The 94,349-nt window shown below is 62.8% G+C and carries 77 protein-coding genes, 1 tRNA gene and 1 pseudogene; 46 read left to right on the forward strand and 33 right to left on the reverse strand.

The window, feature by feature from the left end:
- Positions 1–239: 239 nt before the first annotated feature.
- The 4 genes from NKH57_RS11905 to NKH57_RS11920 all read right to left on the reverse strand — a co-directional run bounded on the left by NKH57_RS11905 (position 240) and on the right by NKH57_RS11920 (position 4,739).
- Positions 240–1,268, reverse strand: coding sequence for a zinc-dependent alcohol dehydrogenase family protein (locus NKH57_RS11905; RefSeq protein ID WP_352603356.1), 1,029 nt, complete (start codon positions 1,266–1,268; stop codon positions 240–242).
- A gap of 19 nt (positions 1,269–1,287) precedes the next feature.
- A complete protein-coding gene (locus NKH57_RS11910; protein WP_352485807.1) occupies positions 1,288–3,060 on the reverse strand; it encodes a TRAP transporter large permease in 1,773 nt (590 codons plus the stop codon).
- Positions 3,060–3,644, reverse strand: a complete 585-nt coding sequence (locus NKH57_RS11915; protein ID WP_352603295.1) for a TRAP transporter small permease subunit — start codon at positions 3,642–3,644, stop codon at positions 3,060–3,062. Before NKH57_RS11915 ends, NKH57_RS11910 begins: the two co-directional genes overlap by 1 nt.
- Positions 3,645–3,833: 189 nt before the next feature.
- Positions 3,834–4,739 carry a branched-chain amino acid ABC transporter permease gene (locus NKH57_RS11920; protein ID WP_352727247.1) on the reverse strand — a complete coding sequence of 302 codons (906 nt, stop codon included), beginning with the start codon at positions 4,737–4,739 and terminating at the stop codon, positions 3,834–3,836.
- Positions 4,740–4,887: 148 nt separating this feature from the next.
- On the opposite strand from NKH57_RS11920, the gene NKH57_RS11925 reads away from it, so the two are divergent.
- The 11 genes from NKH57_RS11925 (at position 4,888) to NKH57_RS11975 (ending at position 18,625) form a co-directional block, all read left to right on the forward strand.
- A complete protein-coding gene (locus NKH57_RS11925) occupies positions 4,888–5,499 on the forward strand; it encodes a CGNR zinc finger domain-containing protein (RefSeq protein ID WP_023761455.1) in 612 nt (203 codons plus the stop codon).
- Positions 5,492–6,028 (forward strand): hypothetical protein, encoded by a 537-nt coding sequence (locus NKH57_RS11930; RefSeq protein WP_352727249.1) that lies wholly within the window; start codon positions 5,492–5,494, stop codon positions 6,026–6,028. Before NKH57_RS11925 ends, NKH57_RS11930 begins: the two co-directional genes overlap by 8 nt.
- 184 nt (positions 6,029–6,212) lie before the next feature.
- Positions 6,213–9,707, forward strand: coding sequence for an indolepyruvate ferredoxin oxidoreductase family protein (locus NKH57_RS11935; RefSeq protein ID WP_352944368.1), 3,495 nt, complete (start codon positions 6,213–6,215; stop codon positions 9,705–9,707).
- Between the two features lie 136 nt (positions 9,708–9,843).
- Positions 9,844–12,159: a putative bifunctional diguanylate cyclase/phosphodiesterase gene (locus NKH57_RS11940; protein ID WP_352944370.1), complete on the forward strand. Its 2,316-nt coding sequence runs from the start codon at positions 9,844–9,846 to the stop codon at positions 12,157–12,159.
- 298 nt (positions 12,160–12,457) lie between these two features.
- Positions 12,458–13,165, forward strand: coding sequence for an N-acyl amino acid synthase FeeM domain-containing protein (locus NKH57_RS11945; protein ID WP_352944372.1), 708 nt, complete (start codon positions 12,458–12,460; stop codon positions 13,163–13,165).
- A gap of 116 nt (positions 13,166–13,281) precedes the next feature.
- Complete coding sequence (locus NKH57_RS11950) at positions 13,282–13,431, forward strand: DUF3096 domain-containing protein (protein ID WP_013528205.1); 150 nt, start codon at positions 13,282–13,284, stop codon at positions 13,429–13,431.
- Positions 13,432–13,636: 205 nt separating this feature from the next.
- Complete coding sequence (locus NKH57_RS11955) at positions 13,637–13,861, forward strand: aa3-type cytochrome c oxidase subunit IV (RefSeq protein WP_023761460.1); 225 nt, start codon at positions 13,637–13,639, stop codon at positions 13,859–13,861.
- An 84-nt stretch (positions 13,862–13,945) separates the two neighbouring features.
- Positions 13,946–15,220: a Re/Si-specific NAD(P)(+) transhydrogenase subunit alpha gene (locus NKH57_RS11960; RefSeq protein WP_352727254.1), complete on the forward strand. Its 1,275-nt coding sequence runs from the start codon at positions 13,946–13,948 to the stop codon at positions 15,218–15,220.
- Positions 15,220–15,645 (forward strand): proton-translocating transhydrogenase family protein, encoded by a 426-nt coding sequence (locus NKH57_RS11965; protein ID WP_032907925.1) that lies wholly within the window; start codon positions 15,220–15,222, stop codon positions 15,643–15,645. The genes NKH57_RS11960 and NKH57_RS11965 overlap by 1 nt, the downstream gene beginning before the upstream one ends.
- 6 nt (positions 15,646–15,651) lie before the next feature.
- A complete protein-coding gene (locus tag NKH57_RS11970) occupies positions 15,652–17,049 on the forward strand; it encodes an NAD(P)(+) transhydrogenase (Re/Si-specific) subunit beta (protein WP_352944375.1) in 1,398 nt (465 codons plus the stop codon).
- Between the two features lie 133 nt (positions 17,050–17,182).
- A complete protein-coding gene (locus tag NKH57_RS11975) occupies positions 17,183–18,625 on the forward strand; it encodes a hypothetical protein (RefSeq protein WP_352944377.1) in 1,443 nt (480 codons plus the stop codon).
- A gap of 28 nt (positions 18,626–18,653) precedes the next feature.
- Here the strand turns inward: NKH57_RS11975 and gyrB are convergent, their stop codons facing one another.
- The 3 genes from gyrB to NKH57_RS11990 all read right to left on the reverse strand — a co-directional run bounded on the left by gyrB (position 18,654) and on the right by NKH57_RS11990 (position 24,565).
- A complete protein-coding gene (gene gyrB / locus NKH57_RS11980; RefSeq protein ID WP_352727259.1) occupies positions 18,654–21,125 on the reverse strand; it encodes a DNA topoisomerase (ATP-hydrolyzing) subunit B in 2,472 nt (823 codons plus the stop codon).
- 161 nt (positions 21,126–21,286) lie between these two features.
- Entirely contained in the window at positions 21,287–23,905 is a 2,619-nt protein-coding gene (locus NKH57_RS11985) for a caspase family protein (protein WP_352944379.1), read from the reverse strand.
- Between the two features lie 90 nt (positions 23,906–23,995).
- Positions 23,996–24,565, reverse strand: a complete 570-nt coding sequence (locus NKH57_RS11990) for an NADPH-dependent FMN reductase (RefSeq protein ID WP_352727263.1) — start codon at positions 24,563–24,565, stop codon at positions 23,996–23,998.
- Between the two features lie 211 nt (positions 24,566–24,776).
- On the opposite strand from NKH57_RS11990, the gene NKH57_RS11995 reads away from it, so the two are divergent.
- On the forward strand, positions 24,777–26,150 hold the full coding sequence (locus NKH57_RS11995; protein WP_352944382.1) for a cytochrome P450: 1,374 nt from the start codon (positions 24,777–24,779) through the stop codon (positions 26,148–26,150).
- 148 nt (positions 26,151–26,298) lie between these two features.
- On the opposite strand, the gene NKH57_RS12000 is transcribed toward NKH57_RS11995, so the two are convergent.
- From NKH57_RS12000 to NKH57_RS12025, 6 genes are all read right to left on the reverse strand, one after another.
- Positions 26,299–27,273: a complex I NDUFA9 subunit family protein gene (locus NKH57_RS12000; protein WP_352944384.1), complete on the reverse strand. Its 975-nt coding sequence runs from the start codon at positions 27,271–27,273 to the stop codon at positions 26,299–26,301.
- Between the two features lie 540 nt (positions 27,274–27,813).
- Complete coding sequence (locus NKH57_RS12005) at positions 27,814–28,815, reverse strand: Ldh family oxidoreductase (RefSeq protein ID WP_352944386.1); 1,002 nt, start codon at positions 28,813–28,815, stop codon at positions 27,814–27,816.
- 109 nt (positions 28,816–28,924) lie between these two features.
- Positions 28,925–29,734, reverse strand: a complete 810-nt coding sequence (locus tag NKH57_RS12010) for an ABC transporter permease (RefSeq protein WP_023761471.1) — start codon at positions 29,732–29,734, stop codon at positions 28,925–28,927.
- Positions 29,734–30,447 (reverse strand): ABC transporter permease, encoded by a 714-nt coding sequence (locus tag NKH57_RS12015; protein WP_352831508.1) that lies wholly within the window; start codon positions 30,445–30,447, stop codon positions 29,734–29,736. The genes NKH57_RS12010 and NKH57_RS12015 overlap by 1 nt, the downstream gene beginning before the upstream one ends.
- 158 nt (positions 30,448–30,605) lie before the next feature.
- Positions 30,606–31,406, reverse strand: coding sequence for a transporter substrate-binding domain-containing protein (locus NKH57_RS12020; protein WP_352944388.1), 801 nt, complete (start codon positions 31,404–31,406; stop codon positions 30,606–30,608).
- 54 nt (positions 31,407–31,460) lie between these two features.
- Positions 31,461–32,276: an ABC transporter ATP-binding protein gene (locus NKH57_RS12025; protein WP_352603326.1), complete on the reverse strand. Its 816-nt coding sequence runs from the start codon at positions 32,274–32,276 to the stop codon at positions 31,461–31,463.
- A 216-nt stretch (positions 32,277–32,492) separates the two neighbouring features.
- Here NKH57_RS12025 and NKH57_RS12030 point away from each other — a divergent pair, with 216 nt between their 5' ends.
- The 3 genes from NKH57_RS12030 to NKH57_RS12040 all read left to right on the forward strand — a co-directional run bounded on the left by NKH57_RS12030 (position 32,493) and on the right by NKH57_RS12040 (position 35,822).
- On the forward strand, positions 32,493–33,341 hold the full coding sequence (locus NKH57_RS12030) for a dimethylarginine dimethylaminohydrolase family protein (protein WP_352944456.1): 849 nt from the start codon (positions 32,493–32,495) through the stop codon (positions 33,339–33,341).
- Entirely contained in the window at positions 33,338–34,927 is a 1,590-nt protein-coding gene (locus NKH57_RS12035; protein WP_352944390.1) for a 5-guanidino-2-oxopentanoate decarboxylase, read from the forward strand. The genes NKH57_RS12030 and NKH57_RS12035 overlap by 4 nt, the downstream gene beginning before the upstream one ends.
- Positions 34,928–35,114: 187 nt before the next feature.
- A complete protein-coding gene (locus NKH57_RS12040) occupies positions 35,115–35,822 on the forward strand; it encodes an SDR family NAD(P)-dependent oxidoreductase (RefSeq protein WP_352944392.1) in 708 nt (235 codons plus the stop codon).
- A gap of 84 nt (positions 35,823–35,906) precedes the next feature.
- Here the strand turns inward: NKH57_RS12040 and rpsA are convergent, their stop codons facing one another.
- The 3 genes from rpsA to aroA all read right to left on the reverse strand — a co-directional run bounded on the left by rpsA (position 35,907) and on the right by aroA (position 40,079).
- Positions 35,907–37,604: a 30S ribosomal protein S1 gene (gene rpsA, locus NKH57_RS12045; RefSeq protein ID WP_013528183.1), complete on the reverse strand. Its 1,698-nt coding sequence runs from the start codon at positions 37,602–37,604 to the stop codon at positions 35,907–35,909.
- Between the two features lie 208 nt (positions 37,605–37,812).
- The gene (gene cmk, locus NKH57_RS12050; protein ID WP_352944458.1) at positions 37,813–38,463 is read right to left on the reverse strand and encodes a (d)CMP kinase; all 651 of its coding nucleotides are present in this window, start codon (positions 38,461–38,463) and stop codon (positions 37,813–37,815) included.
- Between the two features lie 257 nt (positions 38,464–38,720).
- Positions 38,721–40,079 (reverse strand): 3-phosphoshikimate 1-carboxyvinyltransferase, encoded by a 1,359-nt coding sequence (gene aroA / locus NKH57_RS12055; protein WP_352603334.1) that lies wholly within the window; start codon positions 40,077–40,079, stop codon positions 38,721–38,723.
- 206 nt (positions 40,080–40,285) lie between these two features.
- Here aroA and NKH57_RS12060 point away from each other — a divergent pair, with 206 nt between their 5' ends.
- The 15 genes from NKH57_RS12060 to NKH57_RS12130 all read left to right on the forward strand — a co-directional run bounded on the left by NKH57_RS12060 (position 40,286) and on the right by NKH57_RS12130 (position 55,406).
- The gene (locus tag NKH57_RS12060; RefSeq protein ID WP_023761480.1) at positions 40,286–40,675 is read left to right on the forward strand and encodes a TIGR02300 family protein; all 390 of its coding nucleotides are present in this window, start codon (positions 40,286–40,288) and stop codon (positions 40,673–40,675) included.
- Between the two features lie 172 nt (positions 40,676–40,847).
- Positions 40,848–40,923 (forward strand) — tRNA-Ala (locus NKH57_RS12065).
- A gap of 371 nt (positions 40,924–41,294) precedes the next feature.
- Entirely contained in the window at positions 41,295–42,467 is a 1,173-nt protein-coding gene (ssuD, locus tag NKH57_RS12070; protein WP_352944395.1) for an FMNH2-dependent alkanesulfonate monooxygenase, read from the forward strand.
- Positions 42,464–43,924: an FAD/NAD(P)-binding protein gene (locus NKH57_RS12075; RefSeq protein WP_352944397.1), complete on the forward strand. Its 1,461-nt coding sequence runs from the start codon at positions 42,464–42,466 to the stop codon at positions 43,922–43,924. The genes ssuD and NKH57_RS12075 overlap by 4 nt, the downstream gene beginning before the upstream one ends.
- 141 nt (positions 43,925–44,065) lie before the next feature.
- Positions 44,066–45,169, forward strand: coding sequence for a dimethylsulfone monooxygenase SfnG (gene sfnG, locus NKH57_RS12080; protein WP_352944399.1), 1,104 nt, complete (start codon positions 44,066–44,068; stop codon positions 45,167–45,169).
- A gap of 120 nt (positions 45,170–45,289) precedes the next feature.
- On the forward strand, positions 45,290–46,222 hold the full coding sequence (locus NKH57_RS12085; RefSeq protein ID WP_023761485.1) for an ABC transporter ATP-binding protein: 933 nt from the start codon (positions 45,290–45,292) through the stop codon (positions 46,220–46,222).
- The gene (locus NKH57_RS12090; protein ID WP_352944401.1) at positions 46,219–47,118 is read left to right on the forward strand and encodes a branched-chain amino acid ABC transporter permease; all 900 of its coding nucleotides are present in this window, start codon (positions 46,219–46,221) and stop codon (positions 47,116–47,118) included. The genes NKH57_RS12085 and NKH57_RS12090 overlap by 4 nt, the downstream gene beginning before the upstream one ends.
- A 3-nt stretch (positions 47,119–47,121) precedes the next feature.
- Positions 47,122–48,162 (forward strand): branched-chain amino acid ABC transporter permease, encoded by a 1,041-nt coding sequence (locus NKH57_RS12095; RefSeq protein ID WP_023761486.1) that lies wholly within the window; start codon positions 47,122–47,124, stop codon positions 48,160–48,162.
- A 65-nt stretch (positions 48,163–48,227) separates the two neighbouring features.
- Positions 48,228–49,565: an ABC transporter substrate-binding protein gene (locus NKH57_RS12100; protein WP_352608144.1), complete on the forward strand. Its 1,338-nt coding sequence runs from the start codon at positions 48,228–48,230 to the stop codon at positions 49,563–49,565.
- Between the two features lie 86 nt (positions 49,566–49,651).
- Positions 49,652–50,458, forward strand: a complete 807-nt coding sequence (locus NKH57_RS12105) for an ABC transporter ATP-binding protein (RefSeq protein WP_352834977.1) — start codon at positions 49,652–49,654, stop codon at positions 50,456–50,458.
- 23 nt (positions 50,459–50,481) lie between these two features.
- Positions 50,482–51,729: an SfnB family sulfur acquisition oxidoreductase gene (locus NKH57_RS12110; protein ID WP_352944404.1), complete on the forward strand. Its 1,248-nt coding sequence runs from the start codon at positions 50,482–50,484 to the stop codon at positions 51,727–51,729.
- A 67-nt stretch (positions 51,730–51,796) separates the two neighbouring features.
- Positions 51,797–52,357, forward strand: coding sequence for an FMN reductase (msuE, locus tag NKH57_RS12115; protein ID WP_352944406.1), 561 nt, complete (start codon positions 51,797–51,799; stop codon positions 52,355–52,357).
- 120 nt (positions 52,358–52,477) lie between these two features.
- Entirely contained in the window at positions 52,478–52,963 is a 486-nt protein-coding gene (locus tag NKH57_RS12120) for a hypothetical protein (protein ID WP_023761490.1), read from the forward strand.
- Between the two features lie 308 nt (positions 52,964–53,271).
- Positions 53,272–54,711: an aldehyde dehydrogenase family protein gene (locus NKH57_RS12125; RefSeq protein ID WP_352944408.1), complete on the forward strand. Its 1,440-nt coding sequence runs from the start codon at positions 53,272–53,274 to the stop codon at positions 54,709–54,711.
- A 119-nt stretch (positions 54,712–54,830) separates the two neighbouring features.
- The gene (locus NKH57_RS12130) at positions 54,831–55,406 is read left to right on the forward strand and encodes a DUF1349 domain-containing protein (RefSeq protein WP_352944410.1); all 576 of its coding nucleotides are present in this window, start codon (positions 54,831–54,833) and stop codon (positions 55,404–55,406) included.
- 121 nt (positions 55,407–55,527) lie between these two features.
- Here NKH57_RS12130 and NKH57_RS12135 read toward each other — a convergent pair whose 3' ends face one another.
- Positions 55,528–57,057: a mercuric reductase gene (locus tag NKH57_RS12135; protein WP_352944412.1), complete on the reverse strand. Its 1,530-nt coding sequence runs from the start codon at positions 57,055–57,057 to the stop codon at positions 55,528–55,530.
- Entirely contained in the window at positions 57,047–58,396 is a 1,350-nt protein-coding gene (locus NKH57_RS12140; RefSeq protein ID WP_352944414.1) for a glucoamylase family protein, read from the reverse strand. The genes NKH57_RS12135 and NKH57_RS12140 overlap by 11 nt, the downstream gene beginning before the upstream one ends.
- 530 nt (positions 58,397–58,926) lie before the next feature.
- On the opposite strand from NKH57_RS12140, the gene NKH57_RS12145 reads away from it, so the two are divergent.
- Entirely contained in the window at positions 58,927–60,240 is a 1,314-nt protein-coding gene (locus NKH57_RS12145) for an O-antigen ligase family protein (protein WP_352944416.1), read from the forward strand.
- Between the two features lie 166 nt (positions 60,241–60,406).
- Here the strand turns inward: NKH57_RS12145 and NKH57_RS12150 are convergent, their stop codons facing one another.
- Both NKH57_RS12150 and NKH57_RS12155 read right to left on the reverse strand, forming a co-directional pair.
- Complete coding sequence (locus NKH57_RS12150) at positions 60,407–61,675, reverse strand: polysaccharide biosynthesis/export family protein (protein WP_031260783.1); 1,269 nt, start codon at positions 61,673–61,675, stop codon at positions 60,407–60,409.
- Between the two features lie 100 nt (positions 61,676–61,775).
- Positions 61,776–62,453, reverse strand: coding sequence for a sugar transferase (locus tag NKH57_RS12155; protein WP_023761497.1), 678 nt, complete (start codon positions 62,451–62,453; stop codon positions 61,776–61,778).
- A 604-nt stretch (positions 62,454–63,057) separates the two neighbouring features.
- Between NKH57_RS12155 and NKH57_RS12160 the strand changes: the two genes are divergently transcribed.
- Positions 63,058–63,330, forward strand: coding sequence for an exopolysaccharide production repressor protein (locus NKH57_RS12160; RefSeq protein WP_352944418.1), 273 nt, complete (start codon positions 63,058–63,060; stop codon positions 63,328–63,330).
- Between the two features lie 407 nt (positions 63,331–63,737).
- On the opposite strand, the gene NKH57_RS12165 is transcribed toward NKH57_RS12160, so the two are convergent.
- Positions 63,738–63,935 (reverse strand): hypothetical protein, encoded by a 198-nt coding sequence (locus tag NKH57_RS12165; RefSeq protein WP_352944420.1) that lies wholly within the window; start codon positions 63,933–63,935, stop codon positions 63,738–63,740.
- Between NKH57_RS12165 and NKH57_RS12170 the strand changes: the two genes are divergently transcribed.
- The 8 genes from NKH57_RS12170 (at position 63,934) to NKH57_RS12205 (ending at position 73,582) form a co-directional block, all read left to right on the forward strand.
- Positions 63,934–64,956, forward strand: a complete 1,023-nt coding sequence (locus NKH57_RS12170) for a glycosyltransferase (protein WP_352608165.1) — start codon at positions 63,934–63,936, stop codon at positions 64,954–64,956. The genes NKH57_RS12165 and NKH57_RS12170 overlap by 2 nt on opposite strands.
- A 290-nt stretch (positions 64,957–65,246) precedes the next feature.
- The gene (locus NKH57_RS12175; protein WP_352944422.1) at positions 65,247–65,642 is read left to right on the forward strand and encodes a hypothetical protein; all 396 of its coding nucleotides are present in this window, start codon (positions 65,247–65,249) and stop codon (positions 65,640–65,642) included.
- A gap of 151 nt (positions 65,643–65,793) precedes the next feature.
- Positions 65,794–66,657: an endo-1,3-1,4-beta-glycanase ExoK gene (gene exoK, locus NKH57_RS12180; RefSeq protein WP_352944424.1), complete on the forward strand. Its 864-nt coding sequence runs from the start codon at positions 65,794–65,796 to the stop codon at positions 66,655–66,657.
- Between the two features lie 67 nt (positions 66,658–66,724).
- The gene (locus tag NKH57_RS12185; RefSeq protein ID WP_352944426.1) at positions 66,725–68,056 is read left to right on the forward strand and encodes a UDP-glucose dehydrogenase family protein; all 1,332 of its coding nucleotides are present in this window, start codon (positions 66,725–66,727) and stop codon (positions 68,054–68,056) included.
- 31 nt (positions 68,057–68,087) lie between these two features.
- Positions 68,088–69,167 (forward strand): glycosyltransferase, encoded by a 1,080-nt coding sequence (locus NKH57_RS12190; protein ID WP_352944428.1) that lies wholly within the window; start codon positions 68,088–68,090, stop codon positions 69,165–69,167.
- Positions 69,168–69,404: 237 nt separating this feature from the next.
- Positions 69,405–70,655 (forward strand): glycosyltransferase, encoded by a 1,251-nt coding sequence (locus tag NKH57_RS12195; protein WP_352944430.1) that lies wholly within the window; start codon positions 69,405–69,407, stop codon positions 70,653–70,655.
- A gap of 294 nt (positions 70,656–70,949) precedes the next feature.
- Positions 70,950–72,119 carry a glycosyltransferase gene (locus NKH57_RS12200; protein WP_352944432.1) on the forward strand — a complete coding sequence of 390 codons (1,170 nt, stop codon included), beginning with the start codon at positions 70,950–70,952 and terminating at the stop codon, positions 72,117–72,119.
- Positions 72,116–73,582, forward strand: coding sequence for a lipopolysaccharide biosynthesis protein (locus tag NKH57_RS12205; RefSeq protein ID WP_352944434.1), 1,467 nt, complete (start codon positions 72,116–72,118; stop codon positions 73,580–73,582). The genes NKH57_RS12200 and NKH57_RS12205 overlap by 4 nt, the downstream gene beginning before the upstream one ends.
- Positions 73,583–73,807: 225 nt before the next feature.
- Here NKH57_RS12205 and NKH57_RS12210 read toward each other — a convergent pair.
- Positions 73,808–74,857, reverse strand: a pseudogene (locus NKH57_RS12210) (polysaccharide pyruvyl transferase family protein); the annotation flags it as partial.
- A gap of 292 nt (positions 74,858–75,149) precedes the next feature.
- Between NKH57_RS12210 and NKH57_RS12215 the strand changes: the two are divergent.
- The 6 genes from NKH57_RS12215 to NKH57_RS12240 all read left to right on the forward strand — a co-directional run bounded on the left by NKH57_RS12215 (position 75,150) and on the right by NKH57_RS12240 (position 82,844).
- Positions 75,150–76,322 (forward strand): glycosyltransferase, encoded by a 1,173-nt coding sequence (locus tag NKH57_RS12215; protein WP_352944436.1) that lies wholly within the window; start codon positions 75,150–75,152, stop codon positions 76,320–76,322.
- Positions 76,323–76,362: 40 nt separating this feature from the next.
- On the forward strand, positions 76,363–77,358 hold the full coding sequence (locus tag NKH57_RS12220) for a glycosyltransferase family 2 protein (protein ID WP_352944438.1): 996 nt from the start codon (positions 76,363–76,365) through the stop codon (positions 77,356–77,358).
- On the forward strand, positions 77,358–78,308 hold the full coding sequence (locus NKH57_RS12225) for a glycosyltransferase family 2 protein (protein ID WP_352944440.1): 951 nt from the start codon (positions 77,358–77,360) through the stop codon (positions 78,306–78,308). The genes NKH57_RS12220 and NKH57_RS12225 overlap by 1 nt, the downstream gene beginning before the upstream one ends.
- Positions 78,298–79,248, forward strand: coding sequence for a glycosyltransferase family 2 protein (locus tag NKH57_RS12230; protein WP_352944441.1), 951 nt, complete (start codon positions 78,298–78,300; stop codon positions 79,246–79,248). The genes NKH57_RS12225 and NKH57_RS12230 overlap by 11 nt, the downstream gene beginning before the upstream one ends.
- 73 nt (positions 79,249–79,321) lie before the next feature.
- Positions 79,322–80,218, forward strand: a complete 897-nt coding sequence (locus NKH57_RS12235; protein ID WP_352727327.1) for a UTP--glucose-1-phosphate uridylyltransferase — start codon at positions 79,322–79,324, stop codon at positions 80,216–80,218.
- Between the two features lie 238 nt (positions 80,219–80,456).
- Positions 80,457–82,844, forward strand: coding sequence for a polysaccharide biosynthesis tyrosine autokinase (locus tag NKH57_RS12240; protein WP_352608188.1), 2,388 nt, complete (start codon positions 80,457–80,459; stop codon positions 82,842–82,844).
- A 193-nt stretch (positions 82,845–83,037) separates the two neighbouring features.
- On the opposite strand, the gene NKH57_RS12245 is transcribed toward NKH57_RS12240, so the two are convergent.
- From NKH57_RS12245 to NKH57_RS12295, 11 genes are all read right to left on the reverse strand, one after another.
- The gene (locus NKH57_RS12245; protein WP_352944442.1) at positions 83,038–84,945 is read right to left on the reverse strand and encodes a propionyl-CoA synthetase; all 1,908 of its coding nucleotides are present in this window, start codon (positions 84,943–84,945) and stop codon (positions 83,038–83,040) included.
- 628 nt (positions 84,946–85,573) lie between these two features.
- Complete coding sequence (gene dhaK / locus NKH57_RS12250; protein WP_352944443.1) at positions 85,574–86,560, reverse strand: dihydroxyacetone kinase subunit DhaK; 987 nt, start codon at positions 86,558–86,560, stop codon at positions 85,574–85,576.
- Positions 86,561–86,655: 95 nt separating this feature from the next.
- Positions 86,656–87,078 carry a hypothetical protein gene (locus tag NKH57_RS12255; RefSeq protein ID WP_352727333.1) on the reverse strand — a complete coding sequence of 141 codons (423 nt, stop codon included), beginning with the start codon at positions 87,076–87,078 and terminating at the stop codon, positions 86,656–86,658.
- An 11-nt stretch (positions 87,079–87,089) separates the two neighbouring features.
- Positions 87,090–88,676 (reverse strand): phosphoenolpyruvate--protein phosphotransferase, encoded by a 1,587-nt coding sequence (gene ptsP, locus NKH57_RS12260; RefSeq protein ID WP_352944444.1) that lies wholly within the window; start codon positions 88,674–88,676, stop codon positions 87,090–87,092.
- A complete protein-coding gene (locus NKH57_RS12265) occupies positions 88,660–88,962 on the reverse strand; it encodes an HPr family phosphocarrier protein (protein WP_352944446.1) in 303 nt (100 codons plus the stop codon). The genes ptsP and NKH57_RS12265 overlap by 17 nt, the downstream gene beginning before the upstream one ends.
- Before the next feature lie 21 nt (positions 88,963–88,983).
- Complete coding sequence (gene dhaM, locus NKH57_RS12270) at positions 88,984–89,373, reverse strand: dihydroxyacetone kinase phosphoryl donor subunit DhaM (protein WP_352944448.1); 390 nt, start codon at positions 89,371–89,373, stop codon at positions 88,984–88,986.
- Positions 89,370–89,972, reverse strand: a complete 603-nt coding sequence (dhaL, locus tag NKH57_RS12275; RefSeq protein WP_352944450.1) for a dihydroxyacetone kinase subunit DhaL — start codon at positions 89,970–89,972, stop codon at positions 89,370–89,372. Before dhaL ends, dhaM begins: the two co-directional genes overlap by 4 nt.
- Positions 89,973–90,044: 72 nt before the next feature.
- On the reverse strand, positions 90,045–91,688 hold the full coding sequence (locus tag NKH57_RS12280; RefSeq protein WP_352944452.1) for a dihydroxyacetone kinase subunit DhaK: 1,644 nt from the start codon (positions 91,686–91,688) through the stop codon (positions 90,045–90,047).
- 84 nt (positions 91,689–91,772) lie between these two features.
- On the reverse strand, positions 91,773–92,786 hold the full coding sequence (locus NKH57_RS12285) for an ABC transporter ATP-binding protein (protein WP_352608206.1): 1,014 nt from the start codon (positions 92,784–92,786) through the stop codon (positions 91,773–91,775).
- Positions 92,779–93,891 carry an ABC transporter ATP-binding protein gene (locus NKH57_RS12290; RefSeq protein ID WP_352608208.1) on the reverse strand — a complete coding sequence of 371 codons (1,113 nt, stop codon included), beginning with the start codon at positions 93,889–93,891 and terminating at the stop codon, positions 92,779–92,781. The genes NKH57_RS12285 and NKH57_RS12290 overlap by 8 nt, the downstream gene beginning before the upstream one ends.
- Positions 93,892–93,893: 2 nt before the next feature.
- Positions 93,894–94,097: a hypothetical protein gene (locus tag NKH57_RS12295; protein WP_023761526.1), complete on the reverse strand. Its 204-nt coding sequence runs from the start codon at positions 94,095–94,097 to the stop codon at positions 93,894–93,896.
- Positions 94,098–94,349 lie beyond the last annotated feature (252 nt).

Raw genomic sequence — 94,349 nt, forward strand, 5'->3', positions numbered from 1 at the left:
CGCATCCTGACCCCGTTTAAAAGGTCAAGACTTACCGGACAGATCGTGTGCTACCTAAACCGGACATATCGTGTGCTACCGACACAGAGAGACCTAGGGCTTGCGCGGCAAAGGATTGAAGTTTGCGCCGCCCCTCATCCGCCTGCCGGCACCTTCTCCCCATCACTATACGAGGAGAAGTGCCTGGCAGGGCGATGAGGGGCGGCGCAAACGCTCGTATAACAATCTGCGGTAGCCACTCAGCCCTGGCTGGGCACCACCAGCACCTTGACCTCGCCGGGCGCCGGTGGATTGGCGATCACCGCTGCCGCGTCTTCGAGCGGCACCTGCCTGGAGATCAGCCTGTCGATCTCGATTGCACTCGATGCAATGAGTTCGGCGGCGCGGCGATGGGTGTAGGGATTGAGGAAGGAACCGAGCACCTTCAGTTCCCGGAACAGCAGGTCGAAGGGCTCGAATTCCGCTTTCATGCCTTGCGGCGTCACGCCGACGACGACGACCGTGCCGCCGGTGCGGGCCAGCCGCATTGACTGCTCGACGGTCTCTCGCACGCCTGCGCATTCGAACACCACGTCGGCTCCGCCCGGCACCAGACCGGCTGGTCCGGCGATGGCTTCGATGACATCGGCGGCGGTCGGATCGACCGTCGTCGTGGCGCCGAGTTCCTCGGCGAGCGCGCGCCGCGAGGCCTGTCTGGTCGACAGGACGATGGTCGTGGCCCCGGCCAGTCTAGCCAGTTGCACGGTGAGCAGGCCGATCACGCCGCCGCCAAGCACGACCACCGAGCTGCCTGGTCTGATCGCGGCAAGGTCCACGCCATGCAGACAACAGCCTAGCGGCTCGCAGAATGCACCGTGCATTGGATCCAGGCCCACAGGCAGGACAAAAGCCTGCTTCTGCGGCAAGGCAAGATATTCGGCAAAACCGCCGTCGCGATGGATGCCGATGGCTTGCAGATTGCTGCAGAGGTTGACCCGTCCGGCATGACAATGCGCGCAACGCCCGCAGGCGATGTTGGGGTCGCCGGTGACACGATCGCCAATGGCAAAGCCGGATACGGATGCTCCGATCGCCTCGACGATGCCGGAGAACTCATGGCCGGGCGTCACCGGCGGCGTGCACGGAAATTCACCGTGAAACAGATGCCGGTCGGTTCCGCAGACGCCACAGGCTTCGACACGCACCAGAAGCTCGTCCGGCCCGATATCGGGTTTGTCGACTTCGCGCAGCGCGATGCTGCCCACCGCTTCCAGCCGAACCGCCTTCATGATTTTGCCCATGCCGGGTTCAGTTGAAGCTTGGCGGCTGCGACAGATCCGGCTGCGGTGCCGCCGGTTGGGCCGGCGCCGGTTCGCCGAAGCTCGGCGGCTGCGACAGATCATCGGGCGCGGCGGGAGCGGCTGGTGCCGTGCCGCCGGCAGATGGTGTGCCCAGCGGTGACAAGCCGGGTGCCTCCGGCACTTTGTAATCGATCGTGCCCGGATCGACGGTCGTTCCCTTGTAGTGCATCACCATTTGCGGGAACGCGATGGTCAGCCCGATCATGATCACCTGTATGCAGACGAAGGGCACCGCACCCCAATAGATCTGCCCGGTGGTTACCGGCGCGATCTGCTTGCCGGTGAGGCGGTCGAGATAGGGCACGCGGGCGGCAACCGAACGCAGATAGAAGAGCGCGAAGCCGAAGGGCGGGTGCATGAAGCTGGTCTGCATGTTGACGCCCAGAAGCACGCCAAACCAGATCAGGTCGATGCCGAGCTTGTCGGCGGCCGGCGCCAGCAGCGGCACGATGATGAAGGCGAGCTCGAAGAAGTCGAGGAAGAAGGCGAGGAAGAAGACGAGCAGGTTGACGCCGATCAGGAAGCCGACCTCGCCGCCCGGCAGCGAGATCAGCAGGTGTTCGACCCATATGTGGCCGTTGACGCCGTAGAAGGTCAGCGAGAACACCCGCGCGCCGATCAGGATGAACAGCACGAAGGACGACAGCCGCGTCGTCGAGGTCAGCGCCTGCTTGACCACGTCCAGCGACAGCCTGCCTTTTGCCGCCGCCATGATCAAGGCGCCGACCGAGCCCATGGCGCCACCTTCGGTCGGGGTGGCGATGCCGAGGAAGATGGTGCCCAGCACCAGGAAGATCAGCGCCAGCGGCGGGATCAGCACGATGATCACCTGCTGCGCGAGCCTCGACATCATGTTGAAGTTCAGGCCTTTGTCGGCAATGGCCACAATGTAGATAAAGAGCACTCCGGCGGTGGCGCCGAGAATGTCGGCATTGTCGCCATGCGTCGGCGCCAGATAGCGATACGCCGCGTAGGAAACCGCTGATGTGACCGCCAGCGCCACCAGCAAGGACATCACGCCATGGCCGAGCTTACGGGCCTCGAGCGGCAGCGCCGGCATCGAATTCGGCCGGATGAAGGACATGATCAGGATGTAGGACATATAGAGCCCGGTGAGCACGAGGCCCGGGATCAGCGCGCCTGCATACATGTCGCCGACCGAACGGCCGAGCTGGTCGGCGAGGACGATCAGCACGAGCGACGGCGGGATGATCTGGGCGAGCGTGCCAGACGCTGCGATGACGCCGGCCGCCACGCGCCGGTCATAGCCGTAACGCAGCATGATCGGCAGCGAGATCAGGCCCATGGCGATGACGGACGCGGCCACCACGCCGGTGGTCGCCGCCAAAAGGGCGCCGACGAAGATCACCGCATAGGCGAGGCCGCCGCGGATTGGCCCGAACAGCTGGCCGATCGTGTCGAGCAGATCTTCGGCCATGCCCGATCGTTCAAGCACGATGCCCATGAAGGTGAAGAACGGAATGGCCAGCAGCGTGTCGTTCGACATCACCCGGCTGCCGTAGAAATTATCCGGCAGTGCGTGCAGAAGCGGCCAGGCGAGGTTGATCGATCCACCGGAATAGGGCGAGAGGAGCACGCCGATGAAGAAGAACATCAAGCCGTTGGCGGCTAGCGAAAAGGCGACTGGATAGCCGATCAGCAGGAAGATGATCAGCGATGCGAACATGATCGGCGCCATGTTCTGGGCGATGAACTCCATCACGAGCGCACCTCGTCGGCCAGTGCCTTGGCTTCGAGTTCGGCCTGCTCATGCACAGATATGAACGGGTTGGGATCGTCCATGTCGCCGCGCATGATGGCGATCTTCTTGATGATCTCGGAGACGCCCTGCAGCGCGAGCAGGAAAAAGCCGATGAGCAGGATGGCCTTGGCCGGCCAGATGATGAGCCCGCCGGAATTGTTGGACATTTCGCCGCTGCGAAACGACAGCGACACATAGGGAACGAAATAGATCACCATCAGCGTCACGAACGGCATCAGAAAAAGCAGATGGCCAAGCAGGTCGATCCAGTGCTGCACGCGGCGTGAAAACAGGCCGTAGACGATGTCGATGCGGATATGTTCGTTCTGCTTCAGCGTATAGGCGGCGGCCAGCATGAAGGCGGCGCCGAACAGATACCACTGCAGCTCGAGCCAGGCGTTCGAGGATATGTCGAACATCTTGCGGATGATGGCGTTGGCGGCGCTCACCAGGATCGCCAGCAGGATCAGCCACGACACCCATTTGCCAATGAACTCATTCGCACGATCGATGGTCCTGGATAGAGCGAGAAGCCCTGCCATGCATTCCTCCCTGTATGTCGGAGGCGTGCCGGCTCCCCCTTATTGTCCGTCACGCCACGTGGTCCAACGGTATGCCGTGCGTGGACTGACGGGTCAACAAGGATAGCGGCGGCAAGATATCATTGCACGGGAGAGTTGGGCGGATACCGGCTCTCTGCCCCGCGTCATGCAACCAAAGTCTGATGCGGTTCAGGCAATCTTGCCGGTGTCGCGGCCGGCGCCGATCAGCACCAGGATCGCGACCAGGAACAGGTACATCCACGCATCGCGCCATTCGACCGGGAAATAGCCGGTCCACAGCGATTCGGCCATGCCGAAAGCGGCCGCGCCCAGCGCCGCCCGCGGCGGCGAGAGATAGCCGCCGACCGCCGTCACGAACAGGATCTTCAGCCCGTAGACGAGGCCGGAGCCGAAGCTGACATTGCCGTAATAGAGGCCGGCCATGATGCCGGCCAGCGCGGCGCAGAAACCGCCGAACAGCACAGCATGCCGTAACACCGCGCGCACGTCGACGCCGCACATCGCGGCTGCCTTGGGATCATCGGAAACGGCGCGCCATCGCCGGCCGAAGCCCGAACGGGCAAACGTCCAGCTGGCCAGGGCGATTGTCGCCAGCGCCACCGCGCAGTCGATGAGCTGGATAAGCGTCAGCGTCGCCTTGAAGGTCGCGCCGTGCGCGAAAACGACAGGCTGTGCCAGCATCGGCGGCAGCCACAAATCGTGCGTGTCGGCCGCGATGCGGCTCGCCTCGGACAACAGCAACAGGATGCCGAGCGTCGTTACCACGATCGCGTTGGGTGTACGGTCAGCCAAGGGTTCGAAGACGCTGCGGGACAGCACGTGGCTGAGCAGTGCGGCATAGAGGAAAGCCGCGACGACGCCGAGCGCCACCGCCGCGAGCAGCGTCAGCCACAGCACCTGATAGCCGAAGGCCGCGGTGAGGATCATCGTCTGGCCGCAAAAGGCGAACAGCGCGCCATAGGCGAGGTTGGTGCGGTGCAGGATGCCGTTGGTCAGCACATAGCCGAAGGCGAGCAGCGCGTAGAGCGCGCCCGAATGCAGCCCGTTCAGCACCTGCTGGAAGAAATAGAGCATGCGAAATCCTCGGAGCATGTCGCCCAAAAGTGCGAAGTGGCTTTGTGACGACGACATGCTCAAAAGGCTGCGGAGACCGCACCCTGCGGTAAGGTTTGCATCGCTGAAACTAACTTGTCAAACGCGATTTATCGGTTAGATTTCTGGCATGACGGTATCCTGGACACCGCACCGCTTCACTGGCGGCCTGCTTGCGCTCGACACGGCGAACACCGTCGTGCGGCGCGGCGATCCGCAGAGGTCTTTCGACCGCTTCGATGATCCGGCCGAGATTGCCCGCTTCGCCGATGCGGCGAGCCGCTTTCGCGCCGCCGAGCTTGGCGGCAGGCCGCTGGCAGCGCCGTCACCAGAGACGATTGCACCCGTCGTGCTGTCGATCCGCGAGGCGACGGACCGGCTGTTTCGTGGGGCGGTATCGAAGGGTTCGATTGCAACCTCCGATTTGCCGGGCTTCCTCACAGCCTGCTCCGATGGCCTGGCCGGCAGCCGGACCGAGATCGGTGCGCCGGGAAGGCCGTTCGGCGATCCGGTGACGCCGATCGCCTTCGAGACGGCGCTGGCGGTTTCGGCGCTCTCGCTGCTGCGCGACGACACCACCGCAAGGCTCAGAATCTGTCCCAACTGCACCTGGCTGTTCGTCGACAGAAGCCGCAATTCCAGCCGCCTTTGGTGCGACATGGCGGTGTGCGGCAACCGCCAGAAGGCAAGTCGTCACTATCGTCGCCGCCGCATGGCGGAAAATGAGGTCAAGAATGCTTAAAGGTTTTTCCCGTTCGGTCGTCGTCGGTGCAGCACTCATCGCCGCCGTTGCGCTCGGCGCCTGCCGCGACACCGGCAACGATGACGGCAAGCTGTTCGAGATTTCCGGCAAGATATTCGTCTTCAACTACCGCCTCGCCAGGGCGACCTATGTGGTGACGCTACGGCCGCTGAAGCCGATGGGAGAAGGCCAGGTGGCGGTCGCCAGCTTCCAGGACCCGGCCGGCGGCGCGCCATTGGTGGTCGAGCAAAAGGTCTGGCCGAAGCTCGACAAGGTGACGCTGGAAAGCCCGGCTCTGACCTGCGTCGTCAAGAACAAGCCCTATGCGATTGCCATCAGCATCAAGGGGGCCGACGGTGCGGTCCTGCAGGAGATCGACACCACGTTGATGTCGACGGAAGACCAGTCGATCCTGCCCGATCGACCGCTGGTCATCGACCAGCTCTATACGGCCAATCCCGATCTCGTCGGCCATCCCGACGGCAAGCTGCCGGGCCAGCCGAAGCCGGATTGCTCGAAGGGTACCTGACCCGCCACTGCCAGCGCGGTTGAGCGCCGCGCAATGCCCGCAGCGATGATCGCCAGCTGTTCGTTCTGCGTTGCCTGGCACCTGCGATTTTGTTTGACCTGCCTTGCAAGGGGAGAAAGGATGCGTCATCCGATCCCGACGCTGGCCGCCTGCCCCCGCGCGGCCTCCGCAGAGGAAATTCCTGATGACGCTGCATGACGTCGCGCTCGACGATAAGTTCGACCTGGCAAAGGAGCGCATCTTCCTGTCCGGCGCGCAGGCGGTCATCCGCATGCTTCTTATGCAGCGCGAGCGTGACCGCCGCGCCGGTCTGAATACGGCCGGCTTTGTCTCCGGCTATCGCGGCTCTCCGCTCGGCGGCCTCGACATGCAGCTGTGGAAGGCCAAGAAACAGCTCGCCCAGGCCGATATCGTGTTCCAGCCAGGCCTCAACGAGGAACTGGCCGCCACCGCTTGCTGGGGCGCGCAGCAGACGGAGCTGCTGGGCGAGGGCACCTATGACGGCGTCTTTTCGGTCTGGTATGGCAAGGGGCCGGGTGTCGATCGATCCGGCGATGTGTTCCGCCACGCCAATCTCGCCGGCTCGTCCAAGCATGGCGGCGTGCTCGCCCTGATGGGCGACGACCACATGGCCGAATCCTCGACCAACGCCCATGCCACCGAGTTCCTGTTCGTCGACACCATGGTGCCGATCCTCAACCCGGCCGGTGTCCAGGAGATCATCGATTATGGGCTCTACGGCTTTGCCATGTCGCGCTTTGCCGGCACCTGGACGGCGATCAAATGCGTCAAGGACAACATCGAATCGACGGCCTCGGTCGATGCCTCGCTCGGGCGGCTGAACATCGTGGTGCCGGATTTCGACATGCCGCCTGGCGGTCTCAACATCCGCCACGAGATCGATATGCTCGGCCAGGAGCAACGGTTGCATGAGCACAAGCGTGCCGCGGCTTCGGCCTTCATCCTTGCCAATGGGCTGAACCGCATTGTCTATTCGGGCGGCCGCAACCCGAAGATCGGCATCATCACGCTGGGCAAGAGCTATCTAGATGTTCGCCAGGCGCTGGAGGACATCGGCATCGACGAGGCGGCCGCCAACCGCATCGGCGTGCGGCTGTTCAAGGTCGGCTGCCCCTGGCCGCTCGATCTGCATCACATCGCCGATTTCGCCCGCGGCCTCGACACCATCGTCGTCGTCGAGGAGAAACGCTCGCTGATCGAGGTACAGCTGCGCGAGAGCCTCTACGGCACCGCAACGCAGCCCGTCATTGTCGGCAAGAAGGACGAGCGCGGCGACTGGCTGTTCCCTGCCAAGGGCGCGCTCGACCCCAACGAGATCGCCATCGCGCTTGGCGAGAGGATTGTCAGGACCATCGGCCCGTCCGAGGAGATTTCGGCGCGGGTGGCAAAGCTGCGGCAGTTCCAGGCAATGCTCGCCGACGCCACCGACATCGGTTCGCGCACACCCTTCTTCTGTTCCGGTTGCCCGCACAACTCCTCGACCAAGGTGCCGGACGGCTCGATCGCCGCTGCCGGTATCGGTTGCCACTTCATGGCGTTGTGGATGGACCGCAATACCCTCGGCTTCACGGCGATGGGCGGCGAGGGCGCGCAATGGGTCGGCCAGGCGCCGTTCTCCAAGCGCGGCCATATCTTCCAGAATCTCGGCGATGGCACCTACAATCATTCAGGCACGCTGGCGATCCGCTTTGCACTGTCGAGCGACGCCAACATCACCTACAAGATCCTCTACAACGACGCCGTCGCGATGACCGGCGGCCAACCGCACGAAGGTGGCCTAACCGTCGATATGATCGCCAGGCAGGTGCGGGCCGAAGGCGTCGACCGCATCGCCATCGTCACCGATGAACCCGACAAATATGCCGGCAAGGCCGAATTCCCGGCCGGCGCCACCATTCATCACCGCGACGATCTCGATCTCGTCCAGCGCGAACTGCGGGACGTTAAGGGCGTATCGGTCTTGCTGTACGACCAAACCTGCGCCGCCGAAAAGCGCCGCCGCCGCAAGCGCGGCACATTCCCAGATCCCGACAAGCGGGTCTTCATCAACGAGCTGGTCTGCGAAGGCTGCGGCGATTGCGGCGTGCAATCGAACTGTGTCTCGATCCAGCCGGTCGAGACCGAATTCGGCCGCAAGCGCAGGATCGACCAGTCCAGCTGCAACAAGGATTTCTCCTGCGTCAATGGCTTCTGCCCATCCTTCGTCACCGTGCACGGAGCCAAGATCCGCAAGGCCGAAGGCCTTGCCGGCAAGGCTAACCCGCTCGACGGCGTGCCGACGCCCGCCGAATTCGCGCTTGGCGAACAGGGCTGGGCGGCAATCATCGACGGTGTCGGCGGCACCGGCGTGGTCACCGTCGGTGCCGTGCTTGGCATGGCCGCACATCTCGAGGACAAGGGTTGCGGCATGATCGACATGGCCGGCCTTGCCCAGAAGGGCGGTTCGGTGTTTACCCATGTCCGCATCGCCCGCACCCCGGACGACATCCACGCGATCCGCGTTTCGGCCGGCAAGGCCGATCTCGTGCTTGGCTGTGACCTCGTCGTGTCGGGCGCCAAGAAGGTGCTGACCGCGGTGCGCGAGGGCCACACCATCTTCCTCGCCAACACCGCCGAGATCATGCCCGGCGAATTTGCCCGTTCGGCCGATTTCTCGTTGCCGATAGAGCGCCTGAAGAAAGCGATCCGCACTGCTGCCGGAGACGACAAGGCGCATTTCTTCGACGCCACCCGCACCGCCACGGCACTTTTCGGCAATTCACTCGGCGCCAACATGTTCATGCTCGGCTTTGCCTTCCAGCATGGCGGTTTGCCGCTCTCCGCCGAGGCGGTCGAGAAGGCGATCCAGCTCAATGGCGAAGCCGTGGCGATGAACATCGCCGCCTTCCGCTGGGGCCGTCGTGCTGCCCATCAGCCGGACTTCGTGCGCGGCCTCGTCGCCCAGCCGGGCCCAACCGTTCCTGGAAAGACCGGCCACGCTGCGGACGTCGCCGAGACGCTGGACGACATCATTGCCCGCCGCGTCGCATTCCTGACCGCCTATCAGAACGGCGCTTATAGCAGGCGTTATGCCGAAAGACTGGCCCTGTTGCGAACCGCCGAAGCGAAGGCGGTGCCCGGTTCGACCGCGGTGTCGGAAGCCGCAGCCAGGAACCTGTTCAAGCTGATGGCGATCAAGGATGAGTACGAAGTGGCGCGGCTCTACAGCGATGGCTCGTTTGCCGCCGAATTGAGCAAGCAGTTCCAGAGCTACGACAAACTCGAATTCCACCTCGCGCCGCCGATCATGGGCCGGCGCGGCAATGACGGCAAACCCAGGAAATCGAGTTTCGGCCCCTGGATGATGAAGGGTTTTCGCCTGCTGGCAGCGATGAAAGGCCTGCGCGGCACGGTCTTCGACCTGTTTGGCTACACCGCCGAGCGGCGCATGGAGCGACAGCTTCTGGCACAGTACGAGGCGGATCTGGAGCTAATCGCCGGAGCGCTGGCACCAGCCCACGTTGATGCGGCGGTTGCGCTGGCGTCGGTGCCGGCTCTCATTCGCGGCTATGGCCATGTCCGGCAAGCCAGTGCCAAACAGGCGGCCGGCGAGCGCTCGCGGTTGCTCCAGCGCCTCGCAAACGCACCGGCGGGGGCGGCACTTCGGGCCGCCGAGTGAAGGCCTTGTTTACCTGAAGCTCGATTTCCCGGTCTGTCCTGCTTTTGCGCTCTTGCGGCAACCGAGCCAAAGCCTCTGTTCTAAGCCTTTCTTAAGGCGGATGTGGGATGACGAGGCCTAGCGTTGGGCCGACGATATGGGCAGAACAAAGACCGAAAACATCCCGGCGGATGTTTATATCCAGTTTGTGCGGTCGTTGTTCGACAACGCTCACATGCTGGTGATTGGCGGCGTGTGCTACTGGATCCTAGGATTCATGATCTACTTGCGCACGCACGATTCATTGTTCCTGGCTTTTTCTTTTAGTCTGCTGTCAATCAGCCTTTTCCGCTATTTCGGCATTCGCGACTTCCAAAAGGCGGGCGGTGTAATAGCCAATGTCCAAGAGGCGCAGCAGTGGGAGCGCAACTATATCCTCAAGGGCAGCCTGCAGGGCCTCGGCCTGGGCGCGCTGTGCTTCATATCGATCTATGTGTATCCAGATCCCTTTGCCGAACTGGCCGCGACGTCGCTGGCCATCGCAACCCTGGTGACGGTTGTTGGCCGGAACTACGGATCTCCGCTCATGGTGCGGATTTTTTCCGTGACCTTCATTGGTCCGGCAGCACTTGCACTCTTGCTGCGCATGGATATCCCCTCGGTCGTTCTGGGGCTGATGATCATCCCCTTGACGTTTATCACGATCAACAGCGCCGACCACGTCCGCAACGTGCTTTTCTCGGCGGTCATCGGTCACAAGGAAGCGAAGAAGCTCGCGCACAGGTTCGATCGCGCCCTCAACACCATGTCACATGGCCTGGTCATGCTCGGCCCCGACGGCCGCGTGGCGGTAGCCAATGCCGAAGCTGCCCATCTGATGTCGCTCAAGTCCGGGGATGCGCTGCTTGGGCGATCCATCCACGGTCTTTTGCTGCGTGGCGTCGCCGCGGGCATGTTGGCACCGAAGGATTGCCGCTACATCGAGGCCCAGTTGACGCGCGCCTTGCGCGAGGGCCGCGACCGCAAGGTGCTTGTTTCCCTCGCCAACGGCCAGCACTATGAATTTTCGGCACGCGAAGGCAGCCAGGAGCTGGGCGTCATCACCTTCGAGGACGTGACGGGGCGCGTCGAGGCGGAAGACAAGATCCGCTTCATGGCGCGTTACGACAATCTTACCGGCCTGCCCAACCGTGCCTATTTCCACGAGTTGATCGGCGAGGCCATGGCGTCCGGCGACCGCGACCGTTTCTGCGGGCTGGCGGTGCTCGACCTCGACGACTTCAAAAGCGTCAACGACACGCTTGGACATCCGATCGGCGACGGGTTGATCTACGCCGTTGCCGAGCGGCTTGCAGCCATTGCCGGGCAAGGCATCACGGTCAGCCGTTTCGGCGGCGACGAATTCATGGTCTTCTTCGACCGAGTCGAGGATGAGAGCCATCTGACAAGCCAGCTCGACGAGATTTTCGCCGGACTGCAGGGGGAGGTGGACGTTGCCGGTCACGGCCTGCGCATCCAGGCCAGCGGCGGCGCGGTGCTGTCGCGGGTGAAGGATACCGATGTCGACGCCATGATCGTCAAGGCTGACCTGGCACTCTACAAGGCCAAGGAACTCGGCAAGAACGGATGGCGGCTATTCGAGGCGGCAATGGACGCCGCGTTCCGCAACCGCCAGCTGATGAAGGCGGATCTGCGCAGCGCGGTGGAAAACAAGGAATTGCGGGTAGTCTACCAGCCGATCGTGGCGATGAACACGATGCGCATCGCCGGTTGCGAGGCGCTCTGCCGCTGGGACCATTCCGATCTCGGGCCGATCTCGCCCAGCATCTTCATTCCGCTGGCCGAGGAAATGGGCATCATTTCCGAGATCAGCACCTTCGTGCTGCAGGCAGCCTGTACCGAATGCGCCAAATGGCCCGACCAGACCAGTGTCTCGGTCAATCTCTCCGCCAAGGATTTCCGCAGCCGCGATGTCATCCAGAAGGTCCGGGATGCGCTGGCGAACTCTGGCCTCGCCGCTGGCCGGCTGGAAATCGAGGTCACCGAAACGGCGCTGCTCGATGACAAATCTCTGACACGCCAGTACATCGAGGAATTGAAGCAGATTGGCGTGCGCATCGCTCTCGACGATTTCGGCACCGGCTATTCGAGCCTGAGCTATCTGCACAAGCTGCCGCTCGACAAGATCAAGATCGACCGCTCATTCCTGATGGACGTCACCCAGAACCCGCGTTCGTTGGAACTACTCAAGGGCATCGTCAACCTGTCGCGGCCCCTGGGGCTTTCCGTGACTGTCGAAGGCGTAGAGACCTTCGAGCAGCTCAAGATCTTGGCCTTGCAGGTCAAACCCGATCTCGTTCAGGGCTTCCTGTTCGGTGCCGCGCTCAGTGCGTCGGGTATCGAGACGATGTCGAATGTCACTTGGCCTTTCGCCGCTGACCTGCGCCTCACCGGCAAACGGACAGCCAGATAGCGCCGTGACCGACGGCTCAAGCGTTGGCTGAGCTCACGCACCTGTGTTGCTGGAGGTGCGATGTCTGGGGGCAATGATCCACATCCTTCTCAGGGCGCGTTCCTCATCAAATACATTCTCAAGTGGGCGGCTCAGCTGTTAAGGTTAACAGAAGGTAAACCAACAACATCTAAATTTCAGCTTGTGTCTCATTCTTACTCGAATAGCTTGTGCGTAGGCGGAATTTCGAGGACAGATGATGGATGCTGCAAGGGCTGCAAGCAATACGTCCGGCGCGGTCAGCGCAGCCGGGGATTCGGTGCTGAATCGATCGATTATGCAACTGCTGGAGCATGTCGATTATCGCCTCATCACCGGAGGCGAGGATTTGGAGGCGATTTACCGGCTTCGCTATAAATCCTATCTGCGCTCAGGCATGTGCGGCCCAATCGCCAGCGGGATGTTCGAGGATCGCTGGGACAATCTGCCCAATTCCTACCGGTTCGGTGTCTATTGCTATGGCGAATTGGTCAGCACGATCCGCTTCCATTACATTTCCAGCGAGCACCCGAATTCGCCCTCCGTCGATGCCTATCCGGAAATACTGATCGAGCGACTTGCCCGCGGAGAAACCTTCATCGACGGAACCCGCTTCGCAACCGATCCTGACGGTGCGCCGGCGCCCGGAGTGCTGCCTTTCCTGACCCTCAGGCTAGCCATGGTGGCCTCGCGCTATTTTGGCCAGAACTCGGTGCTTACGCCGGTCAAGATCGAGCATTCCAATTTTTATTCCCGTTACTTCAATGCTGTGCAGAGGACCGAGGGAAAAGTATTTCCGGGCGTTCTTACCAAGATCGCACTGTTCGAAATCCGCGCCGGCGAGAATATGCGACTGACGCTCGAACGGTTCCCATTCTTCAGGTCGACGCCGATGGAACAGCGGCTGATGTTTGCCAATCCGGCCATCAACCGACTGACACCCCTGTCGATTGTTCCAACAGCGAAATATTATCGCGACGCCGCCTGAGGCTTCCGATTTTTGCGGAGCGTCCGGAGCTTTCCGGCCAGACAGGCGTTCTGATGAAGGCGGCGCGTTGACGCTCCGCGTCTCCATTTCGACGGATTTGCCAGAAGGAACCCGACATGACCATTTCCACGCTAGCGCTCACCCCGCTCATCTCGCTGATCGCCGGCGTGCTGATCCTCGTGATGCCAAGGCTGTTGAACTATATCGTCGCGCTCTATCTGATCGTGGTCGGACTGCTCGGGCTTTTCCCGCATCTTGCCGGTTGAGGCAGCGCAAGCGCCCCGCCTCGACGCTTTCGAAGTATCTTTCCACATCAGGCGGCCGGACCCAGTGTCGAGCGCGGCGTCGCGTCGGCAGCCGGCTTCAATTTTCCCTTGAGGCAGTTGTCGGCTGCGATGCGGCAATAGCGCCATTGCTCTCGGCCCGGCTTTTCGCTATGTGCCTGAAAGATGTCTTCGAAGGGGTATTCCTATGGCTGATCACTCGCCGACCGGTCCTGTCGAACTGGGCGCGAAGATGGACTATGCCGAGCATGATCGCACTTATGCGGGCTTCCTCAGGCTGGCCAAATACGGATCGCTTTTCTGCGGAGCCCTGCTCTTGGCGATGGCTTTCGGCTTTTTCGCGGGCGGCTTCTTCTCTGCTACCATCCTGTTCGCGCTGATTATGGCCGTCGGCGCCCTTATTCTCCGATAGATTTTCCGACTTTTTGTCCACGGAGCCGCCGCGAGGCCGGCCGGCGTCTTGCGGGAACGAGCTTCCGGCCGAAAGGATCATGCGGTGGGACAGACTGTTTTCATCCCTCGTGAGCTCGACGCGAACGAGCCGCGCGTCGCGGCTTCACCCGATACGGTGAAGCGGCTGGCGGCGCTGGGCTTCGAAATCGTCGTCGAAACCGGTGCAGGCACGAGATCGCGCATCCCCGACGAGGAATTCGCCAAGGCCGGTGCCGCTATCGGCAAGGCTTCCGATATCGCCAAGGCCGATGTGGTGCTGAAAGTGCGCCGGCCGACGGATCTCGAGCTGAAGAGCTACAAGCTAGGCACTGCGGTCATCGCCATCATGGATCCCTATGGCAACGATGCCGCCGTGGCAGCCCTTGCCAAGGCCGGCGTGACCGCATTCTCGATGGAATTCATGCCGCGCATCACCCGGGCGCAGTCGATGGACGTTCTGTCGTCGCAGGCCAACCTCGCCGGCTATCAGGCGGTGATCGACGGCGCTTCGGAATATGACCGGGCATTGCCGATGATGATGACTGCGGCAGGCACGGTGCCCGCGGCAAAGGTCTTCATCATGGGCGTCGGCGTTGCCGGCCTGCAGGCGATCGCCACCGCGCGCCGGCTTGGTGCGGTCGTCACTGCCACCGACGTTCGCCCCGCCGCCAAGGAACAGGTCGCCTCGCTCGGCGCAAAGTTCCTCGCGGTTGAGGACGAGGAGTTCAAGGCTGCCGAAACGGCCGGCGGCTACGCCAAGGAAATGTCGAAGGAATACCAGGCCAAGCAGGCGGCACTCACATCAGAGCATATCGCCAAGCAGGACATCGTCATCACCACGGCGCTGATCCCAGGCCGGCCGGCGCCGAAACTGGTTTCGGCGGCGATGGTCGCCTCGATGAAGCCGGGTTCGGTGCTCGTCGACCTGGCCGTCGAGCGGGGCGGCAACGTCGAGGGGGCCGAAGCCGGCAAGGTCGTCACCACGGCCAACAACGTCAAGATCGTCGGCCATCTCAATGTGCCTGGCCGTGTCGCGGCGTCGGCATCGCTGCTTTACGCCAGGAACCTGTTCGCCTTCCTCGAGACGCTGGTCGACAAGACGACGAAGACGCTTGCCATCAATCGCGATGACGACCTGGTCAAGGCGACGATGCTGACCGACGGCGGCAAGATCGTGCATCCTGCTTTCATAAAGGCCGACCGGCAGCCGCGTGTCGAGCCGGCTGCAATCCCAGCCAAGACCATGGTCGCCGATGCTTCGGCCAAGCCGAAGAAGGCCGCTCCCAAGAAGGCAGCCGCAGCCAGGTCGCCCTCGTCGAAGTCGAAAGGCATTGCGTGATGGATCAGACCCTGCAGAAAGCCCTCGACCAGCTCGACCAGGCCTCCGCCGCCGTTCGGCTGGCGGTGCAGAATATGGCGGCCGCGCCCGGCGGCGCCGAGGCGGCGGGTGGTGCCGCGCACGCGTTGTCCGGCGGTGCCATCGATCCCTTTGTTTTCCGTTTCGCCATCTTCGTGCTGGCGATCTTCGTCGGCTATTATGTCGTCTGGTCGGTCACCCCCGCCTTGCACACGCCGCTGATGGCCGTCACCAACGCCATCTCCTCGGTCATCGTCGTTGGCGCATTGTTGGCCGTCGGCATCGCGGCCTCCGGCATCGCCGCGGGCTTCGGCTTCGTCGCCTTGATGCTGGTCTCGGTCAACATCTTCGGCGGCTTCCTCGTCACCCAGCGCATGCTGGCCATGTACAAGAAGAAGGACAAGTAGAGCGCCATGAACGCCAACTTCGCGTCCTTCCTCTACCTTGTTTCAGGCGTCCTGTTCATCATGGCGCTGCGCGGGCTGTCGCACCCGACCACCAGCCGCCAGGGCAATCGCTACGGCATGATCGGCATGGGCATTGCCATCGCCACCACGCTGGCGCTGGCGACCCCGTCCGCTGGCCGCTTCGGCCTGATCGTGCTCGGCCTTGCCATTGGCGGCGGTGTCGGCGCCGTCACCGCGCGCCGCATTGCCATGACCTCGATGCCGCAGCTGGTCGCCGCCTTCCACTCGCTCGTCGGCCTTGCCGCCGTCATGGTGGCGGCCGCCGCCATCTATGCGCCGGAAAGTTTCGGCATCGGCACGGTCGCCGACATCCACGCCCAGGCGCTGATCGAGATGAGCCTCGGCGTCGCCATCGGCGCCATCACTTTCACCGGCTCGGTCATCGCCTTCTTGAAGCTCGATGGCCGCATGTCCGGCAAGCCGATCATGATCGGCGGCCGCCACTTCATCAACGCAGCCCTTGGCATCGCGCTGATCGTGCTGATCGTGCTGCTGGTTGCGAGCGAGTCCAAGTTGGTGTTCTGGCTGATTGTGGCGGCCTCGCTTGTCCTTGGCGTGCTCTTGATCATCCCGATCGGCGGCGCCGACATGCCGGTGGTCGTGTCGATGCTCAACTCCTATTCGGGTTGGGCGGCGGCCGCACTCGGCTTCACGCTCGGCAATCTGGCGCTGATCATCACCGGTGCGCTGGTCGGCTCGTCCGGCGCGATCCTGTCCTACATCATGTGCAAGGGCATGAACCGCAGCTTCATTTCCGTCATCCTCGGCGGTTTCGGCGGCGAGACTACCGCCACGGCGGACGATGGCATCGAGCGCACGGTCAAGCAGGGCTCGGCAGACGATGCCGCCTACCTGATGATGAACGCGCAGAAGGTCATCATCGTGCCGGGCTACGGCATGGCGGTCGCCCAGGCCCAGCACGCGCTGCGCGAAATGGCCGACAAGCTGAAGGCTAACGGCGTCGACGTGAAATACGCCATTCATCCGGTCGCCGGCCGCATGCCCGGCCACATGAATGTGCTCTTGGCCGAAGCCAACGTGCCCTACGACGAGGTGTTCGAGCTCGAAGACATCAACTCCGAATTCGCGCAGGCCGATGTCGCCTATGTCATCGGCGCCAACGACGTCACCAACCCGTCCGCCCGCGACGACAAGTCGTCACCGATCTACGGCATGCCGATCCTCGACGTCGACAAGGCTCGCACCTGCCTGTTCGTCAAGCGCTCGCTCGGCTCCGGCTATGCCGGCATCGACAACACGCTGTTCTACAAGGACGGCACCATGATGCTGCTCGGCGACGCCAAGAAGATGACCGAAGAAATCGTCAAGGCGATGGATCACTGATCGGCGATCGGCACTGAGACAAGCCAAGGAGCGCCCGGCCTCGTGCCGGGCTTTTTCTTGGCGTGTCGGTTGTTCGGGGCTACGATGACGAATTCCTGTCCCGCTGACGGGATTGTCGTCAACGGAGACGTTGGTGCCCGACCCAATAGCATCGCCGCCCACTGGGAAAGCGCCGCGCAAGCTTGGCCAGGCGGTGGTGATCGTGCATGGCATGGGCGAACAGCGGCCGATGGACACACTGCGCGGCTTTGTCCAGGCTGTCTGGAGCCATAACCCCGACCGCGCGCCGTTTTATGCCCGCGTCGCCGATCCGGCCGACCCCGCCGGCGCGAAGATCAACCAGAGCTGGATCACACCCGACAGCCGGACAAATTCATACGAACTTCGCCGCATCACCACGCCTTATGATGTCGATGGCCGTCGCACCGATTTCTACGAGCTTTACTGGGCCGACATCACCCAGGGCACGACGCGGGGGCGGCTCGCCGCCTGGGTGACAAATCTGCTGTGGCGCAGGCCGACCGATATTCCTCCCGACGCCCGCCAGCTCTACATCGTCACGCTTCTTGCCGTCATCGTCGCCCTGTGCGCGGCGCTCGCGCTCGCGACGTCGGTTTGGCAGCAGCATATCTCCTTGGCCGCCGGCCTGCTCGTCACCATCCTGGCTTCGCTGATCATCTGGTTGGTGGACCGGTTCGGCATTCCCTATTTCGGCGATGTTGCGGCCTATGTGCGTGCGGAAGCGGCGACCGTCGAGAAGCGCGCGCTGATCCGCGATCGCGGCCTGCGGCTGCTGAAACGTCTGATGATGGACGATGCCTACGACCGGATCGTGCTGGTTTCGCATAGCCTTGGATCGATGATCGCCTATGATCTCCTGCAGATATTGTGGGCCGATTTCAGGCCCCGAGAACTGGAGGCCATCCGCGACAGGGCCAAACTGAAGGCGATCCGTGCCATCGACAAGGCGACCCTTGTTGCCGACGGCTCCGCATGGCCCAGCAAGCTGGACGACCTCGCCGGCTTCCGACGTGATCAGTGGGAGCTCTACCGGCAACTGCGAACTGCGGATGCTGACCATCCGCTGCCATGGAAGATCAGCGATTTCATCACACTCGGCAGTCCGCTGACCCACAGCGAGTTTCTGGTGACGAACAATCTCGCCGAATTCAGGCGCGGCATGGCCGAGCGACTGTTCTCGGCATGCCCGCCCATCGCCGAACTGGCATCGGCCGGCGGCACGGTGCTTTATCAGGAGGGACGCAGCCCGTCAGGCAAACCGCGGCGTGCGGTGCATCATGGCGCGGTGTTTGCCGCGACGCGCTGGACCAACATCTTCGACAGGGGCAATGGCTGGTTGACCGGCGACCCGATTTCGGGACCGATGGCTGAAAATTTCGGCCCCGGCGTGGAGAATATCCAGGTCGAGCTGCGCGGTTCCCTCGGCCGCATCTTCACCCACACACTGTACTGGTCGTTGACGGCGACCGGCGTCGAGGCCGGCGCTCGGCCGCGCTCACACCTTGCCGTGCTGCGCGATGCTGTCGACCTCGGCCGCAAACTGGAACCGACCTAAGCACCGCCGGCGTAAGAATGGGTCTGGCTCAAATATCCAGATTGGCGACAGATAGCGCGTTGTCCTGGATGAATTCGCGCCTCGGTTCGACTTCATCGCCCATCAGCCGCGAGAACAGGCTGTCCGCATCGGTCGCGTCATTGACCTTGACCTGCAGCAGCGAGCGCACGTTCGGATCGAGCGTGGTCTCCCAGAGCTGTTCGGCGTTCATTTCGCCGAGACCCTTGTAGCGTTGCATGGTCAGGCCCTTGCGGCCGGTCGCAAAGACAGCGTTGAGCAGCGCCAGCGGCCCCGAGATGGTTTCGGAGACTTCCTTGCGGCGCAGCACCGGCGGCGACCCATAGACCTCGCTGAGGCGCTGAGCGTAGCGGTCGAGCTGGCGTGCATCGGCCGAGTTGATCAGCGCCAGATCGAGATGCGCGTATTCCTTGACGCTGCGCACCGTGCGCTCGAACACATAACCGCCGACACCTTCATTCGATGTCGACATGCGGCCGGTCCAGCCGCGCTCGGTGTCCTCGGCGATGATGTCGAGGCGTTTTGCAATCCGCTCCGCCATGGTATTGGCGCGGCCAAGATCGGTGAAGACGTCCGGGTTGAGCCCGCCGGCGATCGCCGCCTGTTCGACCACGCCCCTGTTATAGCGTGTATGCAGGCCGTTGATCAGCTGGCGCACGGCCAGCGCATCATCGATGGCGCCGCGCAGGTCCTGCCCGGCGCGCACTTCGCCGGAGCCGAGCGTAAGCGACGCTTCTTCCAGTCCTGAACCGATCAGGAACTCCTCGAAGGCGCCTTCGTCCTTAATGTATTGAGAGCTCTTGCCGCGCGTCACTTTGTAGAGCGGCGGCTGGGCGATGTAGAGATGGCCGCGCTCGATCAATTCCGGCATCTGGCGGAAGAAGAAGGTGAGCAGCAAGGTGCGGATATGGGCGCCGTCGACGTCGGCGTCGGTCATCAGGATGATCTTGTGATAGCGCAGTTTGTCGGCGTTGAACTCATCCTTGCCGATCGAAGTGCCGAGCGCGGTGATCAGGGTGCCGATCATGTCGGAGCCGAGCATGCGGTCGAAGCGCGCCCGCTCGACATTGAGGATCTTGCCGCGCAAGGGCAGGATCGCCTGGTTCTGGCGCGAACGCCCACCCTTGGCCGAGCCGCCGGCGGAATCGCCCTCGACGATGAAGATTTCGGATTTTGCCGGGTCGCGTTCCTGGCAATCGGCCAGCTTGCCGGGAAGCGAGGTAACGCCGAGCGAACTCTTGCGGGTGATGTCACGCGCTTTGCGTGCCGCTTCACGCGCCGCCGCTGCCTGAATCACCTTGTCGACGACCACCTTGCCCTCTGCCGGGTGCTCCTCCAGCCAGGTGCCAAGTGCTTCGTTGACCAGTCCTTCGACAACGGGCCGGACTTCCGACGAGACCAGCTTGTCCTTGGTTTGCGAGGAGAATTTCGGATCGGGAACCTTGACCGACAGCACCGCCGTCAAGCCTTCGCGGCAATCGTCACCGATCAGCGAGACCTTTTCCTTCTTCGTTAGGCCCGAGGAGTCGCCATACCCGGTGATCTGGCGCGTCAGCGCGCCGCGAAAGCCGGCTAGATGTGTGCCGCCATCGCGCTGCGGGATGTTGTTGGTGAAGGCCAGCACGTTCTCGTGGTAGCTGTCGTTCCACCACATCGCCACTTCGACGGTTATCCCGTCGCGCTCAGCCTTGATAGCGATCGGCTTGTCGATCAGCGGCTTCTTGACCCGGTCGAGATATTTGACGAATTCTTCCAGTCCGCCATCATAGTGCAATTCATGGCGCACGACGTCGGCATGACGGGCGTCGCTCAGGACGATGCGCACGCCGGAATTGAGGAAAGCAAGCTCACGCAGCCGGTGTTCCAGCGTCCCGAAGTCGAATTCGACCATGGTGAAGGTCTCGGTCGACGGAAAGAAGGTGATCTCGCTGCCGCTGCGCCCTTCATAGGTGCCCGGCTGCTTGTCCTGCTCGTAGCTGCCCGTCGCCTTCAGCGGCGCATCGGCATTGCCATGCGTGAAGCTCATCTCGAAGATCTGGCCGTTGCGGCGGATTTTCAGTTTCAACCAGGCCGAAAGCGCATTGACCACCGAGACGCCGACGCCATGCAGGCCGCCCGAGACCTTGTAGGAGTTCTGGTCGAACTTGCCGCCGGCATGCAGCTGAGTCATGATCACTTCAGCCGCCGAAATGCCTTCTCCAGTGTGGATATCGGTCGGAATGCCGCGCCCATTGTCGATCACGGTGACCGAACCGTCGGGGTTCAGCGTCACGGTGACGAGGTCGGCATGACCGGCCAGCGCCTCGTCGATCGCGTTGTCGACCACCTCATACACCATGTGATGCAGGCCGGAACCGTCGTCGGTGTCGCCGATATACATGCCGGGGCGTTTGCGGACAGCATCCAACCCCTTCAAAACCTTGATGGAATCGGCGCCGTATTCGGCTTCAGCGCCGCTGATGTTGTCGATCTGATCGCTCATGAAAACCTGTTGTCTGGATGCCGCTCGCACGGCGCGGAAAATTGGCCCCGAATCGCGCCTCTGATATGCACTAGATATAGGCGCTAAAGGCGGTTTTTCCAAGGTTTGCAGGCATTTCCCCGGGAATGAGCCGGCTGTCCATGACGCGCTCTCGCCAAGCCTTATCTGGCTTTGGCCAGCCGGTCCCTGAGAAACTTGATCATGAACTTGTAGCGCGGCGCCAGCCGCCCGGCCCGATCAAGTTCCAGCGTCATGTCGAGCGCCCGGGAAAGCACGGCCTTGGGGCTTTTCGCGACCTGGGCGTAGTCGACATAGGCAACCACCAGATCACGCTGCCAGGTGGCGTTGTTCGGGTCGGACTGGGCAAGCTGCTGGCGGATGTCGAGACTGTCCTGGAAGGCTTGCCGTGCACCCCTGATGTCGTGTTGCTTCGCCTTGAGCATGCCGATCTCCGACAGCGTGATCGACAGGTCGCGCTGCCAGTCGGCATTGGCCGGATCAAGCTTGGCCAGCCGGTCGGCGATGACGAAACTGTCGGTGTAGGCCTTGAGCGCACCCGCCCGGTCGCCTTGGATCGCCAGAATGCCGGCGACCTTTTCGAGGCTGACGGAGAGGTCGCGCTGCCAATCCGTGTTGTTTGGGTCGCCAGCCGCCAGCGCGCGGGCCAGTTCGAGAGCTTGCCTGTAGGCCGACAGCGCATCCGGCCATTTCTCCTGGTCGCTCAGCGCATTGCCGATCTTGGCATAGCCGACAGAGAGGTCGCGCTTCAGCTCGCTGTTGTCCGGATCGCGCACCACCAGTCGCTCGACGATCGACTGGCTGGCCCGATAGGCCGCGAGCGCGCCAACCGCATCGCTGCGCTCGCGCTTGAGGTCGCCGATCGTCGTATGGCTGACAGAGACGTCGCGCTGCCGCCCTGGATCCTGTGGATTCTTGTTGGCCAGCGCCAGCCGGATATCCAGGCTTTGCTCATAGGCCGCCTGCGCATTGTCCAACTGGCCGGCGGTGCGCGCCAGCGCGCCGATCTCGTCATAGCTGATGGTCAGGTCGCGCTGCAGCTCCGCGCGCTCCGGTTCGTTGTCGGCAAGCTGCTTCTTGATCGACAGGCTTTCCTGGTAGATCCGCGCGGCCCCGGCCAGGTCGCCTTGCGTCACCAGCACATCGCCGATCTTGTCGTCGGCCGTGGCGAAGTCGCCGAACCATGTCAGACGATCGGGCTCGGCCGCAGTCAAATCCCGGAGCATGGTTCTGGCGGCCTGATAGTTCTCAAGCGCTTGCGGCAGGTCGCCCTGCACCAGCCTGATGTTGCCGAGCTTGATGTGGCTGACGGCAAAATCGCGCTTGACGCTCGGATCGCTTTCATGGGCCGAACGCAGCTCGAGATTGGATACAAGCGCCGTAAAGGCGCGGCCTGCGGCATCGGTGTTGCCAACGAGCGTATAGAGCTTGCCGAGGTCGTCCAGCGTCCGGATCTGTCGGTCGGCATCGTTCAGCGCCAGCGAGGTTTGCCCGGCCTCGCCGTAAAGGGCCAGCACCGATTCGTAGTCGTTGATGGCCGTGGCGTAGTCGAGATCGGCTCGTGCCGCACCGCCGGACAGGAAACGCGTCGCCGCCTCGGACAGCGTGCGTCCGACGAAATTGGCCCTCAAGGCGTTGCGCGAGACATTGTCGATATCGGCGGCCTTGGCGAGGATGGCGCGCGCGCTGTCGAAGGCCCCGAGCGACAGCTGCTCCTCGGCCTGCCGGCGCAGTTCCGTCACTTGCGGATCATCGGAGGCGAGCGTCCTCATTTCGCTGCGCACCTTGACGAAGGCGTCGGCCGCCTCATGCAGCCTGGCATTCAGGCTGTCCGCCGAGAGGTGGCTGGCGTCGGAGCTGATCAGCGCGCCATAGAGCGGCGCCAGCGGCATGTCGGCATCGCTGGCTATCTGCTCGACCTCGCCGCGCATCTGAGGCGTCACGTCGGCCATGGCGAGCAGCAGGCGCTCGCGCTCCGGCAGCTGTTCCTTGGCCGCTGCGGCAAAGAACAGCTTCGGCAGGCCGCTCTCGACATAGGGCAGCTGCTTGCCGCGCGACAGGTCATAGACCTCCTGCTGCACCAGCGTCAGCACCGAGCGGATCTCGAGCCCGTCAGTGCCGAGATATTTGGTCAGCGCTGTCGTGAACGGCGAGTTCTCGCCGGTTCCGTCGGCCGCCGTCTCACCTGGCGCTGCCGAAAAGGCGAACAGGATGTTTTCGGCGCGGCCAATCCGGCCGAGCCCCGGCCTAACTTTCTCCACGACGTCCTTTGCCAGCGATGTCGCGCCTCGACCTTCGCTCACCATGCCCGAAAACGGATCGCTGCGGCAGGCGTCGAGCATGATCAAGCCAACCTTGGCTGTGACGGCCACGGCGTCGCGCACCTCCTCCAGCGGTAGGCTGGTCTTCTCCAGTGCATCGAGCGAGGACGCGTCGGCATCGACCGGGAGCAGCCGGTTGTTGCCTGATATCTCGACGCCATGGCCGGAGAAATAGACCAGCGCAACGTCGGCGCCCCTGGCATCCTGGCGAAAATCGTCGAGCGCGCGGCGCATGCGACGCAGATCGCGATTGGTTTCGAGAACGACCTCGAAGCCGAGCTTCTTCAGCGCCGCTTCCATTGCCTCGCCGTCATGAACCGGATTGGCGAGCGGCCGGATCAGCCGGTAGTTATCGGTGGCGATGACCAGCGCCACGCGCCGCTCCGCCACTGCCGCGGCGGTGGTCGTGAGCATCAGCAGCAAGGCAAACAGCAAGCGCAAGTCGAACTGCCCCCCGGCTCGTTCATCTGTGCGAACATTCCATCTCTTTATGGCATGAGCAAGCCGGGCTTTTGGCGCAAGGCCGGCGCGTCAGGCAGCCCGCATCGGCTTCAACGCCTCGCTCCAGCACAGCAGCTCGTCGAGCATGGTTTTGGCACCGCCCTGCACCTGCTCGCTGGCGTTGAAAGCGCCTTTCTCGTCGAGCAGTTTCTGATACATCGGCAGCGCGACACCTTCCGGGATCGGCATGACGCCCACCGAGGTCAGCAGCGGCTTCAGCGCCTGCGCTGCGCGCAGGCCGCCGGAGACGCCGCCATAGCTGAAAATGCCGGCTGGCTTGTATTTCCATTCGCGCAACAGATAGTCGATCGCATTGACGATCGCCGGCGCCACGAAATAATTGTATTCCGGCGCCACGAAGACAAAGGCGTCGGCGGCATCGATCGCCTTTGACCATGCTTTGGTATGGTCGTTCTGGTATTTGCCAAGCCTTGGATGGTGCGGCTCGTCCAGCACCGGCAGATTGAACGCCGCGATGTCGGTCAGCACCGGCTCGAATTTCCCGTGTTCGCGCGCGAATCTCTCCAGCCAGTCGGCGAAAACCGGTCCGGCGCGGCCTGGCCGCGTGCTGCCGATGATGATGTTCAACTGATGCTTCAAGGCTGGCTCCCAAGGCTGGCGGTATCTGTTGGTGACCGTGACCTATGGCAGAGCATGGCCGTGGACAAGGCGACACCGCAAGGAGAGTGGTCACAATCGGCTGAACGGACTGTCTGCCGCACATCCCAGGCCGCACAATTTGCGTCTGCCGTTCGGTCACATGGACGCCCGGGTCGCCAGCCACTACATTGTGGTATCAGCGGAGCAGCCCATGGACGTCCAGCCCGCCCCCTTTGTTCCCCCGGCGCCGAAGCCGCGCACGACGCCGCCCTCGACGCTGGAGATGATCCGCATCGTCTACCGCAACCCGCTCGAACTGTGGGGGGAGCATACCTACAACGAGCCCTGGATTTCGGCGAGTGGCGTTGGTGGACATCTGATCGTTGCCAACGATCCCGGCCTGATCCGCCACGTGCTGGTCGACAACGCCAAGAATTACAAGATGGCGACTGTGCGCCAGAAAATCCTGCGGCCGATCCTGCGCGACGGCTTGCTGACCGCCGAGGGCGAGGTGTGGAGGCGGTCGCGCAAGGCGATGGCGCCGGTGTTCACGCCGCGCCACATTTTCGGCTTCGCCCAGCCGATGCTTCGGCGCACGCGGGAGTTCGTCTCGCGATATGAAGGCGGCAGCATGTCCGACATCGCCCATGACATGACGCTGCTCACTTACGACATCCTGGCCGAAACGCTGTTCTCCGGCGAGATCGCGGGCGGGCCCGGCAGTTTCGCCAACGAGATCGACCGCCTGTTCGAGACGATGGGCCGCGTCGATCCGCTCGACCTGTTGCGCGCGCCCGACTGGCTGCCACGCCTGACCCGCATCCGCGGCCGCAAGACCATGGCCTATTTCCGCAAGATCGTCACCGATACGGTCAAGATGCGCGAGGAGAGATTCAAGCGCGATCCCGATGCCGTGCCGCAGGATTTCCTGACGCTGCTGCTCAAGGCCGAAGGTCCAGAGGGGCTGACGCGAGCCGAAGTCGAGGACAACATCATCACCTTCATCGGCGCCGGCCACGAGACCACGGCACGCGCGCTTGGCTGGACGCTCTATTGCCTTGCGGAATCCCCGTGGGAGCGCAACCGGGTCGAGCAGGAGATCGACCGAGTGCTGGCGAGCGAGCCCGATCCGACGAAGTGGCTCGATGCCATGCCGCTGACGCGCGCTGCCTTCGACGAGGCGCTCCGGCTCTATCCGCCGGCACCATCCATCAACCGCGAGCCGATCGAACCGGAAATGTGGAAGGATCTCTATATCCCGAAGCACGCCGCCGTGCTGGTGATGCCGTGGGTCGTCCACCGCCACCGGAAGCTTTGGGACAGGCCGGATGCCTTCCTGCCGGAGCGCTTCCATCCGGGAAACCGCGAAAAGATCGACCGCTTCCAGTATCTGCCGTTCGGTGCGGGCCCGCGCGTCTGCATCGGCGCCAGCTTCGCCATGCAGGAGGCGATCATCGCGCTGGCGATCATGCTGTCACGCTTCCGCTTCGACACCACCGCAGAGACGAAACCCTGGCCGGTACAGAAACTCACCACCCAGCCGCAAGGCGGCTTGCCGATGCAGGTCACGCCCCGCCAGGTGTGATGATATTCAGGTGATGCCGGCCTGCGAACGATGGCTTCCTGCGCTTCCGGTACTCACGTACCAAAAGTACGCTCCGTTCCGGTTCTCGGATTCCACCGCTCTCGGCTCGGCCTGACCTGAATCTAAACACACCTTCAAGCTGAATGAATTATGCCGCGGGCTTGCGCTGGAACTGGCCGGCAGCGCGGTAGCGCCAGAGGTAGCTGGGCACGATCGTCGCGATTGATTGCGGCTGGATGCCAAGCCCGGCGAGTGTCCTGTTGGCTTTGACCGCCGCGTCCGACACGATGTTGTGCTCGCGCAGCTGTATCACCTGGTCCTTGGTCAGCAGCGGATTGGGCAAGAGGCCGAGGATCGAGGCCAGGATGTTGGCAACCCACCACGGCACCGGCACCAGCATGCGCTTGCGTTCGATCACCTGGAGCAACTCTTCCATGCATTCCTTGAAGGTGAGTACCTTGGGGCCGCCGAGTTCATAGATCTGACCGCCATCGACCTTGCCGTCGACCGAGCGCGCCACTGCTTCGGCGACGTCGCCGACATAGACAGGCTGGAATTTGGTCTGGCCGCCGCCGATCAGCGGCAGCACCGGCGAATAGCGCGCCATGTTGGCGAAGCGGTTGAAGAAGGCGTCTTCGGGCCCGAAATTGATCGATGGCCGGAAAATGACGGCGTCCTTGATCGTCTCCAGAACGGCCTTTTCGCCGAGCGCCTTGGTGCGCGCATAGTCCGATGGGGAGTTCAAGTCGGCGCCAAGCGCGGAAATATGGGTGAGGCCGGCGCCGACGGCGCGCGCTGCCTCGGCCACGGCGCGGGCGCCGAACTCGTGGACGGCGGGGAATTTCTGCCGGCCGCTCTCATGCAGGACGGCGACCAGATTGACGACGTGGTCGGCACCCTGCACGGCACGGTCTACCGACCAGCGCACGCGCACATTGGCCTGCACCGGCTGGATCTGGCCGACATTGCCGAGCGGCTGCAGATGGCCGGCGAGATCTGGCCGCCGGCAGGCGACCCGGATGCGATAGCCGCGCTTGGCCAGCGCGCGCACGACATGGCGGCCGACAAAGCCTGACCCGCCAAAGATGACGACGAGCTTTGGGGTCTGCAGGATTTCGGTCATGGCTGGCTCCGGCGCTCGCAAGCTTGGCTGAAGCCGTTTCATAATCGGTTTCGCGCCAAAGGCAAAGGGTGACGCGTGGTCGCTGCCAGCCTTATCAGAATGCCTTGCCGGTGCAGGGGCCGGCCGAGTGGCGGTTGCCGCCGGGAACGACGAAGAACAGCAGGATCGCCGCCCAAAGAAGTGGACGTAGAACGCAGAAAACCCCGCCGAGGCAGGGCTTTCCGGGCTGCATCCATGCGAAGTCAGGGGGCCGACGGAGCGGCCTGACCTGAGACGGTATCAGGAGGGCGTAAAGCAAGTACGCCCACCTCAGCCCTGAACATCCGACATGGTGCCGCCGATCTTTCTTGCAGGCCGCGATGAAGTCGGTGCTGCAGTTGGCGGTTTGCTGCTCCCCCGGTGTGGATCAGGCAAGCTCGCCTTGGACAAAGCTGGGTCGCGGCAGTGCGCAGAAGGTTCAGCGGGGCGCAAAGAAAATTGCACCGCGCCACACTTCAAGCGGGCAGATCCAAGATAACTATCGGATATCTAATGGATTATTCAGGAGGAGTAGCGGGCGGCGAATTCGGAAATGCGTTGCACCACGGCCTTGGATGCGGTGATGCCGCGCGCATGCGCCTTCTCTGTGGCCTCAGCGCGGGCACGACCGGGCACGTGCACGCCGAATCGCCGCCGCAGCCGGTCGAGCTGGTCCTTCACCCGCTGCTCGAAATCCGGATCGAGCAGCTTGGGTTCGATGGCAAGGACGAACAGCCCGGTGCCGGGACTGTCCGGTCCGCCGCCGAACCATGGCGCATCGAGCGACCAGTTGGCGCCCGACAGGCCCGCCGCCAGCACTTCGACCATCAGCGCGATGTTGGCGCCGCGCTGGCCGCCGAAGGCAAGCATGGCACCCTTCATGGCGGCGGCCGGATCGGTGGTCGGGTTGCCGCTGGCGTCCAGCGCCCAGCCTTCGGGGATTGTCTTGCCGTCCTCGGCCGCCTTGCGGATGTTGACGAAGGCGGTGGCGCTCGACGACTGGTCGATGACGAGCGGCGCGCCGTCGGCGGCGGGTGCGGCAAACGACATCGGATTGGTGCAGTAGACCGGCTTCACCGAGCCGGAGCCGGCGAGCATGGCCGGGCCGTTGGTGGCGGCGAACGACACCAGCCCCTGTGCTGCCAGCCGGCCGGTAAAATAGCCGAGCGCGCCGCATGTATAGGCGTTCTTCTGCGAGAAGATGGCGACGCCGAACAGTCTTGCCGTCTTGGCGAGGTCGTCGATGGTGCGGTCGAAGCCGGTATGCGCCAGCCCGCCGCGCGCATCGGAGAGGTAGATCGCCAACGCCGGCCGGGTGATCACCGGGTCTGCGTTGCCGTCGATGCGTCCGGCTTCCAGCGCCTCGAGGTAATCGATGAGATGCGAAAACCCGACGGAGGAAACCCCTTCCGACTCGGCTGATATGATCGAAGCGGTTAGCGATTGTGCCGCTTCCTCGTTCGCGCCGGCGCCGAGTGCCGCCATCCGGCACAGTCCTTTTGCCTGATCGAGACTGAGTTGCATCACAATGAGTTCCTGGGCGAATAGCGAATGGCGAGTAGGGAGTAGCGGAAATAGCGGAAATATCGAGTGCTTACTATTCGCTATTCGCTATTCGCAATTCGCTAACTCGCTAGCCGATCTTGTTCGGGATCCTGGCTTCGATCCTGCCGAAGGCGAAGACCAGAATACCGGTGATCGTCATGTAGATCAGCGCCAGCAGCAGCAAGGGTTCGTAGGTAAGGTAGGTATCCTGCCGCACCTTGGACGAAACAGCGAAGATGTCGATCACGCTGATCGTCGCCACCAGCGGCGTCGACTTCAATTGCAGCACGGTCTCGCCGGTCAGCGTCGGCAGCGCGCGGTAGATGGCTTGCGGCAACCAGATGCGCCGGAATGCCTTCCAGCGGCTCATGCCGAAGGCGCGGGCGGCCTCGAGTTGCCCCTTGGGCACGCCGGCAAAGGCACCGCGCATCACTTCACCTTCATAGCCGGCAAAAGACAAGGTCAACGCCAGCACGCCATAGGGCCAGGCTTGCCGCAGATACGGCCACATCCAGGATCCACGGATCCACGGATATTGCGGAAACAGCGAGCCCAGGCCGTAATAGAGCAGCCACAGCTGGATCAGCAGCGGCGTGCCCCGGATCACCGTGCAGAACACCTTGGCGGGCGCGGCGAACCAGAAGGAGCCGGTGGCCTGCGCCAGCCCGAGCGGCACGGCGAGCAGGAAGCCCAGAATGCAGGTGACGGCCAGGATCCACAGCGAGCGCCAGATACCGATCAATCCCATCTCATAATATTGCGGCAGCCAGTCCCAGCGCATGAAAAACGCCGCCGACAGAACCAGCCCGAGTGCGATCAGGATCAGCACGATACGGTGCGGCTGCAGCCACAGCGACGTCCGCGCGACGACGTTGATGATAGCCGCCTCGTTGGCCATCAGCGCGCCTCCTTCAGCGAAGGCATGCCGCGCCGCGACCAGGCCTCGACCCGGCCGATGAGGAGGTTGGAAAACAGCGACAACAGCAGATAGAGCACGCCCGCGGCGAAGAAGAAGGTGAAATAGGCTTTGGTGACGCCGGCGGCCTGCCGCGTTGCCAGCGCCAGCTCGTAGAAGCCGACGACCGCCAGCAGTGCGGTGTCCTTGGTGGCGATCAGCCAGAGATTGGCGAGGCCCGGTATGGCGAAGGGCAGCATTGCCGGCAAGGTGATGCGCCGCAAGAGAAGGCCGGGAGACATTCCATAGGCGCGGGCGGCTTCGATTTGCCCTTGCGGAATGGCCAGGATCGCGCCGCGTATCACCTCGGTCGAATAGGCGCCCTGGACAAAGCCGAGCACGGCGATACCGGCGGCAAGGCCACTAATGTCGACGCGCTGATAACCCATTGCCGTCAGCGCCTGGTTGATCAGGTCGGTTCCGGCGTAATAGAGCAGCAGGATCAGCACCAGTTCGGGCACGGCGCGCACGATGGTGGTGTAGACCACCAGCAGGTCGCGCACCACCGGGCCGCCATAAAGCTTGCCGTAGGCGCCGCAGGTGCCGATCAAAAGACCGAGACATGTGGCGCCCAGCGCGATCTCGATCGAATGCAGCAGTCCAACCAAAAGGGTCCCGCCCCAGCCCGGCGCATTGGGCGAGAGAAGTTCGATGATGCCGGCCGCCGAGGCCGAAAGAAATGCGTCGATCAGCGTCGCCCCCGGATTGCTGGCTCTAACCACCGACGGCTGCGTCGGCGGCAAACATGCCTGGGAAAGATCGGGCAGGAGGGGCATGGCGCTGACGCCATGCCCCTCGGCTCATGCGAGGATTGTCAGTTCGACTGCGCGCCGCCGCCGCCGTAAATGTCAAAATCGAAGTACTTCTTCGAGATCTCGTCGTATTTGCCGTTGGCGCGGATCGCCTTGATGCCGGCGTTGATCTTGTCCTTCAACTCGGTGTCTTCCTTGCGCACGCCGGCGCCGACGCCCGGTCCAAGCACTTCGTCATCCGGTGCCACCATGCCCTTCAGATCGCAGCAGGCCTTGCCCTGGTCCGATTTGAGAAATTCGCCAAGCGCGATGGAATCGGCCTGCACCGCGTCGAGGCGACCAGCCGCAAGATCGTTGTTGGCTTCGTCCTGGGTCTGGTATTCCTTGATCTCGGAAGCCGTGGCGCCGAAGTGCTTCTTGGCGTAGACGGCGTGCACGGTCGACACCTGAACGCCAATGACCTTACCCTTGAGGTCGTCCGGAGTGGCGCCGAATTTCTGGTCCTTTGGCCCGATGATCGCCGTCGGCGTGTTATAATATTTGTCCGAGAAATCGATCGTCTTCTTGCGCTCGTTGGTGATCGACATCGAGCTGACGATGAGGTCGATCTTCTTCGTCGTCAGCGCCGGAATGATGCCGTCCCAGGCAACCGGGGTGATGACGCAGTCAAGCTTCTCTTCGGCGCAGACTGCGTCGATGAACTCGATCTCCCAGCCGACCCACTTGCCCGATGCATCGGGCGAGGTGAAGGGCGGATAGGGTTCGGCGGCGACGCCGATCTTGACCGGATCGGCCTTGGCCACCCCCATCGCGGCGACGCCGAGCAGCAGCGCTGCGGCGAATGTCTTCAGAACGGTCTTCATTTCACGACTCCCAGTTTGTTGTTGGTTCCCGGTTTCTTCCGCCCCGGCCTGTTCCTAGCCGATGTTGCGGATGAACTGCTTCAGCCTTTCGGATTTCGGTGCGCCGAAGATCTGCTCCGGCGGCCCCTCTTCCTCGACCAGCCCGTTGTAGAGGTAGACGACATGCGTCGCGACCTCACGGGCAAACTTCATCTCATGGGTGACCAGCACCATGGTACGGCCTTCGCGTGCCAGGTCGCCGATCACCTTCAGCACTTCGCCGACCAGCTCAGGGTCGAGCGCCGAGGTCGGCTCATCGAAAAGCATCACGCGCGGATTGATCGCCAGCGCCCGGGCGATAGCGGCGCGCTGCTGCTGGCCGCCCGACAGATAGGCCGGATAGACGTCGCGCTTTTCGGCAAGGCCGACGCGGGCGAGCAGCTTTTCGGCCTCTGCGATCGCCACATCGCGCTTGACGCCAAGCACGTGCACCGGAACCTCGATGACGTTCTCGATCAGCGTCATGTGGCTCCACAGGTTGAAGTTCTGGAACACCATGCCGAGCTTGGAACGGATGCGCTCGATCTGCTTGCGATCGGCCGGAACCGTGTGGCCGTGGCTGTCGGCCTTGAGCTTGATCTCTTCGCCATTGACCCGGATGACACCGCTGGTCGGATTTTCCAGGCAGTTGATACAGCGCAGCAGCGTCGACTTGCCCGAGCCTGAGCCACCGATAATGGCGATCACCTCGCCGTCACGCGCCGACAGCGACACGCCCTTCAGCACATGCAACTCACCGAACCTCTTGTGCAGGTTCTCGACATGGATGGCTTCGGCGGCGCCGTCCTGCGCCGTGTATTTCAGTGCGGATGCGGCGCTTGTAACCGTCATCCCTTCGACGCTCCGCGGCGCGGTAGAATCGGTCGCTGCTGGTATCTTTTACCCATTACCCGTCACTGACAGAGTTCCCATTCTCAGGATGGACCGTTCGGCTTGCCTCCGTCAACCATGGTTTTTGGACTATTGATCGGAGCTTGCCGTAGTGGTTAGTGGCGGCAACGAACGTTTCGGGAGAATTGAGTGGGCAAATCATACGGGTCGCAGTCCATGGCCGGATCCCTGAAACGCGTGCTGATGCGGTCCGCCGCCAGCGCCATGCGTCATGCCAGGGCGCAGGAATGGCACTATGGTCCAGGCTTCGATCCGCAAAAGGCCGCAGCCCAGCATGAGCAGCTGTCCGGCATGGTCGCGGCTTCCGGCGCCGAGATCGAATGGCTGACGGATGCCGATGACGGGCTGGCCGATTCCGTCTTCACCCACGATCCGTCGCTGATGACCGATCATGGCGCGATTATTCTTTCGATGGGCAAGGCATTGCGCCAGGCCGAGCCCGGCCTGCATGAGGCAGCTTACGAGCGCATGGGCATTCCCATCCTTGGGCGCCTCGAAAGCCCTGGCCAGGTGGAAGGCGGCGACTGCGTCTGGGTCGATGCGACCACGCTGGCCGTCGGTCGTGGCGTGCGCACCAACCAGGACGGTATCCAGCAACTCGCCAATCTGCTCTCGCCCAAGGGGATTTCGGTCTTCGGCTTCGACCTGCCGCTCTGGCATGGCGAGGAGGCCTGCCTGCATCTGATGTCGGTGATCAGTCCGCTCGCCGACGATCTGGCGCTGGTCTACGCGCCCTTGCTGCCGGCCGCCTTCTACCAGATGCTGCGGGCGCGCGGCGTCAAGCTGGTCGAGGGCGATGCCGGCGAGTTCTTCGCCTCCAACGGGCTCAGCCTCAACGTGTTGCCGACCGCGCCGCGCCAAGTCATCGCCGTTGCCGGTTTTCCCAGGACAGCGGCTGCCATGCAGGCCGCCGGCTGCGTGGTCTCCACCTTCGAGGCGGATGCGCTGTGCATCGCCTGCGAAGGCGGCCCGACCTGCCTGACGCGGCCGGTGCTACGCCAATGACCAACATTGGCCCGACCGTCGGCGAGGCGCTCATTTCGCTGCTCGAAGCCCATGGCGTCGACACGGTCTTCGGCATTCCCGGCGTGCACACAGTCGAGCTCTACCGGGGGCTGGCGCGCTCCAACATCCGCCATGTCACGCCGCGTCATGAACAGGGCGCCGGCTTCATGGCCGACGGCTATGCGCGCGCCAGCGGCAGGCCGGGCGTTGCCTTCGTCATCACCGGACCGGGGCTGACCAACACCATCACCGCCATGGGTCAGGCGCGTGCCGATTCGGTGCCGATGCTGGTCATCTCCGGGGTTAACGCCACGCCGACCCTGGGCAAGGGCCTCGGCTTCCTGCATGAACTGCCAGACCAGCGCGGCATGATGGAAAAGGTTGCGCTGTTTTCGCATCGCGTCACCCAGGCCAGCGAATTGCCAGGTGCGCTGGCGCAGGCCTTCGCGCTGTTCTCATCGGCCCGGCCCGGGCCGGTGCACATCGAGATTCCGACCGACGTCATGGTCAAGCCGGCGGACGGCATCTCCGCCGTGCTGAGCAATGCGCCGCCGCCCGCGCCCGAAGCCGCCGCAATTGCCAGCGCTGCCAAACTCGTCACCGCCGCGCGCCGCCCGCTGATCCTGGCCGGGGGCGGCGCCAAGCGCGCCGAGGCGCCATTGCGGCGTCTGGCCGAACGGCTGGGAGCGCCGGTCGTCCAGACCGCCAACGCGCGCGGCCTGCTGCATGGTCATCCGCTTTGCGTGCCGGCCAGCCCCAGCCTGAAGGCAGTGCGGGCGCTGATGGCCGAAGCCGATCTGGTGATTGCCGCCGGAACCGAATTCGGCCCGACCGACTACGATGGCTACAGCGATGGCGGCTTCGTCCTGCCCGTCAACCTGATCCGCATCGATATCGGCGCGGACCAGCTTGCCCGCCGCCCAGCGACGGTTTCGATCCAGGCCGATTGTGCCGAGGTGATCGAGGCGCTGCTTCCGCAAATCAGCCATGTTCCGGCAAGCGAGAGCGGCCCTTTGCGCGCCGCCGCGGCACGGAAAGCGGCCTTCGCAGAGCTCAATCCGACGCTGCAGGCGCAGGTGCGCGCCGTCGAGACGATCCGCAACGCGCTGCCTGGCGCACTCATCGTCGGCGATTCGACGCAGCCGATCTATGCTGCCAACCTCTATTATGACCATGATCGGCCAGGCGGCTGGTTCAATGCCGCGACAGGTTTCGGCGCACTCGGCTATGGCCCGCCGGCGGCGATCGGCGCAGCTCTTGCGGTGCCCGAGGCGCCGGTCGTCTGCCTCACCGGTGACGGCGGCTTCCAGTTCACGCTGCCGGAACTGGGCGCCGCGCTCGATGCCCGGGCGCCCGTGATCTTCATCGTGTGGAACAATCGCGGCTATCGCGAGATCGAAACCTCGATGCTCGATGTCGGCGTCGAGCCGGTGGGCGTGTCGCCGGCACCGCCGGATTTCTGCAAGCTGGCTGAGGCCTATGGCATCGGCGCCGAACGGCTTGCCGATATCGACGCTCTGGCAGATGCGCTGAAGCGCGCGCGGGCCACCGGACTGCCGCGCGTCATCGAAATCACGGTTGACTGAACACCGGTGGCGCGGGCTTCCCGTCGCGGCTGCATGACCCATAGCTGGCCCGTGGCTGGACGCATGCAAAGACGCAACGACTGCCATGTCGAGATTTCAATTGAGTGATGGCGCGAAAGGCGCGACGCTTCGCGTCGGCGGCGCAAGAAACGACCTAACGATAAGAAAATGACAGGAGCGGTCCAAGATGACGGAAACCCTTGAAGGCAAGCATATCGTCGTGACCGGCGGAACCGGCGCGCTCGGCGGTGCGGTTGTCGGCAAACTGCTGAGTGACGGCGCGATCTGCCATGTGCCCAATGCCCATGCCGCCGCGCCATCGCATTTCCCCTTCACCGCGCATGATCGTGTCAAGCTGGTGCACAATGTCGATCTCTCGGACTCCGCCAAGGTCGAGGCGTTCTACAGCCAGGTTCCGGACCTGTGGGGGTCGATCCACCTGGCCGGCGGCTTTACCGGGGCGCCGGTGGAAAAGATCGAGTCGGCTTCCTTTGCCGAGATGATGGATACCAATGCGCGCACCGCCTTCCTGTGCTGTCGTGCGGCGGTGCGCTCGATGCTGGCGTCAGGCACGGCAGGCCGCATCGTCAACATCGCTGCACGGGCGGCACTGGAACCGCGCAAGGGTGCCGGCTCGGTTGCTTACGCCGCCAGCAAGGCGGCTGTGGCAGCGATGACGGTGGCGATGGCCGAGGAGCTGAAGCACAAGGGCATCCTGGTCAACGCCGTGGCGCCGTCGACGCTCGACACGCCGGCGAACCGCGCCGATATGCCGGATGCCGATGTCACCAGATGGGTCAGCCTCGAAGCCGCCGCCGAAGCCATCGCTTATCTGGCCTCGCCGGCCAATCAGGCAATGAGCGGCGCGCTGGTACCGCTTTACGGCAGGGCGTAACCTTCCAACCTTTTACATTGGTCAAAGAAAAACCCCGCCGGATCGCTCCGGCGGGGTTTTGTTTTCGAGCCTATGCGAAGGGGCTTAGCTGCCCTGCTTCTTCAGCGCGGCACCCAGGATGTCGCCCAGCGAAGCGCCGGAGTCGGTCGAGCCGTACTGAGCGACCGCTTCCTTCTCTTCTGCGATTTCCAGCGCCTTGATCGAGACCTGCAGCTTGCGGGTCTTTTTGTCGAAGGCGATGACGCGGGCGTCGACTTTCTGGCCGACGGTGAAGCGCTCGGGGCGCTGCTCGTCGCGGTCACGGCTCAAATCGGAGCGCTTGATGAAGGTCTCGATGCCGCTGTCGACCAGCCGCACTTCCAGACCGCCATCCTTGACGCCGATGACTTCGCAGGTGACGACCGCGTTCTTGCGCAGTTCGCCTGAAGTCGCCGCTTCGCCGACCGTATCCTTGGCCAGCTGCTTGATGCCGAGCGAGATGCGCTCCTTGTCGATGTCGACGTCGAGCACCTGCGCCTTGACCATGTCGCCGCGATTGTACTCTTCGATGACCTGTTCGCCCGGACGGGTCCAGTCGAGGTCGGAAAGGTGCACCATGCCGTCCACGTCGCCTTCGAGGCCGATGAACAGGCCGAACTCGGTCTTGTTCTTGACCTCGCCCTCGACCTGGCTGCCGACCGGATGGCTCGAGGCGAAAGCCTGCCACGGATTCTCGAGCGTCTGCTTGAGGCCGAGCGAGATGCGGCGCTTGGCCGGATCGACCTCGAGCACCACCACGTCGACTTCCTGCGTCGTCGACAGGATCTTGCCGGGATGCACGTTCTTCTTCGTCCACGACATTTCCGAAACGTGGATGAGACCCTCGATGCCCGGCTCCAGCTCGACGAACGCGCCGTAGTCGGTGATGTTGGTGACGGTACCCTTGATCTTCTTGCCGATCGGGAACTTGGTTCCGATCTCGGACCACGGATCGCTCTCGAGCTGCTTCATGCCGAGCGAGATACGGTGGGTTTCCTGGTTGATGCGGATGATCTGCACCTTGACCGTCTGACCGATGTTGAGGATTTCGGTCGGATGGTTGACGCGGCGCCATGCCATGTCGGTGACATGCAGCAAGCCGTCGATGCCGCCGAGGTCGACGAACGCACCGTAATCGGTGATGTTCTTGACGACGCCTTCGACAACCTGGCCTTCTTCGAGGTTCTGCACGATTTCCGAACGCTGTTCGGCGCGGCTCTCCTCGAGCACGGTACGGCGCGACACCACGATGTTGCCGCGGCGGCGATCCATCTTGAGGATCTCGAAGGGCTGCGGGTTGTGCATCAGCGGGGAGACGTCGCGGATCGGGCGGATATCGACCTGGCTGCGCGGCAGGAAGGCCACGGCGCCGTCGAGGTCGACGGTGAAGCCGCCCTTGACCTGGTTGAAGATGACGCCTTCGACGCGCTCACCCTTGGTGAACTTCTCTTCGAGACGGACCCAGCTCTCTTCGCGGCGGGCCTTCTCACGCGAAAGCATCGCTTCGCCAAGCGCGTTCTCGATGCGCTCGACATAGACTTCGACGGTGTCACCGACCTTGAGGGTGGTGTCCTTGCCCTTGACGCCGAATTCCTTCAGCGGCACGCGGCCTTCGACCTTGAGGCCGACGTCGATGATGGCCATGTCCTTTTCGATCGCGGTGATCGTGCCCTTGACGACCTGGCCTTCGCCGGAATGGCCTGTGGTAAATGATTCTTCGAGCAGGCTCGCGAAATCATCGCGAGTGGGATTTGCAGCTGACATTGTTTCTCCTGGAATGTCCCGCATCTCAAGCGGGACGGGCGCCGTGGGTTAGCGTTGCGTTAGCCTGCCGGCGTTCCGGGCTACAAAAGCCCTGGGCCGCTCTTTAAGCGGCAATTCCGGCGCATGAAGAATGCTGGCAGGCTGGTTCGTGCCCGATATGGGTGTCTTCTTCGCCTCCGACAACGGAAACGCGAGGGAAAAACCCGGATCAGGCGTTGTCTCTCTTGGCCAACACGTCGTCGATGATCGCCTTGGCTGCGAGAAACGCGGCTTCTATAGCCATTTCGCTGGTATCAAGCAAGTGCGCGTCGGTCGCCGGCTTCAATGGCGAGTCGGCGCGGCCCATGTCGCGCTCGTCGCGGCGCACGATATCGGCAAGGATTTCGGCGAAATCGGCGGTGCCGCCGATGCTCTCGATCTCGGCCAGCCGGCGCTTCGCGCGCACCTCGGCGCTCGCCGTCACATAGAGTTTGATGTCGGCGTCGGGGCAGACGACGGTGCCGATGTCGCGCCCATCGAGCACCGCGCCCGGCGGCGTCTTGGCAAAGGCGCGCTGCTTTTCGACGAGGATACGTCGCACGGTCGGGAAAACGGCGACCTTCGAGGCCGCCTCGCCGACCGCATGCGCCGACAGCACCGTGCGGTCGAGTTTGGCCAAGTCGACCTGGCGGGCAGCGGTTTCGGCGGCTGAGACATTGTCGAGCGGCAGCGCGTGCTGGATCAGCGCGTAGGCCACGGCGCGATAGGTGAGACCGGTGTCGAGCAGGTTCAGCCGGTAGTGGTCGGCCAGCCGCCGGGCGAGGGTACCCTTGCCGGCGCCGGCAGGGCCGTCAATGGCGATGGTGAAGGGGATGCTCATTGGCTGGCCGCTGCGATCGAAAGGCGCGATGAAAAAGACAAGCGCCGCGATCCTTCGCACCCCTCTCTGTCCTGCCGGACATCTCCCCCGCAAGGGGGGAGATTGGCAGTATTGGCGCTCCGCTCAATTCTGCAGCGTTGACTGTTGGCGAAACCGGCGCTGTCGACTGATCTCCCCCCTTGCGGGGGAGATGTCCGGCAGGACAGAGGGGGGTGCTGTCCCGCCAGCATTCCAGTTTGGCTCCAACCCATCAATGGTCACCCAATCTCCGCGCCCAACCCCTTCATCAGCCCCATGAACTCCGGAAAGCTCGTCGCGATCATCGCCTGATCATCGATGGTGACCGGCTTTTCCGTGGCCAGCCCCATCACCAGAAAGCTCATGGCGATGCGGTGGTCGAGATGGGTCTGCACGGTCGTGTCCTGGCCGTTGGGATGACCGCCAAGGCCTTTGCCGCCCGGTTTGCCGCGCACGGCAAGCGAAGCTTCGCCCTCGGTGCAGTCGACGCCGTTGAGCATCAGTCCTTTGGCGACGGCCGACAGTCGGTCCGACTCTTTCACCCGCAGCTCTTCCAGCCCCTGCATCAGCGTTTCGCCCTCGGCGAAGCTGGCGGCTACCGCGAGTACCGGATACTCGTCGATCATCGACGGCGCCCGCTCGGGCGGCACAGTGACGCCCTTGAGCTCGGAATAACGCACGCGCAGGTCGGCCACATCCTCGCCGCCGGCGTTGCGCGGGTTCAGGATGTCGATCTTGCCGCCCATTTCTTGCAACGTCAGCAGCAGCCCGGTGCGGGTCGGGTTCATCAGCACGTTTTCGATTGTTATGTCCGATCCGGGCACGATTAGGGCGGCCACCAGCGGGAAACCGGCCGAGGATGGATCGCCCGGCACCGCGATGGTCTGCCCGGTCAGCTTGCCCTGGCCTTCGATGAAGATGTGGCGCACGCCGCGCTCGTCGGTCTCGACCGACAAATTGGCGCCAAATCCCTTCAGCATCTTTTCAGTGTGGTCGCGCGTCATGACCGGTTCGATGACGGTGGTGATGCCCGGCGTGTTCAGCCCGGCGAGCAGCACCGCCGATTTCACCTGCGCCGAGGCCATCGGCACACGATAAGTGATCGGTGCGGCGTGCTTGGGCCCATGCAGCGTGATCGGCATGCGGTCGCCGGGCGTCGCCTTCAGCACCTGCACGCCCATCTGGCGCAAGGGTTCGAGCACCCGGCCCATCGGTCGGCCGGACAGCGAGGCGTCGCCGATGAAGGTGGTTTCCATGTCATAGGTGCCGACAAGGCCCATGGTCAGCCGCGAGCCGGTGCCGGCATTGCCGAAATCGAGCGGGCCTTCCGGCTGCAGCAGCGCGCCGTTGCCGGTGCCACGGATCACCCACTCCGCGCCGCGTTTTTCTATATGCGCGCCCATCGCCTTCATGGCGGCACCCGTGCGCATCACGTCCTCGCCTTCGAGCAGGCCGGTGATGCGGGTCTCGCCAGAGGCAAGGCCGCCGAACATGAAGGAGCGGTGCGAGATCGACTTGTCGCCCGGCACGCGAGCCGTGCCGGAAAGGGCGGATGATTTGCGGGCGGTGGCCGGCTTTGGGGCGGCGGCGTGAGACATGGAATTTCCCTGGACGGAATGCCGGCGGGCCGGCGCTTTTCATTTGTTGCGGCGGTCTCGTATCACGGCGGGCCGAAATGGTCATCCCCCGTGGTCGTCACTGACGCGAGGCCTTCCAATGCATGGTTTTGTGACGCCGGCTTTTCGCTTTGACAGCGCTGCAAACTGTGGTTAAGGGGACCACTCTTTTATTGACGAGGCTTGCCGTGGCAAAAACTGAACTTGGCACAAAACGTATCGACCCGGAGACGGGCCGAAAATTCTACGACCTGAACAAGGACCCGATCGTCTCGCCGTACACCGGCAAGACCTATCCGCGTTCCTATTTCGAGGAAGGCAAGATTGCCGCCCTCGAGGAGGAAGAGGAAGTGGCCGAGAAGGAAGTGGATGCCGAGGAAGAAGAGGGCGTCGAGGTCGTCTCGCTCGAAGAGGCCGACGAGGACGTCAAGGGCGACGACCTGCCGGATCTTGGCGACGACGAGGATGATGTCGATCTCGGCGAAGACGAAGACGATACTTTCCTCGCCGACGAAGAGGAAGAAGACGACGACGTTGCCGACATGATCGGCGTCGGCGACGACGACGACGAGGTCTGATCGGCCTTGAAAGTGGGCGTTTGCAGGCTTTCGTGGCCTGTGGCGAAAAAGCGGCTCTCGAAGGCTTGATATTGACGAAAGGCGGGGTTAGAAGCCGCCTGCACTAACGGCGCGGTCTCCAACCCGCGCCGGATCTCTTCGCCGGAAACGGCGCCGGTTGACTGCCGGAAGTGGGGCCATAGCTCAGTTGGGAGAGCGCTTGAATGGCATTCAAGAGGTCGTCGGTTCGATCCCGATTGGCTCCACCAAACAGTCCCTCTGCAAACCTGGCTGTTTCCTTGCGGGATAATCGCGCCTCTTCAAAGGCTTGCCAGATCGAGAATGGCTTCATGCTGCTCGATCACCTGTCCGCCGTAGCCGGGTTTCGAAATGGCGAGGCAGCGGCCCACGGTCCACCAAGGCGTCGCAGCCGATAGTTCGGGTTCGAGCGACGGAGAGAAATTCCAATAACGGCGGCGGAATTGGAATAAACTAACTCTACAGATTTTGTGGAATAAGCAATCTGCACTGGCGATCTGGTTTTCCCCAGACAGGACCACGCCATGCCCACTCTTTTGCGCTCCCCCTCAACCAAGCCAGGTGTATCCGACCAGGCCAGTCGGTGCACGGGAGGCAAGCCATGACCAAGGATATTCCCGAACGCATCAAGGTGCTCTGGTTTTTGCCGACGCATGGCGACAGCCGTTATCTCGGCACGACGGAAGGCGGCAGGGCCGTCGATCTGCCCTATCTGACGCAAGTGGCGAAGGCAGCCGATACGCTAGGCTACTACGGCGTGCTGTTGCCGACCGGCCGGGCATGCGAGGATTCCTGGGTGATCGCATCGGCGCTGGTGCCGCTGACCGAGCAATTGCGTTTCCTTGTCGCAGTACGGCCCGGCCTGCAGTCGCCGACGCTCGCCGCGCGCATGACCGCGACGCTGGATCGCATTTCCAACGGGCGCCTGCTGATCAATGTCGTCACCGGCGGCGATCCGCTCGAGAATAAGGGCGACGGCATCTTCCTGTCGCATGCCGAGCGCTATGAGGTGACGCAGGAGTTCCTGCAGATCTACAAGCGGGTGCTGAGCGGCGAGACGGTCGAGCACGAGGGCAAGCATTTCCGCATCGAGGACGGAAGGCTGCTGTTTCCACCGGTGCAGACGCCCTATCCGCCGCTCTATTTCGGTGGCTCGTCCGACGCTGGATCCGCGGTGGCGGCGCAGGAAATCGACAAGTATTTGACATGGGGAGAGCCCCCCGCCGATGTCGAGCGCAAGCTGGATGGTGTGCGTGAACTGGCGCAGAAGGCTGGCCGCAAGCTCTCCTTCGGCATTCGCCTGCATGTCATCGTCCGCGAAACCGCCGAAGAGGCGTGGGCCGCCGCCGACAGGCTGATCAGCCGGCTCGACGACACGACGATCGCTTCGGCGCAAAAGGTCTTTGCCCGCATGGATTCGGTCGGCCAGGCGCGGATGAGCGCGCTGCATGGCGGCAACCGCGCCAAGCTCGAGATCGCGCCCAACCTCTGGGCCGGTGTCGGCCTGGTGCGCGGCGGCGCGGGAACAGCGCTTGTCGGCGATCCCGACACGATCGCTGAGCGCATCGACGAATACCGACGCCTCGGCATCGACACGTTCATCCTGTCCGGCTACCCGCATCTCGAAGAAGCCTATCGCTTCGGTGAACTGGTGCTGCCGAAATTGCCGACCGATCATCCGGTCAAACTTGCCGCCTCGTCCGTCAACACCGGCCCGTTCGGCGAGACCATCGCCGGCGATCACCGGCCGAAGTCGCTCGCAAGCGCCTCGTGAACGCGCTGCCTTCGGTCCCGCGATTGCACGTCGCCATAATCGGCGGCGGCTTTTCCGGCTCGGCGGTAGCTTGGCAGCTGGCGCGAAGCTATTGGCCGGAGCGCCTGTCGACTTCCGTGATCGAGCCGCGGCCGGTGCTCGGCGGCGGTCTTGCCTATTCCACCGAGGAGCCGTCGCATCGGGTTAATGTTCCGGCCGCCAGAATGAGCATGGCTCCCGACGATCCGCAGCATTTTGCGCGCTGGTTGACTGGCAGCGGAGAATTGCAACTCGACCCGGACGCCATCTGGAAGAACGGCGATGCCTATCCGCGCCGGCGCGTGTTCGGCCGCTATGTTGCCGAGCATCTGGCGCCCCATCTCAGTTCCGGCGTTATCCGTCATGTCGAGGGTCTCGCGACACGCGTGACGCGTGAGACGGATGGGACGTGCTGGACTGTGTACACGCCCAGCGGATCGGTTGCCGCCGACATCGTCGTCCTGGCAGCGACGCATCCGCAGCCTGGAATTCCCACCGCACTGGCCTCGCTGTCTGAAGCATCGGGTTTCATCGCCGATCCGTACGCGCCAGCCGCGCTTGCCGGGATCGCGCCGGACGCACAGGTGCTGATCGTCGGCTCCGGACTGACTTCGGCCGACATGGTCGCCGAGCTCGACCGCCGTGGCCATCGCGGCCGCATCCTGGCGCTGTCGCGCCGCGGGCTGCGCTCGCGCGGCCACCCGGACATCAGGGGCGAACCCTTCGGCGACTTTGCGTCCGCACCGGCCACGACGGCGCTTGGCCTGCTCAAGAACATTCGCGCGACGCTGGCAGCGGCACATGTGGCCAATGTCAACTGGCAGTCCGTCTTCGACCAGCTGCGCCTGCAGGGCCCGGTGCTGTGGGCCGCACTTGCCCCACCGGAGCGGGCAAGGCTGGTCCGCCAGCTGCGGGTGTTCTGGGACGTGCATCGCTTCAGGATCGCCCCGCAGGTCGCTTCCGTGCTCGACCGCCGCCATGCGGCCGGCACATTCGAAACCATCGCTGCCAGGCTTGTCGCATCGAACGATGAGGACGGCAGCCTGGCTGTCAGCTTTCAACGGCGCGGGCAGACGCGGATCGAGACGACGCGCTTCGATGCCATCATCAACACCACCGGCCCGGCGCATCAGCAGGCGCTACAACTGAACCCGGCATTGCGCTCGCTGACTGAAGCCGGGCTGATCAAGGTTGATCGATACGGGCTTGGCATCGAGACGGGTCTCGACAGCCGCGCCGTCGACCGGGATGGCAGGTCGGTCACGACACTCCTGGTCGCCGGTCCGCTGGCACGAGGGACTTTCGGCGAACTCATGGGCCTGCCCGAGGTCGCCCGCCATGCCCAGACCGTCGCGGCCGAAATTGCAAAGCTGGTCGAAGCGCTGCCGCCGGCCGTCAGTGCCAATGCTGCTCGCGGGCTGACATCGGCAATCCGCTGAGCAGAAATTGGTATTTCCGTCCCACGAGGGCCTCAAAAACGGAAAATCCTTCTTTGTATATATATTCTATAAACATAATAAATATTGGGAAGCCGGCGCGACCGGAGCGATCAACGACACGGCCTGAATGGGAGACAGTTCATGGCACACGCAGAAGCCGACCCGATCAAATTCGCCTACTGGGTGCCGAATGTTTCAGGCGGCCTGGTGATTTCCAATATCGAGCAGCGCACCAACCATTCGGCCGAGTACAATCGCAAGCTGGCGCAGATCGCCGAGAAGTCCGGCTTCGACTATGCGCTAAGCCAGATCCGTTTCACCGCCGGCTACGGCGCCGACGAACAGCATGAATCGGTGGCCTTCAGCCATGATCTGCTGGCGGCCACCACGACGCTCAAGGTCATCGCCGCGATCCTGCCAGGACCGTGGAACCCGGCGCTGGCGGCCAAGCAGATCGCCACCATCAGCTACCTGACCAACGGCCGCGTGGCGATCAATCTCGTCTCCGGCTGGTTCCGCGGCGAGTTTCACGCCATCGGCGAGCATTGGCTCGACCATGACGAGCGCTATCGCCGCTCGGAGGAATTCATCCGTGCGCTGCGCGGAATATGGACCGAAGACAGCTTCACCTTCCGCGGCGATTTCTATCGCTTCAACGAATATTCGCTGAAGCCGAAACCGCCGCATCCGCTGCCCGAAATCTTCCAGGGCGGATCGTCACGCGCCGCGCGCGATATGGCATCGCGCGTCTCGGATTGGTACTTCACCAACGGCAACACGCCGGCCGAGATCGCGAAGCAGGTCGACGATATCCAGTCTAAGGCGAGGGCCAACAACCACTCCGTCAAGGTCGGCGTCAACGCCTTTGCCGTCGTTCGCGAGACTGAGGACGAAGCCAGGGCGGGGCTTGCCGAGATCATCGCCAAGGCCAACCCCGAGGCAGTCAACGCCTTTGGCCATGAGGTCAAGAATGCCGGCAAGGCTTCGCCGGAGGGCGAGGGCAATTGGGCGAAATCCTCCTTCGATGATCTGGTCCAGTACAATGACGGCTTCCGCTCGAACCTGATCGGCACGCCGAGGCAGGTCGCCGAGCGCATCGTCGACCTGAAGCGCGCCGGTGCCGATCTCATCCTGCTCGGCTTCCTGCACTTTCAGGAAGAGGTCGAGTATTTCGGCAAGCATGTCATCCCGCTCGTTCGCGAGCTGGAAAATGCCGAGGCGGCAGCGTCGCTGGCGGCAGAGTAGCCCCCCGCCTGGCCGGACTGGTTCCAGCCAGCAAACGAATGAAGGGTTGCCCGGCAGGCTCGATCCGTCGAGCGGCCACGGGGATTTGCGCGCCTGCTGAAGACATCGAGGACTGTTGGAATGCCTCTGCCCAGTTATGCCTTAGGAGTGATGGAGGCTTCCGCCTATGCACCGGAAGTCTTTGCGCGCGGCCTACCCTCAAGCTCGTGGCAGCAGCCGTCCGAAGACAGCGCCGAGCCGACGGGAACCGTTGCCGGCGGAGCCTCGCCGCTGCTCTCACTGCAGGGCATCGGCCTGTCGTTTGGCGGCGTCGTGGCATTGGCCGATATCGACCTGTCGGTCCGCCCCGGCGAAATCCGCGCCATCATCGGGCCGAACGGCGCCGGCAAGAGCTCGCTGATCAACGTCATCAGCGGTGTCTACCGGCCGGATCGCGGCCATGTTCAGCTCGACGGCATCTTCTATGCTCAGGTCCCGACGCAGCGGCTGGCGCATCTGGGCGTCGCCAGGACTTTCCAGAACCTTGCGCTGTTCAAGGGTCTCAGCGTCCTCGACAATGTCGCTTCAGGCCTCGCTTACAAGGTCCGCTCCAACTTTGCCGGCCAGGTGCTGGGCATCGGCCGCTCGCGTGCCGAGCAGCGCCACTCGCTCAGCCGCGCCGAACAGATCCTCGAATTCCTCGATCTTGCTGCCGTTCGTGATCGCCTTGCCGGTACGCTGCCTTACGGGCTGCAGAAGCGGGTCGAACTCGCCCGCGCTCTGGTCGCTGAGCCGCGCCTGCTTTTGCTCGACGAGCCGATGGCCGGCATGACTGCAAGCGAAAAGAGCGAGATGGCGGCCTTCGTCCGCGCCGCGCGCGACCGCTTCGCCACCACCGTGGTGCTGATCGAGCATGATGTCGGCGTCGTCATGGGACTGTCCGACCGCATCGCCGTTCTCGACTATGGCCGCAAGATCGCCGACGCCACACCCGAGGAAGTCAGAAACGACCAGCGCGTCATCGATGCCTATCTCGGCGTCGCCTCGGACAATGAGGACGGGGCGGGCATATGATCGCCGATTTCGACTACCAGTTCTTCATCGAAGTGCTCCTCGGCGGCCTGCTTTCCGGCGTCATGTACTCGCTGGTCGCGATCGGCTTCGTGCTGATCTACAAGACCTCGGGCGTGCTCAATTTCGCGCAAGGCGCGATGCTCTTGTTCGCCGCACTCACCTTCGTCAGCCTCGTCGAGCGCGGCATTCCGTTCGCGCTGGCGCTGGTGATCACCTTCGCCATCATGGTGGCGATCGGCATCGCCATCGAGCGCACGGTGCTGCGGCCGCTCACCAACAAGCCGCCGATCACCCTGTTCATGGCGACGCTCGGCCTGTCCTACATCATCGAGGGCGCCGCCCAGCTGATCTGGGGCACGCAGGTCCACGGCCTCGATCTCGGCATCGAGGACGTGCCGCTGGAAATCGGCGGCGTGCTGATCAGCCAGTTCGACATCTTCGCCGCCGTGGTCGCCGCCGGCATGGTCGCCCTGCTGTCGCTGTTCTTCCGCTACACCCGCATCGGCCTCTCCTTCCGCGCTGTCGCCGACGACCAGTTCGCCGCACTCGCGGTCGGCCTCAGGCTGCCCTTGATCTGGGCGACAGTCTGGGCCGCCGCCGGCCTCGTCGCGCTGGTGGCGGGACTGCTCTGGGGCGCACGCCTCGGCGTGCAGTTCTCGCTGTCGCTGGTGGTGCTCAAGGCGCTGCCCGTGCTGGTGCTCGGCGGCTTCGATTCCATCCTCGGCGCCATCGTCGGCGGGCTCTTGATCGGCGCCAGCGAGAAGCTCGCCGAGGTCTATATCGGCGACTATTTCGGCGGCGGCATCGAGAGCTGGTTTGCCTATGTCGTCGCGCTGGTCTTCCTGCTGATCCGCCCTTCAGGCCTGTTCGGTCAGAAGCTTGTCGAGAGGATCTGAGCCATGACCGCGATATCAAGCGATTTCTCGTCGGCGCCGGTGCTGCCGAAATGGGTCGTGCCCGTGCTGTTGCTCGCCTTCGCCTATGGCGTCGTGCCGCTGGTCGGCTCGAGCTATCTGTTTGAAGCCATCCTGCTGCCGTTCCTGGCGCTCAGCCTCGCCGGCGTGGGCTTGAACATCCTCACCGGCTATGCCGGCCAGGTTTCCCTTGGGAGTGCTGCTTTCATGGCGGCCGGCGCCTTTGCCGCCTACAATCTCAACCTGCGCGTCGAAGGCCTGCCTTTGATCGGCAGCATCTTCCTGTCCGGCATCGTCGCGGCCGCGATCGGCATCGTCTTTGGTCTGCCGAGCTTGCGGCTAAAGGGTTTCTATCTCGCGGTTTCGACCCTTGCCGCGCAGTTCTTCGTGCAGTGGGCACTGACCAAGTTCAGCTGGTTCTCCAACAATTCGGCATCTGGCGTCATTGATGCGCCCAGGCTGTCGATTTCAGGCTTTGCGCTCGACGGCGCCGTCGGCCGCTATTTCTTCGCGCTGACCATTGTCGCCATCCTTACCTTCCTTGCCTATCGGCTGGTCTCATCGCAGACCGGGCGCAATTTCATCGCCATCCGCGACAATGAAACAGCCGCCCGCATCATCGGCATCCCGGTCCTGAAGACCAAGTTGTTGGCGTTCGCCATCTCGTCCTTCATCATCGGCGTCGCCGGCGTTATCTGGGCCTTTGCGTATCTGCGGACCGTCGAGCCGGACGGCTTCGATCTCGACCGCTCGTTCCAGATCCTGTTCATCATCATCATCGGCGGCCTTGCTTCGATCCGTGGCGCCTTCTTCGGCGCCGCCCTCATCGTCGTCTTTCCACTCGCTCTGTCTCGCCTCGGCGGCTTCTTGCTCGGCGATCTCTTCGATTCGGGCGTGCTCGACATGAGCCAGCGCATCGTGCTGGGCGCGCTCATCATCCTGTTTCTGATCCTCGAACCCGACGGGCTGGTGGCCCTTTGGGACAGGCTCCGAAGACGGCTCCTGTTCGCCTGGCAATCGACTTGAGCTGACGCATCCGAAAATGAACCAGGGGCCGAACCCAAGGCGGCCCATACCGGAGTACCTCGACAATGACTTTCCTCAGCGCAATCAAGGCGGCGGCGCTGTCCGCGGCGATGATCGTGTCGGTGGCCTTGCCCGCCGCGCACGCCGACGAGCAATATTTCCCGCTGCAGAGCTATCGTGTCGGGCCCTATGCGGCCGGCGGCACCGGCTTCTTCGGCGGCTTCATCGACTATCTCAATCTCATCAACATCCGCGATGGCGGCGTCAACGGCGTCAAGCTGACCTGGGACGAATGCGAGACCCAGTACGAGGTCGAGCGCGGCGTCGAATGTTACGAGCGGCAGAAGAGCCATGCGGGTGCCGCCGCGTGGAATCCGCTTTCGGTCGGCATCGCCTACGCCATGATCGACCGCATCACCGGCGACAAGGTGCCGCTGATCACCGTCAACCATGGCCGCACCGACTCCACCGACGGGCGTGTCTTCCCCTATGTATTCCCGCTGCTGCTCAATCCTTACAGCGAAACATCCGGCATCGTGAACTACATCGCCTCCAAGGAAGGTGGCATCGACAAGCTGAAGGGCAAGAAGATCGTCGTGCTCTATCACGGCTCGCCCTACGGCAAGGAGACCATCCCGATCTATGAATTGCTGGCGCAGAAATACGGCTTCACCGTTCAGCAGATCGAGGTGCCGCATCCCGGCAACGAGCAGCAGTCACAGTGGCTGACCATCCGCCGCGCCAAGCCGGACTTCGTCGTCCTGCGCGGCTGGGGCGTGATGAACCCGGTGGCGCTGAAGACGGCGGTCAAGGTCGGCTATCCCGTCGACCATATCGTCGGCAATGTGTGGTCGAATTCGGAAGAGGACGTGATCCCGGCAGGGGACGCCGCCAAGGGCTACACCGCTATCACCACCCAGGCTTCCGGCAACTCCTATCCGGTGGTGCAGGAGATCGTGAAGACGGTCTACGGCGCCGGCAAGGGCAATCTGGAAGACAAGTCGCGCATCGGCTCGGTCTACCACAATCTCGGCATCGTCAACGGCATCCTCAATGTCGAGGCGATCCGCGTCGCGCAGGAGAAGTTCGGTCACCGCACGCTGACCGGCGACGAGGTCCGCTGGGGCTTCGAGCATCTCAAGCTCGATCCGGCCAAGGTCGAGGCGCTCGGCGCCAAGGATTTGTTCCACTCGATCAACGTCAGCTGGGACAATCATGAAGGCGAAGGCTACGTGACCTTCCAGCAGTGGGACGGCAAGAAGTGGAACGTCGTCTCCGACTGGATTGCGCCGGACTGGGCGCTGCTGCGGCCGATCATCGAGAAGTCTGCCGAGGCCTATGCCGCCGAGAAGGGCATCAGGCTGCGTACCGCCGATGATGCCGACGCGGTGACCACCAACTGATCAGCCAAGGCCGGGCGCTGCGAACGACTTTCCACACGCAGCCCCCGGCCTATTTTCGGTTCATCGAACCACGGGAATAAGAGCCCATGCCGGACAATGACGTCATTCTTGCCGTGGACGCGGTCCATGCCACCTACAATCACGCCATCACGGCGCTGCACGGCGTCAGCTTCGTGTTGCGGCGCGGCCAGATGCTTGCCTTGCTCGGTGCCAATGGCGCCGGCAAGACCACGACGCTGAAGGCCGTCTCCAACCTGTTGCCGGCCGAGCGCGGCCAGGTCAATGCCGGCACCATCCGCTATGAAGGCAGCGATGTCTCGCGCCGCAAGCCGGGCGATCTCGTGCGTGGCGGCCTGGTCCAGGTGCTGGAAGGCCGCCACTGCTTCAAGAGCCTCACTGTCGAGGAAAATCTGATTGCCGGTGGCATCGGCCGCAGCGGAAGCCGCGCCGAGATCAACAGGGATCTCGAACGGATCTACGGCTATTTTCCACGTCTCAGGGAAAAGCGCCGGACATTGTCCGGCCTGACTTCGGGCGGCGAACAGCAGATGACAGCGATTGGCCGGGCGCTGATGTCGCGGCCGCGTCTGCTGGTCCTCGACGAACCGTCGATGGGGCTCGCCCCGCTCATCGTCCAGGACATCTTCCAGACGCTTAGAAAACTCAATCGCGAGACCGGCCTGTCGATCCTGGTCGCCGAGCAGAACTCGGCGGTCGCGCTCAGATATGCCGACCATGCCACCGTCCTCGAAAACGGTGTCTCCGTTCTCTCTGGCACGGCTGCCGATCTTCGCCAGCGCGAGGACGTCCGGTCCTTCTATCTCGGTCAATCGACCCGCGAGCAACAGGCATCGCCTGCCGCCAAGCCAGCCCATCTCCACGCCGTTGCCTGAACCGAATCTCAAGGAGCAGTGAAATGACCGTTTCGACCGTCAAGACCGACCACGCTTCCGCCGCCGTGCCGCCAGTCGCGCGGCCAACAGCGCCGGCGCACATCATCAAGGACGACGCCGAGGCGATTGCGATTGCTCACGCGCTCGCCGCCGAATTCGTCAAGGAGTCCTCCAGGCGTGATCGCGAGCGGATCTGGCCGGTTGCCGAACTCGATGCATTTTCGCAAAGCGGCCTGTGGTCGATCAATGTGCCCAAGGCATTCGGTGGGCCGGAGGTATCCTATGCGACGCTGGCGAAGGTGATCGAGATCATCTCGGCGGCGGACTCCTCGATCGGCCAGGTGGCGCAGAACCATCTCGGCGTCGTCGCCGCCATCCGCACCGTGTCCGACGCGGATCAGCAGAAGCTGCTGTTCGCCGAAGCGCTGAAGGGCACCCGGTTCGGCAACGCCTTTTCCGAGTTCGGCTCCAAGCGCGCCGCCGATTTCGAGACCCGCTTCACCGATGCCGGCGATCATGTGGTCGTCAACGGCCGGAAATTCTATTCGTCCGGTGCGCTGCTCGCCCATCTGGTGCCGATCGTGGCACTCGATGACGAGGGCCGCGCCTGGTATGCGATCGCCGACCGCGGTGCGTCCGGCCTGACGGTCATCGACGACTGGTCGAGCTTCGGCCAACGCACGACACTCTCCGGCACCGTCATCATCGACAACGTCAAGGTGCCGAAGACGCATCTGGTGCCCGGCTACAAGGGCTACGACAGACCGACCGCCGACGGCGCCATCTTCCAGATCATCCAGGTGGCGGTCGATACCGGCATCGCCCAGGCGGCGATCGACGAGACGGTTCACTTCGTCAGGACCAAAAGCCGCGCCTGGATCGACAGCGGCGTCGACAATGCCTGGGACGATCCCTACACCATCCAGGCCGTCGGTGACCTGACGCTGCGCCTGCACGCGGCGCAGGCGCTGCTGGAAAAGGCTGGCCACGCGATCGACCGGGCGGTGAACGAACCGACCGCCGAGACGGTGGCGCACGCCCAGATCGTCACTGCTGAAGCCAAGATACTGTCGACCGAGATCGCCATCGCCGCAACCAACAAGCTGTTCGAACTGGCGGGAACCCGCTCTACCCTTGCCGAACACAATCTCGACCGGCATTGGCGCAACGCCCGCACGCACACGCTGCACGATCCGGTGCGCTGGAAGTACTCGATCCTCGGCAAATATTTCCTCAACGGCGAGAATCCGCCGCTGCACGCCTGGAGCTGATTTACCCAGCGGCGGGCGGGCGGCTCGTCGCGTCAGAACTACGTCCATCCAAGAGAGGCCCACTGCCATGTCAAACCCAACAGTCGTCGGCTTTTCCGGCAACATCACCCGGCCGTCAAAGACACGTGCCTTCGTCGATCTGGTCACCAGGGACATCGCCGCCAGCCATGGCCTGTCGGCGAACACCTATGATGTCGAGGATCTCGGTCCGTCGCTGGGAACGGCGAAATGGGCCCGCGATCTCGACGGTCAGGCGCGCGCGATCCTGGAACAAATCCTCGTCGCTGACGTGCTCGTCGTCGGGTCGCCGACCTACAAGGGCAGCTATACCGGCCTGTTCAAGCACTTCTTCGACCTGATCGATCCGGCGGCGCTGCGGGGCAAGCCTATCGTATTGACGGCGACCGGCGGTGGCGAGCGCCATGCCCTGATCGTCGAACACCAGCTGCGGCCGCTATTCGGCTTCTTCGAGGCCTTTGCCCTGCCTACCGCCGTCTATGCCACCGACAAGGATTTCACCGACGGTGTACTGCACTCCGAGGCCATCCTGAAGCGTGCGGCGCAGGCGGTCGACGAGGTAGGCTTCGTGCTGGCCAACCGCTCGGCCGGCAGGATCGCCGCCGAATAGTCTGGAGCCACCAGATTTCGCCACGATCAAAATAAGCGAGGACAGCGCCCTCGCTTACGCGCAGTTTACGACCGCACGTTACATCCTGTTCCTGTCTGATTCGTCTGGGACAGGAACATCATGAGCAAAGCGCTTACATCCTTCGCACTGGTCGCCGTTCTGACCGCCTTGCTCATGGCCTTGAGCCTGGCTGTAGCCAGGCACGGCTATCCCTATGGCGCGATCGGCGTCAGGCGCCTTGACGGCATTGCCGATGCCGGCGTGTTCATCCCGATTGCCGCTGTCTATTTCTTCAGCGCAATGCTGATGATGATCCTGCCGATCAGGGCGGCTGGCGTCGTCCTGACCCATGCCGCCGACGCGGTCTTCTGGACCGTGATTACACTTTTTGCGGCCATCGTCGGCTGTCTGGCCGCCAGATGGGCCTTCGGCCAGGGCAGCGCCGTGTGGGCGCTGTTGAACTGGCGGTTCCTGTTTGCGGCGGCGATCGTCGGGTGTCACTTCATCATGAACGAGTTGCGCCGCAATGTGCTCTTGCGCAGCCTGTTTTTCGCCGTCTTTGCCGCCGCGACGTTGGCCTGCCTGTTGTGGTCGTTCACCCTCTGACCAGCCGGCTCCAGTCCTTGCGTGCAGTGGATGGCCGTTGACGTTTGCGCGAATTCATCTCCACGAAACAGCGCGACAAAATCCTCGATATCCTTGACTCTCTTCCATGTCGTGGATGGCGTTGACGCGTTCCTCGTCGGCGCCAGCCGAGCTGAGCTCGATGGGCTTTCTCGCCGCCCACGTCGCAAGCGAGGGGGATTTTTGTCGCGGCAAGTGACGCAGTGTTTGCTTTCCCGCAAGGCAATTGTCTGGCAAATACCAATTCAGACAGATGCCGCCGCGCGGCCAACCAGCAGGGAAGACAGGATATGACGCTGTTTCGACAGAACCTCATCGATGGCGAATGGGTCGGCGAAGCCGGTTCCCGTAACATCAACCCCTCGGATACCGGCGATGTCGTCGGCGATTATGCCTCGGCGGGAGTCGAGCAGGCCAAGCAGGCGATCGCTGCAGCCAAGGCGGCGTTTCCGGCATGGTCCCGTTCCGGTCCGCTGGCGCGCCACGCGGTTCTGAAAAAGGCCGCGGACGAGATCATGGCGCGCAAGGACGAGATCGGCCGCAACCTGGCGCGTGAGGAAGGCAAGACGCTGGCCGAGGGCATCGGCGAGACCATTCGCGCCGCCCAGATTTTCGATTTCTTTGCCGGCGAGACATTGCGCCTCTCAGGAGAGGTCGTGCCGAGCGTGCGGCCAGGCGTCGGCGTCGAGATCACGCGCGAGGCGGTCGGCGTGGTCGGCATCATCACGCCCTGGAATTTCCCGATCGCCATCCCGGCCTGGAAGATCGCGCCGGCGCTGTGCCACGGCAACACTGTCGTCTTCAAGCCGGCCGAGCTGGTTCCGGAGAGCGCCTGGACCATCGTCGATATCCTGCACCGCGCCGGCCTGCCGAAGGGCGTGCTCAATCTCGTCATGGGCAAAGGCTCGGTGGTTGGTCAGGCGATGCTCGACAGCCCCGATATCAACGCCATCACGTTCACCGGCTCGGTCGGCACCGGCAAGCGGGTCGCCGCGGCAAGCATCGAGCATATGCGCAAGTTCCAGCTCGAAATGGGCGGCAAGAACCCGCTGGTCGTGCTCGACGATGCCGATCTGGCGGTTGCCGTCGATTGCGCGCTCAACGGCGCCTTCTTCTCGACGGGCCAGCGCTGCACCGCCTCGTCCAGGCTGATCGTGACGGATGCCATTCACGACAGTTTCGTCGACGCCCTCAAGGATCGCATGAGCAAGCTTGTTATCGGCGACGCGCTCGACGCGCAGACCCATATCGGTCCGGTTGTCGACGCCACACAGTTGACGCAGGACGAGGACTACATCGCCATCGGCGTCAGGGAGGGCGCCACGCTTGCCTTCGGCGGTGAGCGGCTCGACCGCAAGACGCCGGGCTTCTACCTGCAGCCGGCCCTGCTGACGCAGGCCACCAATGCCATGCGCAGTTCGCGCGAGGAGATATTCGGACCCGTCGCCAGCGTCATTCGCGTCAAGGACTATGACGAGGCGCTTTCCGTCGCCAACGACACGCCGTTCGGACTGACATCGGGCATCTGCACCTCGAGCCTCAAGCACGCCACCCACTTCAAGCGAAATTCGGAGGCTGGCATGGTGATGGTCAACCTGCCGACAGCGGGTGTCGACTTCCATGTTCCCTTCGGCGGCCGCAAGGGCTCGAGCTACGGCCCGCGCGAACAAGGCCGCTACGCGGCGGAATTCTACACCACGGTGAAAACCGCCTATACGTTCCCAGGCTGATCGGCCGTTGGCCGATCATGCCGGGCTGATCGGTCGTTGGCCGGGCTGATCGGTCGCCGGCTGATCGGGCCACACGCACATCAAGATTGGGCACATCGAGATTGGAGTGGTGCGAAGCGATGACGGTGCAGAACCTGACCTGGCTCAATCCGCCGCCGCACCATTCTATCGACGGCGATGCCGTTTGTGTGCGAACCGGTAAGGAGACCGATTTCTGGCGCGAGACGTTCTACGATTTCTGGCGCGACAACGGTCACTTTCTTTACCGGCAGGTCGAGGGCGATTTCACCGCCGAGGTCACCGTCAAAGGCGACTACAAGGTGCTTTATGATCAGGCCGGACTGATGGTCCGGCTGAGTGAAACGCATTGGATCAAGGCCGGTATCGAATACAGCGACGGCGTGATGTACTTTTCCGTCGTCGTCACCAACGATGCCTCCGACTGGTCGCTGGCCACAATTCCGGCCAGTCCCGACGGTGTCAGGATCCGAGTGACCCGTCACGCCGAGACGATCCGCGTCCAGTACCTAGATGCTTCGGACAGCCACTGGAAGCCGGTGCGGCTTGCCTATTTTCCGATCTCCAAGACGGTCGATGTTGGCATGATGTGCTGCTCGCCGCAGCGCGAGGGTTTCGAGGTCACATTCTCCGATTTTTCCGTCGGTCCGCCGATTTCGCGCGAACTGCACGAATGATCGAAGAGAGCTTCGGGCCCTCACCATGGACGTGCCTGGACGCGTGTATGCGAAGCAGGTCCCGCACAGCACGATGATTGAGCAGCGGGCGCTCTGGACTTTGCGCCGGAGCACGACGTGGTCACCGCCTGGACCAGGCCAGCCAGCGGCCCGCCAGATGTTTCCAGGATGAGGTGAGCTTTGTCCGCCGATAGGCGTCGCCGGCCATTTTTATGCCTTGTGCCTGCGTCGGGAAAGGGTGGATGACGTCGGCCAGCGCGTGCAATCCCATGCCCGACTTGATCGCCAGCGACACCGCATTGATCATCTCGCCCGCATGACTGGCGACGATCGTGGCACCCAGGATGCGGTCGGACCCCTCCCTGACGTGGATTTTGGCGAAACCCTCCTCCTCGCCGTCCATGACTGCGCGGGCGACGTCGTGCATCAGCACCGTATAGGTCTTGACCGGGATGCCGTTCTGGCGCGCCTCCGTTGGATAGAGGCCGACATGGGCGATCTCCGGATCGGTGTAGGTGCACCACGGAATAACCAGTTCGCTTAATTTCCTGCGTCCGAGAAACAGGGCATTGCCCACAACAATCCGCGCCGTCGCCTCGGCGGTATGGGTGAATTTGTATGCGAGGCAGACGTCGCCCGCCGCATAGATGCGCGGATTGGTGGTTCTCAGATAGTCGTCCACTTTGATCCCGGTGGCGTCATACGCCACCCCGGCGTTCTCCAGGTCGAGCCCGTCGACATTGGGCGAACGGCCGATGCCGGTGATGATCTCGTCGACGGAAACCGTCATCGTGTCGCCGTCGCACACAAGGTCGGCGAGCTTCTTGCCGCCTTCTGTCCGTACCGCCACCGCCTCGGTATTCAGGCGAACCTCGACCCCTTCGCGCGCCAGCGCGTCGGAAAGGATCTGGGCGGCGTCGCGTTCCTCGCCAGGCAGAAACATCGGCTCCCGCTGCACCAGGATGACGCTGGCGCCCAGCTGGCAGAAGGCCTGCGCCGCCTCGCACCCGAGCGGTCCGCCGCCAATGACCAGAAGCCGTTTCGGGCACTCAGTGAGATCGAACATCGTTTCGTTGCTGAGATAGCCGGCCTCGGTGAGGCCCGGAATCGTCGGCAGGGCCGGACGCGCTCCCGTCGCGACCAGCGCCTTCTTGAAACGCAGAGTCTTCCCGGCAACCGTGACCTCGTCCGGCCCGGAAAAACGTGCTTCGCCGAAGTAGAGGTCGATGCCTGCGGAAACCACGCTCGCAGCCGAATCGGCGCGGCTGATCCGCTGCCGGATCTGCCGCATCCTCGTCATTGCCCGCTGAAAGTCGATGCGAAGACGGTCCGGCGTGTCGCCGCCAAGATTTTCGGCATCGCGCATATCGGCATAGAGCCTGGCCGTGCGGATGATCGCTTTCGACGGGATGCAGCCGACATTGATGCAGGTGCCGCCGATCAGCCCGCGCTCGATCAGCGCGACTTTCGCACCGAGGTTTGCCGCCTCGCTGGCAGCGGTCAAGCCGGCCGGCCCGGCGCCGATGACGAGAAGATTGTATGGGCCATTGGGCTCAGGGTTTTTCCACAGCGGTGGATGGGCACCCCTGATCAGCTCGATGTCATTGCGATCGACAGGGAAGGTGGTGGCCATGGTCCGGTCACGCGACATCGCCACCACCTGACGCCGGTCTTGCCGGCTGAGACAGCCAACCGCCGCTGAATCCGGCTCTGCCCAGGCCGCGGCGGATGTGCGGGTTGGACCGCATCAGTTCCCAGATCAGGCGCGACCGATGGTTCTCGATCATCATCACCACGATGCCCTGATCCAACCCGAAATGGCCTTCCGACACCCAGCCGTTGCGGCCGAATTTTCGCCGGTTGGCCAATGTCGGATTGAAGCCGCTCGGCAGCCGGAAATTGTCAATCACCTCGGGGTAGCGGTCCCTGAGATGGCGCAAAGCCGCCAGGCAGATATCCGGCGCGAAGGGCAGCGACGCCAGACAGGACCATGGGGCGATCGTTCCATCGTCCGGCCCGAAAGGCGCGCCGCGCGCGGCATAGCCGGAAAACCGGCGACGCTGTCGCTGTACGCTGGCACGAAAGCTGCCAGGTCCGTCGCCCGCCGAAAGTCCCCACAGGTTCGCGTCGTAGCCGCCGTAGCCGTAAGGGTTGTGGCGCGCATAGTCGCGGTGCAGGTACGTCGAACGGCGGCTGTTTTCGAAATAGTCCGAGTTCTTCTCACGCATGAAAGCGTCGCGGATGCCGGCGAAGTCGATCCAGGCATGCGAGAACTGGTGCATGAACAGAGGACCGCCATAGAGCACGTCGTAGCCGTAGATGTTTTCCCACTGATAGGTCGCCGTCCAACCCTCGTAGCTGTCGTCCGAGGTCGGGTTGTCGGGCGAGGCCATCGACAGCACGTAGAGGATCGTCGCTTCGTTGTAGCCTTCCCAGCCATAGTGGAGAAAGCCGCTGTTCGGCTTCCAGCCCTGCCGGAGCGTCGGGCTCGAGCCTTGCGCCCACCGCCAGTCGACGCGCCGGTAGAGCGCCTCGGCCAGTTGGCGGATTTCGGCTTCGTCGCCATCGTCGTCGGAGAAATAGGCGCCTGCCACCAGCATGCCTGATATCAACAATGCCGTATCCACCATCGACAGTTCGCAGCGCCAGACGCGCAGGCCGGTCCGCATGTCGAGGAAATGGTAGTAAAAACCCTTGTGGCCGGTGACCTCGTCGCCATTGCCTTGCCGGCTGGTCGAGAAGAAACGCAAGGCGGCAAGCGTCAGCTTCACGGCCGCGTCGCGCGCCATCCAGCCGCGCTCGACGCCGATTGGGTAGCAGGACAGCGCGAAACCGACGACAGCGATGCTGGCCGGCGAATTCGGCCGCGACGTATCGGCGACCAGTCCGTTTTCCGGGTTCACGTTCTCGATGAAATAATCGAAGGCGGCGCGCTGATAGCGCTCCAGAAGCTCGTCGTCGGACAGCACGGCAGGTTCGACCTTAAGCAAAAGAAGCAACCTCCCGCCCGATTGCTGTCAATTGCCAAGCGGTGGCATAGCACCGGCGGGTCATTGCCGAACTGTCACGCCGTGTCATGACTTTCCCCGCATAGCTTTGTTGCGTCTCCGTCGATTCGAAGTCTGCGATTATACGCCGCTACGCACCCGTTCGTTGCACCGTCACGCGGAATTGAGATGCGTCCTGCTTAGTAGGTGGCGCGGCCGCTGGAAAAGTCGAACATGGCGGCCGTCGTGAACGAGCACTCCTCCGAGGCGATCCGCAGAGGTTAGCGGCACTCGTCGATCTCGCCAACGCGGGCCATCTGTATCTTTGGCAGTATGAAGTCGATGTGCTGCCGGGCGCCTCTCCGCAAATGCCTCGCTGTAAGACAAGGTGACCGGATTTGCCATTGAGCGCTGGGCGCGATAGGTTATATTGCGCTGCACAATGGAGACGCCGTTATTGCACGCCCATGTTTGCGAAAATTCCGGCCGGCTCATGGCTTGCCGGCCGTGGGTCGTGCCGGCGGGACTCTGAGATGAAGATTCCAAAGTCGTTGCTGATCGATCCCGAGAAAAATTCGGTCTATGGCGCCTTTGCCGTGGCCGTGTCGATCTGGGCGTTTTCCTACTCCGTCATTTTCGGCCAGGTGCTGATTCTCGCCTATTATGCGGTCTGGCTTCCGCTCATCCTGGTCGACTACCGGCGGTTTATGCGCCAACTGTCCAGCGCCTGGCTGCCGTTGCTGTTTGCGGCCTATGTCTGCTCCTCCGTCGTCTGGTCGCAGGCGCCCGGCGTCACGGCGAGAACGGCCGTCCAGTATTTTTCCCATATAGCCTGCGCCTATGTCGCTGCGCGCACCGTCAGCGTGCGCACGCTGACCATAGGTGCTCTGGTCGGGATATTCGTCGTCCTCATCTATTCGCTGAAGGTCGCGAACTATTCCGAAGACGTTCTGGATGGCACCGTCAACTTTGTCGGCGCCTTCGCTTCCAAGAACCAGATAGGCTTTGTCGGTTCGCTCGGCATCTATTTCTGCGCCGTCTTCCTCGCCTTTTACAGGCGCGGCCGGCTGAGCCTCATCCTGACGGCGCCCGTCGTGCTGCTGTCGGCCTATGTGCTGATCGTCTCGCATTCCGCCACCTCGATGGCCTCGATCCCGGCGGTTCTGGCGCTGGTGGCGCTTCTTGCGATGAGCAAACTTTTGTCACGGCGCTATCGCCGCGTGATCTTCCTGATCGGCGCCGGGCTGCTGGTCGTGGTTGCCTTTGTCGCCTTGAATCTCGGGCTGATGGACTTCGTCCTCGGCCTCTTCGGCAAGGATTCCACGTTGACCGGGCGGACCTATCTGTGGGAACAGGGCTGGAATACCGTGCAGAAATCGCCAATTCTCGGTGTTGGCTATGCCGCCTATTGGGTGCAGGGTTTCGCCGAAGCCGAGCGGCTGTGGAACGAATTCTACATTACCACACGCACCGGGTTCCACTTCCACAACACCTATATCGAAGCCCTCGTCGAACTTGGCTTCGTCGGGGCAACGCTGGTATCGCTGATCATGCTGCGCACGCTCTACGGCCACATTGCCGCTGTGATCTTCAGGACATGGCAGGCGGATTCGGTGATCCTCGCCGGCGTGATGGTGCTGCTGCTGATCCGCTCCTTCGTCGAGGTCGAGATACTCAATCCCTACATCATGGGCTCTTTCCTGATGTATTTCAGCTTCTTCAAGCTGGCGCGAGTGCCCGTTACCCGCACGCGACGGGCGCAGGCCCTGCAGCAGCAGGCAGAGGCCAGGGGAGAGGCCGATTGGCCCCGGCATGCCGGCCGTCCGGCGGCCGCCGATCCGTCATGACCTGCCGGCTCGCAGGTTGAAACAGGCGCTCATGAAATCGGCAATGCCGTCCAGGTCATGCGCATTGCCTCGGCTCGGGCCAACATCAAGCCGCCCAACGCTGATTTCAAATTTTCAGAACTGAGACACGTCCCAACCCACACTGGATGGTATGCGGTGCCGGCGTCTATTGGCTGGCCAGCGGCGCCAGCTTGACCTTGATCACATCGCCAGGCAGCACCGGCGTATCTTCCTTCGCGGCAATTTCGCTGGTCTTGCCGTCGACGATTCTCACCAGTGTGTAGAGCAGGGTAGGCTCTTCGTTGGTAGCACTGGCGGCCGCCGTCGTGGCAGGATCGGTTGCCTGGGCGATCAGGCCTTTCTGCATATTCGCCTTCAGCGCCGCCTCGTTCAGCTCGGCTTCGGTCTGCTGCCGGTCGGTGGCGAGCCTTGAACTCAAGGTATTCTGGGCATCGATGGCATCCTGCGTAGCCTTGCTGATCGCCTGTTTGGCGGTGAGGATGGCCGTTTCGTAGTCCAGGATCTTGCCCTGCAGATCGGCAACGTTTTGGCGCGAATCCAGCAGTCGGGCGTTGGCGATCAGGCCTTTCTGCGCCAGCGGGCCGATGCTGGTGAGTTGCTGCTGCGCCAGATCGACCTGCTGCTGCTGGTTGACGATCTTCTTCTGCAGGGATTCGATCTCGGACTGTAGAACCCTCTTCAGCTCGTCGAGCGCCTCGAGTTTCAGCTTTAGCGCTTTTTGGTCGGCCGTCAGGATCGTCATCTCGTCGGCGACGATGGCTGGCAGTCTCGGATCGCCCTCGACCTCCTTCGGTACGTCGAAACTTGTCTTGCCGGTCATGTCCGCGTCGATGCGGGCGCGCTTGACGATTAGCCGAATGCGCAAGTCGTCAGAGATATCGAAGTTACCCTTGGCTGTGACCAGATCCTTGCCTAGCTGAGGACCATAGTCGGGGTTTCGCCTGATGCCACCGGCGACGCTGATCGCCTGCAACACTGTCAGGTCGGGCACATAAGGAAATTTGCCGGGGTTCTGTACTTCGCCCGAAATGTAGAATGGCCGGAACTGCGCCATTTCGACCGAGGCTTCCGGCCTATCCGACAGAGCGAGCTTGCGTTGCAGCGCCTCACCGATCGTCGTTGCGATTTCGGACGTGGTCTTGCCTGCTGCCGGCACTTCGCCGACGAACGGCACCGACAGCGTGCCCGATGGACCGACCGTGTACTCGCCATTCACCGCCGACCAGTCACGAAACGTGCCTTCCACGGTCTGCCATTCGGCAACTCGAATGGTGAGTTTGTCCTGCGAGCCGAGGCGGTAGTCGCCTGCGACGGCGATGTGGGGGACGACGAGCGACATGGCGAGGCATGTGGCCAGCAAACGCGCCCGCCGCAGGCGGCCGGAAACCGGGCTGCTGCGAAGGGCTTCGAACATATCTTTTTTCAACTGAACATTCCGATCCGCTTTAGCCCCATCGCCCGATGAGCTTGCGTCGAATGGCCGGCGCCAATGTCTGGCGTTGGCCACCGGCCGGTCAGTAAGAGCCGCGCGACATCCAGACGGCCGGGACGGTCTTGATGATGATGCGAACGTCCTCGAACAGCGACCAGTTCTCGACATAGTGGCGGTCGAAGGCGACGCGGCTGTCATAGGACACATCGTTGCGCCCGCTGACCTGCCACAGGCCGGTCAGGCCCGGGCGAGATTTCAGGTAGTAGACCGCTGACGTGCCATAGATTTCCAGCTCGTCGCGCACGACCGGACGAGGGCCGACTAGGCTCATGTCGCCCTGCAGGATGTTGATGATCTGCGGCAGTTCATCCAGGCTGAGTTTCCTCAGTACGGCTCCGACACGGGTGACGCGCGGGTCGTTCTTCAGCTTGCGGGTCGCGATCCACTCGGCGTTGGCGTCCGGGTTGGTGGCGAGATAGGCCGCCAGCACCTTGTCGCCGTCCGGAACCATGGTGCGGAACTTCAGGCACGAAAAAATCCGCCCGCCGCGCCCGATTCGCCTGTGGCCGTAGAAGATCGAGCCGCCGTCGGAAAACTTGACGAGCAGCGCTATCATGACGAACAGTGGGCTGAGAGCGATCAAGCCAATCAGTGAACCGGTAATGTCGAAACTGCGTTTGAGCAGGCCGCCGATCGGCGGCGGAAAATCGATGTCAGCCTGCGAAAAGCCCGCTGTGGCCGACTTGGCAACATCCCTCATGCCATAAACTCCATGCGTTGAACGAATGGTTCGCGGCAAGATACCAAAAAAATGTTGCAGCGCAACACACAATTTCCAACCGCTTTGAAATAGTCGCGTCATGAATTGACTAAATAATAAGCTAGTCATGCACAAATTTCGGCGTACTTAGCACGTTTGTGACAAGAAATGGGCATAGTCGGAAAAATACCGACATTTGTAGGGCGGTTTTTAGGCAAGCCTACCTGCCGACCAAGGTGCGGCGCATGTTAGTGCTTTAGCGCTAGGCGGTGCTTGGACAAAACCATCTAAAATACTACTCAATATTGGCTATTCTACTGAAAAATGCTGATGGCGGGAGATCGGCTTGAATCTCGTTGCGTGCGTTGCAGCATGGCGGAGTCGATCGCAAAAGCCCGATGAAAAATATCCGGAGTTGCCCTTGCCGCCTACTGCTCGTCTTAATAGAATTGCAAATTATATCTGTCACAGTGGCGACAGGTAGAAAAGGCCGGAAGCAACCGGCCGAGAGTGGGCGACCTTAACAAGCCCACATGACAAGGGACGGCGCTCGGGTGGGGCAAAAACGTTATATGTACCCGAGCCGGTTTATGGGCTGTTGGGTATGGCACTTCCAAAATTCATCCTCGGGATGATTTTCGCTCTGGCTATCGTGGTCGGCTGGTCCTGGTTGGGCGGCGTATCGATAGGCACAATACTGGTGCGCGTCATCATCTGCGCGGTTGTCATCCAGGCGGGTTACTTCGTGCTCGTCTATGCCATGATCGCCAGGAGCCCGCCGACGCCGGCCGACATGGCTCGTGACGCTGAGCGAAAACTGAATGCGCCCGAGGTTGCCGAAGGCGAGAAGCTGAGCGCAAGGCGCGGCCTGCACTAGTCGCGGCTTATCAGCCTTACGCCACGTTGGCGGGTTCGCTCTCCGATCCCGACGGCATCCTCGACGGCCGCCTGCCGGTTTTTCCTTCAGCCGCTGACATTGGCCTCGGCGATACGGCCGCATGGTAGCCTTTTATGGATCAAGGCTGTTACCATCTGTCGATCAATTGCAGGTTGCCGGCGTCACCCCATGTGAGCCGTGCCCAAACCCCGAGATCTTTAGAGCAGATTCCTGTGCGTAGGGCAGGGCGATCTTGGTGACGCTCTGGCTGCAAAATTCCGCACGGCAAAAGGAAGGGCTTTACGGCATCGAGGTTTTTGGTGATGCTTGCTTCGCAACTGCAGCATAAGCGTCGCGCAACCGCTTTCTTTGGGAGACTGTGCGCCAAAGTGGCCTTGCCGGATGGTTCATACGAAGGATTGCGCGCCGCCGACTGTGACGACGAGGTGGCCTATGTGCAGGCCTGCTTTCGCCGGGCCGGACGCCGACGCCGGCGACGTGCCTACGCCTTGGTCCGCTTCCTCGGCGAACAGCATATGACTCGCGGCGACGGCAAGTACGGGGCGAGGGCAAAGCGATATCACCTGTACGAGAGGCAAATCCATGTCGATGACGAAATCCGAGGTCTGCGTGATCATCGCGGCAAGAAACGCGGCAGCGACGATCGCTGTCGCTATCGCGTCCGCGTTGCGTGAGGCGGAAGTGGCGGAGGTCGTCGTCGTCGATGACGCATCCACCGACGACACCGCTGATGTCGCGCGATCCGCAGACGATGGTAGCGGGCGGCTCAAGGTGATGCGCCTCGATATCAATCGCGGCCCCTCCTTTGCCCGCAACGCAGCCATCGCCGGCTCGAAATCGCCGTTCATCAGCATTCTCGATGCCGACGATTTTTTCCTTGAAGGCCGATTTCGCAACCTGTTCGCCGGCGCCGATTGGGATTTCGCGGCAGACAACATCATGCTGATCAGGGATGACGCGACAGGCGACGCGACGAAAATCGTCGCGCCGCAGTTTGCCGCCGATCCGGAATTCCTCGATTTCGAGCGCTTCGTCGAAGGCAACATTTCCAGGCGCCGCGTGCAAAGGGGTGAACTTGGCTTTTTGAAGCCGGTGATCAGCCGCGCGTTCCTCGACCGCCATGGCTTGCGCTACGACGAGGGCCTGCGGCTGGGCGAGGACTATGAACTCTACGCCCGCGCGGTCGCCCGCGGGGCGCGGTTCAAGGTCATTCGCTCCTGCGGCTACGGCGCCATCGTCCGCGCCGATTCGCTGAGCGGCCGCCACAAGACGCAGGATCTGAAGCGTCTGGCCGATGCGGACCTGGCGCTGCTGGCGATCGACACCCTGCCGGAAGGCTCGAAAGCGGTGCTGCGGCGGCATGAGCGGCACGTGCGCGACAAGTACCGGCTGCGCAATTTCCTCGACGTCAAGGCCGAGCGGGGGCTGGCATCGGCCGCTGCCTACGCCTTATCAAGCCAATCCAACCTCGTTCCTATCGTGCAGGGCGTCGCTTCCGACAAGCTTGAGGCGCTGTTTCGCCGTGTTGGCCTCGTGTCCAGGCAGAAGCACGTGCCGCCGCTGCGTTTTCTGATGGCCGGAACCAGCATGGGCAAGCAACGTTGACAGCGGCGCCGATCAGGCGCGATCTATTCACCAAGGGCACGTTCATCACGCAAACCATTTCGGCCGGATTTATGAGTTTACGAATTGGGTGGTTGCCTGTCGGCTCCGACGATGGCAGTCTATGGTGCGGTGCAGCAAATTGGATGACCAGCCGAACTGGCCCCCGATCGGATTGGTCTGATGTCTCCTTGATTGGAGCAGGACAATGCGACACGAGTTTTCTGAGCCCCGGCTGCGGGGATCGGCCAGAAGCCCGGCCCAAAAGCCGGCGATGACGGGAATCTGAGTTCATGGCCTCGATATTCGGTTTCAGATCAAGGGATCCGGCCCGCGACCGGCAGACCGACGTTTCGCGCCTTGATCGCCTGGCAAAGCTGTTCGAGCAGATCGCGGCCGAGATCGAGTCCGAGAAAGCCGGGCTTGAGAATCGCTACCGGACCAAGGCGACCAATGCCGCCTTCCTGATCGAAGCGATGGAAAACGGCTCCGCCTCCGACAAGCGGTCTTCGGAAGTCAGCGCGCTGACACAGTCGATCCTGAATTGCGAACGCCGCATCGCGGCGCTGTCGCGCCAGGACGGCATGATGAAAGACCTCCGTCATTCACTGCATATGGTCTTCGATGACAATGCCGGCTCGGAAATAGCGGCCAAATTCGCCAGGCCTGCGGGCGCCAGCAGAGGTTGATGGTGACGGCTCGAAACTGTTCAACGGATTTGATGCAAGGCAGGAAAAGCAATTCGGGAGGGTCACAAAAGCAGGTCAAGGTTGCCCGTTTCAGGAGCGGTTCGAACGTCGACTTTGGGTTGGGGACGCGCAGCGCAAAGGTGAGTTTGATATGAATTCGGATCCGAAACCTACGTCCACGACAGCATTTGACGCACCGCCGCTCGCACAGCGGACCGCGCAAGCCAGCCGGCGGCGATTGCGTTCGCTCAGTGCCTTGCTGCTGGCTGCGCTTGGAAGTTTCCTGGTAACCCCCTCCTATGCGCAGGACATTCCGACATCGCCGTCCTTTGTCGACGATTTCAAAAGCTTCGATCGTGCTCGCTGGTATGTTTCCGACGGCTGGAGCAATGGCAGCCATCAGAATTGCACCTGGTCGAAGCGACAGGTCAGCCTTTCGGACGGGGTGCTGTCGCTGGGCTTCGAGAAGCAGCAACTGAAAAACCGTGAGTTTGCCTGCGGCGAGGTCCAGACCAAGCAGCGCTTCGGCTATGGCACCTATGAGGCGCGGATGAAGACCGATACCGGCTCCGGCCTTAATGCTGCGTTCTTCTCCTATATCGGTCCATCCGACAAGCAGCCTTGGGATGAGATCGATTTCGAGGTCCTGACCAAGAACACTTCCAAGGTGCAGGTCAACGCCTATATTGCGGGCAAGGGCAAGAACGAGAAGCTGGTCGACGTGCCGGGTGGCACCGAGAGTGCTTTCAACGATTACGCCTTCGTCTGGCACAAGGACAGTTTGCGCTGGTACGTGAACGGTCAGCTGGTCAACACCATTACCGATCCGGCGAAATTGCCGACCCATGCGCAGAAAATATTCTTCAGCTTCTGGGGCAGCGATACGATGACCGGCTGGATGGGCGCTTTCACGGATCCGGGCCGCAAACTTTCGCTGCAAATCGACCGCGTCGCATTCACGGCCCAGGGGGAACCCTGTCAATTTCCGGAATCGCTGGCATGCAGCGTAAAGTAGTTGGGAAAGTCGTGTTGAACTGGCCGGGCCGAAAACGGCCCGCTGCCTTGCATGGGAACGAAACCGAATGAATTTGACGGTGTTTGGAATTGGCTATGTTGGCCTCGTACAGGCGGCGGTACTTGCCGAAGTCGGGCACCAGGTGGTGTGCGTCGACATAGACGCCGCCAAGGTCGAGCGGCTCAATCAGGGCCTGGTTCCCATCTTCGAACCTGGACTGGAAAGCCTGGTCAGGGAGAACCACGCCGCCGGCCGAATCAAGTTCACCACCGATGCCGCCGCTGCCGTCAGGCATGGCGAGATTCAGATGATCGCGGTCGGCACGCCGCCCGGCGAGGACGGCTCGGCCGACCTCAAATATGTGCTGGCCGTCGCCGAGACCATCGGCCGCGAGATGGACAAATCGAAGATCGTCGTCGGCAAGTCGACGGTGCCGGTCGGCACCTGCGAAAAGGTCAAGGCCAGGATCGCCGAAACGCTGAAGAAACGAGGCCGCGAGGATCTGACCTTCGACGTCGCGTCCAACCCGGAATTCCTCAAGGAAGGGTCCGCGGTCGCCGACTGCATGAAGCCGGATCGGATCATCGTCGGCACCGGCAGCGAGGACACCGAGGCGGTGATGCGAGAACTTTACGCGCCGTTCAACCGCAACCACGAGAAGATGATCGTGATGGACGTGCGCAGCGCCGAATTCACCAAATATGCCGCCAATTGCATGCTGGCGACCAAGATCAGCTTCATGAACGAGATGGCCAATTTGGCCGAGCAGCTCGGCGCCGACATCGAGGAGGTCCGCAAGGGCATCGGCAGCGATCCGCGCATCGGCTACCATTTCATCTATCCGGGTCTTGGTTATGGCGGCTCCTGCTTCCCAAAGGACGTGCGCGCGCTGATCAAGACCGCCGAAGGCGTCCAGTTCGATGCCAAGCTGCTGCGCGCGGTCGAGGAGCGCAACAACGCCCAGAAATCGGTTCTCTTCGACAAGGTGGACCGCTATTTCAAGGGCAACCTCAAGGGCAAGACCTTTGCGCTGTGGGGTCTCGCCTTCAAGCCCGACACCGACGACATGCGCGAGGCTCCGGCGCGGACGCTGATGGAAGCGCTTTGGAAGGCCGGCGCCAATGTGCAAGCCTATGATCCCGAGGCGATGCAGGAATGCCAGGCCATCTACGGGCTGCGCGACGACCTGCTTCTGTGCGGCACCAAGGAGGCGGCACTGCGCGGCGCCGATGCGCTGCTGATCGCCACCGAATGGAAGAGTTTCCGCGCGCCGTCCTTCGACGCGCTGCGAGATGCACTGACCACACCGATCATCTTCGACGGCCGCAACCTCTATGACCCCAAGGTCATCGCCCGCCATGGCATCGAATATCACTCGATCGGCAGAATGGCGGCGTGACGGGAGGGCGGCACAACAAGGAGCCAGGTCCATGAAAGTTCTGTTTGCAGGCGGCAGCGGCTACACGCCGCAATTCAGCGGCGGCGTGCAGTCGAGCACCCACCATCTGGTGGAACAATTGCGCGAGAACGGTCATGATGCTTCCGTTCTGGCGGCGCTGTTCGGCGATGGCATGTTCGGCTTCAGGGCGCGCGCCAAGATGAAGCTCCTTCGTCAGCGCGCCGTCATCGACACTTTCCCGGGCTATCCGGTGGTTCGGGCATGGTTTCCCTGGGAAGCGGTCGGCTTTGCGGTCGAAAAGCTGAGGCCGGATGTTGCCGTGGTGCAATGTCACAACTCGGTTCCGATCGGCAGGGCACTGCAGGCCGAAGGCGTGCCCGTCGTCGTCTATCTGAGGAATGTCGAATTCCGCGAACTGGCCGGCGACCTGCGCGACCTGCATTCGGCGCTCTATATCGCCAATTCCGAGTTCACGGCGCGCACCTACAAGGCAAAATTCGATATCGATTCGACGGTCATTCCGCCGACCATCAATCCCGCGTTCTACTGCACACCGACGACCGGTGAATTTGTCACGCTCATCAATCCCTATGAGGAAAAAGGCTTCGACCTTGCAGTCCGCATTGCCGCCGCCTGTCCTGAGATCCCATTCCTGTTCGTCGAAAGCTGGAAGCTCGATGACGATCACCGGGCCCGGATCGAAGCGACGATCTCTCCATTGCAAAACGTCAAGCTGGAAGGCCGCACCAGTGACATGAAGACGGTCTACGGCCGCACGAAGATACTGCTTGCACCCAGCAAATGGGAAGAGGCCTGGGGCAGGGTAGCCTCGGAAGCGCATTGCAGCGGCATTCCCGTGGTCGGCTCACGTCGCGGCGGTCTGCCGGAAGCGATCGGCTCCGGCGGCGTGGTGCTGGACTACGACGCACCGCTTGCCGACTGGGTCTCGGCCGTCAGACGGCTGTGGAGCGACGACGCCGAGTACAAGCGTCTATCGGCGGCGGCGACTCAGTTTTCAGAGCGACCGCAAATGAACCCGGACCGTCAGTTCGCCACGTTCATGGACGTTCTCGACAGCGCTCGGCGTGTCGGCCTGGAGCGGGCTGCCTAAGACGCGGTGCGTTGGAATCGATTTACCTGGCGCCCTACGCTGCCGGGCGACTGCAGTCGCATGACGCCCCTGAGCCAGTTCCAGGCCCAGCCATCCGCGGGCAGTCGATTCAAATGCTGCAGTGCAATATTCCTGTGGCAAGGCAGCAATCAACGTGTATTCTGTCCGCATACATTAGGGCTGGCGCAACGCGGACCGCTTGGGGTCTAGGGCAAGCCCCAACCTTGCAGGCGGGCTATGCGTGTGGGCTTTGTCGTCGGCGGATTCCCTCTGCTTTCAGAAACCTTCGTCGTGGACCAGATGGCTGGGCTACTGGCGCGGGGCTTCGATGTTGAGGTCGTCTGCGACAGGACGAAAGGCGACGATCGGATAGACCGGCAAATGGAGCCGATGGCGACGCTGCTCGCCAGAACCCAACATTGGTGGAGATGGGCCGCTGGAATCAGCGAATTTGTACGCCGGCTGCCGCCGCGCCTGCGATACAAGGCTTCGACCGCTCTTGATATGGTTTTCGCACGCCGCCTGAACCACTGTGACGTGATTGTCGCTCACTTCGGACAGAACGGGGAAAGAGCGGCGGCGCTGAAGAAATGGAAGGTCCTCAAACCGCCTATCATAACCATCTTTCACGGCGCGGATGTCGCGATCCCCGCGCGGCAGGCAGTGCTTGCGACGCAATACGCTGGGCTAATCAAACATGGCAGCTTGAACCTGCCGGTCAACGATTTCTTCCGCAGGATGTTGCTGGAAGCCGGTGCGTCTCAGGCAAGCACGACGGTCCATCACATGGGAATCGATCCCCGCGAAATCAGCTATCGCTGGGAATCGTGGGAAGGCACCCAGCTGATCCTGACTACGGTTTGTCGCCTGGTGGAGAAGAAAGGCGTCGAGTTCGCCTTGCGCGCCCTTGCCTCTCTGGCAGCGTCCCATCCTGAGATAGACTGGCGCTACGATATTGTCGGCGACGGTCCATTGCGGGTTGGCTTGGAGAAACTGGCTGTGGAATTGGGCTTGGCAGGTCGCGTAACATTCCTTGGCAGCCTCCCGCACATGGAGGTGAAGAGACGGCTTCGCATGGCGCATCTCTTCTTGCTTCCAAGCGTCACCGCCAGCGACGGGGACATGGAAGGCATTCCGGTCGCGCTCATGGAGGCCATGGCCGCCGGATTGATTGCGGTCAGCACGCATCACTCGGGAATCCCCGAGCTCATCGAGGATCAGGAGACAGGGTTGCTTGCACCCGAGCGAGACGTTTCAGTGCTTGCCGCCAAGCTTTCCTGGGCAGCCGAACATCCGCAAGAATGCGAACGTATCGCAGTTGCCGCGCGCCGCAAGGTCGAGGACGACTTCAACGCCGATGTTCTGAATGAACGTTTTGCACAAATGGTTGCCCAACTGGCCACGCCGGCCTCTGCACCTGAACCCGCCAAGCATGCCGGCGCTGCCGAGGTCCTGGCGAGTCCTTCATCTGCGGGCCTTGGTGGTTGATCGGCAGACACGCCAAATTGCCGGAAATCTTGCTCCGCCGCACCAAAAATGTTGCAGTGCAGCAAAGCCTGTACTAATGTCCGTCCCGGGTGGCCAACAGCGGTAGAATTCTATGCTGCATGTCTCGAGCCTTGGGCACGATGTTTTCGGCCCGGCCGTCGTCGGGCGCGCACCGGCTCCCAGTGCGGTTGACCTGCAGCCACCTTGCGAGGTTTCCGTGTCCCCTGCCGGTCCCCATGCGGGGCGGTTCACAACGGGCTGCTTGATCGGTATTCGCATGAATGCATCCTGCCGATGAAGATTTGCTTCGTAGTCGACAAGTTCCCCTCATTGTCGGAGACGTTCGTTCTCGACCAGATAGCCGGGTGCCTTGAGCGCGGCATGGAAGTCGGCGTCGTCTGCAATGAGATGTCCTTTGGCAAGGACGCCAATATCGACGATTCGCGCTGGCACGCGCTGCCGGGAAAGGTCGTATGCTGGTGGGGTCGCCTAGCTCGCTATCGCCCGCTGCTCAGGAAGTGGTCTGGCAGGTTCTGGGATAAACTCTCGACCGCCATCGACATTGCTCATGCGCGTAGGTTGCAGAATGCCGACGTGATCGTCGCCCATTTTGGCAACAACGGCATGCGCGTGGCCCGCGCTATTAAACGAGGCAGGATTTCCGCTCCCCTTATGACGATATTTCATGGCCGCGATGTCGGCGAGCCGCTGCATGACGATACACTCTCGCGCTACAAGATTGTGTTCGAGAAGGGCGCTCTTCAACTGCCGGTGAATGCGTTTTTCCGCGATGCCTTGATCGACGTTGGTGCATCGCCGACGCAGGTTATGGTTCACCATATGGGTGTGCGGCCGAGCGAGATCGGCTATCGGTGGCGTTCATGGGAGCAAGCCACGCTATCTTTCATCTCGGTCTGCCGCCTGACAGAAAAAAAGGGCATCGAATATGCGCTTCGCGCGCTCGCCAGCCTGCCGCGGCGCAATTGGGTCTATTCGGTGATCGGAGGCGGAGAACTTCTGGAGGAGCTGAAGGGGATCGCCGCAAATCTCGGCATCGCCGACAGGGTGACTTTTCTTGGCCCGCGTCCGCACAGCGAAGTGAAGCAGCGTCTGCGCAATGCCCATGTGTTCCTGCTGCCTAGCGTCACTGCGCGCGATGGCGATCTGGAAGGCATTCCGGTTTCACTGATGGAGGCTATGGCCGCCGGCCTGACGGTGGTCAGCACATATCACTCGGGGATTCCCGAACTGATCGAGGATCAGAAGACAGGTTTTCTGGCTCCCGAGCGAGACATCGCGGCGCTGACCCGCAAACTTGCCTGGATCGCCGAGAATCCGAAGCCCTGCGAGCAAATTGCCCTCGCCGCGCGCAAGAAGATCGAGGCGGACTTCAACGCAGATGTGCTGAACGAACGTTTCGCACAGATCGCCGAGCAGCTTGGCGAAACGAGGGTCCGTTCATGAATGTCAATCCGCCGCCCCCTCATTTCGGTCGTGTCGCCCTTCGTGGCGGGTTCGTAACGATCGGTGCGCAGGGCTTCAAGATGGCGATCCAGTTTCTCTCCGTCATCGTGCTCGCCCGACTGCTCGTTCCCGAGGATTTCGGCCTGGTGGCTTCCGTCGGGCCGATCGTGGCCTTCGTTGGTTTGCTTCAAAACCTGGGCCTCCAGCAGGCTGTGGTTCAGCGCAGGGACATCAACGACCAGCAACTCAACCAAGTTTTCTGGATCAGTGCGCTCGTCGGACTGGGGAGCGCCGTGGTAGTGGCCGGCCTAGCGCCCGCGATTGCCGCTTTCTACGGCGATCAGCGCATGTCCGGCATTACCCTTGGCTCCGCCTTGCCGCTGCTCCTCGGCAGTCTTGCCGCGGTGCCGCTGGCACTGATGAATCGCCACCTGCAATTCGGCCAGCTCGCCGTGAATGATGTGATAAGTGCCGCCGCCGGACTTCTGGCCGCTGCGATCGCGGCCTATGCGGGGCTTGGCTACTGGTCGCTGGTCATCGGCCCAGCTGTTTCAGCGGTTGTCGCGTTGGCGGCCGCGTGGCGCGTGGCGCGGTGGAAGCCGCTACGCCCGGATTTGAAAGTCGATGCCGACATATTGTCGTTCGGCGCCAATCTGACGGGCTTCAATCTTGCCAACTTCTTCTCGCGCAATCTCGACAACATTCTCATCGGAAAATATTCCGGCGCGATCGAGCTCGGCTATTACGACCGCGCCTATAAGCTCCTGCTGTTCCCGCTGCAGAACATCAACCAGCCGCTGACGCGCGTGATGGTGCCTCTGCTAAGCCGCATCCATGAGGACAAGGCTCGATTTCGCGACATTTACGTGCGGACCAACTGGATGCTGGCTGCCGTTACCATGCCCGGCATCGCGGCGCTGACGATGACCTCCGATCAGGTGGTGGCGCTTCTCTTCGGCCAGGGTTGGGCGCCGGTGGCGCCGATTTTCGCCTGGCTGGGCATCGCTAGCCTGGTCCAGTCCGTTTCAAGCACCACAGGCTGGATATTCATCTGTCAGGGCAAGACGAAGACCATGTTCCACTGGGGCATCTATTCGTCACTGACGACCGTAGCCGCCTTCATCGTCGGCCTGCACTGGGGTGCCGTCGGCGTTGCCGCGGCCTATGCCATCAGCGGTTACGTGCTGCGCGTTCCCGTGCTTGCCGTGCTGGTCCATCGAGTCGGTCCCGTCACAGCCGCCGACTTTCTGGTCATGCAGGGGCTTTTCATTGCCTCGTCCCTGCTCGCCTGGCACGCGTACTCGTGGTTGCCGGCGTCGCTGACCGGACAGTCAGACCTGCTCGCGGTCTTTCTCGCGATTGCTCTCAATTACGGGATCGGTCTCATTCTCATGCTTGCGGTCGCCCAGTCGCGCCGCGCGTTGTTCACCACCCTGTCCAACGCCGCGCGCAACATCCGCTGAGTGACCGCCGATCAACGGCGCCAGCAGGTTTGTGGCCGACATTGCCGAGGCATGCTCCTCAAGCACGGCCTGAAGGCTGGTCTGGCGATAGAGGTTGAGGTTTGCTGCAAATCTGCCGAGCTTTTCGCCCGCTTCCTCAGGCGTCACCGTGTCGATGTCGAGCAGCATGTCGGCGACACCGATCCGCTTGGCCACTTCCTTGGTCTTGAACTCATAGGCGATTGGCAGCACCGGCGTGCCGACACAAAGCGACATGATCATCATGTGCATACGCGTCGCGACCACGAAGTCGAAGCCTTTCACCAGTGCCATCAACTGTTCCGGCGTGTGGAACGCAGCGTCTACGGTCACATGTTTGGCGATCTCCGGATCGAGTTCGGCGACGATCGCCCGCGCGGTCTTGGAATCGTCATGGGCGTATTCCGGCACCCCCTGACACGTGGAGACGAACGTCACCTCCTTGCCGTGGTCCCTGACGAGAATCGACGCGATCTCGCGGATCGAATCGAGATAGCGGCGCATGCCGCCTTCGCCATCGCTGACGTAATTCCAGTGGCGGACGGAAATGGCGACACGGCCCGTCGGCGCCGGCGGCTGACCGGAGGCTAGAATTTTCTCGATCCTGTCGGTATCGGCAAGGGCGAAGACGGCGTCGGCCACCACGTGGCATTTGCCGAAATCCTTCACCAGATCCTGGATATGGTTTCTGGACCGTTCGTCACGCAGCAGGATGAGCGGGCTGCGGTCGAAGATCGGGCTCAGTTCCTGGCGGTTGTAACTTTTATTGAACGGGCCGAGGGATTGCGTGAAGAAAACCGGATCCTTGCCGAGCACGGCATCAAGCCGAAACTGATTGAGACGTCTTTCGAGATTGTAGTTCTCTACGAGATAGGTCCCGCCTGTCGTGACCACGAGATCGGCGCCAGTGTAGATATCGAGGCTGCGACGGTCACTCCGGCTGAAGAAAGCGCCAATCGCGCTGCTCCCGAACCACCGCAGGGCCTGAAGGACAATTTTGTTGTAGATCGGCTTGATCCAGTTCTTCAGTCCATCGCCATTCTTATACCGGAAAAGGGACTCCGACAGCAGCTTGTGAAATTCAAGGTCCGGATAATCCCTTTGCGGGTAAAGCCTCGCCGCGACCTCGGGCTGGCTGTCGAAGATGAAGAATTGCAGGTCGCTCCCGGCGACTGCCTTTAGGATGTGCCGGATCGCTAGCAAAATCGCTGCATCCCCGGTGTTCAGGCAGACTGTGTTTTCGACCACGATCTTCATGGAATTACCTCATATCGTCAGCAGATTCCGCGGCCAGGCCAGCGGTGCTTAAGACGGGGGTGACCGAAAAATGCTGCACGCCAGGACGATCCCGATGCGCTCCGCGTCACGATTTAGGGCGCCGCACCAGGTGACCAACCGCACGGTCCGAGTGGCGCTAAAAGCTAGCCCGAGATTAACGCCTCAATTTTGCAGTGCAACAGAAAAGGTGGATCGTTGCACCAAAAATGTTGCGATGCAGCAAGACCTGTACTAGGATTCCTCTGGGTGGGCCAACAGCGGTCGAGTTTTCATGCTGCATGTCTTGTACCTTGTGCACGACGTTTCCGACCCGGCAGTGCGCCGAAGGATTACGATGCTCAGGGCAGGTGGGGCCCAGGTCACCTTGGCCGGCTTCCGTCGCACCACGACTCCGATAGCGGATGTCGAGGGATTGCGGCCGATCGACCTTGGCGCGACGCGTGACGGGCGATTCGGCCAGCGCCTCGCGGCGGTCGCCAAGGCGACGTTATCGATGGGCTCGAAGCTTGCCGGAGTGCCGAGGCCCGATCTCATCATCGCGCGCAACCTGGAAATGCTGGCGCTCGCCCGCCGCGCGAGGTCAGCCTTAGGTGCGTCGGTTCCGATCGTATACGAGTGCCTCGATATTCATCGCCTGGTGCTGCGCAACGATGTCCTGGGCAAGGCGCTGCGCGCCACCGAACGCTTTTTGGCCAGGGACGTGAAGCTGCTGGTTACCAGTTCGCCGGCCTTCATAGCCAATTACTTCAAGCCGTTCGGCCAGGTCGCGGCACCCATCGAGCTGGTCGAAAACAAGTATTTCGAGGTCGCGGCGGTCTTGCCTGGCGATGCTGAAGCGGTTGAGAGCCCGCCCGGCCCGCCGTGGCGGATCGGCTGGTTCGGCGCCCTGCGCTGCCGCCGTTCGCTCGAGTTGCTGGCCGATTTCTCCCGCCGAATGGAGGGACGCTTCGAGGTCGTGCTGCGCGGCCGCCCGGCTTTGTCCGAATTCCCGGATTTCCATGGCTTCGTCGAAGCCGAGCCGTGGCTGTCGTTTCGCGGGCCCTACCGCAACCCGGAGGACATGGCTGCGATCTACAAGGAAGTCCATTTTTCCTGGGCAATCGATTTCTTCGAAGCCGGGCAGAACTCCGAATGGCTTCTGCCAAACCGGCTCTATGAGGGCTGCCGTTTTGGCGCGGTGCCGATCTCGATGGGCAACACCGAGACCGGGCGGTTCCTAAAACAGCAGGATATCGGTGTGTTGTTGCCGCAGGCGTCGCCCGAAGCGCTCGAAGCCGAACTCGGCAAGATGGAGGAGCATCGCTTTGCCAGGCTGAAAGGGCGTGTTCTTGCCCGCAACCCGAGGACCTGGAGCTACGATCGCAGCGATTGCCGGGCGCTCGTCGAGCGGCTGCGCAGCCTCACCGCCGTGGCCGGCTCCTTTGCGGCCGAGGCATTGGCATAGGATGGGCAGAGATGGACAGTGGCAGGATGGACAGAGGTTGATGACGCAGACTGAAAAGCCCTCATCCAGCCTGATCGTTATCCCGTGTCTGAATGAAGCCGCCCATATCGGCGCGCTGCTCGATCAATTGCGACCCGCGGCAGCCAGGCTTGACGCCCGGATCATTGTCGCCGACGGCGGCAGCACCGACGGCACGCTGACCATCGTCAAGGATATCGTTGCGAAGGACCAGCGCGTTGTCCTGCTTAACAATAAGCGGCGCATCCAGAGCGCGGCGATCAATCTCGCCGTCGGCACGTTCGGCGAGGGCGCCGACTTTCTGATCCGCATCGATGCGCATGGCGGCTATCCCGACGACTATTGCGACCGGCTGGTCGAGGAGGCATTGGCCACCGGGGCGGATTCGGTTGTCGTTTCGATGCTGACCAGCGGCAGCGGCACCGTGCAGAAAGCCGCCGCCGCGGCACAGAATTCCAAGCTCGGCACCGGCGGCTCGAAGCATCGGCATCTTTCGGGGGGAGAGTGGATCGACCACGGCCATCACGCACTGATGCGGATATCGGCCTTCGAGGCAGTCGGCGGTTATGACGAGACGTTCAGTCACAACGAGGACGCCGAGCTCGATTACCGGCTGAGACAAGCCGGCTACAAGATCTGGATGAGCGGCAAGACGCAGATGGTCTACTATCCACGCGCCTCGCTCAGTGGCCTCTATTTCCAGTATCTCGGCTATGGCCGCGGCCGCGCCAAGAACGTCCTCAAGCACCGCGTCATCCCAAAGGTCCGGCAGATGGTGCCACTGTTGGTGTTTCCGGTCGTGCTGTTGGCCGCCTTCTCGTTTGTGTATTGGCTGGCGGCGGTGCCGCTGCTGGTGTGGGCTTCCGTATGCCTCTTCTATGGCCTGTCGACGGCCATCCGCCAGCGCAATGCCGATATCGCGCTTGCCGGCGTTTCGGCGATGGTCATGCATCTTGGCTGGTCGGTCGGCTTCTGGCTGCAGCTTCTCGGCCTCGGGTCGCGGCGCGAGGCGGCGTGATGGCGGCGCAGGGCAAGAAGCGCAGCATTGACGTCGGCGTCTGCACGTTCCGCCGGCCGGAACTGGCCGACACGCTACGCTCGCTCGACGCCATGGACATGCCTGAAGGGTTCGATGTCGGCATCGTCGTCGCCGACAATGACGACGCCCCGACCGCCCGCGACCTGGTGACGGCGCTGTCGCGGGAATTGACGGTGCCGATCCGCTATCAGCACGCTCCGGCGCGCAACATTTCGATCGCCCGCAACGCCTGCCTCGACGCCAGCACTGCGGATTTCGTCGCCTTCATCGATGACGACGAGACGGCCAGGCCCGCATGGCTCGCCGAACTGGTCGCCATGGCTGAAGCAAGCGATGCCGCCGCTGTGCTCGGTCCGGTCAGGGCGCACTATCGCCCGGATGCGCCGGACTGGATGCGGCGCGGCGATTTCCATTCGACCTTGCCCGTCTGGGTGCGCGGCGAGATCCAGACCGGCTACACCTGCAATGTCCTGCTTCGGATGGGATCTGGGAGCCTGCGCGGCCGCCGCTTCAGCCTGGCGCGCGGCCAGACCGGCGGCGAAGACACCGAGTTCTTCGACCAGATGCACAAGGCCGGCGGCCGCATCGCTTTTGCGCCGGAAGCTTGGGTCGACGAGGTGGTGCCGCGCACAAGGGCGGCATTCGACTGGCTCGGCCGCCGCCGCTTCCGCGTCGGGCAGACGCATGGCCATCTTCTGGGGCGCGACGCGCGCGGCATCGGCCTGGTCAAGCAGGTCGGCCTGGCGTCGGCGAAGGCCATCTATTGCTTCGCTTCGGCACTTCCGGTCCTCATCAGTCCGGTTCGAAGGAACCGAAGCGTGCTGCGCGGCATTATGCATGTCGGCGTCGTCAGTGGTCTGGTCGGCATTCGCGAAATCCGGCTCTACGGTCAGCCTTCGCCACAGGAGGGAGGCAAGCGTGCAGCCTGATGTGAGCTTCGTGATTGCCGCCTTCAATGCCGAGGCGACCCTCGACCGGGCGATCGCCAGCGCCATCGCCCAGAACGACGTCAGCGTCGAAATCATCGTTGTCGACGACAAGTCGCGCGACGCGACGCTCGATGTGGCACGGGCCTATCCGCAGGATATCGTCCGCGTCATCGCCCTGGCCAGCAATCGCGGCCCTGGCGGCGCCAGGAATGCAGGCCTCGACGCCGCCCGAGGCAGGTGGATCGCGGTTCTCGATTCCGACGACGCCGTCTTTCCCAATCGGCTCGCCGCCATGATCGCGCGTGCCGAGAGTGCAGGCGCCGAGATCGCCGTCGACAACCTCCAGGTCATTCGCGAGGACGGTATCATCGAGGCCGCGATGTTCCCGCGGCACTATCTGGAAGGCTTGCGCGAAATTTCGCTGGCCACTTACATCGCCGGCAACATCCTCTTCGAATCAAAGTTCAATCTCGGCTATCTCAAGCCGATCTTCCAGCGCGAGTTCCTGAACCAGAACGGGCTTCGCTATGATGAAAAACTGATCATCGGAGAAGACTACATCCTCTTGGCCAACGCCTTGGCCATGGGCGGCAAATGCGCCGTCGAACCTGATATCGGCTATGCCTATCATATCCGCAGCGGCTCCATCTCCCGTGTGCTCGAGCTTCACCATATCGAAGCCATGCACAGGGCAGATGCGGTGTTCGCTCAAACTCATCAGATGGATGACGCCGCGCAGGCCGCGTTCGCCCGGCGCGGCCGCAGCCTGCGCACGGCCGCCTCGTTCCTGTCGATGGTTCAGCACATCAAGGCGCGGTCGCCATTCAAGGCGATCCTGACAGCGCTCGGCGACCCGGCGGCGATCAGACATATGGGCATGCCGATCGCCGTGCGGTTGCGAAGAATGGCGGCGCAGTTTGCCGTTGGGGTGGGCAGGTGAAGATGCAGGCACATGGAGGGTTTTTCGTGGCCTGTGAACGGACTGAAGTCGATCTCCTCAGAAGGAATTTGCGATGAAGAAAATCAGGAAGGCCGTCATACCGGTGGCGGGGCTTGGAACACGGTTCCTGCCGGCGACCAAATCGATGCCGAAGGAAATGCTTCCTGTCGTTGATAGACCCGTCGTGCAATATGCGGTGGACGAGGCCTTCGAGGCCGGCATCGAGCACATCGTGTTCGTGACCGGTCGCAACAAGGCGGTAATCGAGGACTATTTCGACCTCCATCCGGAACTGATCGGAACCCTGGAACAGACCGGCAAGAAGGCGCAGTTGCAGTCGCTGGAAAGCCTCTTGCCGGTGGCCGGCGCCACCAGCTTCATCCGCCAGCAATCGCCGCAAGGCCTCGGCCATGCCGTCTGGTGCGCGCGCGAAGTCATCGGCAACGAGCCCTTCGCCTTGCTGCTGCCGGACATGGTCTCCTTTGGCGGGCGCGGATGCCTCGCCGAAACCGTCGACCTTTATGAGCGCACCGGCGGCAATGTCATCGCCGTCGAGCGTTGCGAACCGGCCGAGACCAACAAATACGGCATCGTTGGCCGCGGCGCCGAGATCGGCAGTGGCTTCGAGGTGACGGCGATGGTCGAAAAGCCGGCGCCAGCCAACGCGCCGTCGAATTTCTACATCAACGGCCGCTACATCCTGCAGCCCGAGATCTTCGCGCTTCTGGGCAATCAGCAGCGCGGCGCCGGCAACGAGATCCAGCTGACGGACGCCATGGTGCGTCTGTCGAAGGATCAGCCGTTCTTCGCCCAGCCTTTCAAGGGGCGCATGTTCGACTGCGGTTCCAAGGAAGGGTTCATCCAGGCCAACATCGCCTTCGCGCTCGCGCGCGACGACATGAAGGGCCCGGTTTTCGAGATGCTTCAGGAGTTCGTCCGGTCGCATGAACGTCAGGAAGAAGCCGCATAATGCCCATGTTTTGGGAGCATTTTCAGATGGTGGATGGCGCGGGGCTATAGGCCCCGCGCTGTCTGGCACGAAGTTTGCGTCGCTTTTGCGCAAACGCTCCCGATCCTGGCGGCGCCTGCAAGCCAAAGCATGATCCCGGAAAGTGGGTCCCGGTTTCCGGAAAAGATCATGTTCAAATAGTGAGATAGAGCCCATTGCGATCAATCGGAATGGGACCGGCTCTAGAATTGGACCGAAGATGAACTATGCCAACTTTCCTCTCGACAAGAGGATGCCATTGCCGAATTCCGACGCAGGAGACGGCGAAGACTTCATCGATATCGAGCGGCTGCTTGGCATGGCTGCGCGGCAGGCCAAGGTGGTTGCCGTGTGCGCTGTCATTGGCCTTTTCCTGGGCGTGCTCTATTTGCAGACCACGCCGCCCAAATATCAGTCGTACGCGAGCGTGCTGATCGACGAGGGCTTGAACAAGATTGTCGACGACATTTCGGCCGCGTCGACAACCATGCAGACCGATTCCGCCATCCTGAGCCAGATCGAAATCCTGACCTCGACGCGGCTTGCTTCGGTCGTCGTCGACAAGCTGAAGCTCGACCAGAATGATGCGTTCATGAATCCGCCCGTATCGGCTCTGGCGACGGGCGTCGGTTTCGTCCGAAGCGTGATCCAGTATGTCCGCCCCAGTCCTTCCATGCCGGGTGTTGGCGACATCAGCAAGCTCGACCCCGCCGCCCGCGACGCGCTGATGGCGACGTCGCGTCGCGACTACGCAATCCTCAAACTGCAAAGCGAGGTGCAGGCGGAGCGCGTCGGGCGAAGCTTCGTGATCACGCTAGGTTATCAGGCGACGGATCCGACCCTCGCAAACGCGGTCACCAAAGCCTATGCCGATGCCTATCTCGCCGATCAGCTCGATGCCAGCTTCGACGCCACCGAGCGGGCGGCGGTCTGGCTGCAGGGTCGGCTGACGGAACTGCGCCAGAGTTCCCAGGCAGCCTCGCTCGCCGTTGAGAAATTCAGGGCCGAACACGGGCTCGCCGCCAACAGCGATGGCCAGCTGATGAGCGACAAGCAGCTCTCCGATCTCAATGCGCAGCTCATCGTAGCGCAGGCCGACACCGCGCGCGCCAGCGCCCGCTACCAGCAGTACAAGGCGATTGTCGACAGCGGTTCCGACAACGCCTTCAAGGATGCCGCCATATCGAGTGACCAGCCGAGCAGTTCGGTCATCGCGGCGCTCAAGACCCGCTACCTGGCGGTGTCCAAGCGGCTGCAGGACGTCGAGGCGAATTTCGGTCCCGAGCATCCACAGGCGGTTGCGCTCGCCAAGGAGAAGGCCGACATTTCGACCCAGATTTTCGGCGAACTGAAGCAGCTGACCGAAAGCTATCGCAACGAATATGAGGTGGCGCAGACGCGCGAGACCGCGCTCAGGGCCAACGTAGCGGCCGCACAAGGCAAGAGCTCGGTCGATAACCAGACGCAAGTCAAGCTGCGTGAACTCGATCAGCAGGCGACGGCGCTCACCACGCTCTATCAGACATTCCTCGGCCGTTATGAGGAAGCCGCGCAGCAGCAATCCTTCCCGGTCGGCAAGATCCGCATCATCTCGGACGCTTCGATGCCGCTTAGCGCGTCAAGCCCGCGCACAATTGTCGTGCTTGGACTTTCGCTGGTTCTTGGCATGCTGATGGGCGCCGGCTTCGGTGGCCTGAACGAGTTCAACGAACGGTTCTTCAGGACCGGCGAGGATGTACGCGACCGCGTCGGTCTGAAATTCCTCGGCTATCTGCCGATGATCGGCGGCAAACTCGGCAAGGAGGAAAAGCCGGGCGAGACCCAGGTGGATGCCAAGACCGCCAAATCGCTGTCGGCTGCGGAAAAACGGGCGCGCATGCGGGTCAGCATCGATTCGCCTGCCTCGATGTTCTCCGAGACGCTGCGCAGCGCCAAGATCGCCTTCGACGTCGTATTGGAAGGGCAAGGCAGCCGCGTCATCGGCATCATCTCGGTGCTCCCCGGCGAGGGCAAGTCGACGGTCGCGGCCAATCTCGCCGGCCTGCTTGCCACCAACGGTGCCAAGACCTTGCTGATCGACGGTGACATGCGCAATCCCGGCCTCAGCCGGGGCCTTGGCATGGAAGCCGAGCAGGGCTTGATGGAGGCGGTGGTCAACGGCCTGACCTGGCAGTCCGTCGGCAAGATCGACAGGCAGACGAAGCTGGCGATCATCCCGGCAGCGCTGCGCGGCAACTTCTCACATACGAGCGAACTTCTCTCTTCGGCGGGCATGCGGCGTTTTGTCGAGAACGCCAAGGAGACATTCGAATACATAGTCGTCGATCTGCCGCCGCTCGGACCTGTGGTCGATGCCAAGGCCTTCGCGCCGCTGGTCGACGGTTTTGTGCTCGTCACCGAATGGGGGAGCACGCCGCGCGCAATGGTCAGGTCTATGCTGGAATCCGAACCCTACGTAGCCAACAAGATCGTCGGCGCGGTGCTGAACAAGGTCGATCTGAAGAAGCTGGCCAAATACGGGTCGTTCGGCGGCTCGGAGAAATTCTTCGACAAATACTCGACTTACTATCTGGAAAAGTCGGAGGTGCGCGGCAAGGCACCGGTCTGATTTGACCGCTGCCAGGACAAAGCCGGCCGCGTTCCGTTCATCGTGACTGGACGCTCCGGAGCGGACGATCGCCACCCAAGCATCGCCGCGCCGACGACGTCGTGGATCGTGTAGAGTGCATTCTCCGTGAACAATAAAAGACTGCCCGCCGATCCGGAAAAGCCGCGCCGACAGGTAAAACCGCTTCAGCGGCTCAAAGGCCGATCCCGCGCGCCTTCAGGGCGGCGGAGATCTCGTCGAGAATGACCGGATCGTCGATCGTCGCCGGCATCGTCCATTCTTCCTTGTCGGCGATCTTTTGCATGGTGCCGCGCAGGATCTTGCCCGAGCGCGTCTTGGGCAGGCGCTTGATCGTCACCACCGTCTTGAAGGCGGCGACCGGGCCGATGCGTTCGCGCACCAGGCCGACCACTTCACCTTCGATCAGGCCGATATCGCGTGTCACGCCCGCATTCAGCACCACGAAGCCGAGCGGGACCTGCCCCTTCATCGCATCGGCAATGCCGATGACCGCGCATTCGGCGACATCGGGATGGGCCGAAAGCACCTCCTCCATGGCGCCGGTCGACAGCCGGTGGCCGGCGACATTGATGATGTCGTCGGTGCGGGCCATGACGTAGAGATAGCCGTCCTCGTCGACCATGCCGGCATCCGCCGTCTTGTAGAAGCCGGGGAACTCGTCGAGATAGGCTAGGCGGAAGCGTTGATCGGCGTTCCACAGCGTCGGCAGGCAGCCGGCCGGCAGCGGCAGCTTGACCACCACATTGCCCAGCGTGCCGCGCGGCACCTCGTGGCCCGCATCGTCGAGCACGCGAATGTCGTAGCCGGGCATAGGCACGCCCGGCGAGCCGTATTTCACCGGCAGCAGGCCGAGGCCGGCGGGATTGATCGTCATCGGCGAGCCGGTCTCGGTTTGCCACCAATGATCGATCACCGGCACGTTCAGCTTCTGCTCCGCCCATTTGATGGTTTCCGGGTCGGCGCGTTCGCCGGCAAGAAACAGCGTGCGGAATTTGGACAGATCGTATTTCGCAATGAACTCGCCCTTCGGATCCTGCCCCTTGATGGCGCGGAATGCGGTCGGCGCGGTGAAAAGCGCTACGACGCCATATTCCGATATCACCCGCCAGTAGGTGCCGGCATCGGGGGTGCCGACAGGCTTGCCCTCGAACAGGATGCTGGTGCAGCCATGCAGCAGCGGCCCGTAGACGATGTAGGAATGGCCGACCACCCAGCCGACATCGGATGCTGCCCAGAACACCTCGCCCGGCTTGACGCCGAACTCGTTCTCCATCGTCCATTTCAGAGCGACCATGTGACCGCCATTGTCGCGCACGATGCCCTTGGGCTGGCCGGTCGTGCCCGATGTGTAGATGATGTAGAGCGGGTCGGTGGCAAACACCGGCACGCAATCGACATTGGCGCCCGCTGCCCGTTCGCGGGCGACGGCATCGGCGTAGTCGATGTCGAAATGCTCCTTGAGTTCGCAGCGCAGCTGGTCGCGCTGCAGGATCAGGCAGGCGTCCGGCTTGTGGCGGGAGATCTCTATCGCCTTGTCGAGCAGCGGCTTGTAGGCGACGACGCGGCCCGGCTCCAGGCCGCAGGAAGCGGAAATGATCAGCTTCGGTCTGGCATCGTCGATGCGGGTGGCAAGCTCATGCGAGGCAAAGCCGCCGAACACCACGGAATGCACCGCGCCGATGCGGGCACAGGCAAGCATGGCGATGGCCGCCTCCGCCACCATCGGCATGTAGATGATGACGCGGTCGCCCTTGCCGATGCCGCGGTTCTTCAGCACCGAGGTGAGTGCGACCACCTCGCGCTTGAGTTCGGCATAGGTGAACTTCTTGACCGTACCGGTGATGGCGCTGTCATGGATCAGCGCGATCTGGTCGGCGCGTCCGCCCGCCACATGGCGGTCGATGGCGTTGTAGCAGGTGTTGCAGGTGGCGCCGGCAAACCAGCGGCCATAGACGCCGGCAGCGGCATCGAACACCTTGTCATAGGGCGAATACCAGTCGATGGCGCGGGCCGCATCCGCCCAGAATTGTTCCGGGTGGCGTTTCCAGCCCTCATAGACCTCGTGATAGCGTGAAGTCATCCGGCTCCTCCCCAGGAATGATTTTCAACCCTCCAGATAGCGCGCTCTATCCTTGGCCGCAAATGCGCGCTGTTGTGCTGATGACATTTGAGCTGGGGGAGGCGCTATCAAGGGCCGCGACCGCCGCCTCATTGCCGTTACCGGTGAGCCGCGCCAACACGTATCGAGCGCCCTGACAGGCGGAATCCGCTTGGTGAAGGCAAGTTGCTCTAGATCGGCAGGGCCACAAGCATAAGGCCAATGCCGCCAGCGATCAAAATAACCGTCGCCAGCGCTTTTCTGTGACGTTCGAAGCTCGACGGAGCCCGCTCCCAATTGTAACGCATACGCTATCTCCCCACGACCCAGGCAGGTTTTACCTTACTCTACGGAAGAAAAGCAACGGCCGAGCCGGTCGGTTCGGTTGCTTGTCGCCTCGCCTTGACGACTATTTCTGGACGTTTCCTGTCGGGAACGGTCAGCGGAGGCGATTTCGCGAACGGGAGGATTTGTCAAAAGGCAAACCGCAGGTGCCTCCCGGCGGCGGGGAGTTCGAGGTCGGGTGGCGTGAGAGATGGCAGCATCAACCCGGACTATGTTGCGGATCAAAGGGAGAAGATGGTGCAGAAAAGCGGGGTGGAAGCCAGCTTTACATGCCCCAGCGCAGCGCCGCAGTGTGCACCGGCGCGTCCCACAATGTGGTCGTCTCGTCGTCGAGCATGGTGAGTGTGATCGAGCAGCCGGCCATGTCGAGCGAGGTGACGTAGGAGCCGACCAGTGAACGGGTCACCGTCACTCCGTGCGTCTCGAAGATCGCCCGCGCGCTGTTGTACATCAGATAGAGTTCCATCAGCGGCGTGCCGCCGAAGCCATTGACGAACAGCAGCGCCGGGCCTTTCGCCCTGTCGCCGAGATCGCCCAGGATCGCGGCACAAATCTCCTGTGCGATAGCATCGGCGCTTTTCAACGTGTCGCGCCGGCGGCCGGGTTCGCCATGGATGCCGACGCCGAATTCCATTTCGCCGTCGCCGATGTCGAAAGTTGGCTTGCCTGCCGCCGGGACCGTGCAACTGGTCAGTGCCACGCCCATCGAGCGGGTTGCAGCGTTGACGCGATCGCCCAGGGTCTTCAAGGCCGCCAGCGCCAGGCCATGTTCGGCCGCCGCTCCAAGGATCTTTTCCACCACCAGCGTGCCGGCGACGCCGCGCCGGCCGGTCGTAAAGGATGAGTTCTCGACGGCGACATCGTCATTTGTCACGATCTGCTGGACGCCTTCCGACATCTCGGCCGCCATGTCGAAATTCATCACGTCGCCCTCATAGTTCTTGACGATGAACAGGCAGCCGGCGCCGGTGTCGGCGGCTTCCGCCGCTGCCAGCATCTGGTCCGGTGTCGGCGAGGTGAACACCTGGCCGGGGCAGGCGGCGTCCAGCATGCCGTGACCGACAAAGCCGCCATGCAGCGGCTCGTGGCCTGAGCCGCCGCCGGAGATCAGCGCTACCTTGCCCGGCCGCAAGGTCTTGCGGCGGACAAATTTGTGCTCGTCGCCAAGCACGAGAATGTCGGCATGGGCAGCCGCGAAACCGTCGAGGCTCTCGGTCAGCACCGTGTCCACCGAATTCATGAATTTCTTCACGGCCGTCTCCTCCCGAAATAGGCCTGACATCAAAGCAATTCCAGGAAAAGTGTGTAACGGTTTTCCGTCCGGAATTGCGTACAAACTCCAAGCGGTCAGCCACCCTTGCCGGTGATGCTGGTGATCTTCTGGATGAAGTCGTTGACAGCCCTGTCGAGCGCGGCGTTCTGCTTGTCGTCGCCGAAATCCGGCACGACGAGCGAAACATGACGCGTCTTGCGCATGCCTGCCGCGACCGACATTTTTCCCGGATGCGCCTGATGATAGGCCGCGAGAAACTGGTCGCGCTCTGCCGGGCTGAAATGGCACACCGAAAATATAGCCGGCAAATGTTTGGACGGAATCGGGATCGAATAGGCCGGACTGGAAATCTGCGTGACGAAGCTGCGGTGTTTGCCGAGCGCGTCTGCAAGGCGCTGGCGCATGCCGGACGGGCGCTGGTCGATGACGTGCGACAGGATCGTCTTGTAGGCGCGGATTGCCTCTTCGGAGCCGGGTTCGGGTTTCTTGTCGATCATGCCAGCCGCGCCTAAATCGAAACGTCGGCGATGGCCGCCTTGGCCATGGCGAGTTGCGCCGGAGCGACGGAAAGGTCGCGCAGGCCGGCCTCGAGCAGTGACGGGATCGAGGCGGGGTCCGCGCCGGCATCGCCGCACAGGCTGACTGGGACATTTTCACGCGAGCCAAACGCGGTCACGGCAGCGATCAGCCGCAGCACGGCAGGATGACGAACGGAATTCAGATGTGCCACCGCGGCATTGTCGCGGGCCGCCGCCATGACGTATTGGGTGAGATCGTTGGAGCCGATCGAGAGGAAGGCGACCTCGGCAAGCGCTTCCGGCGCGATCGCCACCGAAGGCACTTCGACCATGATGCCGAGTGGCGGCATCTTTTGGGCGATGCCGCGCGCGGCAAGCGCGGCCTGTTCCTCAGCGAATATCGCCGCTGCCTGCCTGTATTCCTCAATAACGGCGATCATCGGGAACATCACCTTCAGACTGCCGTGCACGGCTGCGCGCAACAGCGCACGGATCTGTACACGAAAAACCTCCGGTCTTGCCAGCGACAGCCTGATGCCGCGCAGGCCAAGAAACGGGTTGCTCTCCTCGACGGTGAAGCCGGGCACCGGCTTGTCGCCGCCGGCATCGACGGTACGGATCGTCACCGGCTTGTCGCCGGCCCACTCCAGCACCTTGCGGTAGGCGCGATATTGCGTCTCCTCATCCGGAAGCGTCCTGCCGAAGAGGAATTCGGTGCGCATCAGCCCGACACCGTCGCAGGTAGCGATGTCGACGGCGTCGACTTCGGACGGGTCGGCGATGTTGACCTGCACGCGAACGGGCGTGCCGGTTCTGGTCACCGCCGGCCGCGCCAGGAAAGTCCCGGCCCGGTCCCGGCGCGCCGAGAACGACGACCACGAATGGCGAAAGGTGTCGATGTCAGCCTTGGAGGGTGACAGCACGATGCCGCCATGTTCGGCGTCGAGCAGGGCGATACCCGCAGGGCGAGCCGGCGAAGCGCCCAGCCCGACGACCATGGGAACGCCGCGCGAGCGCGCCAGCATGGCGACGTGGCTGGCGGTGCTGCCTGCCTCCAACGCGACGCCGCCGCCGCCGCTCCAGTCGGTTTCGAGAAAGCGCGTCGGCGCGATGTCCTCGCCATAGAGAATGGCGCCGGCCGGTGCCTGGATGTCGCTATCCTTGGTCAGTGCCCGCAGCACCTGGTCCCTGATGTCGCGTATGTCGGCGGCACGTGCGCGGAAATAGTCCTGGTCCGAGGCATCGTAGCCGGCAATCTCGGCGTCGAGCGCCTGTCGCCACGCCACATCGGCGGGTTGACCAGTCCCGATCGCGGCAAAGGCCGGGCGGCTCAGTGCATCATCCTCCAGCATGGCGATTTGAAATTCAAGAATGTCGGCAGCGTCGCCGTCGGCGGTTTGGATCAATGCGGCGAGACGAGCCGCCGCACTGCCGATTGCAGTCTCAAGCGCGGCTTTCTCATCGTCGGCTGTTTCCTTGCCGACATAGGATGCGGCAATTCGGTCGAGATCGAACAGCGGCCCCTCGGCATAGCCGGCCGAGGCCGAAATGCCTTGCAGCCTAAGCGGTCCGGACATGGTCCGTGCCTTCGTCGAAATCGCGGCGCACCAGTTCGACCAGCGCGTCGACGGCATCATTGGCGCCGTCGCCGTTGGCCCTGATATGCAGCACCGTACCCTTCGGCGCCTTGGTCGCCATCACCTTGACGATGCTCTTGGCGTCGAACCACGGCCCGTTGGCGGCCAGCGCTATTTCCACGTCGGCGGCAAAAGTCTTGGCCAGCTTAGTGAACTTCACCGAAGGACGCGCGTGCAGGCCCACCTCGTGGGTGATCACAACGGTCGCTTCGGCGGATGCGGACATGTCTTCAAGCTTCCCGTTCGCTCACGACGGCGACAATTCATGCGCCGTCGCCACCACTTCCTTCAGCGAGGCGCCGCCGGACGCCTCGGTCGCCGCCATCACCGCGCCTTCGACGATCGGCGCGTTGCACACGATGATTTTTTGCGACCGTGGCTCGCCGATCATCTCCACCGCCATTTCACTGTTGGTCTCGGCGCCGCCGAGATCGACCAGGATGGCGACACCGGCCTCCGACCAGGCCCTGTCGATGGCGCCCATGATCGCCTCGACATTGGTGCCGAGTCCGCCATGGCCGTTTCCGCCGCACCACGCAAGCGGCACTTCGTCGCCCACCATCTGCCGCACCATGTCGGCCGTGCCCTCGGCGACCAGCGGCGAATGCGAAACGATGACGATGCCGACATTGCTCATGGCCGACCTTCCAGCGTTTCGACGATCGTGCGTACCAGAAGCGCGGTCGAACGCGCGCCGGCATCCATGTGGCCGATCGAGCGGTCGCCGAGGAACGAGGCGCGGCCACGCAGGGCCTTCATCGGTACGGTCGCCTTAGCCGCAGCGTCGGCGATATCGGCGATTTCCGATCCAGTCTTTCCCTCGACCAACGCGTCCTGCACCGGCTGTAGGACGTCGAGCATGGTTTTTTGTCCAACCTGTGACTTGCCGCGCGCGGCCACCGCTTCGATCGCCTTGCCGAAGGCCGCGGTCAGATTGGTGCGATCGGGCTCCGCCGAAATTTCCTTGCCGAGCGCCATGAACAAAGTTCCGAACAGCGGGCCGGAAGCGCCGCCGACCGTCATCACCAGCTTGGTGCCGATCGCCTTCAGGGCCTCGGGCAATGGCTTGGCAGCAAACATCTCGGCCTCGGCACGCACCGCCTCGAAGCCGCGCTTCATGTTCAACCCGTGGTCGCCGTCGCCGATCGCCTGGTCGAGCACCGTCAACTCTTCGGCGTGCGCGGCAATCGTATCCGCGGCAGCCGTAATCAGCCCGGCAAGGTTCAGCGCCGCCATATCACCCGCATTCCTGGTTTCCACCCTTCCGGCAGTATCGAAAGAACGCTCATTCGACAACTGGAGCATGCATCAGGCCGCTTCGTGCAGCGCGGCGGCGGCCGCAAAGACCTCGGCCACCGCATAGGCGCCCGGGTCCACAACGCCTTGCAGCTTGCTGCCGACATAGGCGGATCGTCCGGCCTTCGCCTTCTCCATGGAGGAGGTAGCCTCTGCGCCGCGTCGGGCCGCTGTTGCAGCATCTTCCAGGCCATTGGCGTCGAGCGCTTTCAGGGCCGGTTCCAAGGCATCGATCATGGTCCGATCCCCGATCCTTGCACCGCCATAGAAAGTCATCCGCTCCAGGCCAGCTAGCAGCGCCTTGGCCAGTTTGGCCCCGCTGTCCAAACCCTGAGCCGCCGCCGTGAAGAAGATCGACAGCAGCACGCCGCTGGAACCGCCCATGGACGCGCTCAGAATGTCACCTATCGCACCAAGGGTCGCGGAAGGTTCGGCAAGCGGCAGCGTGTCGAGCCGTTCCAGCACGCTGCGTGCGCCGGTCGCTGCCGTCGAGCCGGTGTCGCCGTCGCCCGCCTTGGCATCCAGCGCGTTCAAGGTGCCTTCGAGCGCGATCAGTCTTTCGCAGACCGTGACGATCAGGCGTCTGGTGTGTGCATCCTGGCTGGGCTTGCGCGCCGCACTTTGCCCGGCCGCTTTCGACATCGGCAAGACGGCGGGCGGCACATCAGGCTTTGCCGGCATCCAGGCATGCGGGCCGACTGGCGCCAGCAAGGCTGTTTCGCGTGCCGCGTCGAGCCGGATCAGCGACAGCGAGAAACCGTTCATGTTGAGCGCCGTCATCAGCGGGCCTGGGCCGATGGTCAGCTTGATCGCTTTGGCCAGCGGCGAGCTCAGCACCGCATTGGCGACAACAGACATTTCGAGCGGTGGCACCGAGCCGAGATTGTTGATCAGCAGGGCGTAGCTGGCCGCAGGGTCGAGCCGCGCCGACAGGCGTTCGGCCATGATCGCGACCAGCCTGTCGGCGCTTTGCACCGCAATGCGCTCGACGCCCGGCTCGCCATGAATGCCGAGGCCGAGCTCGCCGTCATTTTCACCGAACCGGTCTTCATGCGGCTGGCCGGGGATCGAGCAGGACGACAGCGACATGCCGAACGAAACGATATCCTTCGCCGCCGCGCGCGCGGCTGCCGCAACGGACGCCAGGTCATGGCCGGTTTCCGACAGATGGCCAGCGATCTTGTGCACGAACAAGGTGCCGGCAACGCCGCGCGGCTGGGTGATGTCAGGCAAAGCGATGTCGTCGGCGACGATCACCATCTCGACGCGAAACCCTTCGGCGCGCGCCTTCTCGGCCGCGAGGCCGAAATTGAGGCGGTCACCTGTGTAGTTCTTGACGATGAGCAGGCAGCCGCCCGGGCCGGTCACCGCGCGAATGGCCGCCAACACGGCTTCGACGCTTGGCGAGGCAAAGATCTCGCCCGAGACCGCCGCCGTCAGCATGCCATTGCCGACGAAGCCGGCATGCGATGGTTCGTGCCCGGCGCCACCGCCGGAGACGATGCTGACCTTCGTCTTGTCCCAACCGGCGCGCAGGATGACCTTGATTTCGGGATAGCCATCGAGACGGGCGAGATCGCCCGCGCCAATAGTTCGCAACAGGCCCTCCAGCGCCTCGGTGACGATCGTTTCCCTGCGATTGAAAAAGTGCTTCATCGAATTCGTCCCGTACTCGCAAAGTCGAAAACCGGTGCTGAACCCTTGGCTAGCAAACACCGAAAATCGTTCACATCAGCCCGTTCACATCAGTCGTTGTCCATCGGCGCCAAAATACAGCGGCGACCGGTAGCGGATCACCACTCTGTCGCCCTGCGCCAGATCCGTGTCGGGATCGGTCAGCGTCACCAGTTTCTTGGGTCCCACCGTCACATGCAGGTGGTTCTGGTCGCCGAGATGCTCCACCCAGTCGACGACGCCGTCGGCATGGCCGTTGGCAGCCTTCTCGATCGCCAGATGTTCGGTGCGGGCGCCGATTGTCTTGGTTCCCGCCGGCGCGCCACTATCGGGCAGCAACCCCGTCGGCAGAAGATTGATCGCCGGCTGGCCTAGCCTTGCCGCGACATGCAGGTTAGCCGGCTCAGAATAGATCGTCCGCGGAGAACCGATCTGCACCAGCTCGCCATCGGCAAGGATACCGATGCGATCGGCCATGGTCATCGCCTCGATCTGGTCGTGCGTGACGTAGAGCATGGTGGCGCCGAGCTCGGTCTGGATGCGCTTGAGCTCAAGCCTGAGGTCCCCGCGCAGCTTGGCGTCCAGCGACGACAGTGGCTCGTCCATCAGATAAATCGACGGCTTGCGCACCAGCGCGCGGCCGATGGCGACGCGCTGCATTTCGCCGCCCGAAAGCTTGGTCGAACGGTTGGCGAGCTTGTGATGGATGCGCACCATCCTCGCCACCTCCTCGACCCGGCGGCGGATCTGGTCTTCCGGCATTTTCCGCGCCGGCGAGCGCAGCGGGAAGGCGAGGTTGTCGAACACCGACAGATGCGGATAGAGCGAATATTGCTGGAACACGAAAGCCGTATCGCGCTCGGCCGGCGACAGCGCGGTGGCATTGTGGCCGCCGATTTCGATCGTGCCGGAATCCGGCCGCTCCAGCCCGGCGATGAGCCGCAGCGTCGTCGTCTTGCCGGCGCCGGTCGGCCCGAGCAGCACGACGAACTCACCATCCGATATATGCAGGTCGAGGCCATTGACGGCGGCATGGTCGCCAAAACTCTTGGTCACGTTCCTGATGCGCACGTCAGCCATGACGGGCCCTCCGCTCAGAGGCCACATCGTGGATCGCGGTTCTCACCGCGCGGCCGGATCCCTTCTCGAACAGCGACAGCCGCGCGCTGCTCAGCGTCAGGCCGACATGATCTCCGGTCGAGAGCCGGATTTCGGCCGGCACGCGTGCCTTGATGATGCCGTCCGCCGTCTCCACCGCGACGATCTGCGTGGTGCCGAGATATTCGGTGCCATAGATGGCGCCGCGCAGCTTCGAATTGTCATCGAAGCGGATGTGTTCGGGCCTGATGCCGAGCGCCATGTCGACCGGCGCAACATCCTCGCGCACCTCCGGCACCGCCACTTTCGCACCTTGCACGACGATCTCCCTGGCGCCTTTCGCCAATCCACCGCCAAAGCCCAAGAAGTTCATCGGCGGCGAGCCGATGAAGTCGGCGACGAACATGGTCGCCGGGCGGTCGTAGATTTCGCGAGGTGTGCCGAACTGTTCGATGACGCCATGGTTCATCACCGCGATCTTGTCGGCCATCGACATCGCTTCCATCTGGTCGTGCGTAACATAGACGGTCGTGGCGTGGATGCGGTTGTGCAACTCGCGCAGTTCATGCACCATCAGATCACGGAATTCGGTGTCGAGCGTACCAAGCGGCTCGTCCATCAGGAAGCATTTGGGCCGCCGCACGATGGCGCGGCCGAGCGCCACGCGCTGGCGGTCGCCACCGGCAAGGCCGGAGACGGATTTGTCGAGCAGGTGGTCGATGCGCAGCAGCTTCGCCGTCTCCTCGACCCGCGTGCGGATCTCAGCCGACGGCATGCCTTGCGCCAGGAGCGGAAAGCCGATGTTCTTGCACACGTTCATGTGCGGATAGAGCGCGAACAGCTGGAAGACGAAGGCGATGTCGCGCTCGCGTGCCCGCAGCATGGTGACATCGTCGCCGCCAAGCAGGATCTGGCCGCCGGTCGGCAATTCGAGCCCGGCAATCATGCGCAATGTCGTCGTCTTGCCGCAGCCCGACGGCCCGAGCATGACGAAGAATTCGCCATCCTCGACGACGAAGTTGGAATCCTGCACGGCGACGAAATCGCCGAAGGCCTTTCTCAGGTGCTGGACGCGAATTTCGGCCATGATTATTCCGGGAATTTCGAGACGACGATGAACATCACGGTGCCGGCGAGCATGGTGATGAAGGAATAGGTGTAGAGCGACAGCGCGAAGGGCTGGAACAGCATCAGGAAGCCGATGGCGATCAGCGCCGTGGCGATGTTTTCCATCAGCCCGCGCCTGGCCCAGCGAGGCCATGATGATTTCCTGGAGTTGGCGGCGCGCGTCATACGTAGCCTTCCTTTTCCACGTCCAAAGGGAGAGATGGCTGCCAGGTGGTTCCCCCACTCCGTCGCTGCTTCGCAGCGCCACCTCTCCCCCCTCCGGAGGGAGAGGAAGGGAGCCTGGCTGAATTAGGTTCGCGCCCTTCCTCTACCCCGTCGATCGGGGGAGAGGTGTGGGGCGAAGCTCGGCGGGGGGGGGGGGGGCCAGGCGCGGCGGCCCCCCCGAAAATTGGCCCCGTGGCAGGCGCGCGATAGGAT

It is taken from the genome of Mesorhizobium sp. M1050 (assembly GCF_040318715.1).
GTDB lineage: Bacteria > Pseudomonadota > Alphaproteobacteria > Rhizobiales > Rhizobiaceae > Mesorhizobium.

Excerpts from the sequence above, each read along its gene's own strand:
- NKH57_RS11905 (WP_352603356.1), bottom strand. The coding sequence starts at position 1,268 with ATGAAGGCGGTTCGGCTGGAAGCGGTGGGCAGCATCGCGCTGCGCGAA.
- NKH57_RS11910 (WP_352485807.1), bottom strand. The coding sequence starts at position 3,060 with ATGGAGTTCATCGCCCAGAACATGGCGCCGATCATGTTCGCATCGCTG.
- NKH57_RS11915 (WP_352603295.1), bottom strand. The coding sequence starts at position 3,644 with ATGGCAGGGCTTCTCGCTCTATCCAGGACCATCGATCGTGCGAATGAG.
- NKH57_RS11920 (WP_352727247.1), bottom strand. The coding sequence starts at position 4,739 with ATGCTCTATTTCTTCCAGCAGGTGCTGAACGGGCTGCATTCGGGCGCG.
- NKH57_RS11925 (WP_023761455.1), top strand. The coding sequence starts at position 4,888 with ATGACGGTATCCTGGACACCGCACCGCTTCACTGGCGGCCTGCTTGCG.
- NKH57_RS11930 (WP_352727249.1), top strand. The coding sequence starts at position 5,492 with ATGCTTAAAGGTTTTTCCCGTTCGGTCGTCGTCGGTGCAGCACTCATC.
- NKH57_RS11935 (WP_352944368.1), top strand. The coding sequence starts at position 6,213 with ATGACGCTGCATGACGTCGCGCTCGACGATAAGTTCGACCTGGCAAAG.
- NKH57_RS11940 (WP_352944370.1), top strand. The coding sequence starts at position 9,844 with ATGGGCAGAACAAAGACCGAAAACATCCCGGCGGATGTTTATATCCAG.
- NKH57_RS11950 (WP_013528205.1), top strand. The coding sequence starts at position 13,282 with ATGACCATTTCCACGCTAGCGCTCACCCCGCTCATCTCGCTGATCGCC.
- NKH57_RS11955 (WP_023761460.1), top strand. The coding sequence starts at position 13,637 with ATGGCTGATCACTCGCCGACCGGTCCTGTCGAACTGGGCGCGAAGATG.
- NKH57_RS11965 (WP_032907925.1), top strand. The coding sequence starts at position 15,220 with ATGGATCAGACCCTGCAGAAAGCCCTCGACCAGCTCGACCAGGCCTCC.
- NKH57_RS11970 (WP_352944375.1), top strand. The coding sequence starts at position 15,652 with ATGAACGCCAACTTCGCGTCCTTCCTCTACCTTGTTTCAGGCGTCCTG.
- gyrB (WP_352727259.1), bottom strand. The coding sequence starts at position 21,125 with ATGAGCGATCAGATCGACAACATCAGCGGCGCTGAAGCCGAATACGGC.
- NKH57_RS11995 (WP_352944382.1), top strand. The coding sequence starts at position 24,777 with ATGGACGTCCAGCCCGCCCCCTTTGTTCCCCCGGCGCCGAAGCCGCGC.
- NKH57_RS12000 (WP_352944384.1), bottom strand. The coding sequence starts at position 27,273 with ATGACCGAAATCCTGCAGACCCCAAAGCTCGTCGTCATCTTTGGCGGG.
- NKH57_RS12005 (WP_352944386.1), bottom strand. The coding sequence starts at position 28,815 with ATGCAACTCAGTCTCGATCAGGCAAAAGGACTGTGCCGGATGGCGGCA.
- NKH57_RS12010 (WP_023761471.1), bottom strand. The coding sequence starts at position 29,734 with ATGGCCAACGAGGCGGCTATCATCAACGTCGTCGCGCGGACGTCGCTG.
- NKH57_RS12020 (WP_352944388.1), bottom strand. The coding sequence starts at position 31,406 with ATGAAGACCGTTCTGAAGACATTCGCCGCAGCGCTGCTGCTCGGCGTC.
- NKH57_RS12025 (WP_352603326.1), bottom strand. The coding sequence starts at position 32,276 with ATGACGGTTACAAGCGCCGCATCCGCACTGAAATACACGGCGCAGGAC.
- NKH57_RS12030 (WP_352944456.1), top strand. The coding sequence starts at position 32,493 with ATGGCCGGATCCCTGAAACGCGTGCTGATGCGGTCCGCCGCCAGCGCC.
- NKH57_RS12035 (WP_352944390.1), top strand. The coding sequence starts at position 33,338 with ATGACCAACATTGGCCCGACCGTCGGCGAGGCGCTCATTTCGCTGCTC.
- NKH57_RS12040 (WP_352944392.1), top strand. The coding sequence starts at position 35,115 with ATGACGGAAACCCTTGAAGGCAAGCATATCGTCGTGACCGGCGGAACC.
- rpsA (WP_013528183.1), bottom strand. The coding sequence starts at position 37,604 with ATGTCAGCTGCAAATCCCACTCGCGATGATTTCGCGAGCCTGCTCGAA.
- cmk (WP_352944458.1), bottom strand. The coding sequence starts at position 38,463 with ATGAGCATCCCCTTCACCATCGCCATTGACGGCCCTGCCGGCGCCGGC.
- aroA (WP_352603334.1), bottom strand. The coding sequence starts at position 40,079 with ATGTCTCACGCCGCCGCCCCAAAGCCGGCCACCGCCCGCAAATCATCC.
- ssuD (WP_352944395.1), top strand. The coding sequence starts at position 41,295 with ATGACCAAGGATATTCCCGAACGCATCAAGGTGCTCTGGTTTTTGCCG.
- sfnG (WP_352944399.1), top strand. The coding sequence starts at position 44,066 with ATGGCACACGCAGAAGCCGACCCGATCAAATTCGCCTACTGGGTGCCG.
- NKH57_RS12085 (WP_023761485.1), top strand. The coding sequence starts at position 45,290 with ATGCCTCTGCCCAGTTATGCCTTAGGAGTGATGGAGGCTTCCGCCTAT.
- NKH57_RS12090 (WP_352944401.1), top strand. The coding sequence starts at position 46,219 with ATGATCGCCGATTTCGACTACCAGTTCTTCATCGAAGTGCTCCTCGGC.
- NKH57_RS12095 (WP_023761486.1), top strand. The coding sequence starts at position 47,122 with ATGACCGCGATATCAAGCGATTTCTCGTCGGCGCCGGTGCTGCCGAAA.
- NKH57_RS12100 (WP_352608144.1), top strand. The coding sequence starts at position 48,228 with ATGACTTTCCTCAGCGCAATCAAGGCGGCGGCGCTGTCCGCGGCGATG.
- NKH57_RS12105 (WP_352834977.1), top strand. The coding sequence starts at position 49,652 with ATGCCGGACAATGACGTCATTCTTGCCGTGGACGCGGTCCATGCCACC.
- NKH57_RS12110 (WP_352944404.1), top strand. The coding sequence starts at position 50,482 with ATGACCGTTTCGACCGTCAAGACCGACCACGCTTCCGCCGCCGTGCCG.
- msuE (WP_352944406.1), top strand. The coding sequence starts at position 51,797 with ATGTCAAACCCAACAGTCGTCGGCTTTTCCGGCAACATCACCCGGCCG.
- NKH57_RS12120 (WP_023761490.1), top strand. The coding sequence starts at position 52,478 with ATGAGCAAAGCGCTTACATCCTTCGCACTGGTCGCCGTTCTGACCGCC.
- NKH57_RS12125 (WP_352944408.1), top strand. The coding sequence starts at position 53,272 with ATGACGCTGTTTCGACAGAACCTCATCGATGGCGAATGGGTCGGCGAA.
- NKH57_RS12130 (WP_352944410.1), top strand. The coding sequence starts at position 54,831 with ATGACGGTGCAGAACCTGACCTGGCTCAATCCGCCGCCGCACCATTCT.
- NKH57_RS12135 (WP_352944412.1), bottom strand. The coding sequence starts at position 57,057 with ATGTCGCGTGACCGGACCATGGCCACCACCTTCCCTGTCGATCGCAAT.
- NKH57_RS12145 (WP_352944416.1), top strand. The coding sequence starts at position 58,927 with ATGAAGATTCCAAAGTCGTTGCTGATCGATCCCGAGAAAAATTCGGTC.
- NKH57_RS12150 (WP_031260783.1), bottom strand. The coding sequence starts at position 61,675 with ATGTTCGAAGCCCTTCGCAGCAGCCCGGTTTCCGGCCGCCTGCGGCGG.
- NKH57_RS12155 (WP_023761497.1), bottom strand. The coding sequence starts at position 62,453 with ATGAGGGATGTTGCCAAGTCGGCCACAGCGGGCTTTTCGCAGGCTGAC.
- NKH57_RS12160 (WP_352944418.1), top strand. The coding sequence starts at position 63,058 with ATGGCACTTCCAAAATTCATCCTCGGGATGATTTTCGCTCTGGCTATC.
- NKH57_RS12170 (WP_352608165.1), top strand. The coding sequence starts at position 63,934 with ATGTCGATGACGAAATCCGAGGTCTGCGTGATCATCGCGGCAAGAAAC.
- NKH57_RS12165 (WP_352944420.1), bottom strand. The coding sequence starts at position 63,935 with ATGGATTTGCCTCTCGTACAGGTGATATCGCTTTGCCCTCGCCCCGTA.
- NKH57_RS12175 (WP_352944422.1), top strand. The coding sequence starts at position 65,247 with ATGGCCTCGATATTCGGTTTCAGATCAAGGGATCCGGCCCGCGACCGG.
- exoK (WP_352944424.1), top strand. The coding sequence starts at position 65,794 with ATGAATTCGGATCCGAAACCTACGTCCACGACAGCATTTGACGCACCG.
- NKH57_RS12185 (WP_352944426.1), top strand. The coding sequence starts at position 66,725 with ATGAATTTGACGGTGTTTGGAATTGGCTATGTTGGCCTCGTACAGGCG.
- NKH57_RS12190 (WP_352944428.1), top strand. The coding sequence starts at position 68,088 with ATGAAAGTTCTGTTTGCAGGCGGCAGCGGCTACACGCCGCAATTCAGC.
- NKH57_RS12195 (WP_352944430.1), top strand. The coding sequence starts at position 69,405 with ATGCGTGTGGGCTTTGTCGTCGGCGGATTCCCTCTGCTTTCAGAAACC.
- NKH57_RS12200 (WP_352944432.1), top strand. The coding sequence starts at position 70,950 with ATGAAGATTTGCTTCGTAGTCGACAAGTTCCCCTCATTGTCGGAGACG.
- NKH57_RS12205 (WP_352944434.1), top strand. The coding sequence starts at position 72,116 with ATGAATGTCAATCCGCCGCCCCCTCATTTCGGTCGTGTCGCCCTTCGT.
- NKH57_RS12215 (WP_352944436.1), top strand. The coding sequence starts at position 75,150 with ATGCTGCATGTCTTGTACCTTGTGCACGACGTTTCCGACCCGGCAGTG.
- NKH57_RS12220 (WP_352944438.1), top strand. The coding sequence starts at position 76,363 with ATGACGCAGACTGAAAAGCCCTCATCCAGCCTGATCGTTATCCCGTGT.
- NKH57_RS12225 (WP_352944440.1), top strand. The coding sequence starts at position 77,358 with ATGGCGGCGCAGGGCAAGAAGCGCAGCATTGACGTCGGCGTCTGCACG.
- NKH57_RS12235 (WP_352727327.1), top strand. The coding sequence starts at position 79,322 with ATGAAGAAAATCAGGAAGGCCGTCATACCGGTGGCGGGGCTTGGAACA.
- NKH57_RS12240 (WP_352608188.1), top strand. The coding sequence starts at position 80,457 with ATGAACTATGCCAACTTTCCTCTCGACAAGAGGATGCCATTGCCGAAT.
- NKH57_RS12245 (WP_352944442.1), bottom strand. The coding sequence starts at position 84,945 with ATGACTTCACGCTATCACGAGGTCTATGAGGGCTGGAAACGCCACCCG.
- NKH57_RS12255 (WP_352727333.1), bottom strand. The coding sequence starts at position 87,078 with ATGATCGACAAGAAACCCGAACCCGGCTCCGAAGAGGCAATCCGCGCC.
- ptsP (WP_352944444.1), bottom strand. The coding sequence starts at position 88,676 with ATGTCCGGACCGCTTAGGCTGCAAGGCATTTCGGCCTCGGCCGGCTAT.
- NKH57_RS12265 (WP_352944446.1), bottom strand. The coding sequence starts at position 88,962 with ATGTCCGCATCCGCCGAAGCGACCGTTGTGATCACCCACGAGGTGGGC.
- dhaM (WP_352944448.1), bottom strand. The coding sequence starts at position 89,373 with ATGAGCAATGTCGGCATCGTCATCGTTTCGCATTCGCCGCTGGTCGCC.
- dhaL (WP_352944450.1), bottom strand. The coding sequence starts at position 89,972 with ATGGCGGCGCTGAACCTTGCCGGGCTGATTACGGCTGCCGCGGATACG.
- NKH57_RS12280 (WP_352944452.1), bottom strand. The coding sequence starts at position 91,688 with ATGAAGCACTTTTTCAATCGCAGGGAAACGATCGTCACCGAGGCGCTG.
- NKH57_RS12285 (WP_352608206.1), bottom strand. The coding sequence starts at position 92,786 with ATGGCTGACGTGCGCATCAGGAACGTGACCAAGAGTTTTGGCGACCAT.
- NKH57_RS12290 (WP_352608208.1), bottom strand. The coding sequence starts at position 93,891 with ATGGCCGAAATTCGCGTCCAGCACCTGAGAAAGGCCTTCGGCGATTTC.
- NKH57_RS12295 (WP_023761526.1), bottom strand. The coding sequence starts at position 94,097 with ATGACGCGCGCCGCCAACTCCAGGAAATCATCATGGCCTCGCTGGGCC.